76 protein-coding genes (2 of these 76 only partly in view) are annotated in these 115,343 nt (G+C 37.3%); 35 read left to right on the plus strand and 41 right to left on the minus strand.

What is annotated here, in order from left to right:
• On the plus strand, positions 1-687 hold the 3' portion of the coding sequence (locus tag IPZ59_RS18990; RefSeq protein ID WP_236137616.1) for a pyruvate dehydrogenase complex E1 component subunit beta. The gene continues 291 nt to the left of window position 1, outside the view; only the last 687 of its 978 coding nucleotides appear in the window; its start codon lies off the left edge, out of view; its stop codon occupies positions 685-687.
• Between the two features lie 219 nt (positions 688-906).
• On the opposite strand, the gene IPZ59_RS18995 is transcribed toward IPZ59_RS18990, so the two are convergent.
• On the minus strand, positions 907-1,806 hold the full coding sequence (locus tag IPZ59_RS18995) for a sugar phosphate isomerase/epimerase family protein (RefSeq protein WP_236137617.1): 900 nt from the start codon (positions 1,804-1,806) through the stop codon (positions 907-909).
• A gap of 126 nt (positions 1,807-1,932) precedes the next feature.
• Here IPZ59_RS18995 and IPZ59_RS19000 point away from each other — a divergent pair, with 126 nt between their 5' ends.
• The gene (locus tag IPZ59_RS19000; protein ID WP_236137618.1) at positions 1,933-2,688 is read left to right on the plus strand and encodes an LOG family protein; all 756 of its coding nucleotides are present in this window, start codon (positions 1,933-1,935) and stop codon (positions 2,686-2,688) included.
• Between the two features lie 3 nt (positions 2,689-2,691).
• Here the strand turns inward: IPZ59_RS19000 and IPZ59_RS19005 are convergent, their stop codons facing one another.
• The 8 genes from IPZ59_RS19005 to IPZ59_RS19040 all read right to left on the minus strand — a co-directional run bounded on the left by IPZ59_RS19005 (position 2,692) and on the right by IPZ59_RS19040 (position 11,534).
• Positions 2,692-3,519: a ZIP family metal transporter gene (locus IPZ59_RS19005; RefSeq protein ID WP_236137619.1), complete on the minus strand. Its 828-nt coding sequence runs from the start codon at positions 3,517-3,519 to the stop codon at positions 2,692-2,694.
• A 52-nt stretch (positions 3,520-3,571) separates the two neighbouring features.
• Positions 3,572-3,994, minus strand: coding sequence for a DsrE family protein (locus IPZ59_RS19010; protein ID WP_236137620.1), 423 nt, complete (start codon positions 3,992-3,994; stop codon positions 3,572-3,574).
• A 325-nt stretch (positions 3,995-4,319) separates the two neighbouring features.
• Positions 4,320-6,740, minus strand: coding sequence for a TonB-dependent receptor plug domain-containing protein (locus tag IPZ59_RS19015; protein WP_236137621.1), 2,421 nt, complete (start codon positions 6,738-6,740; stop codon positions 4,320-4,322).
• Positions 6,741-6,901: 161 nt separating this feature from the next.
• Positions 6,902-8,164 (minus strand): NAD(P)/FAD-dependent oxidoreductase, encoded by a 1,263-nt coding sequence (locus IPZ59_RS19020; RefSeq protein WP_236137622.1) that lies wholly within the window; start codon positions 8,162-8,164, stop codon positions 6,902-6,904.
• 121 nt (positions 8,165-8,285) lie between these two features.
• The gene (locus IPZ59_RS19025; protein WP_236137623.1) at positions 8,286-8,816 is read right to left on the minus strand and encodes a hypothetical protein; all 531 of its coding nucleotides are present in this window, start codon (positions 8,814-8,816) and stop codon (positions 8,286-8,288) included.
• Positions 8,817-8,828: 12 nt separating this feature from the next.
• Entirely contained in the window at positions 8,829-9,305 is a 477-nt protein-coding gene (locus IPZ59_RS19030) for a nucleoside deaminase (RefSeq protein ID WP_236137624.1), read from the minus strand.
• 316 nt (positions 9,306-9,621) lie between these two features.
• A complete protein-coding gene (locus IPZ59_RS19035) occupies positions 9,622-10,359 on the minus strand; it encodes a LytR/AlgR family response regulator transcription factor (protein ID WP_236137625.1) in 738 nt (245 codons plus the stop codon).
• Positions 10,360-10,460: 101 nt separating this feature from the next.
• On the minus strand, positions 10,461-11,534 hold the full coding sequence (locus IPZ59_RS19040) for a sensor histidine kinase (RefSeq protein WP_236137626.1): 1,074 nt from the start codon (positions 11,532-11,534) through the stop codon (positions 10,461-10,463).
• 244 nt (positions 11,535-11,778) lie between these two features.
• Here IPZ59_RS19040 and IPZ59_RS19045 point away from each other — a divergent pair, with 244 nt between their 5' ends.
• Positions 11,779-14,286: an outer membrane beta-barrel family protein gene (locus IPZ59_RS19045; RefSeq protein WP_236137627.1), complete on the plus strand. Its 2,508-nt coding sequence runs from the start codon at positions 11,779-11,781 to the stop codon at positions 14,284-14,286.
• Positions 14,287-14,341: 55 nt separating this feature from the next.
• Here the strand turns inward: IPZ59_RS19045 and IPZ59_RS19050 are convergent, their stop codons facing one another.
• The 3 genes from IPZ59_RS19050 to IPZ59_RS19060 are packed head-to-tail and all read right to left on the minus strand — an operon-like array spanning position 14,342 to position 19,073.
• Positions 14,342-16,030, minus strand: coding sequence for a potassium channel family protein (locus tag IPZ59_RS19050; RefSeq protein WP_236137628.1), 1,689 nt, complete (start codon positions 16,028-16,030; stop codon positions 14,342-14,344).
• Positions 16,031-16,089: 59 nt separating this feature from the next.
• Positions 16,090-18,342 carry a lipid-A-disaccharide synthase N-terminal domain-containing protein gene (locus IPZ59_RS19055; protein ID WP_236137629.1) on the minus strand — a complete coding sequence of 751 codons (2,253 nt, stop codon included), beginning with the start codon at positions 18,340-18,342 and terminating at the stop codon, positions 16,090-16,092.
• Entirely contained in the window at positions 18,339-19,073 is a 735-nt protein-coding gene (locus IPZ59_RS19060) for a glycosyltransferase (protein WP_236137630.1), read from the minus strand. The genes IPZ59_RS19055 and IPZ59_RS19060 overlap by 4 nt, the downstream gene beginning before the upstream one ends.
• Positions 19,074-19,896: 823 nt before the next feature.
• On the opposite strand from IPZ59_RS19060, the gene IPZ59_RS19065 reads away from it, so the two are divergent.
• Positions 19,897-21,270: an exopolysaccharide biosynthesis polyprenyl glycosylphosphotransferase gene (locus IPZ59_RS19065; RefSeq protein ID WP_236137631.1), complete on the plus strand. Its 1,374-nt coding sequence runs from the start codon at positions 19,897-19,899 to the stop codon at positions 21,268-21,270.
• Between the two features lie 61 nt (positions 21,271-21,331).
• Here the strand turns inward: IPZ59_RS19065 and IPZ59_RS19070 are convergent, their stop codons facing one another.
• The 12 genes from IPZ59_RS19070 to IPZ59_RS19125 all read right to left on the minus strand — a co-directional run bounded on the left by IPZ59_RS19070 (position 21,332) and on the right by IPZ59_RS19125 (position 36,118).
• On the minus strand, positions 21,332-22,912 hold the full coding sequence (locus tag IPZ59_RS19070) for a GNAT family N-acetyltransferase (protein ID WP_236139839.1): 1,581 nt from the start codon (positions 22,910-22,912) through the stop codon (positions 21,332-21,334).
• A 5-nt stretch (positions 22,913-22,917) separates the two neighbouring features.
• The gene (locus tag IPZ59_RS19075; RefSeq protein WP_236137632.1) at positions 22,918-23,817 is read right to left on the minus strand and encodes a polysaccharide deacetylase family protein; all 900 of its coding nucleotides are present in this window, start codon (positions 23,815-23,817) and stop codon (positions 22,918-22,920) included.
• A 104-nt stretch (positions 23,818-23,921) separates the two neighbouring features.
• Entirely contained in the window at positions 23,922-25,409 is a 1,488-nt protein-coding gene (locus tag IPZ59_RS19080; RefSeq protein WP_236137633.1) for a GNAT family N-acetyltransferase, read from the minus strand.
• A 435-nt stretch (positions 25,410-25,844) separates the two neighbouring features.
• Positions 25,845-26,945: a glycosyltransferase family 4 protein gene (locus IPZ59_RS19085; protein WP_236137634.1), complete on the minus strand. Its 1,101-nt coding sequence runs from the start codon at positions 26,943-26,945 to the stop codon at positions 25,845-25,847.
• A gap of 734 nt (positions 26,946-27,679) precedes the next feature.
• Positions 27,680-28,660, minus strand: coding sequence for a glycosyltransferase family 4 protein (locus tag IPZ59_RS19090; RefSeq protein WP_236137635.1), 981 nt, complete (start codon positions 28,658-28,660; stop codon positions 27,680-27,682).
• Between the two features lie 27 nt (positions 28,661-28,687).
• The gene (locus tag IPZ59_RS19095; protein ID WP_236137636.1) at positions 28,688-29,725 is read right to left on the minus strand and encodes a DUF354 domain-containing protein; all 1,038 of its coding nucleotides are present in this window, start codon (positions 29,723-29,725) and stop codon (positions 28,688-28,690) included.
• Positions 29,726-29,940: 215 nt separating this feature from the next.
• A complete protein-coding gene (locus IPZ59_RS19100) occupies positions 29,941-30,186 on the minus strand; it encodes a hypothetical protein (protein ID WP_236137637.1) in 246 nt (81 codons plus the stop codon).
• Between the two features lie 13 nt (positions 30,187-30,199).
• Positions 30,200-30,397: a hypothetical protein gene (locus IPZ59_RS19105; RefSeq protein WP_236137638.1), complete on the minus strand. Its 198-nt coding sequence runs from the start codon at positions 30,395-30,397 to the stop codon at positions 30,200-30,202.
• Positions 30,381-30,797, minus strand: a complete 417-nt coding sequence (locus IPZ59_RS19110; RefSeq protein WP_236137639.1) for a DUF5675 family protein — start codon at positions 30,795-30,797, stop codon at positions 30,381-30,383. Before IPZ59_RS19110 ends, IPZ59_RS19105 begins: the two co-directional genes overlap by 17 nt.
• A 3-nt stretch (positions 30,798-30,800) precedes the next feature.
• On the minus strand, positions 30,801-31,547 hold the full coding sequence (locus IPZ59_RS19115; protein ID WP_236137640.1) for a hypothetical protein: 747 nt from the start codon (positions 31,545-31,547) through the stop codon (positions 30,801-30,803).
• Between the two features lie 2,204 nt (positions 31,548-33,751).
• A complete protein-coding gene (locus IPZ59_RS19120) occupies positions 33,752-35,299 on the minus strand; it encodes a terpene synthase family protein (protein ID WP_236137641.1) in 1,548 nt (515 codons plus the stop codon).
• 222 nt (positions 35,300-35,521) lie between these two features.
• On the minus strand, positions 35,522-36,118 hold the full coding sequence (locus IPZ59_RS19125; protein ID WP_236137642.1) for a cyclic nucleotide-binding domain-containing protein: 597 nt from the start codon (positions 36,116-36,118) through the stop codon (positions 35,522-35,524).
• A gap of 2,807 nt (positions 36,119-38,925) precedes the next feature.
• On the opposite strand from IPZ59_RS19125, the gene IPZ59_RS19130 reads away from it, so the two are divergent.
• Both IPZ59_RS19130 and IPZ59_RS19135 read left to right on the plus strand, forming a co-directional pair.
• A complete protein-coding gene (locus tag IPZ59_RS19130; protein WP_236137643.1) occupies positions 38,926-39,339 on the plus strand; it encodes a MauE/DoxX family redox-associated membrane protein in 414 nt (137 codons plus the stop codon).
• Between the two features lie 161 nt (positions 39,340-39,500).
• Complete coding sequence (locus IPZ59_RS19135; protein ID WP_236137644.1) at positions 39,501-39,776, plus strand: DUF6520 family protein; 276 nt, start codon at positions 39,501-39,503, stop codon at positions 39,774-39,776.
• A 38-nt stretch (positions 39,777-39,814) separates the two neighbouring features.
• Here IPZ59_RS19135 and IPZ59_RS19140 read toward each other — a convergent pair whose 3' ends face one another.
• From IPZ59_RS19140 to IPZ59_RS19150, 3 genes are all read right to left on the minus strand, one after another.
• Positions 39,815-41,173: a RagB/SusD family nutrient uptake outer membrane protein gene (locus tag IPZ59_RS19140; protein ID WP_236137645.1), complete on the minus strand. Its 1,359-nt coding sequence runs from the start codon at positions 41,171-41,173 to the stop codon at positions 39,815-39,817.
• Between the two features lie 105 nt (positions 41,174-41,278).
• Positions 41,279-44,491: a SusC/RagA family TonB-linked outer membrane protein gene (locus IPZ59_RS19145; RefSeq protein ID WP_236137646.1), complete on the minus strand. Its 3,213-nt coding sequence runs from the start codon at positions 44,489-44,491 to the stop codon at positions 41,279-41,281.
• The gene (locus tag IPZ59_RS19150; protein ID WP_236137647.1) at positions 44,488-45,819 is read right to left on the minus strand and encodes a TlpA family protein disulfide reductase; all 1,332 of its coding nucleotides are present in this window, start codon (positions 45,817-45,819) and stop codon (positions 44,488-44,490) included. Before IPZ59_RS19150 ends, IPZ59_RS19145 begins: the two co-directional genes overlap by 4 nt.
• Positions 45,820-46,951: 1,132 nt before the next feature.
• Here IPZ59_RS19150 and IPZ59_RS19155 point away from each other — a divergent pair.
• Positions 46,952-47,230, plus strand: a complete 279-nt coding sequence (locus tag IPZ59_RS19155) for a helix-turn-helix domain-containing protein (protein WP_236137648.1) — start codon at positions 46,952-46,954, stop codon at positions 47,228-47,230.
• A gap of 2 nt (positions 47,231-47,232) precedes the next feature.
• On the opposite strand, the gene IPZ59_RS19160 is transcribed toward IPZ59_RS19155, so the two are convergent.
• Positions 47,233-47,511, minus strand: a complete 279-nt coding sequence (locus IPZ59_RS19160; RefSeq protein ID WP_236137649.1) for a hypothetical protein — start codon at positions 47,509-47,511, stop codon at positions 47,233-47,235.
• 653 nt (positions 47,512-48,164) lie between these two features.
• Between IPZ59_RS19160 and IPZ59_RS19165 the strand changes: the two genes are divergently transcribed.
• From IPZ59_RS19165 to IPZ59_RS19200, 8 genes are all read left to right on the plus strand, one after another.
• Positions 48,165-50,843 carry a type I restriction endonuclease subunit R gene (locus IPZ59_RS19165; RefSeq protein ID WP_236137650.1) on the plus strand — a complete coding sequence of 893 codons (2,679 nt, stop codon included), beginning with the start codon at positions 48,165-48,167 and terminating at the stop codon, positions 50,841-50,843.
• The gene (locus IPZ59_RS19170) at positions 50,843-52,837 is read left to right on the plus strand and encodes an argonaute/piwi family protein (protein WP_236137651.1); all 1,995 of its coding nucleotides are present in this window, start codon (positions 50,843-50,845) and stop codon (positions 52,835-52,837) included. Before IPZ59_RS19165 ends, IPZ59_RS19170 begins: the two co-directional genes overlap by 1 nt.
• A 23-nt stretch (positions 52,838-52,860) precedes the next feature.
• Positions 52,861-53,865: a PD-(D/E)XK nuclease domain-containing protein gene (locus IPZ59_RS19175; RefSeq protein WP_236137652.1), complete on the plus strand. Its 1,005-nt coding sequence runs from the start codon at positions 52,861-52,863 to the stop codon at positions 53,863-53,865.
• Positions 53,865-55,157 (plus strand): restriction endonuclease subunit S, encoded by a 1,293-nt coding sequence (locus IPZ59_RS19180; protein WP_236137653.1) that lies wholly within the window; start codon positions 53,865-53,867, stop codon positions 55,155-55,157. Before IPZ59_RS19175 ends, IPZ59_RS19180 begins: the two co-directional genes overlap by 1 nt.
• Positions 55,154-58,576, plus strand: a complete 3,423-nt coding sequence (locus IPZ59_RS19185; RefSeq protein WP_236137654.1) for a COR domain-containing protein — start codon at positions 55,154-55,156, stop codon at positions 58,574-58,576. Before IPZ59_RS19180 ends, IPZ59_RS19185 begins: the two co-directional genes overlap by 4 nt.
• Before the next feature lie 2 nt (positions 58,577-58,578).
• Positions 58,579-60,066 (plus strand): class I SAM-dependent DNA methyltransferase, encoded by a 1,488-nt coding sequence (locus IPZ59_RS19190; protein WP_236137655.1) that lies wholly within the window; start codon positions 58,579-58,581, stop codon positions 60,064-60,066.
• A gap of 718 nt (positions 60,067-60,784) precedes the next feature.
• The gene (locus IPZ59_RS19195; protein WP_236137656.1) at positions 60,785-61,369 is read left to right on the plus strand and encodes a Crp/Fnr family transcriptional regulator; all 585 of its coding nucleotides are present in this window, start codon (positions 60,785-60,787) and stop codon (positions 61,367-61,369) included.
• A gap of 63 nt (positions 61,370-61,432) precedes the next feature.
• A complete protein-coding gene (locus IPZ59_RS19200; RefSeq protein ID WP_236137657.1) occupies positions 61,433-62,200 on the plus strand; it encodes a hypothetical protein in 768 nt (255 codons plus the stop codon).
• A gap of 450 nt (positions 62,201-62,650) precedes the next feature.
• Here the strand turns inward: IPZ59_RS19200 and IPZ59_RS19205 are convergent, their stop codons facing one another.
• On the minus strand, positions 62,651-63,148 hold the full coding sequence (locus IPZ59_RS19205) for a hypothetical protein (RefSeq protein WP_236137658.1): 498 nt from the start codon (positions 63,146-63,148) through the stop codon (positions 62,651-62,653).
• Positions 63,149-63,738: 590 nt separating this feature from the next.
• Here IPZ59_RS19205 and IPZ59_RS19210 point away from each other — a divergent pair.
• From IPZ59_RS19210 to IPZ59_RS19250, 9 genes are all read left to right on the plus strand, one after another.
• Positions 63,739-64,476, plus strand: a complete 738-nt coding sequence (locus tag IPZ59_RS19210; RefSeq protein ID WP_236137659.1) for a TlpA family protein disulfide reductase — start codon at positions 63,739-63,741, stop codon at positions 64,474-64,476.
• A gap of 496 nt (positions 64,477-64,972) precedes the next feature.
• A complete protein-coding gene (locus IPZ59_RS19215; RefSeq protein ID WP_236137660.1) occupies positions 64,973-66,439 on the plus strand; it encodes a hypothetical protein in 1,467 nt (488 codons plus the stop codon).
• Between the two features lie 39 nt (positions 66,440-66,478).
• Positions 66,479-67,531, plus strand: a complete 1,053-nt coding sequence (locus IPZ59_RS19220) for a hypothetical protein (RefSeq protein ID WP_236137661.1) — start codon at positions 66,479-66,481, stop codon at positions 67,529-67,531.
• Positions 67,532-67,938: 407 nt separating this feature from the next.
• Positions 67,939-68,499, plus strand: a complete 561-nt coding sequence (locus tag IPZ59_RS19225) for a hypothetical protein (RefSeq protein WP_236137662.1) — start codon at positions 67,939-67,941, stop codon at positions 68,497-68,499.
• Positions 68,500-68,627: 128 nt separating this feature from the next.
• Positions 68,628-69,203 (plus strand): glycosyl-4,4'-diaponeurosporenoate acyltransferase CrtO family protein, encoded by a 576-nt coding sequence (locus tag IPZ59_RS19230; RefSeq protein WP_236137663.1) that lies wholly within the window; start codon positions 68,628-68,630, stop codon positions 69,201-69,203.
• Between the two features lie 294 nt (positions 69,204-69,497).
• Positions 69,498-69,749, plus strand: coding sequence for a hypothetical protein (locus IPZ59_RS19235; protein WP_236137664.1), 252 nt, complete (start codon positions 69,498-69,500; stop codon positions 69,747-69,749).
• Between the two features lie 322 nt (positions 69,750-70,071).
• Positions 70,072-71,208: a glycosyltransferase family 4 protein gene (locus IPZ59_RS19240; protein ID WP_236137665.1), complete on the plus strand. Its 1,137-nt coding sequence runs from the start codon at positions 70,072-70,074 to the stop codon at positions 71,206-71,208.
• 71 nt (positions 71,209-71,279) lie between these two features.
• Positions 71,280-72,647: a pectate lyase family protein gene (locus tag IPZ59_RS19245; RefSeq protein ID WP_236137666.1), complete on the plus strand. Its 1,368-nt coding sequence runs from the start codon at positions 71,280-71,282 to the stop codon at positions 72,645-72,647.
• 447 nt (positions 72,648-73,094) lie between these two features.
• Positions 73,095-80,390, plus strand: coding sequence for a fibronectin type III domain-containing protein (locus IPZ59_RS19250; protein ID WP_236137667.1), 7,296 nt, complete (start codon positions 73,095-73,097; stop codon positions 80,388-80,390).
• Between the two features lie 2,130 nt (positions 80,391-82,520).
• On the opposite strand, the gene IPZ59_RS19255 is transcribed toward IPZ59_RS19250, so the two are convergent.
• Positions 82,521-83,435 carry a DUF1574 domain-containing protein gene (locus IPZ59_RS19255; RefSeq protein ID WP_236137668.1) on the minus strand — a complete coding sequence of 305 codons (915 nt, stop codon included), beginning with the start codon at positions 83,433-83,435 and terminating at the stop codon, positions 82,521-82,523.
• Positions 83,435-84,871, minus strand: coding sequence for an MBOAT family O-acyltransferase (locus IPZ59_RS19260; RefSeq protein WP_236137669.1), 1,437 nt, complete (start codon positions 84,869-84,871; stop codon positions 83,435-83,437). Before IPZ59_RS19260 ends, IPZ59_RS19255 begins: the two co-directional genes overlap by 1 nt.
• A 115-nt stretch (positions 84,872-84,986) precedes the next feature.
• Here IPZ59_RS19260 and IPZ59_RS19265 point away from each other — a divergent pair, with 115 nt between their 5' ends.
• Positions 84,987-86,810 (plus strand): hypothetical protein, encoded by a 1,824-nt coding sequence (locus IPZ59_RS19265; RefSeq protein ID WP_236137670.1) that lies wholly within the window; start codon positions 84,987-84,989, stop codon positions 86,808-86,810.
• 108 nt (positions 86,811-86,918) lie between these two features.
• On the opposite strand, the gene IPZ59_RS19270 is transcribed toward IPZ59_RS19265, so the two are convergent.
• Together IPZ59_RS19270 and IPZ59_RS19275 are read right to left on the minus strand one after the other, a co-directional pair.
• Positions 86,919-92,420 (minus strand): LamG-like jellyroll fold domain-containing protein, encoded by a 5,502-nt coding sequence (locus IPZ59_RS19270; RefSeq protein WP_236137671.1) that lies wholly within the window; start codon positions 92,418-92,420, stop codon positions 86,919-86,921.
• 164 nt (positions 92,421-92,584) lie between these two features.
• Positions 92,585-93,004, minus strand: a complete 420-nt coding sequence (locus IPZ59_RS19275; protein ID WP_236137672.1) for a T9SS type A sorting domain-containing protein — start codon at positions 93,002-93,004, stop codon at positions 92,585-92,587.
• Positions 93,005-93,647: 643 nt separating this feature from the next.
• On the opposite strand from IPZ59_RS19275, the gene IPZ59_RS19280 reads away from it, so the two are divergent.
• Positions 93,648-94,811, plus strand: a complete 1,164-nt coding sequence (locus tag IPZ59_RS19280; protein WP_236137673.1) for an outer membrane protein assembly factor BamB family protein — start codon at positions 93,648-93,650, stop codon at positions 94,809-94,811.
• Positions 94,812-94,816: 5 nt separating this feature from the next.
• On the opposite strand, the gene IPZ59_RS19285 is transcribed toward IPZ59_RS19280, so the two are convergent.
• The 6 genes from IPZ59_RS19285 to IPZ59_RS19310 form a co-directional block, all read right to left on the minus strand.
• The gene (locus IPZ59_RS19285) at positions 94,817-96,343 is read right to left on the minus strand and encodes an oligosaccharide flippase family protein (protein WP_236137674.1); all 1,527 of its coding nucleotides are present in this window, start codon (positions 96,341-96,343) and stop codon (positions 94,817-94,819) included.
• Positions 96,344-96,351: 8 nt separating this feature from the next.
• Entirely contained in the window at positions 96,352-97,476 is a 1,125-nt protein-coding gene (locus IPZ59_RS19290; RefSeq protein WP_236137675.1) for a polysaccharide pyruvyl transferase family protein, read from the minus strand.
• Positions 97,473-98,732, minus strand: coding sequence for an O-antigen ligase family protein (locus tag IPZ59_RS19295; RefSeq protein WP_236137676.1), 1,260 nt, complete (start codon positions 98,730-98,732; stop codon positions 97,473-97,475). Before IPZ59_RS19295 ends, IPZ59_RS19290 begins: the two co-directional genes overlap by 4 nt.
• A gap of 36 nt (positions 98,733-98,768) precedes the next feature.
• A complete protein-coding gene (locus IPZ59_RS19300; RefSeq protein WP_236137677.1) occupies positions 98,769-101,168 on the minus strand; it encodes a GumC family protein in 2,400 nt (799 codons plus the stop codon).
• A gap of 21 nt (positions 101,169-101,189) precedes the next feature.
• Positions 101,190-102,002 (minus strand): polysaccharide biosynthesis/export family protein, encoded by an 813-nt coding sequence (locus IPZ59_RS19305; protein ID WP_236137678.1) that lies wholly within the window; start codon positions 102,000-102,002, stop codon positions 101,190-101,192.
• 513 nt (positions 102,003-102,515) lie between these two features.
• Positions 102,516-103,436 (minus strand): AraC family transcriptional regulator, encoded by a 921-nt coding sequence (locus IPZ59_RS19310; RefSeq protein ID WP_236137679.1) that lies wholly within the window; start codon positions 103,434-103,436, stop codon positions 102,516-102,518.
• A gap of 369 nt (positions 103,437-103,805) precedes the next feature.
• Here IPZ59_RS19310 and IPZ59_RS19315 point away from each other — a divergent pair, with 369 nt between their 5' ends.
• Positions 103,806-105,332: an aldehyde dehydrogenase family protein gene (locus tag IPZ59_RS19315; RefSeq protein ID WP_236137680.1), complete on the plus strand. Its 1,527-nt coding sequence runs from the start codon at positions 103,806-103,808 to the stop codon at positions 105,330-105,332.
• 490 nt (positions 105,333-105,822) lie between these two features.
• Positions 105,823-106,230, plus strand: a complete 408-nt coding sequence (locus tag IPZ59_RS19320) for a DUF779 domain-containing protein (protein WP_236137681.1) — start codon at positions 105,823-105,825, stop codon at positions 106,228-106,230.
• Between the two features lie 511 nt (positions 106,231-106,741).
• Here the strand turns inward: IPZ59_RS19320 and IPZ59_RS19325 are convergent.
• Positions 106,742-107,221 (minus strand): hypothetical protein, encoded by a 480-nt coding sequence (locus IPZ59_RS19325; RefSeq protein ID WP_236137682.1) that lies wholly within the window; start codon positions 107,219-107,221, stop codon positions 106,742-106,744.
• Between the two features lie 307 nt (positions 107,222-107,528).
• Between IPZ59_RS19325 and IPZ59_RS19330 the strand changes: the two genes are divergently transcribed.
• A complete protein-coding gene (locus IPZ59_RS19330; RefSeq protein ID WP_236137683.1) occupies positions 107,529-108,245 on the plus strand; it encodes a VIT1/CCC1 transporter family protein in 717 nt (238 codons plus the stop codon).
• A 2-nt stretch (positions 108,246-108,247) separates the two neighbouring features.
• Positions 108,248-108,997, plus strand: a complete 750-nt coding sequence (locus tag IPZ59_RS19335) for a DUF5995 family protein (RefSeq protein ID WP_236137684.1) — start codon at positions 108,248-108,250, stop codon at positions 108,995-108,997.
• A gap of 44 nt (positions 108,998-109,041) precedes the next feature.
• Here IPZ59_RS19335 and IPZ59_RS19340 read toward each other — a convergent pair whose 3' ends face one another.
• A complete protein-coding gene (locus tag IPZ59_RS19340; RefSeq protein ID WP_236137685.1) occupies positions 109,042-110,061 on the minus strand; it encodes a DUF4407 domain-containing protein in 1,020 nt (339 codons plus the stop codon).
• A 253-nt stretch (positions 110,062-110,314) separates the two neighbouring features.
• On the opposite strand from IPZ59_RS19340, the gene IPZ59_RS19345 reads away from it, so the two are divergent.
• From IPZ59_RS19345 to IPZ59_RS19365, 5 genes are all read left to right on the plus strand, one after another.
• The gene (locus IPZ59_RS19345) at positions 110,315-110,989 is read left to right on the plus strand and encodes a GDSL-type esterase/lipase family protein (RefSeq protein WP_236137686.1); all 675 of its coding nucleotides are present in this window, start codon (positions 110,315-110,317) and stop codon (positions 110,987-110,989) included.
• A 125-nt stretch (positions 110,990-111,114) separates the two neighbouring features.
• Positions 111,115-112,272: a hypothetical protein gene (locus IPZ59_RS19350; RefSeq protein WP_236137687.1), complete on the plus strand. Its 1,158-nt coding sequence runs from the start codon at positions 111,115-111,117 to the stop codon at positions 112,270-112,272.
• Positions 112,273-112,274: 2 nt separating this feature from the next.
• Complete coding sequence (locus IPZ59_RS19355; protein WP_236137688.1) at positions 112,275-114,770, plus strand: OmpA family protein; 2,496 nt, start codon at positions 112,275-112,277, stop codon at positions 114,768-114,770.
• A 5-nt stretch (positions 114,771-114,775) separates the two neighbouring features.
• The gene (locus IPZ59_RS19360) at positions 114,776-115,072 is read left to right on the plus strand and encodes a thiamine-binding protein (protein WP_236137689.1); all 297 of its coding nucleotides are present in this window, start codon (positions 114,776-114,778) and stop codon (positions 115,070-115,072) included.
• Between the two features lie 88 nt (positions 115,073-115,160).
• Positions 115,161-115,343, plus strand: partial view of a response regulator gene (locus IPZ59_RS19365; RefSeq protein WP_236137690.1) — the beginning only. 3,048 nt of this gene lie beyond the right edge of the window; 183 of the gene's 3,231 nt are visible here — the first part of the coding sequence; the start codon lies at positions 115,161-115,163; the stop codon falls past the right edge of the window.

The following is a 115,343-nucleotide window of genomic DNA, read 5'->3' on the forward strand; positions in this document are numbered from 1 at the left end:
GCTGCGAAAATGTTAGCCATGTCTGGTGGTGCATACAGTGTTCCCATTGTATTCAGAGGTCCTACTGGTAACGCTGGGCAATTAGGCGCTACACACTCTTCCAACTTTGAAAACTGGTTTGCAAATACTCCAGGGTTGAAGGTGGTAGTCCCTTCCAATCCTTACGATGCTAAAGGCTTGCTAAAAGCATCCATCCGTGACAACGACCCTGTAATTTTCATGGAGTCTGAATTGATGTATTCTGATAAGGGTGAAGTACCTGAGGGCGAGTACCTACTACCCATTGGAGTAGCTGATATCAAAAGAAAAGGCACAGATGTGACCATCGTTTCCTTCGGTAAAATGATGAAAGTTGCACTAGAAGCAGCTGAAGAATTAGCAAAAGATGGCGTAGAAGCAGAGGTAATCGACTTACGAACTGTGAGACCTATTGATTATGCAGCGGTAGTAAATTCTGTAAAGAAAACCAACAGATGTGTGGTAGTAGAAGAAGCAAATCCTCTAGCGGCTATTTCCTCAGAAATCGCTTACCACTTGCAAAGAAATGCTTTTGATTATTTAGATGCTCCTGTAGTACGAGTAAATTCAATGGATGTTCCCTTGAGTTATGCACCTACTTACATCGATGCTACCATTCCAAACGTAAAACGTACCTTAGAAGCTGTGAAGCAGGTCATGTATAAGTAATCTAATTCTATTAAACCTATAAAAAAAGCTGTCATCCATTGACAGCTTTTTTTATTTGAGTAGTAATCTTACTTTCTAAAAGAGTAAATTCCTTGTGGGTCTTCGGTAACCTAACTATAGCTTTTCCAAAGATTCTTTCTCCCAAAGCCGTAGATGCTTGAAATTAGTAAATTAAGCTTTGTAATGTTTTTCTGACTTCATCCACCAAACAGCATTGCTTTAATTAAAGCCTAGTTCACTGATATTTTGATAGGATAGTTGAATGGATTCAAATGGGTCCATCCCGTCGAACATTTGATCCTGTTCTACAAAATAATGAACCATGCCTGCTTTTGCCCGCTGCTGAAGAATAGATGCAAAATCAATTGTTCCACTTCCTACAGGAGCAAATCTACCTTCCTCATCCATGTCCTTCAAATGCCAGACAAGGAACCTACCCGGATACTTGTCAAAATATGCCAATGGGTCAGCTCCAGCCTTAACAGTCCAATATAAGTCAATCTCAAAATTCACATGCGCAGGATCTGTATTGTCTAAGATGTAATCTGTTAAAATCACTCCATCTTCTCTAGGTACAAATTCAAAATCATGGTTGTGGTATAAAAGCTTTAAGCCTGCAGCAGAACATTTTTCACCAATTGTATTTAATATCTGTACCAGTTCTTCCGCACTTCCTTTCATCCCCAATCCTTCTGGGCCATAAGTAAACATACCCATAGGTGGGACAGGAATGACAAAATAAGTGAAACCCGCATTTCTTGCATCTTCAATTTGTTCATCAGCATTTTCAAGTGTCACGCCACCCATATGTGTGCTTTTGGGCATCAATCCAATAGAGGTTACGAAAGCTTTAAACTCTTCTGGTTCCATGCCATAAAATTTACCATCAGCATAACCTGCTGCTTCAATATAAGCATAGCCTTGATCTGCGACTCGCTGAAGCGTAGCTTTGGGGTCTTGTCCCATTGCCTCACGGAGGGTGTACAATGCTACGCCTCCTTGGCTGGAAGAGCTATCTTCTATAACTTCCTCATTTGTAGATTTTTCAGCTCCACAAGCCATCAAAACCTGTGTACTTACCATAGCAAGCACTAAAATAATAGAATTAAATTTGTCCATAGTCTGAATCATTTGATGAAGTAAGTTATCTAAAAAGTTTTCAAAAAAAATCAATTTTTCTAATTCTCTCCATTTTCAATGTATAAAAGGTTTCTTACCTTGGAAAACTTAAATCAGAGAATCACTATGATTAAAGATAACCCCAAAAGTTTTTCACCCCTTGTAAACCCTGAAGAAGAAGCATTTTTTGCAGGACCTCAAACTAGGTGGAAAGAGTTTAAAATGATCCTAAAAATCATGATTGAATTCATTCGTGGCTTTCGAATGCTGCACTTCGTGGGACCTTGTGTAACTGTCTTTGGCTCGGCAAGATTTGAAGAAAATGACCCTTTTTACAAATTGGCTGTTCGGGTTGGCGAAGAAGTGAGCAACATGGGTTTTACAGTCATGACAGGAGGGGGACCAGGAATTATGGAAGCAGCTAATCGCGGCGCAAAAAATGTTGGAGGAAAATCGGTTGGCTGCAACATCATTCTACCTTTTGAGCAACATCCCAATCCCTACTTGGATAAATTCATGAATTTCAAATACTTTTTTGTTAGGAAGGTATTATTATCAAAATATAGCTACGCTTTTGTAGTGATGCCTGGTGGATTTGGAACCCTAGATGAGTTTTTTGAAGCATTGACCTTGATGCAAACCAAAGTGATGCGCAGATTTCCGGTAGTATTGATGTGTTCTGAGTTTCACCATCACCTTTATGATTACATTCAGCACCTGGCTGATTATGGTACGATCAATAAAGCTGATTTAGAATTGTTTTTGATGACTGACTCCATCGAAGAGATGGAAACTCATATCCGCAAGTATGCAATTGATAACTTTGGGTTGAAGCGAAAAAACTCGGTAGAAGCTAACCCATTGTTAGGCGAAAATAGCTAATCATTAGGCCCAGGCTACATCCAAAATCATCATCACCACAAAGCCAATCATAAAACCTAGTACCGCAAGGTCGGTATATTTGTCACGTTGGGTTTCTGGAATCACCTCCTCAATCACTACAAAAATCATAGCACCTGCAGCAAAAGACAATGCAAAAGGCAGGATGTTTTTCATGTAAATCACAGCAACAGCACCAATAACCCCAGCCATTGGCTCCACTATTGCAGAAAGTTGTCCATACCAAAAACTCTTTCTTCTACTCATCCCCGCACGTCTGAGCGGCATAGACACAGCCATACCCTCGGGGATATTTTGAATCCCAATACCCACTGCCAATGCTACGGCAGCAGTAATGCTTGCTCCTTCCAAACCTAAAGAAGCCGATCCAAATAAAATCCCAATGGCAAGCCCTTCCGGAATATTGTGCAAGGTAATAGCCAATAACAATAAGGTGGATTTTTGCCAGGAAGTTGGGATTCCTTCTTTTTCGGAACTACCAAAATTAATGTGTAAGTGCGGCAAGAGTTTATCCAAGGCAAAAATAAAAAGCCCTCCCAATAAGAACCCAGAAGCAACAGGAAGCCAATGCATAGTTGGGAAGATTTCTTTCGCATACTCCAAACTTGGATTCAGCAAAGACCAAAAACTGGCTGCAATCATAACCCCTCCCGTAAACCCTAGCATGGTATCAAAAAAAGCACGGTTGATCGTGCGAAACAAGAATACAATAGAAGCACCCAAGGCAGTCATCAACCAAGTAAAGCTGGTAGCCGCTAAAGCTGCTTTTACCGGACCTAATTGTAAGGCAATCTCTTCTAGATATTCAAACATATACATTCTACAAAAATCGTCGAAAGCTAATCATTTTTGCAGAAAAAGTGCCTTAAATGCCTGCTTTTATGTAAATCCAACCTTGCTCCTGCTTCATCACTATTTCCAGAATCCCAGCCGGAATAAATTCGGATAGGCCTAAAAACTGTGTTTTCTGCAATTTTCGTTGGCTCATTGTATTCTCACATACCATAAATACCACCCCTTTTTCAACCAATGCGTTGATTCGTTCTGTGTAGGGATTTTCTTCATTCCGCATCAAATCAATCCCCATACCATGAGTCACCACTTCAATCTGAGCATTGGGGGCTGCATTAAGTACATTTTCTAACTGTCTCAAGAATTTGTCATGGACATCAACATTCCCGTCTGCAAGTTGGTAAATGATTTTATGTGCAGCTTCTGATATTACCTGTCCGTGAGTGAAAGAAATGAAACCTACAAGAAAAAAAACTATTAATAATAAACTTTTCATACATATGTATTTTTAGATTTTTGAAAGTCCTTTAAGATTGACATAGAACGAATGCCTCAAAGACTGCTTTTTAAAGAGATTTTTAAGGCAAAAGTTTTTATTTCGTAATTATGATTATGTGCAATACTACCATTCAATGAATATTTGAAATAGTATCATGCGGATAATCATCCGTGTTCAGCAGTTATCAGACCAAAGCCATTTAAAATAAATCTCAATTAGTATTGTAAGTGGTTCCTATTGTGAAAGCGGATATACATTTAATTACTTTAAACAAGGCTAAATTACCCAAAATCTAACCAAATCTCCGTGTTGTAGGTCACATTTAAAAATTAAAATTTAAACTGATTACCAAATTCCTTCCAGGAGCTGCAATACCAGAGCTATAAGTCCTGTACCGTACATCCGTTATGTTTTCAAGACTGGAGTTGAGTGTACACAATCGATTAAACCTGTATTGAAAATTGAAATTTAGTGTGGTCCATGCAGGGCTGAATGGTCTTCCTAGTTCATCTTTGGCATACAACTCCGGTTTGCCGCGTTCTTCCAATGGTAGCTTCTCAAAAGAAAAAGAGCCTGCATATTCTGCAAAGAACTGTAAGCGGAGTTTTTTGTACTGAAAATCCAAACGGGTCAAGCCAAAAGTGGGTGGGGCATGGCGACTGGGACTTTTTTCTCCGGATTCCATTTCTTCGATTCCTTGCTGTATATTCAACTTCGATTGCAATGTCCAGGATGATAAAAATTTATATTCCAGTCCCAGCTGTAAACCTGCAATCCGTACAAATGAAGCGTTTTGCAAGCTTAACACTTGGCTCAATGTTCCATCGTAAAAAATACTATCCAACCCATTGAGTTGGCTTGTTCTTCGTACTAAGCCTTGATTTAGGTAAGTATAATAGCCAGTCACATCCAAAAGGATTTGTTCCTTTACCACTTTCCCTACATTCAGTTCTACATTGTAGGCTTCTTCTGCTTGTAAGGAAGGGTTAGGCACCATCACAGAACCTGGCTCCGAATCAAAAAATTTTCCAATATCGTCCACATTAGGTGCCCGAAAACCCTTGGAGGCATTCACATGCATTATCCAACCATCTTCGGAAGAAAAAACCCATCCAAGGCTACCAATCAATGCTCCATCAGCAAGGGAAGCTTGCTCAAAAGGAAGTGGATAAAAAGAAAGATTATTTGTGAAATCCGCATTCAATCCAAAAAAATTATAGCGAAGCCCTCCTTGAATCAGGGAATTTTTACTTAACGTAACTTGAGACGTGAGGTAGGCTGCTGCAGAATTCCATGTAGCTTCTGGATAGCGAGAAGGGCCTACTGTTTGAACTCCCGTGTTAATTGATATGTCTGTACCCTCAGAGCGAATATCATTGATCACTCCCTCCAGTCCATAAAAGAGTTTCACATTTTTAGATAAAGTTTTCACCAAATCAATATTGAGCGAATAGGCATCCACACGCTCTTCTCGCTCTCTTCGTGTGGAACTATTGAAGTTTCGGTCAATTCTACTTTCTTCAAAACGTTGATACGCTAGATTAATAGCGATTTGCTCATACCATCGGGAGACTGCATTGGAATGCTGTACATTGAGGTGGTGCATAGACCAAATCTGAGGACCATAAAGCCATTCTGCACTGCTAGGAAGACCATTGGGGCGCGTCCGGATCAAGCGATCAAAACGAGGAAAGTTACTGGTTTCCGACAAATGAAACGCATACTGGAAAGTCCAATTCCGCCGACTTTTATACCCAATTTTCTGCATAAGGTTAAGCTGTTCGTATCCTGAAGGAACTTGTAAGAGAGGGTTTGGATTTACTACCAAAACATCCTGTCCATCGATGCGCTGTACAAAACTAGGGCGTAAATATTCCGTGGGGCCTCTTCTGCCCATTCGGGAGTCACCAAACTCGTAGCGACTAATGCTTGTGACACCTGCCCACCGATGATTCCCATAAATCACATGCGCATGTCCTGTACGCTCTTGATTAGCTGTATTTCCACGGACACTTATGTTTCCTGTCACTTCAAAAACCTCTTGCTCTTGAAAAATGGGCTTCAAAGTCTCAAAACTCATCACAGCCCCAATAGCATCTGAGCCATACATAATTGAACCAGGGCCGAAGAAAATCTCCGTATTCTGAATTGCAAATGGGTCCAATGAAATTACATTATGTAAATTCCCACTCCTAAAAATCGCCGTATTCATCCGAACACCATCCACTGCATACAGCAATCGATTGGTAGAAAAACCCCTGATCATTGGACTCCCCCCTCCTTGTTGGCTTTTTTGTATAAATACATCTCCTGAAATATTGAGAAGGTCCGCTGCTGTCTGTGGATTGAGGAAATACTGATCTTCTTGGCTGATTTGACTAATTTTATTGGGAACTTGCTGCCTAGATTGGGACCAACGCGTCGCAGAAACTACCGCTCGCTGCAACGTGAGTTCACTGGCCTGCAGGTCTACTTGAAAATCCAGCTTTTGCAATTCTTCTAGACTCACTACTAAAGATTTATACCCAAATAAACGGAATTGGATCTGAGTTCCCTCCTTGACCAATTGAGTAATATCCGCTTTGCCAGCCGCATTTGTCTGAACAAAAAATTGCTGACTGACCGAAGATATTACTACAAACTCCAAGGCTTGATTACTTTGCACATCTCTTACGGATACTACTTGAGCAAAGGCTGAAGCAACTGAGAGTGTGAAAGCAATTAAAATAAGCAAAATCCTCATGGCACTAATTTACTTTCGTAAAAGTAGCAGTTTGATACTTATCCTAAAAAAGCTTTTGATGGACGGGTTAAGAATAGAAAATCCCGGCAAATCAAGTTTACAGTCAATATACACTTGAGCCACCGAGATTAATAAGATTAGAGGATGTCTTATAAACTTGCTTACGCTTTTCCTCTCAACATCCCCTTCCAATATAAGACTGGAAGCACGTGTTTTTTAAGAAGCCACATGCTGTATTGCTCTTTAGTGGTATCTATAAATTTGGATATCAGGGGATCAGAATCTCTGACATTATTGTATTTAAATTCAGCTAGAACCATTTTACTGTAGCCAGTAACAAGTGGGCAAGAAGAATATCCTTCATATCTTAATTCGGAAAGCGAATTATTTCGGATCAAGTGAATCAAATTTCCAACTACCACAGGGGCTTGCTTCCGCACAGCAGCACCAGTTTTGGCTGTTGGTAGAGCTGCTACATCACCTAAGGAAAAAACATTTGGGAATCTCTTGTGCTGCAAGGTATTGATATCTACATCTACCCATCCTTTGCTCAGCCCTTCCTGCATTGACACGGTTGAGTTTCGTACAAAATCAGGCGCTTGCTGAGGAGGTGCAATGTGAAGCATATCAAACTTCATAACAATCTCTGAATCTCCAACTAGTGACTCTCCTAAGGTATCCACTAACGTATCTGCACATTGAGCAATATTTTCATGGGTATACCTAAACGTGATCTCTTGCTTTTCTGCATCAATTTTGATGGGTGCGTAGTGAGGCTTGAAAAGAATATCACGCTCAATCACAATTTTATTTAAAGTCTTTGCAAATTCCTTGACTCCAAAAATCACTGTTCCAGGAGTAGCGAATACGACATTGGTTTTTTCACGTATGCCGGTTTTTCTTAAATATTCTTCAGCCAAATACATAATTTTTTGAGGGGCACCTCCACATTTGATCGGGGTTGTTGGTTGAGTAAATACAGCATTGCCTCCTTTGAAATTCTTCAAAACTTCCCAAGTATGTTCAGGGTCTGTATAATTACTACAAACTACACCTTTCCCTAAGGCTTCTTTAAGACCCGGAATCAATTCAGGAGCCATAATCAAACCGGGTGCTAAAACCAAGTAGTCATAAGTAATGGCTCCATTTTTAGCTGTGTTGACTGTGCTTTTTTCTGGTAGCAGTTCAACTGCTTTATCTTGGATCCATGTTACGCCTTTAGGTATGTATTTCGCCTCGGGGCGCTCTGTATCTTTAAACTTGTAGTTGCCTGCACCTACCAAAGTCCATGCTGGTTGATAATAATGCTTATCGGATGGTTCTAAAATAGCTACTTGGAGGTCTTTTGCTTTTCTGCGCAATTGGGCAGCAACGGTAATTCCCGCAGTCCCGCCTCCAATAATTAAAATTTGATAGTGGCTCATGGATATATTGTTTAATTTATGATATAAAAATACCTCTGATAATCATCAAAAATGGTGATAAACATCACAAAAAAAGCCTCCCTTTCGGAAGGCTTACATGGGCGTATTTTTACTAAGCAACTTACATTATCGGAGCTTCCGGGTTAATGTCAAAATCAATCAATTCCGGCTCTATTTCTAACATGACAGGAGCTTCATCTTCAGCGATAACACCTCTATCAATCAATTCTGCAATCATATCCATCTGAATTCCTAATTCCAACCCATCGGAGTGCCCTTCTTTAAACTTAGCCAAAAGCTCATCATTGCTCAATTCAGCATAGCGAGCATTTCTGGCTTCTTTGATCTTCATCTTTTTTTCTTCGATCAATCGAAGTTTACGCTCTTCCAGATTTTTATCCAGTTCGTCTAAATATTCCGCAGAAAAAGCACCTGTGTAAAAGGGTGCTTCATCTAAAGGTATTTTTTCAACTGTACCATCTGAATGCACCACAGTAAATTCCTCCACATCCTCTAAAATATATTCATCGCCTGTTTCTACATCGACTATTTTATCGTCTTCATAAACAAAACGCTGCTCTAACGTTTTTTCGCCGGTACAAGCCGCCAAAAAAGAAACGATGAGCATTCCAACAATCCATATCTTTTTCATAATTCTTTCAATTTAATAAAGTGTTTTATCTGATTTGTTTTTCCATTCCTCAAATACCTCCCAAGCCTCCTCTTTCATCAGTTGTTGAAAAGGAATTTTTCGCTGCTCAAACGGCAGTTTCAATTCCTCATAAATGAATTGATCATCAAAATCAATGCGAGCTGCATCGATTTTGGTATTGGCATAATAAACTTTAGCTGGTCGAGCCCAATAAATAGCACCTAAACACATCGGGCAAGGCTCACAGGAAGTATATAAAATACAACCATCCAATTGAAAATGTCCGAGCGACTTGCAGGCATCTCTGATAGCAACTACCTCCGCGTGTGCAGTAGGATCATTGCTGCTTGATACCGCATTAGAGCCTTTTCCGACTACTTCTCCATCCTTTACGATGACACAGCCAAACGGCCCTCCAACACCTGCCCTTATCCCTTCTCTGGATAAGTCAATGGCCATTTTCATGAATTTTTGATGTTCTGAATGCATAGTTGTGATTATCAACATAAATATACGAAAAATAAGGCGAATTGTTCCAAACTAATCACCGTAAACTTGATAAATTGAGCTATCAAACAAAATAAAATATCAAATTGAGCTCAAAAAAAACTTATTTATTTCTTTATACAGCTGAAATCATCAAAAAATCAGGTTATGAGTAAACTCATTTGCTAACCTCTCAAAGTTGTAAAAAATAACCAACTTCGGAAGACAATCCTTCATTGCTAGGCAGAAAAAGAATTTTTTATGTGATATAATTTGAATCGCGGATAGTCCTTTTGCTTCAGCAGGAGAAATTGATAAACTACTTCATCCATCTATCCATAAATTTCATAAACCCTTCTTTATAATGCTCGCTTACTGCTAACTGGGAATCTCCTACTTGTAACATATTTTTGCTGATGGAATCAATGTGATGGATATTGACGATGGTTGAGCGATGAACCCTCAAAAAATCTGATGCAGGAAGTAATTCCTCCATATTTTTCATACTTGTAAGCGAAAGCAATGGGTTTGCTTTGGATTTTAGATGAACTTTTACATAGTCCTTGTATGCTTCTACATACATGATATCCGCTAGCATTACTTTTATAAGTTGATACTCTACTTTTAAAAAAATAAAATCACTTGTTCCTGCATGGGGAGACGTGTTGGATGAAAATTGTAGTTTTTCATAAAATTCGTAAGCTTTTGAAGTTGCTTTCAAAAACTCTTCATAACTGAATGGCTTCAACAAATAATCGAGTGCGTCCACCTTGTACCCTTCAATAGCAAATTGATTGTACGCGGTGGTAAATACTATTTTTGGCTTCTTGCCAGCTTGCTTGCCATCAATGATCCTGGCCAATTCCATCCCTGACAAGTCTGGCATTTGAATGTCCAAAAAAATGAGTTCGATTTCCTGATTATTGATGAATTGTAAGGCATCTATGGCATTGTCAAACCTTCCTTTCAACTCCAAAAATGAAGTTTGATTGATAAATTTACATACCAATTCCAATGCTAAAGGCTCATCATCAACGGCAATACACTTTATCTTCATGTCATTTCCATTTAACTAAGACTAAATATTGTACGCTACGCTAGCAAAATTAGACTTTCTATTCTATTCACTATCGTATTAAAAATAACCCGTGCACTTCTTTAGGAAAGTGTCAATGTCAGGTGAACATCATACTCCCCCTCCTCCAAGTCTTCTCGGATTTCTAATTGATAGCTCGAAGGATAGAGCAAATCGAGTCTTCTTTTGGTATTTGTCAATCCGATGCCACTCGCTTTGGCTTCCGGTGAATCTTCCGCTAATTTAAAAATCCTATTGCTCGTCATCAATACGAGTTGTTGGTCAACTTTTCGTATAACGATATGGATAGGACTTTCTTGCTGGGAACTGATTCCATGCTTGAAGCAATTTTCAATGAATGGCAACAAAATCATCGGAGCAATTTCTGCATCTTCAATTTTCTCAGGAAGGTCTACTTGCAGCTGAACTTTGGAAGATAGCCTCAATCGCATCAATTCGAGGAAATCTTTGATAAAATCAAGCTCCTTGGTCAGCAAGGTGTGATTTTTCTCTGTCTCATACAAAACATAGCGCATCATCCGACTTAATTTTAGCAAAGCGGTTTTTGCCTTTTCCACATCAATATTCGCCAGAGAATAGATATTATTGAGTGTATTGAAAAAGAAATGAGGATTAATTTGAGCCTTCAGGTACAATAATTCAGAATTGGTTTTTTCCTGCTCCAGCTCCAGTCGGAATTTTTCATCTGTTTGCCACTTTTGGATGGTTGCAATGCTCGTGCTGATGCCTGCTGACATATAGAACACCAATAGATTGGAGACATCGTAAGAATAGTTTCTAGGCCTGGGGGTATAAGGAACATTCGGTCTAAATACGCCATGCATTACCTCCTGCATGCTCCATAGCTCATCGTATACTATTAAAATGACAATGTATACTGCACCTGCCAAAAAATTATATGTCAGGAACTTTGCGATTTGATTTTTGAATAAAAATTGCTGGCTGAGGTAAAAGTAATTGATATAAAAAATGGCAATCAGGATACTGAACATGATGATTTGCTTCAACCAATAAGGAAAGGGAAACGAGAGTCCAGAAGAAATCGGGAACAGCAAGAATAAAATAAAACCCACCAAGGCCCAGATCAGGATATGAGCGAGAAGAGAGATATTTTTCTTAAAGGTTAGTTGTTGCATACTTTTACGGTCAATCGAATGTAAAGAAAAATATTATTTTACACAATATACATTCTAATCTACCAAACAGGGCATCTCAACGACCAATCAGTGATTTTAGGGGATAAAATTTTGTCTGTTTACACAATCAATGTTTGGTCTGGTAAAAGTAGGAACTCGTCGAGATAATCACCTGTACTGTCTAGTTCATTTTTTTTTGATTTGCCACTTATCTTCCTTTGTTACCGTAAACTATCCGCTAGAAATGAAAACGCTAAACCAACTCTTCATCACCTTACTTGTATTTACTGGGGCAATTAGCCAGCATACTTACGCTCAAACAAGTGAAGATTCAAAACCCGTCTACCAAATTATTGGGAAAGTCTTTGAAAAAGAAAAAAACGAAGCCATACCATATGCTGCGGTAGCACTTGTAGATGCTGCCACTGGCAGTCCTGTATCAGGTGCAGTGGCAGGTTTTGATGGCGAGTTTATCATTGCCAACTTTGGAGATGGCGCCTACAAGGTGCAAGTATCTTTTTTGGGCTTCCAATCCTATACCTCCTCTATTATAACCATCGATCCCAACAATTTCAAAGTGGATTTGGGACAAATTGCCTTAGAAACTGAGGCTGTTGCCTTGCAGGAAGTCACGGTGATGGGCCAACGGGATTTGATCGAGGAAAAAGTAGATCGGACCATCTATAACGCAGAAAATGATAAAACCTTGATTGGGGGAGATGCAACTGATGTGATGAGAAGAGTCCCTATGCTTTCTGTGGATTTGGATGGTAATGTCTCCATGAGAGGAAGCAGCAATATTTTGGTATTGATCAATGGAAAACAGTCTGCTATCGTAGCTAGTAATGTAGCAGATGCCTTAAAGCAAATACCCGCTGAAGAAATCAAAGCGATAGAAGTTATCACTTCTCCCTCTGCCAAGTACGATGCAGAAGGTACTGGGGGGGTAATCAACATTGTTACCAAAAAGAATAATCTTCAAGGTGCAACCTTAAACATCAACTCCAGTGCAGGACTTCGTGGCAGTAACTTGGGGTTAAACGCAAGTTTGAAAAGGGGGAAAATGGGTTGGACACTGGGAGGATTCGGACGAGCAGGTTACAATATCCGTGGCTTCTTCGATAATCAACAAACAGTAACCAATGCCGATGGTTCATCTTTGCAAATCAATCAATATGCCGATACTCGGAGCAACATGATTTTTGGGCGCTACAATCTAGGCTGGGATTATGAAATCGATAAGTTTAATTTCCTTACTGCATCTGTAAGTTTTGGTTTAAGAAATATGCAGAACAATCAGGATGGATTAAAAACTGAGACGCTTTTTGAAGAAACGGTGATAAGTTCACTTTTAAGAGACGTAAACGTCAGTAATCTTTCGAATAACGTAGATGTAAACTTCAACTACACCAAAACCTACGAGAAACCACAAAAAGAATTTTCCATTTCAGGCTTATACAGTCAAAATAATCTCACCAATGATTTCATCAACAGCTTATACAATGGCACCTTTGATGATATCCTGAGCAGGGTTAAAAATAACAACCTAGGAGTCAATCAGGAATATACCATTCAATTGGATTACGTAAATCCGATTGGAAATAGTAAGACTAAAATTTTGGAATACGGTGCAAAAAATATCCTGAGAAGAGCTTCAAGTGATTTCGCCTATTTCACTGCCATCGGTTCAGATGGAGAGTTTGTGGAAATTGATGATGTGAATTTCTCAAATGAATTCACCTACGATCAAAATGTCACCGCTGCCTATGCCTCATTTACTAGCAATTTCTTAAAAAAGTATTCATTCAAAGGGGGGTTGCGTTATGAATATACCACCATCAATGCAGACTTCAGGAATTCGGAAATAGAAGCAGATATCCCTTCGTATGGAGTTTTGGTTCCAAGTGTAAACCTAAGCAGAAGATTAGAAAACGGCAAAATGATCAAGGCCGCCTATAACAAGCGGGTACAAAGACCTTCTTTAAATTTCTTGAACCCAAACATCAATGCTGCTAATCCTCAACAAATTTCTCAAGGAAATCCACTTTTAGATCCAGAATTGACGGATAACTATGAGCTTTCCTATAGCACATTTAGCAAAGGAACGACCATCAATTTCACTACCTTCTTTAGAAATACCACCGGATCCATCCAACCCGTAAGGACCGTACAGGAAGATGACATCATCTTTACCACGTTTGAAAACATTGGACGTGAAAAAGCCTACGGGTTAAGTATATTCTCAAACATTACCCTCTCGGACAAATTCTCATTGAATGGTAGTGTGGACGGCTATTATGCCCGTTTAAATAATGGATTAGAGGATCCACTTTATGCAGCATCCAATGATGGTTTTGTTTTCTCTGGAAGAATTTTCGCCAACTATTCTCTACCCAACAACTGGCAATTACAATCCTTCGCATTTATGAGAGGTAGACAAGTACAATTGCAGGGTACAGCGGGTGCCTTTGGCATCTACAGCTTGAATATCAACAAGCAGTTTAATGAAAAAAAGGGCAGTATAGGATTTGGAGCTGAAAACTTCTTTACACCGGTATTCAGAATCAACAATGAACTCTTTACTCCATCCATCATGCAACAAAGTACGGTTGGACTACGCAATATGAATTTCAAAGTAAACTTCAACTATAGGATAGGCAAATTAAGTATGGAGCCTAGCCGAAGAAAAAGAAGAGGTGTTACTAACGATGACTTGAAAGGCGGAGGAGAAGGAAACGAAAACATGAATTAATGTAACATAGATTGATAATTTCAAAAACCTACTGGGATGTTCTCGGTAGGTTTTTTTATACCTCAAACTCTTTAAAAAATTTATTTTCAGCCTCTACTGTTCCGATCAAAACTATTTCAATTCCTTTCTCCAATATACTGGAAGGGTCAGGATTGACCTCCATTCCTCCAGCCCGCTTCAATGCGATCACGGTACATCCGGTTTCTTTGCGTATGTCACTTTCAGCAATTGACTTGCCTTCTAATGATTCAGGAACTTTTATTTTGATCAAATCTAACCCCTCTGCCACCATGAGTGTATCGCTTCTATTGAGTAAGTTGAGAATATTATTGGAACCCATAGAAGCATAGGATAGCACAAAATCCGCACCTGCCCTATGAATGGTACTCAAATTACGGTCATAAGTAGCTCTGGTGATAACCTGAATATCCGGACGTAGCTTTCTGCAATAAATCGTCAAATAGGTATTGACATCGTCTTCATGGGTGGAAATGAGTACACATGGAGCATTTTGGATTCCTGCTTTGGATAAAGTTTCATAATCCGCCGCATCTCCGAAAACATACTTCCCTGTATCCTTGATTCTGTCCTGCACTTTTTCAACAATCCTATAATCCAAGCCTCTTGCAGCGAGCGCACGCCCAGTTGCCCTACCTACTCTCCCGCCACCGATGATCACCAATGGTGCTGAACTTGGATTTTTGACACAGTATTGCCGATTGTAATTTTGGATTTGTTCCTCTGTTCCTGCCAGTACTAAAACGGTGTTTTCTTCAATCATTGTCTCTGGAGAAGCCGCTTCATAGTACCCACGCTCCCAAATACCCAACACACTGACCCCTACATGTGCGCGAAGATTTGTTTCTTTTAACTTTAAGCCTACCAATTGAGATCCTTTGACAGTTGCCTCCGCAATGTTCAGGTCTTCAAACTTTCCAATAATCTGAGCAGATGCATCTCCTCCACTCGCACGTCTAGCCAGGTAAGTTCCCATGATTTCTCCTAATCTCAGGACATGATTGCAACCAGCTAATTCAAGAATATCTTCAGAGGCAGGATAATTGCATGTGGCAATTATAGGCACCTTTGGACATACTTCCCGAACAGTAAAAGCCACGGAGGTGTTCATCACATCCGTCGTTGTAGTAGCTACCAAAGCTGCCTCATTTACCCTTGCATTCGTATATGTCTTCGGGTCATCGAGTTCCCCCAACATGACGAATACATCCATTTCCCTCAGCTTAAGCCCTTCTTCAAATTTGGTCACCAAAACAACATAAGGAACATGGATGCGAACCAACTTTTTAATCAATGCTTGGGTAACAGGGTCATAATTGGTCAAAATCACATGTCCTTTCATCCCCTCATCCAATGCTTTGGGAACCCGGGATTGCTCCTGAGCTTTCATCCATGGAGAATAGAAAAAATTTATAAAAATAAAGGGGAATAAAATCAATAAAAACAACATTCCTGTCAACAGTACGAGGACACTAAATGTTCTTCCCAAGTCAGTTTCAAAGGTGATGTCCCCAAAACCAAGGGTTGACATTACAGTCAAGGTCCAATAAAGTCCTGTTAACCAAGAAAACTCCCTCCCTTCAAAGGACATCAGGTAATGAAATGTGACCGTAAACACGGCAATAATAAAAAACAGCACCAAAGTAAACTTGAGAAGCAACTTCATATTCCTTCGATCAGGCTTATTTTTGATGAAATAGCTGATTTGTGTAAAAAGAATTTTCATAAAATCTACGAATGACTAGTCCTGTAAATGTAAGGAAATCATACGAAACCCTATACTCTTTAATAGAGCAATACCCACTTCCCGAAATCTTTTCGATGGGCAAAGGAAGTTAGAGGGAATTTTTCAGGAAACTTCAATAATTGCTTTTCACGAACCATCAGCACTGTTTGAGACAGGTCTTGCTGTTGCATCCAACCAGGTAATTCTTGCAAATTGATCAGATTATCCTTCCATGAATCAGTCTTTTCAAACTGTGTTTCCCGATTTAAACTTTCGTCACCATCGTATAAAGAAATTATATTTTTATCGGTTAAAAATGACATGGATGGCATTCGCTTATCGTAAATCCATAGATGTTTTTTGTCCGACAATTCCTCATTGATAAAAGCAGCAATCGGTTTTTGGTCATTAACCAAACCAGCATTTGATCCGAAAAAATAGGTAGAAGCAGCTGTGATACCCATGACAAACAAATATGCTCCAAAAACCGAGCGATCAATGACCTTAAACGGTATAACCCGAATTGAAATCAATAAAGATGCTGTAATCACCAGGAGAAAATAAAATTTATAGCTTAAGACCAATTGAGGTTCAATCAATGGACTCAAGGCCAATGCAGATAAAACCAACAGTTGAAAAGCAAATAATACCCAATCCCATTTTTTTTGAATTTGCTTTGAGAGACCCATCCAAACAGCGATGGATAGCATGGCTATACCTGGATAGACGGGTAAAATGTAAAGAATTAGTTTAGATTTACTAATAGAAAAGAAAATCAATGGAATCAATGTCCAGGCGAGCAACCACTTTACTTTTCGATCATTTCTCTTCCAACAGTCTTTGCTATTAAAAAGAACAATCAAAATCCATGGGAAAGCTGTACCCAAGACAATCGCTCCGTAAAACCAAAACGGCTGACTTCTACTAAAGGTATCTGTAGCAAAGCGTTGAACAGTATGTTTAAATACAAAATAATCCAAAAACTGCGCATCCTCTATATATAGGAGTACAAACCACGATAACCCAATGCTAAGAAAAAGGAAAGTTCCGAGCGTATGCCAACCAATCCCCAAATTCCCCTTGACACCCTGAAACCTTTGAACCACTATTAAAACAACCGGCACTATCAATACGACCGGTCCTTTGGTCAAAAAACCAAGCCCTAGCATGGAGTAAAAAAGCATGAGGTCCAATACCCTCTTTTTTTCAACGTATTTCAACCAAAACAACAGTGCAGCAAAAATAAAAACTGCTAAATAGGCATCTGTTGTCAGCGCTCTTCCGCCGATGATAAATGTGGGAAATGATGCGAATAACAAGGCAGAAAAGAATGCTTGTTTATCATTTTTGAATACCATCCCTGCAATCTTATACACCAGCCATAGCTGTAAGAGTAAAGCCCACTGCAAAAAGAAACGTGCCGACCAAGATGAGACCCCAAATATCTTATAGGATAAAGCCGTAATCCAATAAGTCATTGGAGGCTTGTGATAATGATGAATACCCATCAGTGTAGGGTGCATGTAATCACCGGATTCAACCATTTCCTGAGGTATCAAGGCATAGCGCGCTTCCGAACTTTCTGTCACTTCCCAGTTTCCCAAATTAAAAAACAAAACAAACCCAGTAAATAACCATAAAGCAGGAAATCTATATGCTTTAAATTTTTGTAAAATATCCATAGACTTTTCAAGTTTCGTAGCATGATGCAGAATTAAGTTTCTACTATAGACAACCAAACCAAAAGCTTGACCGATGAATAAGACTGCATCTTTTCTAAAAATAGCATAAACAGCGATAATGATTGCTCCTACCAAGCTGATGTACCAAAATGAAACAGGAAAGAGAGATTCTTGCTTTTTCTCTGAATACAGCCACTGCACCACAAACCGAGAGGTGAATATAAGCTGACCCAAGGTACCCCATGTTAAAAGTAGGCCTTCTATTTCGGGATTATCTAAAAACTTATCCCAGTTGTAATCGATGCCAAAAATCAGAACCCCCGCTATACCTAAAGGCAGGAGAAACGCAGCAAGCCTTGCAACTATAGGTAGTTCGTTCCAGTCACCTTTCAATTGTAAATTTCGGATATAGATGAGATACCCTACCAACTGCCCTCCTACAATGACGAGGTCATTTCTGAAAAACCCATAAATCATCAATAATAAAGAGGCGAATAAACTTAACTGCCAAAAAAGACTTGGCGAGACTACCTTATTTTCTTTTTCAGATTGTAGGAGTTGCACGATAAAACGGGCAGAAAAAAGCCCTTGGGCTAATAGGCCAAGTCCAATGATCAAATATCCACTCATGCAGATGGAAGTTGGGGTTTTTTGAACGTAGCAACCTTGTATTGGATAGCCCGTTTCTTCAGGCGATGTACTACTAGTGTATCTAAAAAGGGCTGTACTATCCTATTGAACGCATTAAATTTTGATTCACCAGCCTGCCTTGGAAAGTGCTGTACCGGTAAAACTTTCACTTGCCCTCCATAAATTTGTGTCAATGCAGGGAAAAAGCGATGAACACCGTTAAAATAGGGTAATTGCAATGCAAATTTTCGTTGGAATATTTTTAAAGGACAGCCGGTATCATTCATTCCATCATGCAGAAAACTGTTGCGAAACCAGTTAGCGAAGTTAGAAGATAAACGCTTCCCAAAACCATCTTGCCGATGTTGTCGCTCTCCTGTCACCAATTGATAGGTGCTGATATACTTTTCAAATGTACAAAAATCCAGTGGACTCGTTTGTAAATCAGCATCTATGTACCCTACAAACTCGCTTTCACAATGGTCAAATCCAGCTTTAATTGCAGCACTTAAACCTTTGTTTTGAGAAAAAGACAAAAATCCAAAGCGTGCGTCTTCCATACATACCTGTTCAATTAATGATAAACTTCCATCTTTAGAACCATCGTTGACAAAAAGAACCAAAACAGTCAACGAAGACTCCGCCATGTATTGTTGCAAAGAGTCTTTAATTCTGAAAATATTTCCTTCTTCGTTGAAAACAGGGATGACGACGGTTAGAGCTTCATTCATAGATTGGGAACTAAACTACAAATTTAACCTTCTTCTCATTCTGTCCCTAACAAATCCAGTTTTTTTCAAAAATATGAAATAAACTTCTGCAACTCATTTGATTTGGATCTCAAAACAAAATCGCAAACTATTAAAGACCAGAAACCAAAATGATACAGAAAAACAAAAAATTGATCTGTAGAGGACTGATTTACACCCTATGTGATAAAAAAATTAACTAATTAAGAAAAGTAAGAGTAAAAAGGAACCCATAAAAAAAGGAGTCTTATAAAAAGACTCCTGCTTTGGGTTACATTGAAACTGACTATAGCCATATAAACTTTGGTTTTTTGAAAGGATGACTTCTTTTTTAAAGACCAAAATTTTCTAAACCTAATAAAAACATAACAAATGGCAATAAATCTTTTAATAAATTTTCCAGCAAGTTTGATTTTATTTGGTTTGTTGAACAAAAACATGTAAACAATCAACAAAATTACTCACATGTATCAATGAGTCATTTTATCCACTATTGAAAACCACTTGACGCAAGGGTCTTTAAATTATTTATGGTAAAAAAGAGAAATGAAAAGCTAGTCAACATTTAGTTTAAAATATTTTTTTTCAAAAAACAGAAGTAATTGAAGATTAATTTTCGAACAATAAAATTTTCGAAATCGATTGTAAATGCATTTAAAAGCCAAAAATCCACACTTTTGACGTCTATTAAGTTTTAGGATTTATTTTTTCCTCCTTCTTAATATTAATTTAAAATGCATTTTTTTTGATTTAAAAATCATTTTGCAGTATATTTACATCGTATTAGGGACTAAAATTATTTGCAATGAAAACGAAAAAACTAAGCTTCGTCGGCTTTGGTGACGTAATTAGCTTAACTTTTGTGTATTTGATGATTGTCAGTTGGGTTGGGTTAAACAATGATACTCCCACTTGGATGCTTTCAACCATTTACATTGGATTGCTTTTTACGTGGCTGTCTATTGCCTTTTCCAGAGATCTTTATTTAATCTGGGGCACAGACACTCAAATCAGTGTCAAGTTTAAGAAATACTTCGAATCGTATTTCATATTGGCAGGAATTTTAGGAATTGTATACTTATTTATTTCCTTTCCTGCAGAATTTAGAAAGTTTTTGGTGACTTTCCTCGTTAGTTTTCCATTAACTGTAATTTTTGTACATTCTTTAATTTACAGATTTACTTCCAAAGTTGAAGAGATTCGTCTCAAAAACAGCAAAATTTTATTGGCGGGGAGTCCTAATCATGCTTACAAATTAGAGTCGCTATTTGGCAAAATGGAAAATGCCAAGTTACGCATCAAAGGTATCATTGATTGCGGGTTTGAAGCATCGGATGAGAAATACGAAACCTCATTAGCGAACCTATCTACTTATGTTAGTCAAAACGATGTCAATGAAATAATTGTGACGCTTCCTTTGACAGAACAAGATAAAATCAATCAGATCAGAAAAATCTGTGACTATGAGGGAATCCGTTTCAAGTACGCCTTGAATATGGAGGGATTGTTTGGAGAGAAATGTAAGGCACAGCAGTTTGGAGATTATCAGGTGATCAATGTTCGTCATGTACCTTTGGACAACACTGCCCAGATGATGATGAAGGATGTATTTGATATTATCTTCTCTTCGTTTGCCTTGATATTAACGTCCCCTATTTTACTAGTAGTTGCAATTTTAATTAAACTAGAATCGGCTGGACCGGTATTTTATTGTCCTATCAGAATAGGAAAAAATGGGGAAGCTTTTAAGCTTTATAAATTCCGATCCATGTATGTAAACGATCCTGCATCATCTGGGACAAATTCCACGCAAAAAGATGATCCGCGGATCACAAGAGTTGGAAGGTTTATTAGAAAATGCAGTTTGGATGAACTTCCTCAGTTTATCAATGTATTAAAAGGAGAAATGAGCGTAGTTGGTCCTAGACCTCACCGAGTGTTTTTGAACAATAAAATGCGTGATTTATCAGATCAATATATGATCAGACATTATTCTAAGCCGGGAATCACTGGTTGGGCTCAGGTCAATGGTTGGAGAGGACCGACAGAAACTGAAGAACAAATTACCGAGCGAACCAAGCATGATTTGTGGTATTTGAAAAATTGGACTTTTTTCTTAGATGTCAAAATTGTTTGGATGACTATCTTCGGAAGCAAAACACATAAGTCAGCATTTTAATGGTCCAAACATTTAAAAAAATAGCCCTAAGTTCTTTGAACTTAGGGCTATTTTTTTTCCATTAATTGCCTCCAAACAAGGAATTCTTTGCAGCTATCTGCACCTGCATACTTTCTCCATTTACGGTATCTGAAAAGTCTTGGTTAATTTTCTTTACAAGTTCATCTAATTGATGAACTGTAGGATCCTGTAAATATGAATAAGCTATTGCGTCTTGAAGTAATCCTCCCTTTCTTTTTGGGTCAACAGGGATGTACCAAGCAATCCCTTTCAAACAATTTTTTTCTACTATTGTGTACAACTCCTGTCCATTTTCTATACGTAGCATACAATCGCTGAGTACCGAGTAGATGGATCTATTGGAGCTTATCTCTTTGTACAGAAATAAGTCTCGATACTCATTAGAATGAATCGTACAACTAGTTTTAGATTTAAGCACATTCCATTTAAAATCTTCCAAAGGGATCACTTGAGTTTCCTCATTTAAAAAGCAGGTGTATTCCTTAGCCCTGCTGATGGGCAGCTTACTTTTTAGAGTCTTTAACTTCAGCTTCATTTTGAATCGAAAGTTGGAAAGGTTATCATATTCCTCGCCAAAAATCTTCTTTCCTTGTAGCCTCGGTTTTAAAAATTCCTTGATCTTATCCTTGAATTTCAACTTAGCAATCAACTGCTCAGAACCCATGTAACAATCATAGGCTGTACCTATACTGGTGGATAGGGATTTTTTGTACCCATCAGCCCCCCCGGGAGTAAGGTCAAAGCAATGATAACCTGTTTTGTTCAAATGAACACCTAACATCAAAAACAATAAAATACCAGGAGAATACTTGGAAAACTTGGGGTGGTGGCCATTCAATCCTTGCAAGTACACTGTATGTGCATCTTTCATACCTACATTGAAGGAGATCATTTGATCATTGCTCATCAGCACTGTCACATGTAGGCAATTGTTTTCAAATAATCGGAGCAAGAACTCCTTTCGTTCCGGTTCGTCCATAAAGTAGGTTTTCCCATAAAAGGCTCCTTTGCGGAAATCATTCAGAAGGATCATTTCATCAAGCAAGGACTCGAACTGGGCCTGATCGTGAATCTCCAAAAAGTCCAAGGTTCCCAATCGTTTTAATCGGTTCAGTTTTTCTTTTTTGTTTTTTTTCTTCAGTTCTGTTTCCAAAAAGTCCACTTGATTGACATCCATCAAGGGTTGTTCATATGCTTCGAAAAATAAGTTTTTGCTCCATTTCACGTGCTGTGCAATCGATAAAAAAGATTTACTGGCAGGGAGGTATTTGAGATGTAGGAGCTTATCTGGAAAAATCTGAAGCCAGTTTGTCAGCAATTTCTCGAGGAATGCCTGCTCTTTTTCAGGCGCAAGCATCCAAGTTTGATATTCTGCTAAATCCAAGCCTGCACTTAGCAGTTCCCCGTTTTGTTCAGTGAGCGTCAGTAATCCACTCATGGATTTCCCATCCCAATCGGTTACAAGAATAACAGGAAAGTCAGGAAAGTTGGAATACCAGTTTAATACAAAATTTCTGGATTGAAACACGCTTGCTCCTGTATCTCTCCATACGGTTTCCCAAGCAGTTAAAAAATCGCTATTTTCCAGCAATTCTTTTGCAGCTGCTTGTTGATAGATCATCTGCTTCACTTTCTAAAATCTTTTTCTTGATTGGGTTTTAGGACATTTTTTAGAATTTCCCAATAATCTCCCAAAAGCAACTTTGCATGTACAAAATGTTTACTTCCTTTTGTAACGCCTCTTCTTGGAATACTCAAAGGGTCAAATGAATGATCAAAATTTTTACTTTCAGTAGAAAATGCCAGTTTAATTCCTACTTCTTTTAGCAGATTGATTTCCCGTGTCCCGAAATCTAATTGCGGAATACCGTTGGGATAAGCAAAACAGCAAATTTCCTGATTCAGTAGATCACTTAACTGGGTAACGGAATCTTTGATTTCCCATGCTACCCGCTCATTTGTTTCATTCTTTAAAATGGGATGATGCATAGTGTGTGCACCTATGGTCACTAGCCCAGATTTATTTAATTCCTGAACTTGCTTCAAATCCATGCCCAAACGCTTTTTATCCGGTATATTGAACTTCTTTTTATAGGAGGCTATGATGGCATTGATTTCATCTACTGGAAGAGTTTTCAAGATACCTGAAACCTGTTTTTCATTGATAAAGGTTTGTTTTTGGGATTTCAATCCCATGTAATAGGTTAAAAACTGCTTGTAATCATAACCTTTGATTTCCTGAAACCAAAAGTTTTGGCCAGTTTGAATGGCATGGGGAGAAACATAGATTGAAACGGGGACTTGGTATTTTTTAATTAATGGAAATAAGTGGGTGTATACGCTTTGATCGCCGTCATCGATGGTGATATGGCAGGAGTTTTCGAAAGATTGGAATTCGTAATAATAAGAAAGTAACTTCGATGTACCTATCATCTGGAAGTTAGACTTTAGCATAATTAAAATGCTCTCCATCCAACCTTCATTTTTTATTACATGGAAGTTGACAATAGTATTCTTTATTTTCATTAAATCTTCAATTTTAAAAAAACTACCATAACTTCTTCAAATCTATAATTTTATATTGAATAAATGATTTTCACTAGTAGTTTTTAGGAACTCTCGTCCAATATTTATTTCAAATTACGAGAGGTATAAATTTTGCTAATTTTTTTGTCTTGTTTCAATTGTTCGAGGTCATGTAAAGTTTCTATCGTTCCATGATACCATATACACAAAAGCACTTTATCATCTTTAACCATTGTCAGGCATTGTTCTTGATTTTCCAAGCGCTCCAAGGCATCTTCTAAAAATCTCCATCTACTGATTTCCAAACAAGTGTCTGTTACAAATAGAAGATTCTTTAATTTTTCAGGGCTTTGTTTGAAGAAACAATTGGAAGCATTTGCTTGTATAAATTGAACGAGGAACTCCCAAGAATGTGTTTTTATAGGCTTAAAAATATTCCAAGATTGCGTCTTAAAATCTGCTTTTTTCTTGCTTATATCCACTTGAAAAGCCATCGGGCGAATACCCTTGGTTTTTAAATAGTTACGGAAGCGAATTCTTGCCTTCCTTTTTGCGAGTTCTAATGGATTTTTACTCAGTAATACTTCTTGCATTACTTCTCTTCTATTAGAAAAGCGTTCTTTGTAGGCATCATCACCTGGAGATAATTTCAAATCCTGATATCCATGCTCTTGTAAGTAATAGGCTAACATGTACACATGCACTAATCCTGGTGAGAGTTTGGCATGCACAGGGGAGTAGGTGATTAAGCCAGCGAGATGGGAGGTTTTCCCAAAATCATCGATCACCATGACAGAGGCGATTAACTCCCCATCCAATTGTAGAATGGTGGCTTGCAGCACTCCTGATCTGAACCACTTTGCAAATATCTCCTCTTGTTCTGGATCTTTGGCTAAGGGGAATTTATTGAAGGCTGCCCCTTGCCGGAGGTTTAAGAACACTTGGATATCCGAAATGGATTGGTCAAATTCATTTTGTTGTTCCAATCGAATAAATTGGGTATTTCCTGCTCGTTGAAAGCGGTTGAACTTGGCCTTGAAATGTCTTTTTCCCAATACCTCTTTGATTCCTTCAGATTGCAAATCCAGAACAGGATTGTTGTGTGACTCTAGTACAGTATATTTTTGAAAGCTTGCAAGGTTGGCTAGTTCTTGGTAAGACTGTTCTCCCGGTAATGACTTGAGGTTGACGCTATATCCCTTCTCTAAGAGAAGTTTGACAATGCCTTCCTCCCAGAAAACCCTCAAAAATCCTTCTTTAACAACCCATGTTTGATACAAGGCAAATACAGATCCTGCCCCTACCAAATGATTTCTTTCTTTGCTAGCTAATGGATTTGCCAATGAAAGCACACCCATCAATTTATCCTCTGAAAACCCAAACAAGATAACAGGAGAAAATTTAGCAGCATAGACTTCGTACCAATCCAATATAAAGGAAGGATGCTGGAAGATGGATGCGCCTGAATCCAGATGAATTAATTCTTTCCATGCTTCTACAAGAGCTGTTTTACTTTTTAATGTTAAAAATTCTTTTTCTGTAAAAAGCTTAAAGTATATTGATTTTGACGACTGTGGATATTCATTTTTCATGAAGTGACAATTAAACAATTAAGAATAAGCAAATTTAATCGATTAGGAAATTGTGTTTGTGACAACAGGCTCAATAAACCTATATTTTTCTTCAAATGTAAGATAATTTATGTAAGGCATTAAATTTAGAAAACGCAATTTTCTTTTCAAACGGATTCTTTGGACCTTTGTTCTTTTCTCTGAGTAAGATTTTCATCTGATAATAAATAATTTAACAAGAGCTTTAGCTCCTAATCTCAGTTTAAAAAATTTACTAAAAAACAATTAATAAGGCTAGCTCACGACTGTATCCGTACACCCATAAATCGACTAAAAAACACTGAGTTATTAAAGACAGGTAACGGATTACCACCCACTGCTCCTTTTGAGCATTTTTTGCATATTCAATTGCAAAGCTATTGCTAAAAGAGAGTTTATGATGTACTTACTATCTGATCAAGGGTTTTCGATGAGTTTATGGTAGACTTCTTCAAATTCTTTTCCCATGCGATCCAAACTAAAATCCTCTAAAATTCGCTGCTTAGATCGTTTTCCCATTAATCGTCTCTGCTCGGGGTCTTCCAATAACTCATGGATCATCTTTGCAATTTGATTAGGCGATTCATCGGTTATTAGGTATCCGTTGTGATTATGTCGGACAATTTCTTTGGTCCCACCCGCATCATTTGCAATCACCGGCTTTCCTAAGGCCATGTATTCCAATATTGAATTAGAAAGTCCTTCACCATTGGGCGAAAACAAAACCCCTAAATCGGCGACATTTACCAAGCTTTCAACAAGTGAAGTTCCTTCCATGGGTCTCAAAGAAGGGTAATCTTTGGTAATAGATATACAATTTTCAAATATCGCTTCATTCCCTCCTTGATAATATCCCACACCTAAAAATAAGGTGTCTTTTCTGTACTTCAATAAAGCCTTTCCTACTTCAAAGAAGCGAACATAATCCTTATTTTGAGAGTAAGAGGCTACCATAATAACTGTGAAAGGAAAACATAAATTGAATTTTTGTTTTATTTCAGCGATTTGTTCCAAATTTTCAAACCTTTTCATATTTAAACCATTGTAAATCACCTTAGACTTTCGAATAGGAGGTCTAAAAGCTTCAATTCCCGCATAGGAGTTTGATAAAACCAAATCAGAAAATAAAAAATTAATATTGCATATAAATTTTTCACCCCAATCTATACTCGGCGGTGCAGATGTAATTTCACTATCCAAGATTTTGATTTTTGAATAAAACACGCGAATCAAAATGCTCATGAAAGCATACTTGTTGCCCCATGCGTGGATTACATCCGGCTTTTCAGCACTTACAATTTTCTTAAACTCAAAAAAGCTGCTCAAATTTAACTTTGAACTAGATAGTTGATAGTTTTTGACGTTTAACTTATAAAAATTTTCGAATAAGATTTCCGCTTGTTTGGTGACAAGAACTAGTTCATATCCTTTTTGAGCTTTCAAAAAAGTGATCAGTTCCAATAATCTTCTTTCTTTTCCTCCCGAACTTAGTGTACCAATAAAGAATAGAATTTTCATGGATTTAAATTTATCATTAAACAATCTAATTCTTCCTTAAGTGTCTTTTTAATACAATACAGCCTTCGGTAAATCGAAAAGATTGTGAAGGAAATCTCTGTATGCCTAGCCTTTGCCATTTGTTTGTTTTGTTTTTGAGGTGAAGAAAAACAATGTATCAAAAGGAATTTACAATAATGATGCCTAAAGTGCCCAAAGAGTTTTAATTCTGAAATAAGGCTGAACTTCCCTATACCTGTAGCAAAGGAATTATCGAAGCCTACTAGTTTTCCCCAAGTATCTGTTGAAGACCCTAGGTCATAGTGGAACATTCTCAAACATGTTCCCACTGAGCGCTTATCGGTTTCTATATAACTAGATGATAAGGACGTTTGAATGAAGTAATTCATTTTTTTTGAAAGCAACTAAAATTGGGTTATCAAAAGCTAACTCAGTAACTCAACTAACTTATAGACTTCCGCATCGGAAGGAGAAATTCTACCGCCGATATTGCTGGGTATATTTTCAGGTGAAGAAAAGCAACACGGTTATGCGCAAGAATCTAATTTATTTGATACAAAGTGGTAATGATATAGTAGTCGGATGAAGACTGGTCGAAATTTAGCATGTAATTTTCAATTCTTGGTAATAAAGCTGTTGAATATTTCAAGGAATGCATTTTTTTTATTTAGTTATTAGAGATTATCAACGGAAAGAGCCTATTATCAAACATTCTGTACTCGAGGTTAGGAATCCTAATTCATCATTTTTTTGTAAATTTCAATGATTTTTTTTGCTACTATTTTCTCATCAAAGTCCAAGTCTTGGATTTTCTGTTGTCCTTGAATCCTTCCAAACTTGTCAACGAAATCAATGCATTTTTGGATAGATTTCGCAAAGCCCTGAATATCATAAGGTGCCAAAAAGCAACCCTCCACGCCACTGGTAGTCTCTTCGACATCTCCTACATTCGTAAAAACAATGGGGCAATTACAGGCGAAACATTCTTTGACAACATTTGGAGAACCTTCATGGAAGGAAGGCAGCAATAAAGCTGTAGCAGCAGCATAATAATACTTTAAATTTTCTGGTTTCTCCTGAAAGACTGCATGCAATTCAACATCTACTCCCTTTTCCTGTAATAAGTTTATTGCAGCTTTTGCCAATGCGTAGTTTTTTTCTGGTCTTGATGGGTTTGCCAAAAAGATAAAATGAAGTTTGTTTGGATCCCAACTTAAAAAATCTAGTCCACTTTTTCTATCCAAAGGATAAAAGATTTCTGTATTTACACCATTGGATAATATATGGGTAGGCTTATTCCTTTTCAAGGTGTTTTTCATCTTATGGCTCATGACAATTGCTTCATCATATATATGATTCGCGAAGAAGCGATTAATTGACAGACTAAGCTTTTTACTAAAGGTTATGTTACCGCTACTGTCTTTATGTCCCATAACATCAGTTCCCATTAAAGTGACTAACAAGGGTATATTTCCTTTAGCCAATTGGGCAACAATGCAAGAGAAGCCGAAATGTGCATGAATCACATCCACAGGGTGTTTTTGCAAATATTTTTTTATTTTAAAAATATTTTTCATGTATCCTACATAACCTTTACCAAAAATAATGAAATGTTCTATTTCCACTCCTTGACGTGACAGACTCTCTGCCTGTAGCTGAATGATTGGATTCAACCCAGCTCTTACATTTCCACTTGAAACAAATAAAACTTTCATGCTTGTTGAATTTGGAGTTAGTGATGTTTATTTAATGAAATTCTCTACAGTAGTTACCATAAAAGCAGTTGTGTCAAGTTTTTCCCGGAGAATACGTTCTCGTTTTAAGGTATTTTCTTTTTTCAAATCGGTATTTTGTAACAATTCAACTGCTTTTTTTATAGCCTTCTTTTGATCATTTTCACTTTCCGTGAAATTGAACACCATTTGATATTTACTTTCTAATTCATCTGTATAACCCCGTCCATCATTATCTAAAAAAATAGCACTTGTTCCTAATACAGCGGCTTCCGACGCCATGGTAGCGCTTTCACCAAACAATAAGGTACTGAAATAAAGTGCGTCATGCATTTTATTTTTTGGTATCGAAATTTGGTATTTTTGTAAGCTATCAGGGAGTTGTTTTTCTGAGGATATGAAAACCCTGGCATATTTAGCCATTGATTCTATTGCATGAACTTTGTTATCTAAAGACATTCCTGTATGACCAAAATCGTGTGCAGCCGCCCAAGACACGAAGCGGACAATCACATAAGGCTCATTTTTCTTAACACCCAAAATATCTAAAATATCTTCTTGTGGATGAAAATAATTGGGGTGTAGATAAGATAGTTCCATAAAACTATTAAAACGTATTTGTTTTTCTCCCAAATCATTTCTGTAACAGCTAGGAGTAAAAATGTGCGTAGCATATGGGACTGTTAGCTGATGGTGTAGTTTCGCATGTTCTGTATCACTGAAAACCAAGGATGGTTTGCCCAATAGTTTAGCTACCTGAGAAGGATAGGGATGTAAAAAATTCAGGAACACATCAGGCTTAAAACGCAATGAAATTCTTAATAATTTAAAATTTGCATAGAGTAAATAGGTAAACTTCCCAAACTTACCCTCTTTACCCTTCCCACGATTGATATAGGGTATTTGATAATGATCGAGTAACTGATGTTCAATTTCTTTATTTCTTGACACAAAGAGGATACTGTGCCCTTTACCTGTCATAATTTTATAAAAATTCCTGAAATAATGAACATGAGCGGGATGATTGATGTCAATTAAAATTCGCATGTGAAATGGGTTGGTGAAGAAGAAACAATTTTAATTCTCTTTATGAGGTTATTCTTTTTTTAATTTGTCGCAATTTAAAAATAAGTCATAAAGTTTCACAAAATAACGAGTTGTCTTTCTTGTATTGTTCTATGTTTCGATCGCACAAGAAATTTTTTGACTTATTGCCCAAGAAAATTCAAGGGGATTCACATGAATCCCCTTGAATGGTTCAATTAATCTGTCTTTTTATCTATTGGGGAGTCGATGGTCACCTGACTGATACTGCTGATGATGACTCCTGCTGTCAGTAGATGTACAGCAACTGTTGTTAGGACAGTAGGAACTGAAACAGGAGCCGTGAGGATTGCTCCTCCTACTCCTGCTAAGATCATCCCCAATTGACCTAGCTTTTGAAAGAACGGCGGGGTAGGCTTTTGCCACCTTGTCCTGAGTTCTGATAACATTTTATTTACTTCCATATCATTTTTTGGTTTAGGATTTTGAAATTTTAAGTTCTAACTCCGTTTGTTTGGCTTTTAAACCAATACAGAGTGCTCTCAGGTCGCCGTAATCTTTTTTCAGATCTCGGATATCCTGAACCAATAGCTTTAGAAAGTAGGCGATGATGGAGAGGAGGAGTGACATCACTCCTCCCAATCCGAAGACCAATAAACTAATCTGCCAGTCCATCACTTGCAAAGCATTGTTGCATTCCCCTACTAATCTCAAGCCATACCTGATCGCCCGAAGCAAAACTAGCTTCCAATTTTTCCATAAATTTTAAGGTGGCTAGTTTGGAGAATTTAGCCTCATGATTCCAATAAAGCACTGGAGCTATGCTCTTTTTGGGCATAATTTTTCCATTCTTTAAAGGTCTGAACCTAAACTTCTCTGGCCCTGGGCAATAGATTTCTATATACCAACCTATTTTCTCGCAGTAGCGAAGGAGCAACTGGTATTTTCCCTCCTTCAACCAAGGAGCTTTGAAGGCTTGGGGATTTTCCAAAGTTTTGGAAATAGTCTTCCCATTCATTTTAATTAGCCCAAGCGTTCTATTCTCCTCATATTGCCTGAAGAGCTGCAAAATCATGGCTTAACTATTTTCTGCCAGAATAATGGATGCCGCATTATGCGCCCCATTGCTCAAGGCATAATGCTGTCCATTGACCAACTGTAAGAACTCTATTCCTAGGAGAAAAACCTTGTGCGGATTTACCAAGGTGGCTTTGTCAACGCTCAAGCTAATTTCGGTGGTCAGACCAGCAACAGGTATCTCTTCGGAACTATCCATCAGGAAGTTTCTCTCTAAGGATAAGAAGTCCACTGATGCACCAACAGCAAATACTCTGAAATGTGTGGCTCCTTCAGGAATCCATACGAAGTCCGATGGTTGAAATGGCGGAATAGAAATTTGCCACTCAGTTTCGGAATTGTTGTAGGTGATTTCAGGCTTAAGAACAGATGCCAAATTAGCTCTGACATTCATGTCCAATCCTTGCATTAATTGCCAATCACCTTCTGAGACCTGGCGCTCACCTCTAATATTAACCGGGTCGGTTCTCAGGATTTCGAGCATTCTTCTTACCATACGCTGATGCAATCGTGGATCGGAGATTTTAATCAATGCCGGTCTGATTGTGTCTTTTAGTAATTTGACAGCAGCAGCATTGATTGTAAATTCAGCGATGTTCTCACGCGTTCTCGCATACCGTGGGTCAGACATGATTCTTGACCTGCTTACGCCTCCTTTTTCTCTGGCTTGATAACCATCGCGGTTCTTGAAGAAATTCAATCTTCCAACATTACCGCTTAGTGTAATGATACTCGTTTGTTTTGCCATTTTTGCTTTGGTTTAAAGTAAAACATAGTCAAATATGGCTGATGATGAGAAGGTTAAGAAATGAATGTGCGGATCGTGCGGATTTTGCGGAAGTTGCGGAAAAAATAGTGAACAGTGAGTAGTGAGCAGTGAATAGTGGGGAATGAGGAATGAGGATTGAGGAATTTGGAATGAGGGGGTTCTTTTGGACCAGCGAGGGTTGTGTGGAGTGTTAAGTGTTCAATGTGGGATGCGTCCGCTGTCTCCTGATAAGCCTGAAGGGCTTAAATCACTATTAACCCCGGGTAAGGTGTTACAGTAATTGTTTTGTGTTCTGACATCTTTTCACACCGCAACCCGGGGAGAGGAATCGTCTTCAGAAGCCAGAGGCTCGCAGGGTAATTGTGGTCGAGCCATCCCCGTCATACGAGCCGATATGAGGATAATTTTCTTTGGATCGTCTGGCTGTATGGGATTTGAAATCCTCTAGATGAATTAGTTTTTTTGGGGATTTATTAGCTCAATTTGAACCAAAATGATTAATGCAATTTGCTTTCATTGTCGTTACTTTTGTCATTGCCACAAAAGTAACCAAAAAGGCTAGTCAGAAAAATCCTTCTCCCCGCAGGGCCCACGCCGGCCTGTCTGCCTATAAAATAACACTTTTCGATCTGCATCGACAGGCAGGCCCGGTTTTCTGACCTCCTCCCCGCAGCAGTATAACCAGCGGAGGTGAATAGTGAGTAGTGAGCAGTGAACAGTGGGGAATGTGGAATGAAGAATGATGAATTTAGAATGAATGATGTGAGATCCTAAAGACCAGCCAGGGTTGTTTGGATTGTTAAGTGTTCAGGGTAAATGGTTAAGTGTGGGGGGCGCTACATATTAACATTTAACTTTTAACATTGAACGTTCCTGTATGGCTGTTAAGTGTTTAATGTGGGATGCGTCCGCTGTCTCCTGATAAGCCTGAAGGGCTTAAACCATTATTAACCCCGGGTAAGGTGTTACAGTAATTGTTTTATGTACTGACATCTTTTCACACCGCAACCCGGGGAGAGGAATCGTCTTCAGAAGCCAGAGGCTCGCAGGGTATTTGTGGTCGAGCCATCCCCGTCATACGAGCCGATATGAGGATAATTTTTCTTTAGATCACTGGAATGGAGAATTGCGGTTTTTTAGGAAAATTGGGTTTGATGGGAATTTATAAGCCGAATTTTGAACCTAAATCATTGATGCTCTTTGCCTTCATTGTCGTTACTTTTGTCATGCCACAAAAGTAACCAAAAAGGCTAGTCAGAAAAATCCTTCCCCCCGCAGGGCCCATGCCGGCCAGGTTTTCTGACCTCCCCCCCGCCAGTACTGCCAGCGGAGGGGAATAGTGAGCAGTGAATAGTTAAAAGTGATAATTTTAAAAATTGTACTTTTTCAATATACTATGAATAATTATATGGTTTCTTGGTTTTTCGCCAAAAGTCGGCGAATGGTCGGGAGGCATACGGGACATGGTCGGAACACGGTCGGAACATATACGGCTAAAAACAAAGAATTTGGAGCGATAATTATGATTATTTCTGTAGTTTTATAAATTTTTAAAGACATCTTAAATATTAAAAATTAGCATTATTTGATGATAATTAACCCACATTTAATCATTGCTCTAGTGAAATCAAGACCCCTCAATATAGGGGTCAATGTCTTCTAACGGAATACCAGAGAATTGGGAAAACTCTCTGATGGTTACAAATTGATGGGGTTCTTTTTTGAAATACATGCGTACCTTTTGCAAGAGATTCTGGGAATACCTCTCCGACTTCGAAGTCATCCGCTGGATGTCTTGGGGATATATTACGCACCTTTTCTTTTGCATGACTTAGGCAATAGTAATTTTAACTTGTTTGCTTGATGCAATTGGAAATGAGTATTAGAGGATGTGGTAGGATTTAGATTTTAGATTTTAGATCTTTTGTTTTTGTTTTTTTAGTTATGTTGGATTTTGAATAAGCGCAATTTAAGGATTCAAAGAAAGTTTCCTTGACCAATACGTATGACGTAAGATTTTCTTTTAATAAAGCCTTGAGATAATCAATTGCCTTAAAGATTTCTTGATACTAAAGGCTGGTCAATTATGTTGGCTTCTCTAGAACATAAGAGCTAACCAAGTGTTGATTCAAAAAAGGGCGTGTGTTCAAAAAAGGGGGTACAGCAAGGTAATTATTGGGCAATTAAAAATCTATATATCGTTTAGTATCAAATATAGACCATTCAACAGCTCCAGCGATTTGGTACTTGATATTTTTCATGAGGAGCATTTTATCCTGAGTTTTAAGGGTGTATGCTTCGCTCAATTGTCTATCTATTTCCAAAAACTTTTTCAAATCTTCGCTATGCTCTATGATAACAGCATTGATTGCCTCTTCTTCTGTTAAGTTTTGATGAATCTGTAAGAGCGATAGTAAGTTATGATAATCGTTTAGCTGTTTTTCTTTTTGGTATGAAAGTAAGTCATTGGATTTGAAAATTAGATTAGAGGCTGCCCTCTTATAATTTGCCAAACTATTCCAATGCTTATACACTCCAGGTGCAACGTCTTCCAATACAAATCGGGAAAAATCCAGTGCCAAGTTTCCACCAGAAAAAAATGGTCTTTTCTTAGCATACTCTGCTATGCTAGGAATGGATCCCTTATCCAGATTTTTTGCTTCCCATCTATTCGCAAGGGCATATTGGTATAAAGACTCTTTGAAAATCTCTGTGAATTTTTCAGATGCAAGTGATGTGAATTCATCCCAGAGATTCCCAAAAGCATTCCAAAAGAGTGCTATTTTCCCTGAACCTCTTGGGGTTTTATTTTTACAAACAATCGAATTGACACCAAGCACTATTTTTTCCCAAAATTTCTCTTTTTGTCCTTTTGGAAGTTTATCTGTAAAGTCATCCATAAAGAAAAGCCAGACAAAAAACTTCCCTATCCAAATTGCTTTTTCTAGGGATGCATCCGGGTATAGTCTACATGAAAGGTATGGCATTTTCATCCTGTCAAATATCAGTCGTGTTTTGGTATTAAAGAATAGTTTGTGCTGAATCGCCCATTCCAATGCAAAAGAATGTACATGGTCTACTTGAGGATGACACTCTGAGGAAAACGGGTAATTGAAGATATTTTCTTCTAACGCTTTGACTGAGAAGGATTTTCTGCTTCGAAAGAGTTGACTACTGAATCTACTAAGGGTTCGTCGATTGACCTGAAGCAGTGAGGCAGTCTCGAAAGAATTGAATACTTTAAAAAAGTGGTGGTGATCTTTTTTAATGAGCGGAAGAGCTTTGGAGTAATGCATTTGTGAAATCCTCATCCATTTTTGATTAGACCCTTTTGCTGATTGGATGAGTGCCTGGGAGAAAGCTTTCAACTGAGTTAAGTTATTTAAAATTGAAGATTCTGCCCTTCTGGACACCTTGATTAATTTTGCATTTTCTTTGACAATCAAATAGTTGTCGCTAGGGGATTTTGAAAAATAGGCATCCATATCGAAGGCTACTTCTTTTCGAAAGAATGGTCTGATTAAACGTTTTTGTGGACAGTACAGGGCGAGCGTTCCTTCCATTACCAAATAAGCCTGATCTTCGTTTTCTCCAGGCTTCCTTAAAACAGTACCTTTTTTTAGTTTTTCGGCCTCTAGATATTCAACGAGGGCAATCACATCTTTCAATTGGATAGACATGATTTCGTCTAAAAAAGATTTGAGTGAAATTGGGTCAATGATCATTTTCATAGCTTCCTTTAGTTATCTCCAACAAACATTAATCACACAATAAAAATCGTCAACTAGGTCCATTTTTAGGCAGTTGAACCAATTATTCAACCTGAAGGAGACCTCTTCTCTAATTAACGATTAAGTTAAATTTAAAGAACCAACTAATTAATAAGCAAGTAAAAGATTAAAAAAAAATTCAAAATGATGAAAAATGAGACATAAAACTTAGATTTTATCATATCACCTACTCGGGAAATAATTTTTATTCATCAATTCCCTATACAAGTGTTGTCTAGAAACTCCTATGTATTTTGCTAAATCCTTGAACTTGGATTCAATGATTAAATCAGGGTTTCTAGTCTCCAATAACCTGAGCTTGTCTGGAAGGCCCCGTTTATTTATTTCCGCAAAGGTTTCTAGTCGCTCAAATTCAAGTTTGTAGAGATGGCTAGTAATTTTTTTGAAATACGCTGGATGGGGTATTAGTGCATTTTTAAACGTTTCACATGATATAGAAATCAGTTCAATATCACTCAGTGCAAACCAATTTAATGTTGGCATCATAGCTCCTACTATTTCCTGGTAATCTCCAAAGACCTCTTCTGAGTGGATGAGGTATGTCCAATCTCCTTTGACACTTTTATCTTTTGTGCCTATTACTAAGCCTTGATTCAAAAAGAATAGAGATTCCTTTCCTTGTGGTGTTTTAATGAGGCTGTTCTTTCGAAAGTGGTGATGATTGGACTGTTTGACCATGTCGAAGTAAATCTCTTGGAAAAAGAGGTCATTTGCCAGGGCATATTTCTTAATTTGAAGCAATCGTTTGTAGTTGTTCATTTTGTAAGTAGTTGATTTGAAGCCCAATGAAAAGTAAACTTGTTTCAATTACCAAATTTTTGTTGGGTCAAGTTTTGAAATGCTTAAAAATTGGGACTTTTTCGTTGGGAAATTGGGAATGGGTAGTGAATAGTAGAAAGAGAGTAGTGGGCAGTGAACAGTTGGCAATGTGGAATGGAGAATGAGGAATTTGGAATGAAAGGGGATTCTTGGGAACTAACGATTGGGGTAAAAGTATATAAGGAACCACGAATTATGCGAATTGAACGAATTTCTTTTTTTCAATTTTTACTCGCATAGCTCGTAATTGCACGAAGTCCTTCAAAAAACATTTTTCTGCTGATTTTCAGGCTGTCCGAGATTTGCAATCTTGGTCAGTAGATAATGAGGATTTGCAATCCTCTAGGGAAATTAGTTTTTTCTGGGGTGAGAATTTCTTGATTTTTGGAATCTATATGCTGCAAAATAAACTAAAATCATTGATGCTATTTGCCCTCATTGTCGTTACTTTTTGCATTGCCCTTTTTGAATTAGAAATTAAGAATGGAGAATTAGGAATGAAAGAGAGTATAATGGACCTTCGGGGGTGGTTATTTTTGTTAATTGTTAAAATGCAGGGGCATTTACATATTATCTCTATCCAGTAATTATTAATCTGCGGATTTTTCTGCGCTTTCTGTGTTTTCTGCGAGAGACTTTCGGTTTTTCTGACGTCCCACCCGCACGTACTACCAGCGGTAAGTGAACAGTTGGGAATGAGGAATTTGGAATGAAGAATGAACGAGGGTTATAAAAAAAGAGAGGGTCGTTTTTAAATCGTTTACTGTTAAATATATTGAATTTTAAGAGTGAATGGCATAGCCATGATTGACATATCAGCCTCGGGTTTCAATCCGAGGAAGGAGGTTACACCCCTAATCCAGAGGCTCGCACGATGATTGCCTTCGAGCAGAAAGGCGCTTTCCGAGCCAATACGGACGTGATTGTCTTTTAAATGTAATTACTGGAATTTGATTTTTTTATATTTATAAGTTTTGGGTGGAGGTAAATGCTTTTGAGATTTTTACCTACATGTTCGTTACTTTTTGCATTGCCCAAAAAGTAACCAAAAACGCTAGTCAGAAAAATCCTTCTCCCCGCAGGGCCCACGCAGGCCTGTCTGCCTATAAAATAACACTTTTCGATCTGCATTGACAGGCAGGCCTGTCTGCCGTGAATACCTAGAGTATAAATATATCATCGACAGGCAGGCCTGTCTGCCTACAAAATAACACTTTTCGATTTGCATCGACAGGCAGGCCCGGTTTTCTGACCTCCTGCCCGCAAGTGACACCACCGGTTGGTTGTTAAAAATCTATCTCAAAAATCTCCATAAGCCTGAAGGGCTTAAATCTCTAATAACCCTGGGTAAGGTATTAAAGTAATTATTTTATGCACTGACATCTCCTCACACCGTAACCCAGGGACAGGAATTGCCTCTAAGATCCAGAGGCTCGCAGGATGATTGCATTCGTGCTAAAATGCGCTTTCCGAGCCGATATGGACGTGATTGTCTTTTAAATGTAATTACTGGAATTTGATTTTTTTATATTTATAAGTTTTGGGTGGAGGTAAATGCTTTTGAGATTTTTACCTACATGTTCGTTACTTTTTGCATTGCCCAAAAAGTAACCAAAAACACTAGTCAGAAAAATCCTTCTCCCCGCAGGGCCCACGCAGGCCCGGTTTTCTGACCTCCTGCCCGCAAGTGACACCACCGGTTGGTTGTTAAAAATCTATCTCAAAAATCTCCATAAGCCTGAAGGGCTTAAATCTCTAATAACCCTGGGTAAGGTGTTATAGTAATTATTTTATGCACTGACATCTCCTCACACCGCAACCCAGGGACAGGAATCGCCTCTAAGATCCAGAGGCTCGCACGATGATTGCATTCGTGCTAAAAAGCGCTTTCCGAGCCGATAGGACGATAATTGTCTTTAGATCTGACCTGAAAACCTAGATTTTTCTTTTGTAAGGAAATTGATATTTATAAAGACTAATTGGTAACTAGAATATTGCTGCTATTTACTCTTATGGTCGTTACTTTTTGCATTGCCCAAAAAGTAACCAAAAAGGTTAGTCAGAAAAATCCTTCCTCGCTCTAGGCCACCGCTGGCCTGTCTGCCTATAAAATAACACTTTTCGATCTGCATTGACAGGCAGGCCTGTCTGCCGTGAATACCTAGAGTATAAATATATCATCGACAGGCAGGCCTGGTTTTCTGACCACCTCCCCGCCAGTACTGCAAGCGGCTAATGGTAAATGAAACGTGAACGTGATTTTTAATCCTAATAAATCTAAAATCTACCCTCTAAAATCTAAAATAATCAATCTGCGCCAAATCCGTTCAATCTCCTGGATCTGTGAGAGGTTTACGGTTTTCTGACGTCCCGCCCGCAAGTACTGCCAGCGGTAAGTGAACAGTGGGTTGGGAATGTGGAATGAAGAATGATGAATTTAGAATGAATGATGTGAGATCCTAAAGACCAGCCAGGGTTGTGTGGATTGTTAAGTGTTCAGGGTAAATGGTTAAGTGTGGGGGGCTCTACATATTAACTTTAAACATTGAACATTTCATCAGTGGATAGTTAAGTGTTCATGTTTAAATGAGGACTTCACTACATTTCGGTTACTTTAAGGGGAAGAATAAGTTGATTTTTTGACAAAGTTTTAACGTTTTTTGGAAAAATGACACCTTAGGTGACAGAGTGATTTGGGAGATAAATTATTGATTTTTAGTTTTATACACGTAAAAACACACAGTTTTATGCAAGTAAAAAAATATATTGAACCGATCATCCTTTGGCTTTTGATCCTGATGTGGACTTATACTGGGGTCAGTAAGTTGATTGATTTTGGTGGCTTTCGAGGTGCTATTTTGAATCAGCCATTTCCTAATGCCATTGGGGAGTACATGAGTATTCTGATACCTGTGGTTGAGATCGGGTTAGCGCTTTTGCTGATTGGTGAAAGAACAAGAACCTTAGGCATGATTGGATCAATTGCTTTGATGAGTGCATTTACAACTTATGTGGGATTGGTTTGGGTAGGAGCATTTGAACGAGTGCCTTGTGGATGTGCCGGGATCATTGAGCAACTTGGCTGGAAGCTTCACTTTATTCTGAACATTGGTCTGCTGCTACTATCCATTACAGGAATCCTTATTAGAACAAACACTTAATTATAAAAAAAAACTACCCGATTCTATGGGAATGATGTACTAGGTAGAATCAGCATTGTACCCAGGTAGCAAGAAGGGGAATCCGAAAACCTTTAAAAAGAGTAGGATAACAACCAAACGGTTTTACTGCCTTTTTTGAATGTTAAAAAAAGGAGTTTGTTATGAGTTCATTCATAAAACGAGTACCATTATTTGCATTTGTATTGGCTGCTGTATTTGCTTTTGCGTTTACGCAGCCGAAAAGTGCCATAGAAGGACAGTTGTTTGCAAATGTCGGAGGAGAGTGGCAACCAATTCCTGATGTTCCTCCTGGAACCACCTACTTATGCGATGGAGAGGAGGAAATTTGTACGGCTAAGTTTCTTAACGATGATCCAAGCGATATGAATAACCGAATTCAAGGATCAGAAACTATTGGTTTTTACATTGAACTTTAAATTGGAAAAGGCTGCCATTTGTGTGGCAGCCTTTTTTCCTATCTTGGATTTTGTGGGATAGTATTTCTTGAAACTTCTCCGAATGGAATTAAATAAGTCCATTTGGGTTCTCTTGGAATCAAGGTAAATACATTTTCACCTACAGTCTTAGAAAGTGTTTCTGTCAATCTACCTTCGACCATCATCCTTCTCAAATCAGTCCATCGAGTTCCTCTAAATACCAATTGTTTATGTTTCTCTTCAAAAAGCATTTTTAATGCATCACTTTCATTTTGAAAATCAACCGGAATAATTTCTCCATCTTTAAATCTAAACTTCAATAAATGATTGACCAAAGCAGATGCTTCTTGATGATTTCCATTCCTAAGTTTGGCTTCTGCTAAAACAAAAATAGTCTCATCAACAGCTAATCCACCGAAGGAAAGTAGATTTCCCGTATAGGACCCTTTAAAATTGATGAGTCTGGTAGATGGATTCAATTGAAAGAAAATTGACTTTCTAAGGTCATCTTCATCATAAGAATTTATAAAGGATTCATCAAAATGAATTTGATTAGAAAATTGGCTGATAGATAATTGAAGGCAATAATAAACCTGTTCAACATTAAATGCAGGAATTGGTCTTGCTGCCGAGGGATTTAATTCATTGTAGTCCAGCAGATCATTTTTTAGTGCGTACGATTTGCTAGCAAATTCCTCTGCTAATTGAAACTCTGAAATTATCAAATAGGATTTAGCGAGCATCAAATAAGCTGCTGCTTTACTTGGTCGTGTTAGGATTGGCGTATCCGTTGGAAGCAAATCAGAAGCTTGCAATAAATCATCAATTAACTTTCGATAGGTAATTTCAAGTGTCTCCCTATCATATCTTAAATTAATATTTGAAGCCGTAGGGTACGGCAAGCCAAATGAGTTTCCCGCTGTACTGGGTGAATACGGATCAGCAAACAACTGAACCAAATTGAATACTGCAAAACCTCGGCAGAATAGTGCTTGTCCCTTGATTCTATTCCACTCATCATTCCTTTGATTGGCAGGAATTCTTTCCAGTCCTTCAAGAACCAAATTTGCAACAAAAACCTGTTGATAAGGACGATTCCAATCACCTAAATTTTCTTGTGCAATAAATGCTTCTGGATCCCAAGAGTAAAATTCCCTTGCCACTAAATTTATTGCGTTGAAACCTTGCTCTGTTATTTTGAATTCATCTGCTGCAAATACAAAGCCTCCGGGGGTTTGATTAAATACCTGATCACTATTGTCAAGCAAGGCTTGTAATTCAGAAAGGCTCTCTGGAATAACGAAGGTTTGTTGTGGTTTTTGGTCCAAAAATGAATCACAGCTTATCATAATAGATCCAAAAATCACACATATCATTTTTATTTTTATTCGATTCATAGGATGTGCACGTTTATAATGGTTGATAATTAATCATAATTATTTTTTAGAATTTCATTACCAAAATTGGCTAACGGATTCATTTATAATGAAAAGGAAGAGGTTCTAGAAGTCAACTTTTAAGCCTACTGAAATACTAGTCAAGGGTCTTGCTAACTGAAAATCAGGATCTAGAACATCGTTACTTGCTTTCCATAAAATCCCTAGATTATTAGCATAGAAATAAATTTCTGCTCTTTCAAAGGGAATTTTTGGTATTTCATTTTTTGATAGTTGATAACCCAATCTAATATCCTGTAGTCTGATATGATCCCCTCTTTCAACAAGTGCTTCGGAAAATAAAAATAAATTGTCTCTATTTATATTAGCAATGGCTGGAATAGAAGGAACCGAAGTAGTTAACTCATCTCCTGGGCTTCTCCATCGGTTGTTAAAATCTGCATGATCACCGCTTCCTAATAGAACATTGGTATAATTTACTGAATTTCTTCTGTAGTAATATCCAAGTCTATAGCTTATGTTTAAAGAAAGATTAAACCCTTTCCATTGGATTGTATTTCTAACTGCTCCAAAAGAAGTAGGTCTTGCCGAACCATGGAAGATTAAATCTTCGGGGCTTGTTGTTGAAATAATAGAGTTAAAATTCGTACTTGGCTCCCCGTTCAATAAACCAATTGGATCACCTGTATTAGGATCAAGTCCTACAAATGGAAAACTATAAACAGAAAACAAAGGTCTACCTTCAAAAGGTACAGGATTAAATGCCCCCATTCCTGCACCAGCTTGTACATAAGCCAATGATGTTTCCATTCTATTATAAGTGACAACCTTTTCTACTATTTTTGAGAAGAATACATCAGTCGTCCAGCGGACTGCTTTATTTATATTGATGGTTCTAATATTTATATCCATCCCCCAACCTTCGGTCTCTGCAAAATTTCCTCTAAATTCAGTAATGCCTGATGAAGGTGGGAACCCCGTAACCCCAATCAAGTCAACCGCATTTTTTCTATAGAATTCCATAGAACCCGATAACCAATCATTACGTGTTGCGAAATCATATGCTATATTCAACATGCCAACCCGTTCCCAACGAAGTTCGGGATTGGGATTTGAAATTATCACTCCCGTAGGTAAACCCAAGATATTATTTGTAGCAAATCTTGCAATTGCCAATGAGGAGATGCTGTTATCTACGTTTCCATTGTAGCCATAGGTAAGTCTCAATTTACTGTATGGCAACCAGTTTACATTGTAAAAGCTTTCTTTACTGAGATTCCAAGCTGCCCCTCCTGAAAATAATGGCACCCCTCTAAGGTTCGTATCTACACCGAAAATATTCGATAAATCCCTTCTTAAACTTGCGGAAAGCACATATTTTCTATTTAAAGTATAAGAAGCATTTCCAAAAAATGAGATAAATCTATCGTAAAAACTATTAACGGAATTGCCATAAGGTACTCTAAGTTGTTGAGCAGGAACGGCATTGTTTCTAAATAAGGACACGAAATCAACAGGGAGATTAACCGCATTCTCCCGCACATACCCATACAAACGCTTAGATGATAAGTTAGATTCTAATAGCTTAAATTCTGAACCTCCCAAAATCACTAATTCATGATTTTCCCAAATTTTTGAATAATCCGTTTGAAGTCTTAGCGAGTGAGAAAATGATGAAACATAATTAAAATCCCCGATACCACCCAATGGAATTGCCCTTTGTAAACTGCCATCTGCCAAAACTTGGGTGAACTGGTTTATTAAATTTCTACTGAAGTATGAATCCAAGGGTCGGTACAATAATCTCTCAGTATTTGCCTTCCAATATTGGTATGATAGCGTAGCTGAAAAACCTTCTTTTATTGTATACTTTAAGGCAGAATTTATCCGGATGTCCGTTGTTTTAGAGGAATTTTGATTGATATTTAACTCATCTAAAGGTCTGAATTGCCAATCCAATAAACCCCTATCTATTGCATTATCTGTTATGCTTCTATTAAAATCTCTCGGAGTTACTATTGGCAACCCATTTTCATCGCGCAGGCTGTAATAGATTGGCAAAGGCCTTGTTGCAGTTAAACCTATGGAAGAGACTCCTTGGTTTGGTGAATTTTGGGTCGATTGGACAAAATAAACACCTGCATCAACTTCCAGCTTTTTACCTACACTAAATATTTGCCTAGTATTGAGAGTGACTCGCTGATTGGAATTAAACTGTAAGTTTTCATCATTTCTATCCAATCCTAGTCCAAAGAAAAATCTATTGGTCTCCCCTCCTCCCATTGCTTGCAAGGAATATTGACGGTTAAAAGATCTCCTAAAAACATCATTGGTCAAGTCATTTCTAAGATCATTGGATGCCAATCTATCCAAAATTAGTCTCCCCTCCTCTTCGCTAATTAAACCATCTCTGATACCCAATAAAGTTTCTGCCCCCAGAGGTATGGGAGGCCTTGAGATACTGTTTCGCTGGTTATCCCAAAAACCTCTATCAAAAAGTATTTTTTCGGCTTCTAATACATCAGAAGCATTCATCACAGGTAAATAAAATTGATCGGGAACCTCAATAGATGTAAAATTGGAATTGAATGAAAATTTAGTTGGCTGATTGAATTTTCCCTTTTTTGTAGTTATCACAATTACTCCATTGGCAGCTCTAACTCCCCATATAGATGCGGCAGCTGCGTCCCGCAAGACAGTAATACTTTCAACATCGTTTGGATTTACTGTACTTAAATCGCCATCATAGGGAAAATTATCTATAATAATTAATGGACGACTGTTTCCAAATATGGTGCTTCTACCCCTAATATCAATGTCCAAATCTCTGTTGACATTTCTCCTATTGAAGATCAGACCTGGTGTAATATCTTCCAATCTGTCAATAAGATTGGTACTTACACGCCTGTTAACAAGTTCTTCATCTAGTTGAACAAATGAACCGGTTGCTCTTTCTTTGGGCAATTGTTGATACCCAGTAGACACCACTTCTACATTCATTAAATCAAGCCCCAAATCCTTTAATTGTATGTTCAGGAAGTCCTCAGAAACGTTGCTAGGACTTAGCTCTCTCGTCTCAAAACCAAGATATGATATGACCAGCACATCATTAATTGAATTTAGGATAATTTCGAATCTACCATCTCTATCAGCAATCACACCTTTCTTAGTATCCTTGATCATAATGGTCGCACCGACCAAAGGTTCTCCAGTTGATTCTGATGAGACACGGCCTTTTTGCAGTCTGCGTATATCTTGGGCTTTTCCATAAAAGGAAAAAAGGCACAACAAAATCAATAGTATATGCTTTGTTTTCATGGCTTTATAAATTTTGGGTTGTCTCGAATTACCAGTTTAGAAACTGGGTTCAATTCTTCTTCTAAGACTAAATTGTAAGCAGCAAGTGCTTTTTGTAAATCTTCTACACTTCTAAGATTTGCTTCAATGGAAAGATCAACTGGGAAATCTATACCTGTTTTATTTAGTATTAATCGATGGTCTCGTTGGAGGTACATGCTATTAAGATGAACTACCAACATTTCTAAGGTTGTATTTTGAAGCTCACCTGAAATACCAGAAAATGCATATTTTGAAGGTCCTCCCTTGGATTTCAAATGTGAAGGATCACCAAGCGATTTAAGCGCTAATGTTGGGGAATTTCGTTCTTCTACTGAAATTAAATATTGGGGAAAAAGCTTGATTAATTCGGATTTCAATAAGGCCCACTTTTGTTCTTCAGGAATATCTGGAACAATCAACTCAAAGCAGAAGCTGTTTCCCTGCTGTTTCCAAATTTTATATTCTTCCCCAGTTTTTTTTGTTGTGACTTTCTCAGGATCTTGGACATCAATTTCGATTAGTTTATTATGAAAAATATTTTTACCATCACTAAAACCTATTCTCATTAGGTGTTTTATAGAAGTATTTGTAAAAAGAAATTTTTTTATCCTTTTCTGATCGTCCCTAATAAGATCATATTTTCCTGGAAATCCATCAATTGGACCTGTAAGAGCCGATTGATAATATATTGGTGTATTCCCAAAGTTTGGATTACCTGCCAACAAGGGTTTGTAGGGGTCTACGTCAATTATCTTATCTCTTTTTGATCCCAATACTGTTGCCTGCCCATTAATAACCTGCTCGATTTTCTCTTCCGTGATATCATTTCCGTAAGTGGAAGCGATAATTTTTCCATCGGGACCTATCCAAACGTAATGGGGAAGGGTTTGGTGAGGAAATAAAACTCTTAGAATGTTGTCATTGTAAACCATGGGGATTTTTAAATCCCTTAGTTTTTGGGTTCGGCTAAAGAGCTTTTCAACCTCATCTTTTGATTGGTAAGTTACAGGAAGGATTTTTAGCTTTCCTTCATAAATTTTATTCAGTTCAGCAGTTTTAGGGAAACTAGCTATACAGGGTGCGCACCAAGTAGCCCAAAAGTCCAGGATCAAATAGGACCCTTTAAAATCAGCTGTTTGAACTGTAGCAACATCATTGAAAAGCAAATTTTCGAGTAGTATATCCGGTAGGAAATCGCCTACTTCCAGTGGCTTTATTTCTTGGAAATCTGTTGATGTTTGAGCAAATCCTTTTTGTGACATCAAGAATAAAATCATCAACATGAAGGAGTAAATTTTAACTTTCATAGGTATGACTTAAATTGTTAATACTATTAAAAATAAGGAGACCGAAAGCCTTCCAAAGACTTAGCCTTCGGCCTGGAAGCAAGCTTCCCTCCCTGTGCAGTATCGTCACCTTGTGTGAATCCGCTAGCTACATTTGGGTTTGGTTGATCGTTAACCTTATGAGGAGAGTTTCAGGGAGCCTGTGGGGGATAGCAACTTTTGCTAGGTTCAGGGGTTATTATTGTTTATCTGCATAGGATTTATGTGAGTTGTTTTTTGATGGAACATGTTGGTTTACTTTGAGGTGGAGAAGAATTAGATTTCTTGCCAGCCTCAGGATACAAGGGTACTTTGCTCCTAGGAAAATGACTGCTCTTAACGAATGTTCATTACAGGAATCGGACTTGTATTGATCTTGGACTCCCCGTTTGATACTTCGATAAAGGCATGGCAAGGCCAGGAAGCATGAGTTGATAATTTTTTTCATGCATTTAAGTATGAGGCAAAGTGGAACTTCCTACCAAAAGGGCAGTCCTCTTCCATGCTACCAGAGCGGCAACTATTACCCGATAGAAATAAATGGAATACATTTCCCATGATCTTCTGCAGCAGATCGGGAGTACAAGGAACAGGGAATCCGGACGGGTGGCAGAAAACGCCACTCCTCCCCTTCCTTACCGAGGGCTATTTATCAAACCGGAGATTTGATAATATTCTTTAAAAGTTCAAATAGGGTCAATGTGCGTGAAAAATGCAGGTCAGCAATCGCATCGCTAATCCTTAATCCATCTATGGGGAAAGATCGAGAAAAGGCCGTACAAGATGATACTGGTTCCATTGCATTTTTTAATTTATATGGAACGTCTCGTTAAGCAGTTAATCTAGCCTTTAAAAATAAGAGGCGTGAACTCTACTTGTTCAAAACTAGGTACCTAGGATAGACCTTGAACACGAACAAGTGAGCCCACGCCAATGGCGTGAGCATTTCACTTATTGCCTCGTGTTCATTGAAATTTCCTAGGTTTCAGTTTCGAGACGTTAAGTGCGATGCTATCAAATAGAAGAATCGCAAATCTAAACAACTTCAAATAGAAAAGTTACTTCTATTTTATTTTTGCTTAGATATAACTAAGCGTAAAACTAAGTAAGTTTTTTGAATTTGCAAATAATAATGGGGAAAAAAAGCAAATTTGATATTGCAGTTGTAGATCATATACGAGAACTTAGAATTAGTAAAGGCTATTCTCAAGATGATTTTGCTGCATTTTTAGAAACTTCAAGGGGTTTTATTGGGCAAATTGAAAGCCCTTTATCTCCGAGTAAATACAATTTAAATCATTTAAATAGATTAGCATTTGAAATGAAATGTTCTCCCAAAGACCTTATACCTGACCAATCTTTTTGGGAAGAATTGCCCAAAAAACAGAAATAACACTAATCTTGATAGTTAAATTTTTCCAGAATTGAATTCATTTCCTCATTTGTTGGATTGATAATTTTTTTTGTGACAGGGTTAGCTAAATAGTTCAAGAAGCTGACCAAAAAATCTTCTTTTTTAAAATCCCTTCCCAACCTTTTTTGAAAGCAGCTCAGACAAAGAAACCCCTTCCCTACTCCATGTTTTTCCCATAACTCATCTGTGACGGTAAAGAAATTAGTTTTTCCTTTTTTGGTATCGATCCCACAATCGTAGCATGAATAGTTTTTTTTCATAGGTCTATCAGGTTGGACAAAGGCAAAATAGTACAATCTGAGTATTAGTGTTGTATTTTTCGGGATAAAATACCCTGATCAGGGTATTTTTTAGGTGATGGGGAATGGGTAGATTTGGGGGTAATTGAGGAATAACCTCAATTTATTGCGCTATTTGTTCCATTTGGTCTACATAGCTCAATAGGTTGCGTGAAGAGAATCGTTATAGCCAATGGTAGGACGCCCGTTCCAAAGACGACCGACCTAAAATTTAAACATTAACACAAAGACAAACCATTTTGACAGGTGAACACAGACATAGAAACTATACAACAAACGGACAGCGAGTAAGCCGACACTCATTGCCGACCCTTCTGTGTATTATTTTTTTTCCCACCGCACAAAATATTTTAAAATTCTGCCACCGCACAATTGGCACATTTGCAAGCCGCACAAGCCAACGCACAAACCCAAGCTTGCAAAAGAGCCAATTCTCCCACCCGCTACAGGACGAGAATGGCCGTTCTAAAACTGAAAATTCGTACTTTAACCGACTAAATTATATTTCATATTAAATAATGGCAAACCAAAACCCAGAGCAAATAGCAAGAGATAACATTGACAAGCAGTTGACTGCTTGTGGCTGGGTTATTCAAAGCATCAAACAAATTAATTTGAATGCTAGTTCTGGGGTTGCTGTAAAAGAATATTTGACAGATGTTGGTCCTGCGGACTATGTTTTATTTGTTGATGGAAAACCTTGTGGAGTAATTGAAGCTAAACGAGAAGAAGAAGGTCATAGAATGACTGTACATGAAGGACAAGGTGAAGACTATGCAAATGCTAAACTCAAACATCTAAAGAATGAACCATTGCCTTTTGTGTATATCAGCACAGGAGAAGTAACAAGGTTTACGGACTTTACCGACCCAAAACCAAGAGCAAGAGAAGTCTTCAGTTTTCACAGACCTGAAACATTAAGAGATTGGGTAAAACGAGACAAATCACTTCGTAGAAGATTATTGGATTTACCTGCTTTGCAAACTGATGGTTTGAGAGATTGTCAAATCAACGCCATCACAAAACTTGAAACGTCATTCAAAGAGAACCGACCTAGAGCCTTGATTCAAATGGCAACAGGTTCAGGAAAAACTTTTACTGCTATAACTGCCATTTATCGCTTGTTGAAATATGCAAAGGCAAAACGAGTTTTGTTTTTGGTTGACACAAAAAACCTTGGCGAACAAGCAGAGCAGGAATTTATGTCATTCGTTCCAAATGATGACAACAGAAAGTTTACTGAACTTTACAGCGTTCAGAGACTAAAATCAAGCTACATAGCAACCGACAGTCAAGTTTGCATAAGCACAATTCAGCGTTTGTATTCCATTTTAAAGGGAACCGAGTTAGAAGAAGCAGCCGAAGAAGAAAATCCAAACGAGAGAAAATACCAACCAAAGGAAATACCGCCAATTGAGTATGATGGCAAAATGCCGATTGAGTTTTTTGATTTCATTGTAATTGATGAATGTCACAGGAGCATTTACAATTTATGGAAACAAGTTCTTGAATATTATGATGCTTTTGAAGTTGGCTTAACAGCCACTCCCGACAAAAGAACCATTGGTTATTTTGACCAAAATCTGGTTAGTGAATATTCTCACGAAATGGCGGTTGCTGATGGAGTTAATGTTGGATATGAAGTATTTATCATAGACACAAAGGTAACGCAACAAGGTGCTACACTTTGGAAAGGCGAATACATTGAACACCGTGAACGCCTGAGCAGAAGAAAAAGAATGGAATTGCAGGATGAAGATGAAGAATATTCAAAACAGCAATTGGATAAGGATGTAGTAAATCCAAATCAGATAAGAACCATCATTCGCACTTTTAAAGAGCATTTACCGACCATTTTCAAAGACCGTTACGATAAGAACGGAAATTTTGAAGTTCCTAAAACATTGATTTTTGCAAAAACAGATAGCCACGCAAACGACATAATTGATATTGTACGTGAGGAGTTTGCCGAAGAAAATAAATTCTGCAAGAAAATCACATACAACAGCGAAGACCCAAAAAGCACCTTGGCTCAATTCCGTAACGACTATCATCCAAGGATTGCGGTAACGGTAGATATGATTGCCACTGGTACAGATGTAAAACCATTGGAATGTTTGCTTTTTATGCGAGATGTAAAGAGCAAAAACTACTTTGAACAGATGAAAGGCAGAGGCACACGAACTATTGATTTGGATAGTTTACGAAAAGTAACGCCTACTGCAAGATTCACAAAAGACCATTTTGTAATTGTTGATGCCATTGGTGTAACCAAGAGTTTAAAAACAGATAGCCGACCTTTAGAAAAGAAACCTGGCGTTCCGCTAAAAGATTTGCTTCAAGCTATTGCAGTAGGTGCAAGAGAAGAAGAATTGTTTACCTCTTTAGCTAACCGACTTACCCGATTAGACAAACAAATCACAGAAAAAGAGAAAAAACAATTTGCCGAAAAAGCCAATGGCAAAAGCGTTTCGCAAGTGGTAAAAGAATTGTTGAATGCTTTTAATCCTGATGTTTTAGAAGAAATTGAGAGCAAAGTAAGAACTGAAATGGCAGGTGCTGCTCCTGTAGAGATTGAAGCGAAAATCAAAGCACAAACAGAAACACTGCAAAACGAAGCAGCAAAAGTATTTACAGGTGAACTAAACGAATACATTGAAAATGTTCGCAAAGCACACGAACAAAAAATTGACTTAGCAAATCCTGATGAAGTTATTCACGTTGGTTGGGACAAAGACAACACCAACAAAGCAAATGAAATCATTACTAGTTTTTCAGAATGGATGCAAGAGAACAAAGACGAATTAATGGCATTGCAGATTTTTTACAACCAACCCTTTAGAAGAAGAGAATTAACCTATTCAATGATAAAAGAGGTTTTGGAAAAACTCCAAAACGATAAACCTTCCCTTGCTCCTTTGAATGTATGGAGAGCTTATGAGGCATTGGAACAATGCAACGGCTCACCAAGGAACGAACTAACAGCAATTGTTTCTTTGATTCGTAAAATCAGTGGATTAGATAGCACATTGACGAGTTATGATAAAATAGTGGACAAAAATTTTCAGGATTGGGTTTTCAAGAAACAAGCCGGAGCAACCAAATTTAACGAAGAACAAATGCAATGGCTGAGAATGATTAAAGATTATGTAGTGAATAGTTTCCATATTGACAAAGACGACTTTGATTTAAATCCATTCAACGCACAAGGTGGGTTGGGCAAAATGTGGCAATTGTTTGGAGAACAAACAGAAGAAATTATTAACGAATTAAATGAGGCACTGGCAGCATAATGAGTGGACTATTTTTAAACTTCTATCAGGTAGATATTCCTACAAAAGCTGCTTCAATTGATTCAGTTGAGTATAGCCCCTACGCTTCAAAAGAAGCCTTCATTGGCTTAAAAAAAAGTTTTCCAAATCTTTCATTTTATCGTGATGATGATAAAATATTACTTTGGAAGAATTCAAACGAGTCTGAATTCCCTGAAAATACCGTATCAATTAATATTGACTTTACCGAGAAAGCAAAAGTGCTTTCCAAAATACTAGAAAGGTCTATTATTGATTTCGTAGAACCCAAAGGATATCGAATATTCAAGAATAAACATTCAAACTCTTGGGGGATTATATCTTCAAAAGATGTTTTAAACGGAAGTATTGAAGGCTTATCTGTAAACAGAATTGTGCATTTTTCGCCTTGCTTTTTTTTCAAGGAAAGCAAATTGCTTTTGGGCTTTTCTTTATCTACTTCACTCAAAAACTCTTTTACTTGGAGTAAATCAGAGTTTGAGAAATATGGCATTGACATTAAAGGATTAAAAGGTGATGATAATAGAATCTTTGCAAACAGGCAATCAATAAAGCGTTTTATAGAAACCAAAGGAGCAACAACTAAATACGACCAAATAATTAATGAGGAAAATAAAAACTCAAAATGCTTTGCAGTAATTGATGGCTTTTACAAATGGCTTGATAAAAACAGAACGGAAATTAAATTGCCTTTTGGACTAGCAATAAATGCTATTTCTAAAAAATACTTGCCTTTTGAAGATGAATTAATCAAGCCCGAAATAATTGGAAAGCCACAGAGATATTTTTATAGTAACCGCAAGAACACACAAGGTTTAAAATATTACGACCAAATGGTTAAGGCTTATCAACCTTATTCATTGGAGCTTTACCAAAACAAACAAATCAATATTGGTGTGATTTGTCCTTCTGAATATCAAGGCGAAACAGAAGGTTTTGTAAAGAAAATTGAAGCAAAACTAAAAGAGGTTTTCCATTTCAACTCTTTGAACTTTCATTTTAAAACAATCGCAGGAAAAGAATTAGAAAATTACAAGGAAGTGCTTTATGATGAGGCTTTACAGAAGTGCGACTTGATTTATGTAATCGTAAATGAAGCCCAAGAAAAGCTAAGTCCAAACAATTCACCGTATTACGTATGCAAGGCAAAGTTTATCGGTAATGGCATTCCAACGCAGGATGTTCAAATAGAAACCATAAGACAAAATCTCAATGCCTTTACTATGACCAACATTGCATTAAACTCTTATGCAAAACTTGGTGGTACGGCTTGGACAATTGAAAAAGAAGACAAACTAAAAGATGAATTGGTAATTGGCATTGGCTCCACATTATCAGAAAATGGGCAGTTTGTTTTGGGTATTGCACAAGTTTTTCATAATGATGGCAGGTATATGACAGGAGATTGCTCTCCCCTTTCATCATTTGCCAATTATGCTGAAAATTTAGAAAATCACCTTTATAAAACTTTACAGCCCTTAGTTGAGGAAATGAGCAAATCAGGCACATTCCGCTTGATTTTTCATTTGTTCAAATCAGCCAGTGAGGAATACGAATTAAAAGCCATTAATGGCTTAAAAGAGAGATTGGCAAATTACAATTTTGAATTTGCGTTGGTTCATTTGGCTTATGGGCATAATTTCAGATTGTATTACAATGATGGAAGAAATGACATCAACCAAGGAACATACATTCAATTAAGCAAACATTCTGCTTTGCTTCATTTTGTGAGCAAGAGTGATTTACCCTTGAAAATTTATTTGGATAAGCGTTCCACCTTCACAAGTTTGTTCTACATAGCAAAACAGGTTTATTGGTTTTCACACTTGTCGCACAGAAGCTATATGCCGTCAAAGAGAACCGTTACCATAATGTACCCTTCACTAATGGCAAGAATGACAGAAGAACTCAAAAAAGTAGAAGGTTGGGATTATGAAAGATTAAAAGCAGTAAGCGAAAAACTATGGTTTATTTAAGAGAGATATTAAAGCATAACAGAATGAAGTTAATTCAATACAGAAATATTGAGTTAGCTGCTTATTTGTGCGTTCAATCTTTCGAAGAATTACCAAACCATACATTTGAACTAAGCCCTGACGAAGAAATCGCTTTGATTGGTTATAAGAAAGAATCCGTTGAAGTGTCTAAAGTTGTTTCTATCATTTCAAAAGCCCCGATAAAAGGGCTAAGTGCAATTTCCAATGTATACAAATTAGCTGGCTTGTACTTATCAGCTAAAAGTGAATTAAGCCAACAAATCAGAGAAAAATATCAGCAAAGTGACTTAAAGCAAAAATACTTTCTAACTAAAATTGAACCATCGCTTAAATCACAATTAGAGAAAGAGGTGATAGCGTTGCAAAATCAACCTTTTGCTATTCTCATTAAAAGCATTTATGACATAAGTGATGTTAATGAGACCGAACTGAATACTGCTATGCAATCTGTGACAACAGTATCTGACATAGATGTTCAGTTGCAAATTCTCTTAGAAGATATTGAAAGTACATTACTAAACATCAGGTATATCAATAAGTCTGCTGATGAAGTGGTTAGAGACATTTTAAATAATTTCAGCAATGCCATTCAGAAGATAATTACGAACAGAAGAAAAGACCATCCCAATTTTGAAATTGAAGACGAATATGATGTGCAGGATATTTTGTACGTGATACTTAAATCGGTATTTCCAAACCTAAGAGATGAAGATGCAATTGCAAAGGTTGGAGCAAAAACAACTAAAATAGACCTGATAATAAGGGAAGAAAAAATTTTAGTTGAGGTGAAGATGATAAAAGCTAAAGAATCAAATGAAACACATTTCATTGAAGAATTGAAAGTAGATTTTGAATCATACCACGAATGTAAATGGTTGAGAAAACTATTTTGCTTTGTTTACGACCCTTACAAAAAGACCCGTGACATTTCAAATTTCAACGACCTGAAAGGAGACAGAATAAAAGGCGAACATAATTTTAATGTAGAAGTGATAGTTGCAAACTAATGAAAGAGATTAACAACATACCAAAACATTGGCAGGAAAAATCTTTAGGGGAAATCTTTACCATTGAAAGAGGTGGCTCTCCTCGACCAATAGAAGAATATATAACCAATGATGAAAATGGAATTAATTGGATAAAGATAGGGGATACTAAAAATGTTGTTAAATACATTTCACGCACAAAGGAAAAGATTAAACCAGAAGGAGTAAAAAGGTCAAGAATGGTTTATGAAGATGATTTCCTTCTTTCCAATTCAATGAGTTTTGGCAGACCCTACATAATGAAAACAACAGGTTGTATTCACGATGGTTGGCTAGTGATAAGGAAAAATGAAATTATTGATAATAACTATTTATACTACATTCTAAGTTCTTCTTTTCTATTTCAGCAGTTTTCTAACTTAGCGAAAGGCTCAACAGTTAAAAATCTGAATATAGAGGCTGTTAAACAGGCAGTAATTCGATTTCCCCCCCTCCCCGAACAACAAGCCATTGTAGCCAAAATAGAAGAACTACTCAGCGAACTGGAAAACGGCAAACAACAACTGCTCACCGCCCAACAGCAATTAAAAGTTTACAGACAAAGTTTGTTGAAATGGGCTTTTGAAGGGAAGTTGACTAATAAGTATGTAAAAGAAGGTGAATTGCCGGAGGGGTGGAAAAGTGTTAATGTAAATGACATTGTTGAAAAAAGTAAGCATTCCTTAAAGGCTGGTCCATTTGGTTCCTCGTTGAAAAAAGAATTTTACGTTCAAAAGGGTTATAAAATTTATGGGCAAGAACAAGTGATAATTGACGATGCTTTTTTTGGTGACTATTATATAAATGAAGAAAAATATTTAGAACTAAAATCATGCAGAGTTAAGCCGTTTGATATTCTGATTAGCTTGGTCGGAACAGTTGGTAAAGTTCTAATCTTACCTGAAAATTCTCAAGAAGGTGTGATTAATCCTCGTTTAATTAAAATAACACTGAACAAAGAAATCTATTTGCATAAATTTTTCAAGTATTACTTTGAGAGTTCATACGTGAAAAACTTTTACAGTGCAAAGGCGCAAGGAACAACAATGGACGTTTTGAACCTTGGAATAATTAAGACGATTCCCTTTCCAATGCCATCTCTAAAAGAACAACAACAAATCGTTGAAGAATTAGAAAGCAAGCTCACGGTTTGCGATAAAATAGAAGAAACCATCAGCCAAAGTTTGCAACAGGCAGAAACCTTGAGGCAGAGTATTTTGAAAAAGGCGTTTGAGGGGAAATTAATAACCACAGAAAACTTAGCTACAATATGAAAGAGACAGTAAAATGCAACCTTTATGTTGTTGGCTTAAATGGCACAGGCAAAACCGTACTTATAAGTAAGATTGTTGGTGGTGAGAGTAATTATAAGACAAGACCGATAGGGTTTGAAAATTCAGATTGGCAAATCAAATACGAAAATCAAATTATTGATGTAGAGATAAAAGAAAGAGCGTCTTTTGACCAAAGAGTTAGCAAAGAATATGAAAAAGGTTACTTAGACAATTCGGTTGTAATTGTAATGGTGAGTTCAATATTCAATGACAGTGAGAACAATTTTGATAGAATATGGAATGAATACCTAGCCAGAATTCCAAGCAATTGTATTGTTATTTTGTTTTTCAACAAAAACAAGGAAAAAGAGGTTGATAAAATTGATATAAAATCTCTTAAAGACAAATATCCATTTGTCAGAGAAGTGCTCAATTATGATTTGCAAAATGACAAATTAGATGGTTTCAATTATTTATTGAGAAACATTATTATCAACAGGTATACTGACAGACTCAATTACGCAAGAAAAATTATTAAGGAAAATTTACTCACCAAAAATCCCGAATTAGATTTAGGAAACTGTTCTCTTACTAGCCTCTACGAGATTGAAGAACTTTTCGAAAATACTCATATTGAAAAGCTTATATTAAGTAATGAATGGGCAGCTTTTAGAAATATCAAATGGCATAAAATAACTAGCAAAAATCAACAAGAGAAAAATTCCTTGGGTGACTTACATCCTAATCTAAGTAAACTTAAAAACCTAAAACATTTAATTGCTGGTGGTGATTGGAATGATGGCAAATCCTGGTGGAACAGATGGCGAATTTATGATTTAAGTCCAGTTTTAAGTTTGTCAAACTTAGAGTACTTAAATGTTAGTAACAACAAGATTAGAAATGTACCAACATTATCTAAACTCAAAAAATTAAGAATATTACACCTTAATAATAATGAAATTACAAATGTTAATATCCGAAGTAACTCCATTTCATTGGAAGAGATTTATCTAAGCAATAATCAATTGACATCAGTATCATTTGTAAAGTTCTTGCTTGTTGCCAAAACAATTGACTTGCACGGAAATAAAATAAAGAGTCTTGCACCTATCCAAAGTCAATTTGTAAGAATGAATGTTACCAATTCAAAATGGGAGCAGAATACAATAAACATTGCAAAAAATCCATTAGTGCAACCTCCAATGGAGATTGTAAATATCAGTAAAGAGGCTGTAATAAGTTACTTTAATGATTTATCTAAGGGCGGTTCATTTATAAATAAAGATGTTAAACTGATTTTAGTAGGGAATAGTGAAGTAGGCAAAACTACTTTGGCAAAATATCTAAATAATGAAATAGAGCTTGATAAAGAACATCCCGCTACTCATTGGCTAGAGGAGAAACAACTAAAGAGCAAGTACAAAATCGAAAAGATTAAAGATAAATGCAATATCAATTTATTTGATTTCGGTGGTCACGATTATTTTCACGACACCCATCATCTGTTTTTTAGTAAGAATACCGTTTATTTACTTTTATGGGACAAGGAGACAAACAACTTAAATTACAGAATAGTAAGCCAAAAAAACAGCAAAAAAGAAATTGTAGAAGTTAAAACTCAAGATTACCCTATTAAATACTGGCTTGAATCTATTAAGCACTTCACAAAAGAAAAGAAAACCGAAAATTTTGATTTCGAAATAGAAAAAGAAGACAAATTCAATAGCCTTGCTCTACTAATTCAAAATAAGGTAAATAGTACAGATGAGATTATGCATCTCAACAACCGTGAAATTTTTCTGAATTACCCATTTATTTTTGAGTTCGCAAATATTTCCTTAAAGCCTAAGAGAAACCTAAATCATCTTGATTCTTTGATAACCGAGTTACTTAATAAGGCGGAAATCATTGGTTCAAAATTGCCCGACTATTATCGTATCGTAAAAAACAATATTAAAATTTACGATAGGAAACCCATTCTTTCAATCAATGAGTTTAATCAATATTGTAATAGCTTCTTATCTGAGAATATTGATATTGAGCAAACAATCTTTTTAGCAGAGTACTTAAAGCAGATAGGCATAATACTATACTATCCAAACTCTAAAAATGGTGATAAAATATATATAAACAAGAAGTGGGTGATAGAGCAGATTTATAAAATTCTAGAAGGTCTTGCAAAAAAGAATGGTGAATTTGACACAAATCATATCAAAAGTACATTACCTAGAAATTGTAGCAATGAAGAAGTAAATAGCATAATTCAGTTAATGCTTGAATTCAAAATTATTTTTGAACACCCCGAGTCAAGCGGTTTTATTGCTCCTCTTTATCTTCCAACACAACCTATCAAAGCAGTTGAACTTTTTATTGATGAAAACAAAATACCTTATAGAAGATTTTTATACAGTGGGTTCATACACAAAAATGTAATACTCTCCTTTTTTCAAGAGTATGGTAAACTAGTAATTAAGGAAACTTCAAGTTTGGATAAGGGTTTATATTATTATTGGAAGGATGGTTTAGTAATTAAAGATTCTGCATCTAGTGAAATTGTTATGGTTCAATTTAACATTGGCGATTCAGAAGGTAATGCTTTTATTGATGTTGTTCAAATTAACAATGCTTCTGAAACCAAATTTGTCAAAGAAATAATCGAATTTATTAAAGCTATCAATACGGATTATGAAATTGAGGAGATGGTTACGCTTGACGGAAAGGACTACGTTTCTTTAGAAGTACTACATAATAATGCAAAAGTCGGCAAAATGATTTTTACAGAAAGCCGTATTTCAATGGATAAAGATTTAATTGTACCAGTTATAAAAGAGTTCAAACTAAAAGATTATAAGATGTTTTTATCTAATGGAATAAAAAGGAAAAAGGTAGTTATATCCTATTCTAAAAAAGACCTTGTTCGAGTCCACACACTTATTAGATACTTAAATCCATTAATTGATTTGGAACTAATTGAGCAACCTTGGTATTGCACAGTTTTAAATCCTGCTGATGAATGGGACTTGAAGATTAAATCAAAGTTTGATGAAGCGGATATAATTTTCTTTATGGTAAGTGAATACTTTTATTCAACCCCTTATATTATCGAAAAAGAAGTAAAATCAGCTATCGATAGGTATGATAAAGATAAATCTGTAAAAATAGTACCAATCATTTTAGAACATTATCAATGGGGAAGAAAAGATCCCTATAATCTACAGAGGTTTTCAGCTTTGCCATTTCAGGCTAAGCCTATTAGTGATTTTAACAATGAAAAGCTTGCTTGGAATACTATAACTGTATGCGTTCGTACAATGATTGAAAAAGATTTAGACCCTGGTAAGATTGATATAATATCAAGAGAACTACAAGAAATATATGAACGACAAGTAGAGGGTAAATTAGACTTTAATACGAAATAACAATGAGCAAAAACACATCAAGTATAGTAAGTAAAGTTTGGAGTTTCTGTAATCCCCTGCGTGATGTAGGTGTGGGATATGGTGATTATTTAGAGCAACTCACATATTTGCTTTTCTTAAAAATGGCTGATGAATACAGCAAGCCACCACACAACAGGAAATTACCTATTCCAAAAGAATACAATTGGGAAAGTTTAACCAACAAAAAAGGAGCAGAACTGGAATTGCACTATGCAACTTTACTTCGTGAATTAAGCACCGCTAAAGGAATCTTAGGTCAAATATTTACCAAGAGCCAAAACAAAATTCAAGACCCTGCAATGCTTGCCAAAATCATTGATATGATTGATAGTGAGTTATGGTTGGTAATGGGTGCAGATGTGAAAGGTGATATTTACGAAAAACTCTTAGAGCAAAATGCACAAGACGTAAAAAGCGGAGCAGGACAATACTTTACACCACGTCCATTGATTCGGGCAATGGTAGAATGTATTCAGCCACAACCTATGAAAACCATTGCTGACCCGAGTTGCGGAACAGGCGGATTCTTTTTAGCTGCTTACGATTACATTGTAGAGAATAACAAACTGGATAAAGAGCAAAACAAGTTTCTGAAAATGCAGACTTTTTTCGGTAACGAAATAGTGGCAGGGACAAGACGTTTGGCTTTGATGAATTTGTTCTTACATAACATTGGCGACATTGAAAGCGATAATTTCATTTCCCCTGCTGATGCTTTGATTGCAGCTTCTCCAACAACCTACGATTACGTTTTAGCCAATCCACCGTTTGGCAAGAAGAGTTCACAGACTTTTACCAATGACGAAGGTGAGCAAGAGAAAGACGATTTAACCTACAACCGTCAAGACTTTTGGGCAACGACAAGTAACAAACAATTGAACTTTGTGCAACACATACGTTCAATGCTTAAAACCACAGGACAAGCAGCCGTTGTATTGCCTGACAATGTATTGTTTGAAGGCGGTGCAGGTGAAACAGTTCGTAAAAAGCTTTTAGAAACAACCGACCTACATACAATTCTTCGTTTACCGACAGGAATATTTTATGCTCAAGGAGTAAAAGCAAATGTGATTTTCTTTGACAACAAACCTGCAAGTAAAAATCCTTGGACAAAAGAGATTTGGGTTTATGACTACAGAACTAATATTCACCACACCCTAAAGAAAAACCCTTTAAACATTGACGTACTAAAAGACTTCATTGACTTTTACAAACCCGACAACAGAAACAAACGAAAAGAAACATATCACCCAGAAACAAATCCCGAAGGACGTTGGAGAAAATTCAGCTATGAGGAAATCATTTCAAGAGATAAAACAAGCCTTGACATATCTTGGCTCAAAGACAAATCACTGGCTGACTTAGACAACTTACCCGACCCCGAAGAACTGGCAGAAGATATAATTGAAAACCTTGAATCAGGACTAGCAAGTTTTAGAGAAATTATGATGACACTAAATACCAAATAGCCAACGCACAAGGTGTAAGCACATTTGCAATTCGCACAAGCCAACGCACAGACCAAAAATTGCAAAAGAGCTTCCACCTTCACCACCCAAGAGAAAATTTCAAAATATTTTTTCCAACGCTTCAAAAAAATAAAACACGCAAACGCACAGACCAACACGACAAAGAAAAATGACACTGAAACTCAACAACGACAATGGTTTACAGACACGGACGACAATAACGGCAGCTTGTAACATATAAGGGCTAAACCGAAGTGTAGCGCAGCGGAATTTCGGAATTAGCCCCTGTTGACAGAAGTGTAGCGGGGTTGAGAGATGGTTTAGCTATAATTTTAGATTTTAGAAGTTAGAATTTAGATTTGGTCTGTGGATAGTTGATTGAGTGATTAGTGATTAGTTGATTGAGGGATTAGTTGTTCTTGGAGGTGTGTTTGTAATCCTTTATTTTTCAGTGTTTTTGGTGCCTTCTGCGAGCGGTTTTTGGGTTGTCTTTGGGAATGGCATCTTCCAAACAGGAGAAGGTCAATTGAAACCGGTCTATTCCTAGGATATGGTTCATGGAAATTTGTTAGTGGTCATAAAATCCTCCTACGGCGGACATGCAATTACAACTAAATTTACTAATTTAGAGGAAACAAAAAATCGTAAAACTAAGAATATTAGGTGACTTTTTTCACGGTATGCCGTTAGCTGTGATTTTAATAACCGACACAATACAATGTTTGACAGGCTAAAAAAATATTGCGAATCATTTATTTCCTTGACAGAAAGTGAAGCCGAACTAATTGACACGTATTTTGAAGTTAAAGAATTAAAGAAAAAAGAATATTTACTTCAAGAAGGTACAATTTGCAACTTCATTGGGTTTATAGCGAATGGAACTATTAGACATTTTCACATCAAAGATGGCGTTGAAAGAACGTGCGATATTTCATTTCAAAATGCTTGGGTTACAGACTTTCAAAGTTTTTTAAACAACCTTCCATGCGTTATAAATTTACAAGCAATGGAAGACACTACCATTTACTTAGTAAAAAAAGAAAACCTCTTTAAATTATATAACGATTGTCCTAAATATGAAACTTTTGGACGACTTATGGCAGAACAAGTAGCTCAACGAGCAACTGAAATTGCCATGTCATTATCTTCTGAAAAACCGGAAGAGCGTTTTCAAAATTTGCTAAAAAAGCAACCCGACCTTTTTCAGAAGGTTCCTCAAAAATACATTGCAAACTTTTTAGGCATTAGCCCAGAGAGTTTAAGTAGAATTCAAAAGAGAATACACACTAAACGAAAATCTTAACTTAAGTCATCTTCTTCAGCCTGACTCCGTATGTAAATTTGTATCTCATTAAAAACGAAAAAAATGAAATACATATTAACCACTTTGGTAAGTCTCGGAATGATGGCTACAACCAGCCTTATGGCTCAACAATTAAACTTTGAAAAAGTAAAGGCTTTTGAGCATCAATTAGATGATGTAATGGAATTGATTGACACAACTGAGTTGAAAAGCATGCTCAGAAATGTTGAAGAAGATCACAACCATAATTCATCAGAAATTAACAAAACAAGACTCGGGATTATTTATCACGAAACAGCATTAAACCTTTCCTTTTTCAATAAAAGTGAGTTTCAAGGTTATGCAAAAAAGAGTTATGACATTTTAACCGAGTTATTTAACTCCAGTGAAACTTCAGAAGAACTGTTACCTTTTATATTCTCTTACAGAGCTTCTGCTTTGTCTCTTGTAAGTGCTGAAACCAACAATTTACAACAACTTAATGAAGCGTTCAATTTATTCAATGATGCCGTAGAAAAATATTCCGCTATTTCTTACCTACCTGAGTTTTTACGTGGTAGTGTGGCAGAAAATCTTCCTTGGTTCTTCTACAAAAAAAGAAAATTTGCAAAAATTGACTTTCAATCTATTATTGATAAATACAGTCAAAATGGAGATTATGCTAATTGGAGGATTATGGGCTTTACCTATTGGGCTTGGGCGAATCAAAGACAAGGAAAAAAGTATAGAAAACAATCTTTATTATATTTGGACAAAGCAATTGCATTAGATCCAAATTATAAAGCAGGACGAAAAAAAGCAGAAGAATTAAAAATGAAATTGACTACATGAAAAACCACAGCTAGTTGAGTAGACGGCCTCGCCAACCGTTAAGTTGAGGAGGTGCACCCCCGCCTGAACGGACGGGCAGGTCTCACAAATTACTCCGACCCTCGGGGCAACCGTATCCCGATATTTAGGACAAAAAATACGGGTCCCCCCCCACCCTGTATCCTGGCTCCTCACTAAAATCTTCCACTGGAAGGTTTCTTTACGCTCGGCCCCAGTTCATTGGATTGTGGGTTGCTCCCGCCTGAATGACGTTGTCGGGCAGGATTTGAGGGAGTAGGAAAGCCCTTTAATAGCAGTATTTATTTAAATGTAAAAGAAAAATACCCAAAACAGGGTATTTTATTCACTAAATAGAATTATTCGTTTTACTTATTAATAAAAATGAATTAGTTGATAGTTTTACAAATATGATAGCTTAAAAAAACAGAAGAAACTGACTTGATAAATTCTTTAATTTGAACAGAGCTGAAAAAATCCCCCATTGTAATAATGCCATACTGCTTCTAAATAACTGGGCATATAATATTCGATGTAATTCTTTTTTACAATAGTTTTATAATAACCAATCTCTTTTTCAAATAGCTTTTGGATCATACCACTCCCATATCTAAAAATCATTAAATAGTTGGAATCATTTAAAATGACCTCAACAATTAACTGGAAATCTCCATCATCAGCAAAATCATATTCAGAAACTCTTATAGTATCAAATGAATCAATAAGTTGAGCTAATACAATTCTGCCTTTATATTCAATATTCAAATTGCACCCCCCTCCAAAGCAAACTACCTTAATTACTTCACCAGAAGACAATTTGCCCTCACTTTCCGAAAAACCATCTAAATATAGAGAAGTTGGGTTTTTACCTTCAATGATTAAGTTGGACTGTTGCGCTTTTGCAGACAAACAGACGATTGAAAAGACAAGACTCGCAAGTAAAAGTTTCATGTTTTATTGAATTAAAGATGAAATAAATTTTTTTTGCTGTTTGGACTCTTAACCTTTAAAACAATTAAACAGTTTTAAAATATTTTCGTCTTAAATCCCTCGAAGTTATTTAAAAATATTTGATTATTTCGAATGCTTCTCAAATCAATTTTAAAGCCTCGGCAAGTTCGCCTACTGGGACTTTAAAAAAAAATATAGGGTAGAAAATAAATTCAGCAAAGCCATTTCTTCCCTCCCCCCCTCCCGATTTCCAAATCTGAATTAAGTTCCTCGAGCTAGCTGAGAAGGTTTTTAACTTAATTAAATTCTAATATGTGTAAGATTATTATGGATATTCAGATAAAACAAATACAGTATTTTAATAGCTAGAATTTTATTTAATAATTAGTGCTAATCAAATTTGGTAAAGGGGAATCCAAGCCAAATGTATCATACAACTTGTATGACTGGTGGGAAGAAAATTAGGGTTGGTTCAGGGAATTGAGATAGGGATTTGTAAATTAGGGATTATTGATGAGGATTTAGATTTCTAATTAAGCTGAAACTAAGTAATCCTCTTTGCGTAATTCAAAATTAAAACAAGTCATAAAATGAAGATAACGATTCAAATTTCTTTAATCCTTCTTGGGGTTTTTTACTCAAATCTTATGTTTGGGCAAGCCACTAACTATTATCGAAATGTTGACGGAGAAATTTTTAACGAGAAAGACTACCATGACCTCAAGGAAAAACGGTTAATGGGAATGAAGGAAGTATTAAAATCAATGGAGATCTATGAAGAATTAGATTTAGAATATAGCAGAAATGACTCAATTGTTTATTCTTACAAATGGCATTTCACAGATAATGTGAAAAAGACAAAAATAGAAATTGAAAGAAAAAAAGCTTTAATTGGTAAAGAGTATCCTATAACAAATGCAGTGACATTAGATGGTCGTGATCTAAATATAGATGACTTAAAGGGTAAGCCTACTTTAATCAACTTATGGTTTACTTCTTGTAAACCTTGTATTGAAGAAATGCCAGTTTTAAACAAAATGAAGGAGGAATATAATGACAAGTTTAATTTTTTATCAATAACGTTTGAGTCAGAAAATAAGGTGAAGAAGTTTCTACAACGATTTCAGTTTGATTTTGATCATATAGTTGGATCAAAAGAGCTAACAAAAAATTTAGGATTTGAAGCATATCCCGCTAATCTATTTTTAGACAAAAATGGAATTCTTCGAGTAATTAAAGGAAATGTACCTATTGAAAAAATCGATAATGGAGAGTTTAAAATGTCTGATGGTTCGGAGTTTATAGCGATATTAAATGAATTACTGTAACGAATATTTAGCCCTGCACCAAATACCATTCGGCTCTGTCTTTTACACTGAGATTATTAATAAGCGAGAAAATTATAGCGCATTTCAATCACAATACTATAATTCTTACCAATCAGCGGTTTTAACAATCTTCACAACAGGATCCGGTGTGATAAACGTACAGTCTTACCATTTGGGGAAAAATAAAAGTTCAGAACTGGTTCAGTAAATTGAGCAAGCAATTTTTAATTATAAAAGATCTGTAGAGTCCTCGACTTCAGCTTCAGAAACTTACACTAAGGATGATTTTTATTAATAGGTAATTTTGCAACTATTCATTTTTTCTGTTTAGAATTTTGTGAATGCGTATGCTTTCAAAAGATAATCCTTATTTTAGCGTCGTTTTGGTAAAGTAAGTAAAGCGTTCATCCGAAATTTCACTATTTACTAGCTGATCTCCCATAATTAGAGCGCGCGAAAAACTAAGTCCAGAGCAATCATCCACATCTATTAACTTATGAAAGCTATTACTTTGCTGGCAGTGGTTATATTCATCTTGCCGCTCTTTCCTTGTTCTTTTGTACAAGGTCAAGGGACAATTGTTAGAAAAGAAGGTCATTTTGTAGGCAATCTCGATTTTATAGAAAGTTCAGCCACTTACAGGCAACGACCAAACAGAATAACGAGACCAAGTTATATGGGAGGCTTTCCAAATGAATATGAAGAAAATAGGATTACTGTTAAAGGAATGGTTAGTGCCGCCGTATTAACAATGGATTGGTGGTCTTTATTTGGAGAACCTGTGGAGAATTATAATTTCCAATGGACTTCCACTGGGCAGTACTATGTGAGTGTTTATGGAGGGATGGCTGCCACTATCAGTAGAAACCAATTGCAGAACTATCCAGATTTGCTCTTACGATTTGATGCGCTTAAGCCTTTAGACATCAAATTTGTTATTTATTGGCGGCACAGTGATGAAGCATATAAAAATAATCTTCATTATTCTTTTTCTTCGAGTAATCGCAATCAAAGCGTAACAACTACGATTACCACTGGGATGCTGTTTGAGCCAAGTGGCAAAAGTCCGTTAAGTGTCCCGGGCATTCGGCAAGGAAAAGGACTACAATTTATTAACCAACTATATGATGGCTACCAACATTATACTTTAAGCGATGAAGCAAAGAAAACCTGGTTGGCAGAGTTTAATAAGGCCACTAGTATTAAAATTGATGCCTTTTATGTCACTGAAATTCGTTGGCCTGTAGCCGAAATGAAAGCCATTGCGGAACTTTACTCAGCGTATGAAAATGGCACGAAAGAACCAACTCCCATGGAACAAGTTTCAAAAGCTGAGGATGAAATTAATAAGCTTTCAACTTACATCGAAAATGACTTTTGGGGTGAGACTGTTGAACCTGAGGATAGTGATTTATCAACTACGCGAGTTAACGGAAAATACGGCTTAGTGAATAAAAAAGGAGTAACTATAGTTCCTCCTATTTATGATCGAATTCACTTCAGTAGCCAAACAAAAACTTCAATCGCTCATTCAAATCCAAAGAGATTTAAAAGAGATAATTTTTACGGTGTAGACTTTTTCGATGTCGTCGTATACTCTGATAAGGGAAAAGAACTTTTTAGAGTCTCTAATGCTCAGGGCTTTATACTTGAAGATGTAAATTGTCTTTACATTCGTACGCCGACCTCTGCTTATATGTATCGCTTAAAGTCATTTGAAAAAATATGGGAAGTAGCTTACACAGATTCATATTATAGTAGAGGCAGCATAGATGGTTTTCGAGGCGACAGGGCTGTTTGGGGAAGTGAAGGAATAAATGTTCCATCTGATATTATTCAAGGTGTTATTGTCCATGAATTCATGGGGCTTGATAACAGAGGTAATATGATTGTGAAACATCACGTGTACGGAGTAACCGAATCGCAAGATGTGAGATTTATCGGCACTTTAAAGCATAATTAATCCAAGTCTCCTAAAAAAAGTATTAAAATACTTAAAATCATGACAAAACTATCATCTGCAGTGCTTCCTGTTTTCATAATGCTATTCTTTTTTAATCTGGCTTATTCCCAAAGTTCTATTGAGATCTATAATACTGCCAAATCCCAGTATGAAAGTGGTAATTACGAGAAAGCCGTTCAAAACCTAAAAATAATTGAACAAACCATCGGAGCCAATCCCAAAGTACAGTCTTTGTTGGTCTATTGCTATATCGATACCGATGATTTTATTCAAGCAAAAATAGAACTTGAAAAATACAAAATGTTGGTGCCGTATAGTGTCAGCGAAGCACACAAAGAAATTTTAGCGCAAGAAAAGTTGATCAACGAGGAGTTAGCCAAACTTGAGCAGGATCACTATCAACGGATCCAACAAGAAAGACTCGCACAAGCTCAACATGCCATCACTACGACTTATGACACACCTCTTCGGAGGCAAGTGCTAGAGACTCAAAAAATAAATGCACAAGTTATTGAGGCTAAAGAAACTGAGTTAGCAGCTTATCATCGAATGATTGCATCCAACGATGAAAAATCAGCAAGTGATTTTTATTTTACCTATCCTTCCAGTATTTATCGTTCGGAGGCCTATCAACTTTGGCAAGAACGTTTTTTGGCAAATGCTTCAACGATGCGTGATGAACAGGCATTAAGCAAATTGAATTCATTTAAAAGCACTTTTGCTTCACCACCTGCCTCTTCCACCACCATGGACCAAGCAAGGCAATTGTATAATCAAAAGTGGACGAGTACGTACAATTACTACAATACTCAATATTTAACTAATAAGGCAACCATACAGAGAAAGGAAACCAAAGAATGGTTGAATCTTATGTTGTTTACTGCTGTGATGTATGGGGTCGGTTATGGTGTTGAAAATTATTTAATTGAAAGTACTGATTCACCTCAGTATTACGGTGAGATTTTTGCGGCAGGTTATTTAACATTAAGCTTAATTATAGAAGCTCCATGGACTAAAACTAAAACAAGTAGGGAGCAAAACAGGAAAATTTTACAAAAGGTGAATCAATATAGTAGACAACCTAGTTTTTAAAAAATAGCAGCTACTAAATTAGATTACCCTGTCACTGAAAAGTTGACTATGGGAAAATTTCTACTATTGCATTAATCTGGAAATAACTTAAAATTTTTCAAAGGGTTTTATATAACCATTTTTGACCCATTTTACTGATAATCATCCATTGAAAGAATTGCTTCTGTCTTGATATCATTAGAATATTAAAATCACTTTAAGTTAATTTTGAAAAAAATTATTTTTTTCAAAATAGATAAACTTAAATCACTACATTTAAAAATAATCTTTGATTACTTACTGGCTAACAATATGATAGCTATGATAATTGAGTTATAGAGTAAAGAAAAATTAATTAGAAGAAGTATTTGAAAATTTCAAGTTGGGGAAAGGACCAATTTCATTATTAAACCTAACCATACCGTCATATGGACTCAGAAAAGATATTGTTGGTTTTTTTAGGCATTTTTATTTCTACGGTGTTTCAGCTTATCAGTAGTTATTTTACAAAAAAAACTGATAAGTCTCTTAAACACACGGAGCAACTCAAACTTTTGACGAGTGAATTAGAAGACTTAATTAGGCATTGCATAGCAAATCAAGAGGTGTTACATGCCATTAATTTTGAGAAAGGAGTTCCGTCCATGTTACATTTTGAAAAAATGAAGGTTATGGAGTCTTCTTTGATATTTTCTCAAGAAACATTTAATGTTATTGACAGTAAATTCACCAGACATATCAATAGGTTGAAGTTGGAAATCAGAAACATCAATTTAGAAATAGACTATGTGATTAAATACAGGCAAGGTGATGATTTTCAATTGCCGGTATTTAAGGAATATTTTGAGTATTTACTTCTAAAAACAAATACCATTGTAAAGAATTTACCTAGTAGATTGGGAGAATTGATTAAAGTAGATGATCAAATTCTTAAAAGAATTGAACAATACAGGCATGAAAGTCGGGTCAAGACAATTATTTATGACTGATAGACCACTAATTAAGTTAGGGTATAGAAGAATTGATCAACTGATTAAAGGAAAAATTTTTAACATTTAATCTACAGTCATTACTGGAGACCTAGATTTGATGCACAAAAACAACCCTTTAACTACTTATGATCAAAAAACTAATTTTATCATTAGCTGCCATTTTTTTGGTCTATCGTTCAGTTGAGCTATTACGGTTTTTGAATAACATGAACCCAGATCAGTTCCATTGGGTTGGAGCGATCGCTTTTTCATTTATTCTGAATTTATTTATTACGGGTATTTATGCCTTTCTTGGTTTTACTTTTGTGACCAGTCGTATTTTACCAGATTCTTACTATCGCATCAAAAACTCTAAAAACATAAAGATGATTTATAAATTATTGGGTGTGGAGTATTTTAAACTGTTATTACTTAAATTTTTTTGGGGAACTAAGAAGAATAGAAAGAAATATTTTGATGGCACAAAAACAGGACTAATGCATTTTGATATACAAACAAGACAATCAGAATTTGGACATTTGATAGCCTTCATTACCATTCAAATTGTTTCTATTTATATACTTTCAGAAGGACATGTAGCCATTTTTTTTAGTACAACTTTCATTAATATACTTGGAAATTTTTACCCAATTATTTTGCAGAGAAATCATAGAATTCAGATTGAACGTTTAAAACTACTGATTGACAAGCAAGCTCGATAAATTACCAGACTAATAAATAATAGAGCCAACGCAAATGAAAAGTCTATGGCTGGATCGATTAGACATCTTCGGGCTGATCAATCGGTTACTTACTGGTTTGAATGAAAAACCGTGATGCCGCCTATTTTGTGCGGGAGCAATTTAGTTCAAAATTAAGTCATTGAAAATTAATGGATTATTTCGATTGATTTTGTGTTTTTGGGTATCTCGGATTATTTTTAGTTTATATTTGTGAGACATAAAAGGTATTCTAGCGGTAGCTTTAGTGTACAGATTATTCAAAAACTAGGCAGAATGAATAAAGTTGTCAAGTCTTTAGGCAGCTCTTTTGATGAATCAGAGCTTGTTATCATTGAAAGGCAGGCCTTACTTGAAAATATTATTTTACGTAAAACAACACTACCATTTTGTTGGCAATTTGGATTTTACAGAAAGTTTAAAAAAATTGGGAAACGAAATCAAGTCGGGAGCAGCATAAGCGAGTTTCACAAAAGGTCAATCAACATAGTGGCCAGTCTCGCTTTTGAGGAGAGGAATGTGCTGTAGGGATTGATATATAGCTATTTTAACCACCTCTTGAAGTTGAAGGATACCTTGTGTACAAGCATATCATCCCGCAACTACCGTCAGTCATCCAGTGAAGGATATTTTGTGAACGCTTTTTGATGAGTGTTGGATTTTGCCTTACTTCAATATAATGTTCCAATACTCCAATAATAGTTAAGTTAACATTGAGTCAGTATTTAATGTCCTCTTTTGTTGTGAAAACAGAAAGATTTACTGAAGAATAAAAAAAGTTGGTTAAACTTAGATTCGCACTTACTTTTGGGAAATTGATTTATCACCAAAATAATTTACTTTAAAACTGATGGGAACTACGATTGGGCAAAAAAAAATCCTTTTTTTTGAATCTGCCGTAATGGAACTGATTGTCGAGCATGGCAAAGCATCTGGAGGGGCGGCAGTACAAACCTTGGTTTGGATGGAGGGCTTACATGCCTTTGGTCATCAGGTTTTTTTAGCCTGCACAGCAGAAGATACACGAGCAATCAAACCGGAATACAGTTGGATTCAACAAGTTCCTTTGTTTCATTCCAATCGGGGAATCAAAAAAATCAGATGGGCAAGCTATAGAATTCCCAAAATCTTTAAGGCCATTCAGCAGGTTCGGCCCGATTATCTGTATGAGTCTGTACCTTTTTGGGGCTCCTATATTCTTTCTGCTATATGCAAGATTCTTCAAGTCAAACATATCGTTCGCATATCCAATGATAATCTTTTGGATGAACGTCTGAAGAATACCGCCAGTAAATCTCATCAGTTTTTTTTGTTTTTGGGTTTGCGATGGTCGGATATTATTTTTACTCAAAATAATTTTCAGCACGCTAAATTATCCGAGAGATTTCCTAACAAACCGATTGTTCAAATTTATAACCCCATTAAAATAGCCCATGACTACATGAAACCAAAACAGGAGATGAAGGGGTACATCGCCTGGGTTGCTAACTTTCGATATCAAAAAAACTTACAGTTATTATTTAAGATAGCTTCTATATTACCTCATGAGCAATTTAAAATTGCGGGTGTACCCACTTCTCATTACGACCAAGAATCAGAAGAGTTTGTGACTCGATTGAAAGCGTTGCCAAATGTAGAGTTTTTAGGACAGGTTGCACGTTCAGAGATTTTCATGTTATATGCCTCTGCCAAATTTTTGTTAAACACTTCCCGCTACGAAGGGTTCAGCAACACCTTTTTAGAAGCTATGAGTACCGGTACCCCAATTCTCACCAGTTCCTTAGTAAATCCAGATCAGCTTATTGATAGGAATGAATTGGGGCATGTTTATACTGATGAATCGGATCTTAAATACTTTTTAGATACATTGAGTGAATCAGAGTATCTGGAGCTATCAGAAAATTGCATATCTTATGTAGGTGAAAAACATGCCTATAAAAAACTTACAGGGGTGTTATTGGAAAAATTATCTCAGCTGAACAAATGAATCGATTACAGTTTTTCAAAATCTTATTTTTTGCTAGTGTTCTTCTTTCGTTAGGCTCTTTTAATTTCTGCATGGGCCAACATCAAGAATCTCAACTTGCATTTCCCGGTGCAGAGGGTTTTGGGAAGTATGCCACTGGAGGCAGAGGAGGCATGGTTTATATTGTCACCAATTTACATGATAGTGGCCTTGGAAGCTTGCGTTGGGCCTTAGAGGCGAAGGGGCCACGGACCGTTATTTTTGAAGTTTCCGGTACCATAGAACTCCAAAGTCAACTAAATGTACGAAATGGAAATTTTACCTTAGCAGGTCAAACAGCTCCAGGGGATGGAATTACTATAAAAAACTATCCCATTGACATTCGCTATGCAGACAATTTTATCATTCGATACATCCGGGTACGGATGGGAGATGAAAAGCTAAAAGAAGGTGACGCCATAAACATACGAGGAGGAAAAAACATGATCATAGATCACTGTTCTTTCTCTTGGGGCACTGATGAAACATTATCTATGTATGATGCTGAAAATGCAACTATACAATACTCCATAATCGCAGAAGGATTAAACGATTCCGTACATGAAAAAGGTCCTCATGGATATGGTTCTTTGATTGGAGGGTTAAATGTATCTATTTATAAAAATATCTTTGCAAACTTTATTCAACGAATGCCCCAATTTACGGCCATGGGCAAACGAGGACTCGTTGATATGAGAAACAACCTTATTTTCAATTGGGGATTTAGAGGTACTGAAGGTGGAAGAGAATCTATCGTCAATATTGTATCCAATTATTTTAAACCTGGGGAAGCAACCTATAAGCGAGGGGGGGCACGGTTAACAAACTTTTTATTTCCTTTAGGGGATGGAGAATTGGGGAATTATGGGTTGTTTTTTTTAAAAGATAATATATTAGAAGGTCAAAATCATGTAGAAAATAATCAATGGTTAGGAGTTCTTTTACCAAACTCCAAACAACAGGAGCTATATCTTGAAAATCTAAAACATAAAAATGACCAAGGGGAATATATCCCTTTTGAGATCCCGGAGAAACTCTATCCTACTGAATTAAAATCTAATAGAGTTCTTCGTGAATTAACTCTTGCCGCGGGAAACAATTTGAAAAGAGATGCAGTGGATCTGCGATTAATTGAGCAATTGAATACAGGTAAGGCAACCTATCAAGGTTCAAAAACTGGAATATCAGGAATAATCGATTCCCAAAACGATGTTGGTGGCTGGCCTGTTCTCCAATCTCTCCCTGCCCCCTTAGATACCGATAGGGATGGTATGCCCGATGCATGGGAAATCGCGCATGGATTGGATCCTTTCAAAAGAGATCATAACAAGTATGATTTAGACTCCGACTACACGAATTTGGAAGTTTACCTTCACAGTCTTGTGATTTTAGGTCCAAAGGATCCCCCAACATCTCCTTAGAGTAGTTATTTACTTTAGTAGTATAAATTGTATTATTTTTACACACCTTACCATACCCTCCTTCTCAAAGTAATATCCTGAGTTTTCCGTGAATTTTAAAGCCATTTTTTACTTTGTAAAAATCAGATTCTACTATACAAATTTTTTCAATTGATAAGAAATATTTTACTGCTCTCCTCCTATGAACTTTTAAAAAATACGCCCCATTAAATCAATATCAAGCATTTTTTAAACTAAAACCTGAAAACGACAAATTTATTTTTACAAATCCCTACCCTTAAATGTCTTTGTTCACACCAATTTTGCTTTGTAAATCAAGCCTTAGGAGATCCTATTTTTAGTGTGGATCTTTGAATTATCAAAAGGTAAAACTGACTTCACTTCAACTGAAATAATTCAGTTTTTCTAAAAAAAATTCAATAGAATTTTCACTTAACTACAGGCATTATGAAACGGGTCATCTTTATTATCGGTCTGTTTAGCATCCTTATCTGCCAAACATTTGCACAAAACATCCCAGCCTTCCCAGGAGCGGAAGGTTTTGGAAAATATACTACTGGAGGAAGAGGGGGACAAGTATTGGTTGTAACTAATCTTAATGATAGTGGTCCTGGAAGTTTAAGAGCTGCGATTGACGCAAGTGGCCCTAGAATTATTGTTTTTGAAGTATCTGGGAATATTGAACTACAAAGCACTCTAAGGATCAGAAATGGCAATTTAACTATTGCTGGTCAGACTGCACCTGGTGACGGAATTACGCTACAAAATTATCCACTGATTGTTTCATTCGCTGACAATGTAATCATCAGGTTCTTAAGGTCAAGAATGGGAGACTTAATGAAAATAGAAGGAGATGCTTTTGATGTAAGAGGGTCCAAAAACATCATTATTGATCATTGTTCATTTTCATGGGGAACAGATGAAACACTTTCAATTTACGATGTGGAAAATGCCACAGTACAAAACTCCATAATTTCAGAAGGACTGAATGATTCCTATCACCCAGATGGGCCTCACTCATTTGGTTCATTAGCTGGTGGAAATGGTTTGTCATTGTACAAAAACATTATTCTTCACTTTAGAAACAGAATGCCTCAAATTACACCCTTAGGTAAAAGAGGACTAGTAGATATTCGTAACAATGTAATTTATAATTGGGGTTTTAGAGCAGCAGAAGGAGGAGGGGAATCAACTGTCAATTTAATTGGAAACTACTTTAAGCCCGGTCCTGCGACTTTTGAAATAGGAGGGCTAAGGTTGAGCAATTTTCTTTTCCCCCTTGGAAGTGGTGAATTGGGAACTTATGGTAAGTTTTTTTTGGAAGGAAATATTTTAGAGGGATTCCCAAATATATTTGAAAATCAATGGGAAGGAGTACAGCTACCTAATAACGCAGAGCAACAACTGTATTTGAATAGCTTAAAAAACACAAATTCTAATGGAGATCTCGTTCCATTTGATATACCTGCAGATATTTACAGCAAATCTTTAACGGCAGTGGAGGTTTTTGGACAAGTTTTGGCTACTGCAGGAGCCAGTTTTAAAAGAGACGTGGTCGACTCTCGACTTACTCAGGAGATTAAATCAGGAAATATTACTTATAGAGGTTCGAAAACAGGCCTTTTAGGCATCATCGACTCCCAAAACGACGTTGGAGGCTGGCCTGTTCTCCAATCTCTTCCTGCCCCATTAGACACAGACCGAGACGGGATGCCCGATGAATGGGAGATCGCATATGGTTTGGATCCAAACAAGCCTGATCATAATGGGTACGATTTAGATCCGAACTACACCAATATAGAGGTATATATCAATAGCATTCTCAGTGAAGATGCCATGGACTTGACACTTCCTGGACGCCCTGTTGTATTGGCTCCTGCCACTGATGAGGTTTTAATTGCTCATGAGGTATCTTTTGAGTGGAACCTTTTAAATGAAAATAAAAGCTATCAACTACAGATTGCTACCGATAGCACGTTCAACCAATTAGTAAAAGACTTTAAAGATATTCAAGGATCAGGCATTATTTTGACTGACCTTAGCCCTGAACAATCCTATTTCTGGAGGATACGTGCAGGTTCAGACCAACAGTACACTGCTTGGTCTGAAGTGCGCTCTTTTACACTATTAGCTCCATTTACCAATCCAAATATTGAAGGATTGGTAGGTTATTGGAAAATGGATGATGGTCAGGGAACTTTAGTATCAGATATTTCAGGTAACCAAAATCATGCAAACTTGCTTTCCTTAACTGGTACAAGTTGGGAAAATGGGGTCATGGACTTAGGCTTACGATTTAGCGGTAACTCCAATGTATTTGCAACCGCTAATCACGGCCCCTCCACACGATTCACGAATGAGGTCAGCATAGCAGCTTGGGTAAACCCAGCTAAATTAGGCAGAAATACCATTATCAGTAAAAGTCATGCTAATAAAGGTTTTGAACTTTGGTTGGATCATAATGGACAAGTGGAGTTTAGAGTGAATAGGGGTTCTGCTTCCAGCCTAATGCATCGCTTGCTATCTAACTATAACTACAGCAATGCAGTTGACCAATGGATTCATGTAGCTGCTACCTTTAATGGAACTTCCAGCAGAATCTATATCAATGGACAGCTAGATAATCAGGCTAATTTCTCCGAGAGAGATATCACCTCTTTGGGAGGAGATTTGGTTATTGGGGCATTGGGGACTATTCAACGTTTTACTGGCACGATGGACGAACTTCGTTTGTATGACCGCACTTTGACAGCAGAAGAGGTAATGGCCCTTTATTTATTGCCTGAAAGCCTTCAAAAACCAATTACTCCTACTCTTCTCACGCCTGAAAACAACCTTCAAGGACTTAACAATACCGTAAGTTTTTCTTGGGAAAGTATTTCCAATGCAACTACCTATATTCTGCAGATTAGCAGCGACTCCACCTTTGAAAACGATATCCAAGAGTTTACTCAGGTAACGAACAATTCATTTACCTTTGATCAGCTTGAATTTGGACAGGTTTATTTTTGGAGAGTTCAGGCAGTCAATAGCAATGGAAGCAGTGAGTTTTCAGAAATCTTCAGTTTTGAAACCTTGCATGCACCGAGCTCCCCTACCCTGCTTTTGCCAGAAACAACTAGTAACAATCTGGTAAATCCAGTAACTTTTTCTTGGGAAGCAACAGACCATTCAGATAGCTATCATATACAGATTGCAAAAGATATAGCATTCCATAACCTTATTAGTGAACAAGAAAGCATCACGACTGAAGAGTTTACATTCAATGGTTTAGCAGATGGAAGCACTTATTTTTGGAGAGTTCGCGCACAAAATGATGCTGGCTTCGGTGCATATTCTAAAATAAGAAGTTTCAGCACTGAAACTCCGATAGTTGCTCCAGAGCGAGTGCTGTTATTGAATCCGGCGAATAACAGTTCTGATCAAGAAATTCCTGTCACTGTTTTTTGGGCTGCAAGCCCACTAACTGAGACATACGAAATACAACTTGCTACCGAAAGTAACTTTAATCAGGTATTGAGTGATGTGAAAAGCTTAACAGTGGAAGAGTTCACCTTCACCAATCTTGCAGAAGGTATTACCTACTATTGGAGAGTTAGAGGCGGAAATGAAGCAGGCTTTGGCCCGTATTCTGAAATCAGAAGTTTCAGTACAAAAGTTACCGCAGAAGAACCTACTAAAGAAGATGACGGTGGTGAAGAGGAAGACACCACTACTGAGGAAGAAACTACTGAAGAGGAAAATACCAACGAGGAAGAAAATACTACTGAAGAAGAGAATACTACTGAGGAAGGTACCACCGAGGAGGAGAACACTACTGAAGAAGGTACTACTGAAGAGGAAAACACTACCGAAGAAGAGAATACTACTGAGGAAGGAACCACCGAAGAGGAGAACACTACTGAAGAAGGAACTACTGAGGAGGAGAACACTACCGAGGAAGGTTCTACTGAAGAGGAAAATACCAACGAGGAAGAAAATACTACTGAGGAAGGTAGCACCGAAGAGGAGAACACTTCCGGGGAAGGTACCACAGAAGAGGAAAACACTACTGAGGAAGGTACCACTGAAGAAGGTAGCACCGAAGAGGAGAACACTTCCGGGGAAGGTTCTACTGAGGAGGAGAACACTACTGAGGAAGGTTCTACCGAAGAGGAAAACACAACTGAAGAAGGTACTACTGAAGAGGAAAATACCAACGAGGAAGAAAACAATACCGAAGAAGGTACATCTGAAGAGGAAAACACTACCGAAGAAGAGAATACTACTGAGGAAGGTACCACCGAAGAGGAGAACACTACTGAAGAAGGAACTACTGAGGAGGAGAACACTACTGAGGAAGGTTCTACTGAAGAGGAAAACACTACTGAAGAAGGTACCACTGAGGAGGAGAACACCAACGAAGAAGAAAATACTACTGAGGAAGGTACCACCGAGGAGGAGAACACTACTGAGGGAGGAACCACCGAGGAGGAGAACACTACTGAAGAAGGTACCACCGAAGAGGAGAACACTACGGAGGAAGGAACCACTGAAGAGGAAAACACTACTGAAGAAGGTACTACCGAGGAGGAGAACACTACTGAGGAAGGAACCACTGAAGAGGAGAACACTACTGAAGAAGGTACCACCGAGGAGGAAGAAAATACTACTGAAGAAGGTACTACTGAAGAAGAGAATACTACTGAGGAAGGAACTACTGAGGAGGAGAACACTACTGAAGAAAGTACCACCGAAGAGGAGAACACTACTGAGGAAGGTACTACTGAAGAAGGAACTACTGAAGAAGGAACTACTGAGGAGGAGAACACTACCGAGGAAGGTTCTAACGAAGAGGAAAACACTACTGAAGAAGGTACCACTGAGGAGGAGAACACCAACGAAGAAGAAAATACTACTGAGGAAGGTACCACAGAAGAAGGTAGCACCGAAGAGGAGAACACTTCCGGGGAAGGTTCTACTGAAGAGGAGAACACTACCGAGGAAGGTTCTAACGAAGAGGAAAATACCAACGAGGAAGAAAACAATACCGAAGAAGGTACCAACGAGGAAGAAAATAATACCGAAGAAGGTACATCTGAAGAGGAAAACACCAACGAAGAAGAAAATACTACTGAGGAAGGTACCACAGAAGAGGAAAACACTACTGAGGAAGGTACCACTGAAGAGGAAAACACAACTGAAGAAGGTAGCACCGAAGAGGAGAACACTACTGAAGAAGGTACCACTGAGGAGGAGAACACTACCGAAGAAGGTACATCTGAAGAGGAAAACACCAACGAAGAAGAAAATACTACTGAGGAAGGTACCACTGAAGAGGAGAACACTACTGAGGAAGGTACCACCGAAGAGGAAAACACTACTGAAGAAGGTACCACCGAGGAGGAAAAAACCACTGAGGAAGGTACTACCGAGGAGGAGAACACTACTGAGGAAGGTATCACTGAAGAGGAGAACACTACCGCAGAAGGTACTACTGAAGAGGAAAACACTACTGAGGAAGGTAGCACCGAAGAGGAGAACACTACTGAAGAAGGTAGCACCGAAGAGGAGAACACTACTGAGGAAGGTACCACCGAAGAGGAAAACACTACTGAGGAAGGTACTACTGAGGAGGAGAACACTACTGAGGAAGGTACCACAGAAGAGGAGAACACTACTGAGGAAGGTAGCACCGAAGAGGAAAACACTACTGAAGAAAGTACCACCGAGGAGGAAGGTACCACTGAAGAGGAAAACACTTCTGAGGAAGGTACCACAGAAGAGGAGAACACTACTGAGGAAGGTAGCACCGAAGAGGAAAACACTACTGAAGAAAGTACCACCGAGGAGGAAGGTACCACTGAAGAGGAAAACACTACTGAGGAAGGTACCACTGAAGAGGAAAACACTACTGAAGAAGGTACCACCGAAGAGGAGAACACTACTGAAGAAGGTACCACCGAAGAGGAAAACACTACTGAAGAAGGTACCACCGAGGAGGAAGAAACCACTGAGGAAGGTACTACCGAGGAGGAGAACACTACTGAGGAAGGTACCACCGAAGAGGAGAACACTACTGAGGAAGGTACCACCGAAGAGGAGAACACTACTGAGGAAGGTACTACTGAAGAGGGAAATACCAACGAGGAAGAAAACAATACCGAAGAAGGTACATCTGAAGAAGAGAATACTACTGAAGAAGAGAATACTACTGAGGAGGAGAACACTACCGAAGAAGGTACATCTGAAGAAGAGAACACTACTGAGGAGGAAAATACCAACGAGGGAGGCACCACTGAAGATGATAGCACCGTGAAGGATCCTATCACTGCACCTGGCAGAGCAGATTTGATTAGCCCAGCCAATAATGCTATTAACTTAGCAATCCCGGTACAGATTTCTTGGGAGCAAACTAAAGATGCTACCCGCTATCATGTGCAAATTGCAACCGATGAGAACTTTAATGAACTGGTCTTCGAACAACTCAATATCACAAGCAATCAATTATCCATCAGTTCCTTGAGTTTTGGGACCACATATTTCTGGAGAGTGCGTGCTGCGAATGCTATCGGTGTTGGACCTTATTCAGCAAGAAGAAATTTCCGAACCGAAAGCAACATCCCTGTCCCAGTAAAAACAACCTTGGGTAGTCCTGCCAACAATGCCAGAGAGTTGGAAGTCCCTGTAAATGTCACCTGGCAAAAAATTGCCTCCGCTACTCACTATCATTTACAGGTAGCTGTAGACAACAACTTCCAACAACTCGTCTTGGATGAGACAGCTTTACAAGTGGAAGGCATGAGTCTTCAATCTCTGAGCAAAGGGATGACCTACTTCTGGAGAGTACGGGCCGGAAATGATGCCGGTTTGGGTGAGTTCTCAGAAATCAGAAATTTCAGCACACAGGTTGCAATACCAGCAACATCTGTACTGTTAAGTCCTGCTATGGGAGCGGTAGTTCACTATCAAACTATCCATTTCACATGGTCCCCTGTACCAACTGCTGTAAGCTATCAGTTGCAAGTTTCAAAAAACACAAGTTTTACACAATCAATTATCTTAACTCCTACTAATCTACAGCAAGCATCCTTCACTATCGAAAGCTTGGAATCCAATGAAGTGTACTATTGGAGAGTAAGAGCCTTTAACCAAGCTGGTGCCGGGGAATTTACAGAGGGAAGCAGCTTTATTACCGCTGATCTCAACAGTTTGGAAACACCTCAGCTTTTATTGCCAAGAAACAATAGTCAGCTAGATACTAAAACTGTACTTCTACAATGGGAAGCGGTTTCAGGTGCAGCATCCTATTGTGTACAAGTTTCCACAGACCCAGCTTTTGAAAAATCAGTAAACGAGTATTGTGCCATCACAGAAAACAACCATCGTTTAGAAAATATGCAAGCTAATAAAACCTACTATTGGAGGGTCCTTGCACAGGGTGAGACTATGAGTAACTTCTCTGAAAGCTGGAAATTTGAAGTGATTAACCGAGTGTCAGAAAATAGAGAGGCAGCGGTAAAAGTCACCAGTTATCCAAACCCATTTGTAGATCAAATCAATTTGAAATTTACACCGGGCTTTGATGAATCACTTTACGTAACCGTATTCACTACTAAAGGGGTTATTATCCATGAACAAACCTATGCAAGCAGCTTAGATGTCATTTCTATCGCAGTCTCCAGAGATTTACCCAAAGGCATGTACCGGGTACGTATTCAAAGCAAGAGTTTCTCAGAAAACATTGGATTGATTAAAAAATAAATTAACAACGACTTTTAATCACCCTTAGACCTGTTGGCTTCGTGCTAACAGGTCTTTTTTATGTCTCTCTCAAAAAGCAAAAAAAATATATTGCTACTCGCAGATGCTTCTCGCAGAAGGCGCTGAATCCGCAGAAAAATGATTACAGAAGCTCAGTGAAATCGCGAACCTGTGAGCCTCAAAATCATCATCTGTGCAATCTGTGCAATCTGTGGACTTTTCCTATTGCTTCTCGCAGAAGACGCCGAATCCGCAGAAAAATGATTTTAGAAAATTAGTGAAATCGAGAGCTAGCGAGCTGAAATTGATAGATTTAGGATAATGATAGCCAACAACAAGCTATTTAAAAGAATGCTTTAAAAAATCCCTTCGTGTCATTCGTGCCATTCGTGGACCTTCCCTTTTGCTTCTCGCAGAAGGCGCTGAATTCGCAGAAAAATGATTTTAGAAAATTAGTGAAATCGCGAACCTGTGAGCCCCAAAATCACCATCTGTGAAATCTGTGCAATCTGTGGACTTTTCCTATTGCTTCTCGCAGAAGACGCCGAATCCGCAGAAAAATGATTTTAGAAAATTAGTGAAATCGAGAGCTAGCGAGCTGAAATTGATAGATTTAGGATAATGATAGCCAACAACAAGCTATTTAAAAGAATGCTTTAAAAAATCCCTTCGTGTCATTCGTGTCATTCGTGGACCCTTCCTATTGCTTCTCGCAGAAGACGCTGAATCCGCAGAAAAATAATTTTAGAAAGTTAGTGAAATCGAGAGCTAGCGAGCTGAAATTGATAGATTTAGGATAATGATAGCCAACAACAAGCTACTTAAAAGAATGCTTTAAAAATCCCTTCGTGTCATTCGTGCCATTCGTGGACCTTCCCTTTTGCTTCTCGCAGAAGGCGCTGAATTCGCAGAAAAATGATTTTAGAAAATTAGTGAAATCGCGAACCTGTGAGCCCCAAAATCACCATCTGTGAAATCTGTGCAATCTGTGGACTTTTCCTATTGCTTCTCGCAGAAGACGCCGAATCCGCAGAAAAATGATTTTAGAAAATTAGTGAAATCGAGAGCTAGCGAGCTGAAATTGATAGATTTAGGATAATGATAGCCAACAACAAGCTATTTAAAAGAATGCTTTAAAAAATCCCTTCGTGTCATTCGTGTCATTCGTGGACCCTTCCTATTGCTTCTCGCAGAAGACGCCGAAACAACTGAAAAATGACTTCAGAAAATTAGTGAAATCGCGAACCTGTGAGCCCCAAAATTAACATCTGTGTAATCTGTGCAATCTGTGGACTTTTCCTATTGCTTCTCGCAGAACGCACCGAAACCACTGAAAAATGACTTCAGAAAATTAGTGAAATCGCGAGCTAGCGAGCTAAAATTGATATATTTAGGATAATGATAGCCAACAACAAGCTATTTAAAAGAATGCTTTAAAAAATCCCTTCGTGTCATTCGTGTCATTCGTGGACCTTCCTTTTATCGCTCTCGCAGAAGGCGCTGAATACGCGGAAAAATGATTACAGAAGCTCAGTGAAATCGCGAACCTGTGAGCCCCAAAATCACCATCTGTGAAATCTGTGTAATCTGAGGACTTTTCTTATTGCTTCTCGCAGAAGACGCTGAATCCGCAGAAAAATGATTTTAGAAAATTAGTGAAATCGCGAACCTGTGAGCCCCAAAATCAACATCTGTGAAATCTGTGCAATCTGTGGACTTTTCCTATTGCTTCTCGCAGAAGACGCTGAATCCGCAGAAAAATGATTTTAGAAAATTAGTGAAATCGCGAACCTGTGAGCCCCAAAATCACCATCTGTGAAATCTGTGCAATCTGTGGACTTTTCCTATTGCTTCTCGCAGAAGACGCTGAATCCGCAGAAAAATAATTTTAGAAAATTAGTGAAATCGCGAGCTAGCGAGCCGAAATTGATAGATTTAGGATAGAGATAGCCAACAGCAAGCTATTTAAAAGAATGCTTTAAAAAATCCCTTCGTGTCATTCGTATCATTCGTGGACCTTCCCTTTTGCTTCTCGCAGAAGGCACCGAAACCACTGAAAAATGACTTCAGAAAATTAGTGAAATCGCGAACCTGTGAGCCCCAAAATTAACATCTGTGAAATCTGTGGACCTATTCTATCCCTGTGAAACCAAATTCAAGCTCCCCATTAGAATCTCTAAGTTTTTGGTTGAACCATTTTGAGAAAATAGCTGCCCCATTAGCATTCAAATGAAATTCATCTGAAAAATGAATGGATTCGGCAGGAAAAGCAGAAAAATCCAAATAAGGAATTGTGTGCATGGGTTCCGGTAATTCTTCCAACATTTGTTGAGAATCATACAAACCCCGTACACTTTCATGCAAGGGAGTTTGGATAAAGTAGATAGCAATCCCCTCCTTTTGAAGTAGGTCAATGATTTTTTCCAAGTAGGCTACGTGGATATTGCTCGATTCATACGTTAACTCCTCTACTTCCGGCAGGGAGGCTCCTAATTCCAAATCCGTTTCCGGCCAAGCCACATAGCCTCCATAGTCTTTTTTAACCTTTCGAGAATCAGCTAATACTACTCTTTTATACAGGCGGGTTAAGCTTTGAAACAAATGTACATTCAATAGGTTTTCCCAACTTTCCGAAAACAACAGTCTGTACTCTTCCCCATTGAAATGCAAGAAGAACTTCCAATACATGCTTTGGAGATTAGATTTTCCCCAAACCCATTTATCCCGTTCTGAAGTAAATTCCCAAGGACTGACTTGGATCAATACATTTTCTATGGTATTTGCCTGTTCAAGCAATCTCCGCAACTTGATATAAGTATAAAAATAGGGTTCGGCCTCTTTGGAAAAATTATAGGAGTTTTCGATCAGCTTATCATTAAATGCTGCTTCCGGTTGGGAGTTCCCGATGATCAGCATCCTTGCGCCATTGGGAATCTCAAATGGTTTTTTGGATTTCAAAAAATACGCACCACTCACTAGTAGGGTATTGATAACCAACACAAAGGAAGCCATAAACCAAGCGATATTTGATATAAACTTGCCCATCAGAACTGGAAATAAATAAATTCACTTTCTTGTCCTGCGAAAAAGAAACAGGCCCAAACTAATACCCCATAAAAGGACCAACGTACTACTTTGGGTTGGTTGCTAAAGAACCCTTCAATCGCAAATTGGTTGCTTCTCCCCAACCATTCCATTGCAAAGAAGAATGTAATTAAGACTAGTTCTTGTCTAGGTAAAATACTTGGAAGTATCCAAAGGCTTTCTGAAAATATCCCTGCGTATATTCCCCAGGCATGGGTCATGTTTTCAGCTCTAAAAAGAATCCAGGCCAGTAAAGTCAGAAAGAAGGTGATCATCATCATGCCCGTTTCTTGAACTGAAGGGAACAGTTTGCCTTTCGCCACTATATCCATATTGGCCCGGTTTTTTCCAAAAAGCATTAAAGGAACAAAGTAGAGTGCATTTAACAAGCCCCAAAAAATAAATGTCCAATTGGCCCCATGCCAAAAACCACTGACCACAAAAATGATGACTGTATTTCGGATTTTCATAGAATTCCCTCCTTGACTACCACCGAGGGGGATATATACATAATCCCGAAACCAGGTAGACAAGGAAATATGCCAACGTCTCCAAAATTCCGCGATATCCCGAGAGAAATAGGGGAAGGCAAAATTCTGCATGAGGTTGATTCCAAAAAAGCGGGAGATGCCTATGGCGATATCCGAATAGCCAGAGAAATCCCCGTAAATCTGACAGGCAAACAAAAATGCCCCTAGTAGTAGGGTACTCCCTTCGAGCGTTTCGGAACCTGAAAAAATCTGATCTACTAAGGGAGCACAATTATCCGCAATGACCACTTTTTTAAAGAATCCCCACAATGCCTGCCTCGCACCTAAAACAGCTGATCCATAGTCAAATGCACGAAATTTATAAAATTGAGGCAATAAATTCACCGCCCGTTCAATTGGCCCAGCTACTAGTTGCGGGAAAAAGCCTACAAAAGCGGCAAAGGCAATAAAATCCTTGCTCGGTTCGAGTTTACCTCTGTACACATCAATCGTATAACTTAAGGTTTGAAAAGTATAGAAGCTGATGCCCACCGGAAGAATAATCTGTAATGTGCTGACATGTGCTTGAAAGCCCATCCATTGGAGCAGCTCCATAAAATTATCGAGAAAGAAATTGAAGTATTTGAAAAAGCCTAAGAAACCCAAATTCACTCCAATGCTGATTCCCAGCAAGGTTTTCCGGTTGGTTTTACTTTCAGTTTGGGCTATGCTTCTTGCAATCAAAAAATCTACGGCGGTGCTGAAGATGATCAAAAACAAAAATCGCCAATCCCATACCGCATAAAAGGTATAGCTGGCAATGACAATCAATAGATTTTGAAAGGTGAGTTTTTTTTGAAAAACAAACCAATAGAGTCCAAAGACTGTGCCTAGGAAGATAAAAAATAAAAGTGAAGTAAATTGCATGGTGAAGTGAAATTTAACTTAATTTGAAACAGGAGTTCAGGGCATCATGTTTGAAAATAAGTAAATTAAGAGTTCTAAATTAGATAAAAATAGTTAAAAAAATATACTGTTAGATATGGAAAAAATTAAATTAGTGATTTGGGACCTGGATGAAACTTTTTGGAAAGGAACCTTATCTGAAGAAGGGATTCGCCCTATTGAAGAACATCTAACCCTAGTAAAAGAGCTCACCAATCGTGGGATTATCAATTCCATCGTTTCCAAAAATGATTTTGAAAAAGCCAAAAGTAAACTTGTAGAGTTGGGTATTTGGGACTATTTCGTTTTTCCTGCCATAGAATGGAAGCCCAAGGGATTATTGGTCCAGCAAATCATAGAAAATTGTCAATTAAGGGATGTGAATGTACTTTTTCTGGATGATTTACCTCACAATTTGAATGAGGCAAAATTTTACAATCCCAAGCTTGAGGTCCAAACTCCAGATTTTATTTCTGAAATCATGGATCATCCTTCCTTTGTGGGAAAGGATGATTCTTCCCATTCTAGGCTTAAGCAATACAAGTTGTTGGAGGAAAAAGCATCTGCCAAAAATAACTTTAGTGATAATCAGGCTTTTTTGGAAGATTCCCACATCCAGCTGCAACGGATAAAAGAGCTCGAGCCCCATGCAGAGCGCATCACCGAATTAATCAACCGATCCAATCAGTTAAATTTTACAAAAATCCGGTTAACTGAGGCCGAAATGGAGGCCTTATTGCAAACGAGAGATCTAGAAAATGTAGCGATTCAAGTTCAAGACAAGTATGGAGATTATGGAATAGTGGGTTTCTACTCCTTTGACCGAACCAATCACAGACTTGAGCATTTTGTATTTTCTTGTAGAATTTTAAATCTAGGCATACCTCAATATATCTATGCTTCCTTAAACTTTCCCGCTCTCGACATCATACCTGAAATTGCGGAAGAACTCGATAACAGTTCTCCGCATTGGATCGAGGAGGTAGTTTTTGAAGAGAAAGCGATCTCTCCAGAGCCATTGGGTATTCAAAAACCAAGGATATTGTTTATAGGTGGCTGTGAGTACTCTCAATTATTTTTTTACTTAGAAAACAGTGGCTTTGAATTACGTGCTCATGTAAATTTCACCAATGACAAAAATTTTATCGTTCGGCCATCTCATTCGGACTATCTTTTAGGAGAGAAGAATTACAGTAAAACCCTCGTGCAACAAATTTTGGATTATCCCAAGGTTCCTTATGTAACCAAGGAATGCTTTAACTCGGGGCTTTTTGAAGGAGATTTTGATTGCTTTGTCTATAATCCACGCATGGACTATGAACTATCAGTATATGAACATCGAGCAGATCAATTCTTGGTTCCTTATGGAGGCTTTGGGAGGGATTGGACTTCCCCTGAGGATAGATATGATTTGGTGAAGCAGTATAATCAACGGAAAAATAAAATTGTTACGGAGTCCTTTTTGAATGAATTTTCACAGGAATTCCATAACCTCGGTCGAATTACGCCCCAACGATTCATTGAAAATCTCAGCCTGATACGGAAGTCTATACCTCGTCATATTCCCATGATTGTGATGAATTGCCCCGAGGTTGACTTAAGCTTTAACCCTATTGGCAAAGAAGTGGCGGAACGATTCCAGCAAATGAATCAGGCGATTGATCAATTTGTTAGTGAACATGAGCATGTCTTTTTGCTTGATATTCGAGTAATGATCGATGAAGAAGTCAAAATCACCACTGATTTGGGGCATTTTCACAGAAGACATTATAAAGACATTACCACTGCATTGATCGGGCTGATCAACCAAACGCTTACTTTAAAAAATCCCAAAAACTTAAGTCTGAAATCCATTATTGGGGGTTTCGTTTTGAATAGTATCGATTTGGCGAAGGAGATGAAACGAAAATTACTGAAATAATCATTCGATATCCGAGCGGATAAAAACTATTCAATTCATTTTTTCTTTGTGCCTTAGTGCTTTTGTGTAGAAAATTCCTCACAAAAACACTAAGGCCTCAAAGCTAATTTACTTTTTAACAAATCTGAATATTTCACGATTCATTTTATCCTGCACTACCAACATATAGTAGCCAGGTCTGAGATGTAAAGCTTGAAGATCCATGGTAATTAAATAATCACTCACGTTTAGTGATTGTTCACTTAAAACTGCCCCTTTCACATCATAAATCACTACTTGCACTGCACCTTCTCTTTTCCACAAGGAAGATACAGAGACTTCCGTATTCACTGGGTTAGGGAATAACATTGGTTTCCCAGTCACTTCAGATGGTCTCTCCTCCTCCACGAACATAGAAAGCCCTAAGGTTAGACCTTCGTAATAATCTGCTAGTTTAACCCCCGAACGTTTAAATGCACTGCCAAGATTTGTCAAGTCCTGAATTTCTGATATGTCTAGTGCACGATCGTATAAACGAAGATCATCCATTTTACCTGTAAATCGCTGAATTGTACCCAGGGCACCGATGACTAAATCTCCCGATTTAGTACCTATTGTAAAGGAATCATAGGTTCTTGTAACGTCCTCTATCCCATTGATGAAGATTTTACTTGTATTCCCATCAAAGGTTGCCGTAACATGAAACCAACGATTAGTAGACTGGGCATAGTTGAAATTAGAAAGTAATCTGTATGCACCTCCGCTGGTTCCTCTATTCAATCTAAATTCGATGAAACCATTATGGTCTAGCCAAAGCTCGAATCCATTTCCATCGGATTTGCTGATAATTGTGCTTCTTCCAACCACGGATGGATTTACCCAAGCCGTAATGGTGATGGCATTGGGTAGAGAAAGCTTGGATTGATGAGAAACAATTCCAAATCTACCTCCAAAGCCTGGGAGATTAATCGCCTGCCCCAGCACACCTGTGGACCAAGCAATACCGCCAGTATCTTCAATTAGAGCATGAAACCCATTCCCCGAATCATCCAATAATTGATTCCCAAACCCTTCATCCATTTTCCAGTGCCCTACTGCAACACTAGCACTCGATTTATCATCTATGGATAAATTGGCTAAAGTCTGAATCTCGGCAGGAGTTAAAGCTGTGTTGTATAAACGAACTTCATCCAATTTTCCACTAAACCGTTGAATAGTCCCCAATGCTCCAATGACCAAGTCGCCAGCATTGGTGCCGATGCCGAAAGGTTCAAAGGTTTGGGAAATATCTTCTTTTCCATTGATGTAAATAGTGCTGGTTTTTCCATCAAAAGTAGCTGCTATGTGGAACCATTTATTGACGGACTGATTGTAATTAAATTGAGAACGTAAACGATAAGTAGCTCCATTATTTCCACGATTCAATCGAAATTCAATCAATCCGTCACTATCCAACCACAGCTCAAAACCATTTCCTGCTGCTTTGCTGATGATCGTATTTTTACCAAGTACAGCAGGGTTTACCCAAGCCGCAATGGTAAGTGCGTTAGGCAGGGACAGTTTAGATTGATGTGCGACTGTTCCATATCTTCCCGAAAATCCTGGAAGATTCACTGCTTGACCCTGAATACCTTCTTGCCATTGAATTCCCGAAGAATTTAAAATTGATGCGTGAAAATTGTTTCCTGAATGATCTAAGAACTGATTGCCTGAACCTTCATCCATTTTCCAATACCCTACTAATTTTTCTTCGACTGACGGAGGAGTTTCATCAATTAGCTCACCCATTAAAAGCAGTATTTCGTTTCGATTTAACGATCTGTTGTAAATTCTTAATTCGTCTAACTCTCCCCTCCATCGTTGTATTTCTCCTAGACTTCCTAATATCAAATTCCCTGAGGTTGTACCGATTTGAAATGGTGCATAAGTAACAGAAATGTCTTCAATCCCGTTTATAAAAATTGTACTAGTACTACCGTCAAATGTGGCAGCTACATGAATCCATTTGTTTATTGATTGACGATAGTTATAATTACTTTTCACTCGGTACCTAGTACCAGCACTGCTTCTATTTAATCTGAATTCAATATTACCATCACTATCAAACCATAATTCAAAACCATTTGATGCTGATTTAGAAAAAATAGTACCATTTCCAACTTCTGATGGTTTAACCCAAGCAGCTAGAGTAATCGCATTAGGAATATTCAACGATGACTGATGGGATACGGTACCAAAACGACCAGATGTCCCAGGTAAAGAAATTGATTTCCCCTCCTTACCTTCTTCCCACGAAACATTTCTGGTATCTTGAATTGTCGCATGCAGATTATTCCCAGATTGATCCAACATACGATTCCCAGCACCTTCCTCCATAGGCCAATAGCCCACTAAACCAACATTCAGTAAGTTATCCTGAGAGCCAATGCTAAAGTTCCAAGTATCAGACCATGCCGAGAAAATAGACCCATTTCTCGCACGCACTCTCCAGAAATAGGCTTTGTCTGAACTTAAGGATGAAAGCGTGAATGAAGTAGCACTAATTGTTTGATTTTGGAAAGCAATGGTTGAGAAATCTGAACGCTCTGACACCTGTAAATGATAGGCGGTGGCCTCAGAAACTGCATCCCAATTGAAATTAATAGATGAGTTTTGGAAGGAAGCTGCTTTTTGAGGGGAAATTAAGGTTGCTGGGTATAAATTAATTTCTCCACTGACAGTTCTAAAGGACCAAATATCGCTTCGCTCTCCTGTACCCGCAGGATTGGAGGTCCGTATTCTCCAAAAATAAGTTCGATTTGTTTGTAAGCCATCCACCGCAATGGATGTTCCTCGAATGGATGTTCTTACCAATACAGTAGTACTGAAATTGAAGCTTTCTGATACCTCCAAGCGGTAAAACTCTGTATTTGGTTGATTTTCCCAAGAAAACAAAACGGTGGATGCTCCCACAACTGCCTCATTGAGTGGGCTGATTAAATTTGTGGCCGGTGGAGTACCAGAAAAGGTGGCTGCTCTTACTTTTCGGACTTCAGAAAACTCTCCTGCACCGGCTTCATTGACGGCTTGAACCCTCCAAAAGTAATCTCGGTTTGTAGTTAAGTTACTTACTGTCCTAGAAGTATTTGTCAGTCCCCCCACATTCGTTACAAAACTGGTAAAATTAGGATTGGTCGATAATTGGAAACGATAAGATTGCGCAATTGGGTCTTCTTCCCATGAGAACAGAATACTGGAAGAAAAGATATTTGAATCGTGTACTGGGTTTGTAAGATTTATTTGAGCTGGTGTTATCGAAAATGCCTTCGTTTTAAACTGATGAGTTATAGAAAAACTACCGGTACCAGATCGATTGATGCCTCTTATTCTCCAATAATAGACAGTATTTGAGCTAAGATTAGAAATATTTAGCTCTCCTCCCTCAACACTGTTATTATTTAGTGTCCATGTTTGAAAAGTAGGGTCTGTTGATACTTGAATCTGATAGCGTTCAGCAGTTGGATTATCAATCCATTGCAAACGAACATTTATCGGATCAATATTTAAACCACCAAAAGGAGCAATCGCAACAACCGGAGATGGATTAGTGTTGAAGCTTAATGTTCGAAATGACCCTACTAATGAATTGGAACCATTCCCTAAAGCATTGCTTGCACGAACTCTCCAGAAATAAACTCTGTTTTCTTGCAATCGAACTGTAGCTTGAAATTGGTTAGTTGTTAAGTTGCTTTGATTAATGATGATATTGGAAAAGTCTGAAGTAGTCGATACTTGAATCCTGTAATTGGTAGCATTCGGTACTTTGGCCCATGAAAACATAGGGGTTAATCCTACTCCTTGAGAATCCAAACTTGGAGATAACAAGACTGTACGAGCAGGTACTACATTGGTTGTTATGGTTCGAAAGGTTCCCGTTAACGAATACGGACCATTCCCTGAAGCATTTCTAGCGCGGACCCTCCAAAAATACGTACTATTGGGATCTAATGAAGGATAAACGATACTATGATTTGTGATATTATTAACAGTAATCACCCCAGAACTAAAATCACTGGCTTTTGAAAATTGAAGTGTATAGGATTGTGCATTGCTGAGTGGTCTCCATGCCAAGCTAATTTCTACTGGCACCACAGACTGATTGTTGCTTGGTAAGGTCAATTGTACTCGCTGAGGTACTCCTGGGCTTTGGGCAGTCACTAAGTTTTGAACTAAGGAGTTTATATAAACCTCAATATCTGTATAATAAGGGCTTAAATTATATTCTTTGTCATTTGGTACTTGTGGATTTAGGCCATTCGCAAGTTCCCAAGCATCTGGGATTCCATCTCCGTCTGTATCTAAAGGAGCAGGTAAACTCCGTAAATTGGGCCACCCACCTACATCTTTTTGACTGTCGATAATGCCATTTCTGGATCCATTAGAACCTCTGAATGTAAAAGTCCCATTTTGGGTTTCTTGAACTATTCGGGTATCCACTGGATCCCGAAATAAATTTGCACCTGCATTTGCTAATACACGCTGATAAGAAACAGAAGCTGAGTTGTTATTTTCATAAACATCTGCTGGTAATGGAGAAGAAAGTTTTAATGTATGTAAAAAATCATTTGTTAGTTGTGAATTTTGTAAGGTTACCCCATTCCAGTTATCTATGGAGACTGCATTATTTCCGAATAAAATATTCCCCGAAATAAAAAACTTTCCGTAAGCACCACCACTAGGATTTGTTGGTCGTAAAAACCAATTCAAATTATTTGTAGCTGGTCCAGGTTTATAATAATTGTTTACAAGATTAACTGTAGCTAGTTCACCACCTGATGAAGGCATGAATTGCCAGTTGTATATAATGTTATTTCGCATATCTACAACCCCTCTCCACCGTTCTAGCTGTTGAGGGGAACTAAATAGACCTACATGATCAAATGCTGGATTCCTTTGTGTAAAATGAGCCAATAAATTGTGATGAAAAGATGCATTAAAGCCTCCCCATAACCCTCCAAAACCATGAGCACCCCCACTTTCATGGATACTTCTATTCAAGCCTTCTGACAGAATTGACCATTGCAAAGTAAAATTTCTGTTTCCATAAAAAGATCCAGTTTCATCGGTTCCCCATGAAAGCGAACAATGATCAATTATAACATGTTCTGAATTTCTAACCTCTAAGGCATCATTATCCCCTACAAAAAAATTATCTCCAAGTCTAAACCTTAAGAATCGAACAATTACATTCTCTGTATTTATTCTGACTTTATAATTTGTGATTGTTATTCCATCACCAGGTGCTGTTTGACCTGCGATTGTAATATTTGGCTCATTAATAATAAGTGTACTTTGTAGCTGGATATTTCCAGAAACCTCGAAAACCACAATGCGTGGCCCTCTTGTCCTAACTGCTTCCCGAAAACTTCCAGGACCATCATCATTCAAATTTGTCACTTTAAGTATTTGTCCCCCTCTACCTCCAGAGGCAAATCTACCAAAACCCTCTGCACCAGGGAAGGCACTTATCTCATTCAAATCGTATTGGGATGTGGGTAGGTTTTGAGCTAATACATTAAAAGATAAAAACAATAGCAATAAGGGTACAAGCCATTGCTTTTTTTTGCATGGTTTTACTAGGGCGGAGGTCATAATTCAGGTGGTTTTTTTAGAGTTAAATAGCTAATCTATTTAACAGTCACCGTCGTATCAAAAGTCTTGCCAAAAAAGAAACTTCTCTATTAAATATGCGAGTATCAAGATGAAATTAAACAAAAGAATCCCTCAAAAATTGAGGGATTCTCTTTTGAAGACTTTTATTGTTTAATAAATCTATGAACAGATTTACTTCCATTATGATCGACATACAACAGATAAACCCCCGAAGAAAGATTCAATGATGAAAGGTCGAGTCTAATTAAATTTTGATTACTAGAATAATATTCAGAAAGTTTAATTCCTTTCATATCATATAACTCAAGAATAACTTGTTTGTCCCCCCAATTACTGAAGAATACATTTAAGTCACTCTCTGTTGGATTAGGGAACAATCTTATTTCCATATCCCTTAAACCTATTATTGGTTGCTGTTGATCAGTAAAAAGAGATGATTCTACAGGCAGAGGACTAGGTATTGAGAGTATGTTCGATAAAGTCAAAACATCCTGTGAGGTCAACGCTTTTCCATACAAGCGAAGATCATCTAACTGACCTCTAAAACGTTGAATAGATCCCAAAGCACCAATTATTAAATTACCAGACTGGGTGAGTGTTGTTAAGCTACCGTATTCAACCGAAACATCCTCATTTACAAATCTCTAAATCTAAATAATACTAAATAGAATTACTTCCAGTAGGATGTGACAAAACTTTCTTTGTTTATAAAAAAAGCAAACCACCAATTTATGTCAGAAAAAATGAACTTCTCAATAGTTTTTCAAAAAAGAGTTCCCAGTAACGTTGAGTTGACATTTCTTACAAACGAAGAAACAAGGTTAACTATACCATAATCTCACTTTTTTTAAACCAAAAATTCTGATGGAAAAGCTAAAATATTATTTGATTCTAACTTCTAATAACTATTACAACGTTTTTCAACTACTTTAGAAGTATATTATGTTTACTACTAACAAATATTAAATAGAACAAATAACATTTAATGATAAAAATTTAAATTTTGAAACACTTAAGTAGGAACATTGTCTGAGCCCCAAAACGTAGTTTTTACTGTAGAATCGTTAATAGTTAGATATTTTTTAATTAACAATTAACAAAATATTTAATATCAAGAGGGATACAATAATTTCATTGAATAAAATAAACTACTTTTGAAAAAAATAGAACTTCAAAAAAATTCTTTAAATCTTAAACTTTGGAAAAATGTTCTTATTTGATAAAACTAGACACTCAAGACAAAATCATAAAGCATTTACGCATAATCCTACAGTTAAATGGAAGACAGACTTAAGGACTAATCCCATATATGGAGCTGAATCTACAGCAGTAATTGACAATGCCGATAATATATACTTTGGTTCTCACAGTGGAAACTTTTATTCTCTAGACAAGTCAGGTAAAATAAGATGGACATTTTCCACATCTACAAAAATTTATTCATCTCCTATACTCATAGATAGCAGTGTCATTTTTGCTGGAGGGGATGGCTACTTATACAGAATATCTTGTGAAGGAGAGTTATTATGGAAATTTGATTTATCAAAATCAGGTGGGAAAATGTTTAAAAAGAAAACACTAAACAAATGGAGCCATTTACCATATACTTATGACTTTCATAAAAAGAAAATAATAGACTATAAATGTTGGAGCTCTCCAAATATTTTTAACAATTTAATTTATATAACAGGATATGGAGTTGGTCTCTATTGCATAGACCTAAATGGGAAAGAAGTTTGGAGTTATGATCTTGGATTTCCAAGATATCAATTATCAGGAGTTGCTATAGATGATGAAGGAAGGATATACTGTTCTAGTAGGTCAGGTACAGCGTATGCCTTTTCAAAAGAGGGGAAGCTATTGTGGAAGACTATTGTTCGCAAAAATTGGGAAAATTGGGGAAATCCAGTTTTTTGTAGAGAAAAAAATCAAGTCTTTTATTTCTTCTCAAAAAATGAAAGTCGTGGTTTAATTTACTCGTGCGATAACAATGGCAAGTTTTTATGGCAACAAGAAATCGGGGCAATAAGAGCTTCTTGCGCAATAAGTCAAGACCTAACTTCAATATACTGTTGTGATCTTGATGGTTTTTTATATAAACTTGGTATATCAGATGGTCTAACAAAAAGAAAAATAAAATTAACCAATGCTCAAAGGGGCTTATGGATAACGCCAACTATAGATGCGTCCAATAATATTTTAATTTCCACCAAAGACTCTAAAGACACCGGAAGAATTATCTTATTAAATGAGAAGTTTGATTTAATTTGGCAATTTGAAAATGGTAAAATTTTGTCTATACCAGTGGTAAACAAACAAGGTGAAATATTATTCGGAAGTTGGGATGGACACTATTATTGTATTAATTAATTTCATCAATCTTTAACTTTGAAGAATTTAATTGATTTAAATCTAAGAATTAATTGATTTCTTTGATTAGAATTGAAACAAATCAACCAAAATAGCATTGAGGAAAAGACAAATGAGGAACCTGTAAAAGCAATTAATAAAACCCATGATTCTACAATAATAAAATCCTGAAGATAGGCTGCTGCAGTTAAACCAATAATGGATATTACTACAATCCTAAAATCTTGGAAGTTGAAGCTAATTGATTTTAAACCAAGTTTTTTATTTAGAATGATTGGGAAACCTACTGACATTACACTTCTCCCGAATAAAACACTTATTCCTAAGCCAAGAATTTGATAATTAGGAACTAACAAAAATGCCAGAGAAATTGAAATCAAAGCAGACATTCCTGTTAAATATACTTTTGTTTTCAAATCCAGCGTGACATTAATGAAATTCCCTGTGGTAAAAAACAGTACATATTGTATTGCAATTAAAAGAATTAAAAGATTTTCAAATGATCCTGCATAATTTCCAGGACCAACCCAAAGGCTTAAAAAAGAGTTGTTAAATAGCAATACAGTTATTCCTATCGAGAAAGAAATAAACCAAATTAAGTTAAAAATTAAATCTTTGGAAAGAATAATTTTATCAAACTGCCCTTTTCCAAAAAAAGTACCAATTCCAGGAATAATTCCAGAAATGACGCTATCTAAAAAACTTTTCATTGTAGTGGAGGTAAACATTGTCAAAACATAAATTGAAACAATTTCAGGTCCAATTAAATATCCTAAAAGAATTTTTTCGCTGTGAAAAAGTGCCATACCCGCAAACTTTGTGGCTATAAACCATCCACTCAATTTAGTATAGGATAAAATCTTTTCTTTTGAAGTTTTACCAAGTCCAAACCAAGGGAGATTTTTTTTAACAAGGTAATAAAAAACAAAAGTCGTTAAAAATCCCAAGAAAACTTGAGCCGAAACTAGCCCAATCAGTCCAAAATCCATCTTTACAACAAACACTTTTAGACCTCCTCCGAAAATAATCAGAATAGACCTATATCCCATACCCTTAAAACCAAGATTTAGCCCTCTCAAAATAGATTCGAAAAAATTAGATAGTTTATCAACAATTATAGAAAATATCACAATAGCTGAGGCCAAACGAACCAAATCATGATACTTTTCATCAATGGATATAATAGAAGGTGAAAACCAACTAATTACCCCCCCCACAAGTAGGATAAATGGAGCAATTAAAAAAACCATTAAAAGACCAGTAGTTATTTCAGATTTTAAATCTTCTACTGAAACCGTGTCTCTATTTTTTGCTAGCGTCCACTTCAATACCTGGGTAGATTGTGCATCAGCCAAACCCGCATAACCAGAAAGGTCCAAAACAATCTGGTAAACTCCATAAAGAGCACTTCCTAAACCATTAAATATCAAAGGGCTTGTAAAAAAACCTATTAACTGTCTTACGACCTGATCGAGAATACTTGTAACCGAATTTAAATAAGCACGTTGCTTATGATTTTCTTTCTTTTCCAAAATTTAATTTACTGAATTGAGAAGGTTAGGTTATTCCAAAAATTTTGGTTGACACTAATAAATTCACTGACCTTTTGATCTCTTACTTGCAAAGTTTGATCATCCCAATGTTCGATTAAACTTTCAATTTCATGTAAAAGACCGGATTCATCTCCCTTATCGTACCTAATACAAAATTCCGGTAAACCTATTTTTTCAAACAAATCTCTTCCCTTACTTTTCGAGGTGGGGTTTTTCAAATAATGCTCAACATTTATAACTAATGAAGACGATAATTTTAATGCAAAAATTGATCTGTGAAACCGATCGGTAATTAAAATATCAATTCCTGCATATTCATTTAAATAATCGACAATGTGGTCACCTTGAAAAATGGAGCTTTTTTCTGAAAATTGATCAATGATATACCCCCTATCTTCAAGCAAGTTTTCAATTGTTTTCTTCATGGTTTTATCTCCAAAAGAAACATGTACCTTATTTTTACTTACCCTTTGATTCTTATTTGTTTTTAGTTTCAAATTTTTTTCAAAAGGATAAAGAATTGTTGGGTCTGAAATTTGAGATATGTTTCGTACCCCAATCCCTCTTAATACTCCCTCGGTTATAAAATCCCGAACTAATATATGCTCATAATCCTTTAGTGTTGCCTTAATTTCTATTGCTTTAGATTTATAATTGTCCAAACTCTTTAAGGGATCCAAAGAAGCTGCTATTGAACATTTTTTAGCTTTAATTTGATTGGGAAGAAAATAAATATGAGGTAGAACATTATGCAATTTTTCAGAATCCATCCAAACTGTATCACTCCCAGTAAAAATAATGTCATAGTTTAAAGAATTAATAAAATTGATTTGATCATTTATATTTTCAGCACCAGAGAAAGGTGAAAATTTACATCTTTTGGATAAAAATTTTCGTACCGAAGTATACTTTTCAAAAGAGCTAAAATTAAAAAATGGAGGCCTTTTCCTCTTATACTTTTTTTCATTTTCTCCTCTACTTTTTGGTACCAAATCAATTATTTCTATGGTCGCAGAAGGGAATTTTTCTTTTAATAATTGATATACACAATAGGCCTGTAATACAGATCCTTGATTGATCATATAATGAAATGTTAAAATGCCAACTTTCATAAATTTGTAACTAAATTTTGATTTTGAATTATTTTTTTTGAGGTATTCTGGATCGTTAAAGGAAGATATAAAATCAGATAGATTATTAACGAACTCGCTGTATTTGTGAACCTTCCAGTGAAAAAGAAGACGAGAAATACAAGAAGTATATAAAAAAATGAAATTAAATCTTTTTGATTTCTAATGACAAATAGAACAGAAAGGAATGCATAAGCAACCATTAACAAATAAAGAAGTAAACCAATTACACCACTACTATGAACTAGTACCATTGGGTCTGTATGCAAAGGCCTAGTTCCAAATTTACCTTTCCCATAATTTTCACCACTCAACTGAAACAAGCCAAACCCCGTCCACGGTGAATAATCAAATGAATTAAATAAATCATTATAAACTAGACCCAACTCAAGAACACGTTGCTCACCTTCCAAATCTCTATCATCCAAATTTCTTAATTGATATCTTTCCCAGAAAACATCAATAAACCCAGTTTTTTCAACAATCACTAAACCTCCAAAAATTGAAACTAACAAAATAAAACTTATTTTTTTTAAATCACTTAAACTAACCTCCTGAAAAAAAGCTATAAAAGAACCAATTATTGTTAACAACATTACAGTCCGCCGAAAGGTTAGCAAAATAAAAAATAGACTAATAAAAAATACAGTTAAATAAAAAATATTTCTTCTCCTAATGGTGATTTTAAGAACAAAAAACATCACCAAAGGCAAAATATGAAAATCAGCATGAATTAGATTACCATATAAAATTCCCGATGTAATTCCATACATTACGTGGGGATTATAATTAAATATAGTAGAGACAAGACTATTTGAAATAAAAACTATTAAAACTAGGATGCACACAGCAAAAAGTATTTTCTCAATACTCCCTCTATCATACTTGGCGTAAATTTCAGGTAACACACCAATTAATAGAAATAAAACAATTACACCAAAAAAGTACGGTCTCACTCTTACAAAATCATCAACATTATATAAGAGCAATACATAATATAATGAAATTATAATTGTAAACGTGTTTTTAAGGATGAAAGGTAAGTTTTTAAACACATAAAAAGAAATCAATGAAGTCAAGAATAAATAATTTATTGATGCAGGCAAAACAGAGTTGATCACTGAACCTATAAAGAGATAAGCTAGTAAAAAGATTGCAGACAGTTCACCCTTCGTAATTAAAGCATACAATACTAGACAAAAACCAACTATTTCGAGAAAAAGGAAATAAAAGTTCATAATATTAATTATTATTCTAAATCTTAATAAAGAAAATCAAGATATGGTCCTTTCTTTTATTTTCTTCAAGCCATAAGACTTACCGGTTTTTGATGGCTCATAATAACTTCCCATATATCCCTTATATACCAACATTTTTTCAGGAACCCCATTTAATACTGCACAGATGCTGTTTATGCCTTTTTGAACCTTGATTTTATTTACATCGGCAATGAAAGATTTTTCACTAATTTTATGCCTTAAGACATACACAAACAAATCAACATGTTTTATAACCTCAAAGGATTGAGAGATTAGGCCAACAGGAGGTGTATCTAAAATAATCACTTCATAAATGTTTTTAAGCTCATCAATCAGTTGTAAAAACCTAGGCGAAGCCATTAAGTCAGAAGGGTTTGGAGGAATTGGTCCTGAAGATATTACGTCAAATAATGGGACATTTGTTGGTTGAATTAATTCAAATAATGAATCTGATTGTTTACTTAAATAGTTTGACAATCCAATCTGGTTATCCAATTGAAAATCCTTCATGGCATTTGGCTTGAACATATCGCAACCAATCAATAAGGTTTTCTTTTCATTCAATGCATAAATTGACGCTAAATTCATTGCTGTAAAAGTTTTCCCCTCACCAGATAAGGTTGAAGAAACTGCAATCGTTAGCTGTTGGTCTCTAGGAACTATAAATGATATGTTGGTTTTTAGCGCTCTAAAAGACTCAGATGTAATTGATCTCGGATTATTAATCACTTCAAGATCAGAGCCTAATTTTGTAGCAGGGATTTTGGCCATTAAGGGAATGGTCAATTTTTCTTCAAGTTCTTGTGGATCTTTAATTTTAGTGTTCGATAATTCAAAAATTGTTATGCCAACTACCGGGATAATAAATCCTAAAGCAAAAAATATTACATAGACAGCCGTTTGCCGCGTTTTTATAGGATCCGAACCAGCTCTTGCTAACTCTACAATTTTATTAGTTGAGAAATTAGAAGCCATTGATATGGCTGCTTCAGCTCTTCTTTGTTGTAAAAAATTATAGATTGCCTCATTTAATACCTTTCCCCTTTCAATACGAATAAGATTTTGTTCAGTACCTGGAAGCCTACTAAATTGTCTTTCTGAGCTCCTTATCCTAGCATCTAAATCTTCCATCTTTAATTGTGCATTTCTGGAAAGATTCTTTACTATTTCCTGAATAGATCCTGTCAACTCTCCAATACGCTTACTCAAATCACGAACCCGAGGAGAGGCTTCTGTCTGAGTTGTCAAGAGAAAAGCACGCTGAGATTGCAAATCAATCAAATTTTCAACTAATGAATTTAATGTTTTATCCTCAATACCAATCCCAGCAGGGGCTATTATCTTGTCCAAACTTCCTTGGCCTAAATAACGATTAACTTCATCAAAATAATTTTTGTAAAAACGCTCTTTGGAGAGTTCTGACTCCAAAGACGTAATCTGTTGAAAAACAGTACCACTTTCACTTGCAACATTGTAAGTTCTATTTTGGGATCTGAAACTCTGTAAATTATCCTCAAAATAACTTAACGTATCAGAAACTCCTGCAATTTGAAAATCAATGAACTCAACAGTTCGACTAGCCATCCTATTTTTATCCTCCAATTCAATTTCCAAAAAAGTTTCCATTAAACTGTTGAGAAAATCTGTGCCTTTTTTTGGATGGGTTGTGTTTATGCTTAGGCCAAGCATTGTAGACATATTCTCAATAGGATAAACTATCAAATTATCACCAGAATATTGATTAACTAGTGAACCAATAGTCCTTAACTCAATTAAGATTTCTCCTTGAGGCGCATTGTTAACAAGATTAGCTGTGAATTTGTATAATTGAGAATCAGTAAGTTCTCCAAATTTATGCTTAAATTCTTTACTATTATCTAATTCTATTTCTTCATACAAAACACCTGGAACATACTTAAAGTAATTTGAACCAGGGAAGGAAACCGTAAAATTCTCTGAATCATTCCAAGAAATCTTTATTTTATCTGCTAAGATTTGCCCCCCCTCCCAATCAACTTCTACTTGTATAGGAGAACTGGTATATAAATCAATATCTTTTAATAGACCTGGCTGAAAATAATCCACGTCAAATTTTAACTTCATCAGCGATCTTTCAACCACAGGCCTAGATTTAAGAAAGACAACTTGATTATTTACAAAATAATCCACCCTACCACCTAGTGCCCTTGGTAATCCTGTGAGATTTAAAATACCTGCAGAGTTATCTTCTTCTTTTATAAAAAATTTAGCACTTGCTTGATAAATTGCTGGTGTAGTCTGATTAATGTAAAAAGCTATCCCCAAAGCAATTACTATTGATACAGCCACATAAGGCCAATATTTAAAGTATTTTATTATAAACTTAAATGGATCAAATGCAGGCGCATTTTCATCCGTAGTTTGGTACTTATTCATGACGTTGGAAATTTCTTGGTTTTAACGGGTAGAAGTGGTGTAAATCAATACTCCTACGGTAATCACACTAATTAATAACTGCATGGTCTGCAATAGATTGACCCCTGTCCCTAGCTCTCGTACTTTCATAGGCTCCACATAAATCATATCATTGGGTCTTAAATAGTAAAACTCCGTATCCATGATCTTATCTGAATTCAGGTTAATCCGGAATGACTTGGAGCCCTCGGGGTATTGACGAATCAATAAAACATTGCCCCGATTCGCTAACACGTTCATATCCCCTGCATTGGCAATCGCTTCAAAAATAGTTAATCGGTTTTGAAGTATGGTATATTTACCCGGTCTATTGAATTCACCTAAGGCACTGTATCGGATTCCCCCTAATCTGATCCTTACAAAAAGATCCTCATCACCTACTACAATACCCTTCATCTTTTTTTCTATTTCCACTTTCGCTTGTTCCACCGTAAATCCAGCCAAATTTATTTCACCCAAGACAGGTAACTCTATTTTGCCCTCATTATCCAAAGTATATCCAGTCATATAAAAGATATCTCCACCGGCCATTACCCCCCCCATCATTCCAAAGCCACGGTTACTCCCACCAATATCAAACATTTCATTTAAGAGCGGGTCAGTAGTCTTGATATTAATCTCTACTACATCGTTGAACTGAAGCTTATAGTCCTCAATTACTGCGGGAAATACACGACTGTAACTGAGGACAGGTTTACCTGAATCTGGCTGCATGTAAATCACTCTCTTGTTGGAAATACAGCCATTTAAAAGCACAAAGAGTAATCCGAATTGGATGATTTTATAGAATCTCATAAACAATAATTAACATAAAGGGATATCGTTGGCACAAATATAAATCTTTTGAATAGAATAAAATGCTTTTCACATATATTTTTTTGAAACTTAACACAAATTAAGCTGCAAGGAGCTTTCAAGCAACCTTCCCTGCCCCAAAATTACGGTAAATGCCTGTAGCTATTACATATAAACGCATATATAATTACAGATTGCACTCAAAAATAGATAAATCATGGAAATCTGTGAATTTTTATTTTAAAAATTATCTATACCTCAAAAAATCATGGAAATCAGTCAATCCGTTACTTTAAAGCATTTATTGAACGTAAGTGCTATTTTTTTTATGATTATCCGCAGTGAGATTCGTATGTAACAACTTCCCTTCTCATATCATGCAGAGTCTGTAAGCATCCGGCCACTGCTGATAAAAATAACCTTCTGATAGTCTGCTAAGTGGTTGCTGATGTGAAGGAGGATATACAGTTTATATTTTTTTACATTTGAATTGATTTCCCTTAGAAAAATATTTCAGCCATAATTCCCTTGGAAAACCTTGGGTGTCAGCCCAAACTCCTGTTTAAATGCCCTGATGAAATAGGTGCTGTTGTTAAAACCCGCCATGTAGCAAACCTCTTGGATTTGATGGGAACCTAACTGTAAGTATTGTTTGGCTACCTTTAAGCGTTCTTTTAGGATAAATTCCATTGGACTCAGACCTAGTTCTTGCTTAAAAGTTCTGCAAAAATGTGCTTTGCTCATACATGCTTTCGCTGCCAAGGTATCGAGTGTAAGGTTTTCTCTGAGATTATTTTTCACGAAATCCACTAAAAAACCAAGACGATTGGATTGCGCAAGTGTCTTGTAGGATTTCTCAATCATTTCCCTTGCTTGGGTCTGCGTTAGGCGAATCAGCAATTCCTTCAAGGCAAAGGAGGCTATCAAATCCTTTTCCCTGGAACGCTCTTTTACCCCAATACGGATAAAACGATTGATGATTTCAGATAAATCATTGGTATTGATCAAGTGAAAATAAGACAAATCCAATCCCCACTCAGCTGTGAGCTCCTTTTTAGGCAATTGTTCATTCAATAGGTTAAATGTATCTTCAATCATCTCCTTCGAGATGGAAAGAGCTATGCATTGGGTGGGATTATCGTATTGTGCTTCTGGAAAATCTATTTTCATTACCTCATTTGGAGGAACTATCACGGATTCGCCCGGGAGATAATCAAAGCCTGGTCGATCAAATAAATGCATCACTTTTTTCCCTTTCAGCATGGTCGTAAGCACCAAATCACCAAAACACAAGTTGACATCGGCAGCCTGCTGATGAGTTTCAAAAATATTTAATTCACAATTGCTTAGGGTATAGGTAGTCCTGTTTTCTACTAATGTTCGAAGATCTTTTTCATTCCTCCAAGGCACTCCTGCTATTATTTGTGAACTCATTACGCTTTTGGGTTTATTGACTATATTAACTTGGTGTTCGTTTCTTTGGATGGTTAACCTTCGCTAACTTTTCCAAAGTTGATTTAATGTTAAAGAAATCGATCTGGTTAAAATCTAAGCTCAAGAGAAGTTTTCCTTATCAATTTACCAAGACTCTTTCAACCAAATGGTGATAAATATAATAATTATCAGATGCTTAAGAAATCAATTCTAGTAATTTTATTTATGGTGTACGGATTTTTTAGAGGCCTTGTTTAGAGTACATAATTGCTACTTTGTCAATAGAGGTTGATAAATGCGCAACAGAGGTGGATTTTAATAAAATTTTATGAATGAAATTTGAGAAAATCCAAAATTAACCTCAAAATTATGTCAACATTAACCTTATCACAGGCAAAACCTGTTGAAAGACCTCAGATCAAAGAAAAGTATGACCATTATATAGGTGGTCAGTGGGTAGCACCTTCCTCGGGAGAATATTTTGATAACACCTCCCCCATCGATGGGAAAGTTTTTTCTAAAGCAGCTAGAGGGAATAAACAAGACGTTGAATTAGCCTTGGATGCAGCCCATGCGGCTTTTCCTGCTTGGTCTAAAACCTCTGCGGCAGAACGGAGCCGAATCCTTAATAAGATCGCCGATGTCATCGAAGAAAATCTAGAACTACTTGCACGCATCGAAACGATCGATAATGGCAAAGCCCTTCGAGAAACCCGTGCGGCGGACTTACCACTTTGTGTCGATCACTTCCGTTATTTTGCAGGGGTTATCCGTGCAGACGAAAGTAGCATTTCAGAACACGATGAACATACTGTAAGTATTGCACTTCATGAGCCTTTGGGAGTAGTAGCCCAAATCATTCCATGGAATTTCCCATTATTAATGGCCACCTGGAAAATTGCTCCTGCGCTTGCTGCCGGCTGTTGCGCAATCGTAAAACCAGCCGAACAAACCCCTACCAGCATCATGGTATTGATGGAGCTGATTGGTGATTTGCTTCCTCCTGGGGTACTCAATGTAGTCTCAGGTTTTGGCCCAGAAGCAGGAAAACCATTGGCAACCTCTCCAAGAGTAGCAAAAGTAGCATTCACAGGTGAAACTACCACTGGCCGTTTGATCATGCAATATGCATCAGAAAACCTGATTCCTGTAACCATGGAGCTGGGCGGAAAGTCGCCGAATATTTTCATGAAATCCGTTGCTGATGCAGATGATGAATTCTTCGACAAAGCCGTGGAAGGAGCTGTATTGTTTGCACTGAATCAAGGAGAAGTTTGTACTTGTCCTTCCAGAATTCTCGTCCATGAAGATATTTATGATAAGTTTATGGAGCGTGTGGTAGCCCGAACCAAAGCTATCAAGATGGGTCACCCCTTAGCGGAAGATACCATGATGGGAGCTCAGGCATCCAACGATCAGTTTGAAAAGATCCTTTCCTATTTAGATATTGGCAAGCAAGAAGGGGCTGAAGTATTGTGTGGTGGAGACAAAGCATCTCTTAATTCTGGTCTTGAGGGTGGTTTTTATATTCAACCTACCATTTTCAAAGGTCATAACAAGATGCGTATCTTCCAAGAAGAGATCTTTGGTCCAGTAACTTCTGTAACCACCTTCAAAACGACTGAAGAGGCAATTGCCATTGCCAATGATACCATGTATGGTTTGGGAGCTGGTTTATGGTCCAGAGATGCCCACGAACTGTATCAGATCCCAAGAGCTATCCAAGCAGGTAGGGTTTGGGTCAATTGTTACCATGCTTATCCGGCACATGCGCCATTTGGAGGGTATAAGAAATCTGGTTTTGGTAGAGAAAACCATTTGATGATGCTCAACCATTATCGTCAGACCAAGAATATGTTGATTTCGTATAATAAAAATAAATTAGGCTTTTTTTAAGAGAAGCGAGATACGAGAAGCGAGAGGTTAGAGAGGGAGCAGTTGGCAGTGAACAGTGAACAGTTGACAGTGAGCAGTTGACAGTGAACAGTGAACAGTTGACAGTGAACAGTGAACAGTTGGCAGTGAGCAGTTGACAGTGTTTAGTGAGCAGTGAGCAGTGAGCAGTGAGCAGTGAGCAGTGAGCAGTGAGCAGTGAGCAGTGAGCAGTCTCCTCTTTAGGAACTTTTCCAAAGTTTGAAACTTTGGAAAAGTTCCTTTGCCTTTAAAATCTTTCAATTCGTGTCTCCTTTCTCGCTTCTTTGTCTCGTCCTGAAAATACTTGACACTTTTTTTAAGAATTATTCTCTTGTTTATTTGCCACCATTATATAGCCGATCATGTCTACCAAAGTTAGGAGGCATATATCAACTTATTTCGCGTAAGCATATTTCATTGATTCTCTCGCTTCTAAATTCTCGATTCTCAAATCTAAAATCTAAAATACTTCATGAAAAACCAAGTACCCCGAGTCATCTTATCAGAAGCTGCTATTGAAACGATTGATACCTTACGGAAGCGTTTTGGTACGGATTTGATGTTCCATCAAAGCGGGGGCTGTTGCGATGGTTCTTCTCCTATGTGTTTTGAAAAGGGGGATTTCAAGGTAGGGTCCAATGATATTTGGATGGGAAATATTTATGGCTGCGATTTTTTTATGAATCAGGATCAATTTGAATATTGGAAACATACGCAATTGACCTTGGATGTGACTCCCGGACGAGGCAGTAGTTTTTCCATAGAGATCCCCATGGGGATTCGGTTTATAATCCGTTCTAGATTGTTTACCATGGAGGAGTTGGGAAACCTGATTCCTACCAAAACAGGGGAAGAAATGATGGAAGAGGGGTTATTGTAACTTTTAATTCGTGAAAAATTCAACTCCTCCGGAGTTGGGAGGATTAAAATTCTAATACACGCTTTTCCCCGAGTTGGCACTCGGGGCTACTAACCTGTGGTAGATAACTCCTATCGGAGTTGTAGCAGAAATATTACTCCAATTTCCTGCTTTCTGATCTGGATTACAACAACCCTGAGTAAATGATGGGGACTGAAATCATACGTTTGCAGTTGTAGCAGAAAAATTACTCCAATTTCTTGTTTTCTGATTTGAAATACAGCTTCCGAAGGTGGTTTTCTTTCGTATTCGTCTAAACCCAATGAAAAATTCTACCACAAGTGCTGAGAGAATTACACACACCGCTTTGAAAGTGGATTGGTAGTCGTATCCGACCATGATCGTGGAGAAAATCCCAAACACCGACAGAAGTTTAATCCAGAAGGGCAGTATCCCCGAGTCGCTACTCAGGGATAAATAAACTCCCATGCATCATTTCAAGTCTGGCAGGAGTTGAATTCATCTTGCAGAACTATTGATCCAGCTGTATCACCCTAGAAAAGAACATCCGAGTAATGAATATTCCTGAACTGTCCGTTTCTCCTGCATGGCTTTCTACCGCTGAGGTGACATAGGCCAAGGTAAAACCCTCAGATTCCAACTCCATGATACGCGCACCGATCATGGCATCATTCGAAGCAATGTTTTGAAAATTAATCCCAACTCCAGAAAAGAAGTTTAACAGCTTCGTCTCATCAAATTTATCCACTTTCAACTCCTTTCTACTCACAGAGCGCTGACTAGACCGCTTACCGTCAGTTCGGGAAGTCCTGAAGACCTCCGTATCTACCTCTGTCATATTTTCAATGATTCGAGATCTACCTAATCCCATAGGAACGATGGACTCAACAACAGTTACAACTTTCCACTCTTTTACCTGATTGGATGGCTCTTGTGCAAAAGCAATCCCTGTCAGCAGCATAAAAACTGCGAGAAAACTTATTTTTTTCATAAATTGAAATGTTTTGTAAAATTTTGACTAATTGAGACAAAATAAAATAAAATTTCATAATTATAAGCAATCTTTCTATTAGTTAAACCGTGACCAAAGAGTCTAAGGCGGAAGACAGTATTTTGAAAGGAAAGACAGGGCGGTGCATGATGATACAAAAGACTTGTTTGAAAGGTGGAAATGCTGCTCTTCAACCAAACCCCAGCTGAATCCTCCAGTAAGCATGTTTACTGATCTGTTTTTAAACATTAAATTTAGTTATTACCAGATACGCATCAAACAACAAAAAATTTTATCCATACTCCTCATGCAAAATGAATCCACAATCCATCAAAAAATCTCTTTTGTGGGGAATAGCCAAAAATACCTGCGGGAGTTTGTCTACGGAGGAGTAGATGGAGCAGTGACCACCTTTGCGGTAGTGGCAGGCGCTGTAGGGGCAGGTTTCGAGACCGATATCATCATTATTTTGGGTTTTGCCAATCTTCTAGCAGATGGATTTTCCATGTCTGTAGGGGCCTATCTTTCCTCCAAAACTGAAAAGGAACACTACCAAAAAATCAAAGCAACCGAATACTGGGAAATAGACAATATCCCTGAAAAAGAGCGAGAAGAAGTAGCAGAAATCTATCGAGCCAAAGGTTTCGAAGGGGAACTTTTACAACAAGTAGTGGACACCATCATTTCGAATAGAGACCGATGGGTAGATGAAATGATGAAAAATGAATTAAACCTGATTCCTGAGAAAAAAAGCTCTTTTAAAATAGGGCTTGCTACCTTCCTTTCTTTTGTCTGTGTAGGCTTTATCCCTTTACTTGCTTACGTGTCTCAATTGAATAACCCATTTGTACTGGCCTCTATCTTGACAGGTTTGGCATTTATCGGAATTGGTTGGTTAAAAAGTTTAGTAAACGCTACACATCTTCTTAAAAGCATACTCGAAACCTTGATTTTAGGGGTATTAGCAGCCCTGATTGCTTACGGGGTCGGTAATTTGTTGGAATCACTCATCAAAAATTGGTAATTATGACTACAATCGAAGAAATCATCAAGCGCTTGGATGAAATCATCCTTTTTTGCAAACAACAACAATCCCGAATCGGGTACTTTGCAGTACTTTACAGACAAGTGACGGTTCGAATTAAAAACGGCATCGATCGCCAAGAATTTGAGGACAATCCGCGCATGGAAAAGTTGGATGTAATTTTCGCCAAACGATTCATCGATGCTTTTGATGAATTCAGCCGGGGAAAACAGCCTACTGAAAGTTGGAGGTTAACTTTTGAAGCTGCCAATCAAGGGAATTTGACCGTGATGCAGCATTTACTCCTTGGTATGAATGCGCATATCAATTTGGATTTGGGCATTGCAGCAGCCCAAACCATGAATTACCAAAACTTACAGCTTATTGAAGCAGACTTTAATTACATCAATGTGGTATTGGGTGAACTGGTGGATGATACCAAAACACAAATCAGCAGGTTTTCTCCACTTTTCAAGTTACTTGTACCTCTGGCAAAAGGGAAAGATGAAATTTTGGTTAACTTCAGCATTAAGGTAGCTAGACAGGGCGCTTGGAAATTTTCCAATTCTTATGCAGGGAGTATTCACAAAACCGAAAGCATCGCTCAAAGAGATACCGCAATAGCCAAACTTGCACAAGGCATGATTCATCCAGGGAAAAGAATCAGTTTTATCATGCGGCTTGTTTCTCTGACCGAATGGAAATCTGTACCCTCTATCATCCAAGATCTGGAACAAATCGGTGCTTCTTGATGGATACAGATTGGCTTTTCCCGAATACAAGGCTACTCAATTGCTTAAATTTCCTGCTGATACTTCATGATTCGTCTTTCAGACCCTAGTTCGAGCTTGACTGTTTTTTCCTGCACAAATACGGACACTCCTTGTTCCGTCAGTGCTAACAACTCATCATACGGTCCTTTAGGTGCAAGCAACTTTACCAGAATAGGCGCACATTCTAAGGCTATGAGCAATACACTGATCATGAGTCCTGCAAAAGCAATGGTCGGTTTTTCCTGTCCTACCGCGTGTAGGGCATCCAAGCGTGCTCCCAACCCATCAAACCCATCTATAGACGGTTGGATTTTTTGCAGTTCTTGAGATTTCAACTCTTCTAAAGCGGCTATTTCCCTATCCAAACTATCCTTTTTCGATAAGGCATAGACCTGATAGGTTGCAAGCTCTTTTTCAGCAGCATCCAACTGTTGCTCTTTCTTTTTGGCATTGGTCCCCAAACCTACAATCCCACTACTGCTAGCCGACTTTACCCCAAAACGCTCCAAATCATACTCGGCTTGCAATTTATCCCGAAAGGCAAGTTTACTCGAAAGCTCTTGATCATATTGTCTTTTTTCTTCTCGGATCTGCTCGACCTCCTGAAAGCCTTCTTCCAAAGCTATCTTGCTGGATTTGAATAGTTCTACCCGCTGCTCATCCAGCTTTCTATCGATTTCTCGCTCAAATACTTTTAATTCCAAAGGCTTGGCTATCACAAATGCCAGCAATACTGCAAATACGATTCGGGGGAAAGCTACTTTCAACTCTGACCAAAACTTATCTTTTTTTCGAATACTTGCGACAATAAATCGGTCGAGGTTAAAAATCATTAATCCCCAAACCACAGCAAAAGCTATGGCCAATGCAGGGGATTGAAATATGATCCAAAAAGCATAACCTGCCGAAAATGTAGCGAGCAGGGCCGTAAGGAAAACTGTCGCCCCTATGCCTAGTACCTTTTGCAATTCACTTGGACATCGTTTCAGCAAAGGCACATAATACCCAGACGCAAAAAGAAAGAATTGTTGAAATTTGTTCATAATTTTATGGATCATAACCGAACAACCCATCAAAAAGCGGACTCAATTGGGCTTCTTTGAATACTAAAAAAATATTTTGTGACAGACCCTCTCCATTTGGTGACCAAAGTTCGATTTTTGTGTCTAAATAAATTGAATCAAAAAATCTCTACCATCTCTTATCAATTGTTGGCTACATAATTGTAGTTGTTATCGTACACTAACTGTCCGAAATAAAGACAATCTCTTTGGCTTACGTAAAATAAAAACCACTATGCAAACCATTTTAAAATATTTCTTCTTTCTATCCTTATGGGGCGTATCCTTCTCGATAGCTGCTCAGGACATTCGTTTTCAAAAAGAGGTACATGCCCTTCAAGAAAAATATCCTCCTGAAAAATTTCAAGCAGCTTCTTACTTGTTTACTGGTAGCTCTTCGATTCGCTTTTGGAAGGAACTGACAAACCTTCCTTCCGATCAGCCCATCCTGAATATGGGTTTCGGCGGATCAAGAGCAGATGACTTAACTAGGCATCTTGAAGCTTTGGTAATCCCTTATCAACCATCCAAAATATTTATTTATGAGGGAGACAATGACCTAGCTGATGGTATGCCCAGCCTTCAGATAATGAATGAGTTCTTTGGGATTACCCAGCGTATTCATACGGCTTTTCCCAAGAGTACGATTTATATTCTTAGTCCAAAGCCAAGCATCAGCCGCTGGCATTTAAAAGCTGAATACGAAGAATTGAATAACCTCCTCAAGCTATTTACAGAAGGGCAGCCCTATTTAGAGTTTATCGATCTTTGGTCACCTCTCTTAAATCCAGAAGGTGAACCTAATCCTGATTACTTTATTGAAGACAAATTGCATCTCAACGAAAAAGGATATGAACAGTGGAATAAAGTGATCAAACTTTATCTACAAGCGAATGAAGATGGGTCGTAAAAAAGGCTAGAAATAATGATTCAAACTGTTTTTTATTGCATAAAAATTAGTTAAATTGCTACTAAACCCACCAAAAATACAATAGTCACCAACTATCTTTTACATATAATCAAATGAAACTACGTATGAAATCTTTTATGCTATTGACACTCTTCTCATATTGTATCATTCATTCTATTGATGCTCAAGTTACTGGAGTTCGGTTCAACATTATTTCCAATGAGATCAACAATAATCGAGCATTGCCTTCTGAAGAGCGCTTTTACATCACAGGACAATTACCTACAGGTGTAGAAATGGTCAGTCTAGATATCAATAGGACGGGCAAGCGGAGTATTCAATCCTACAATTGGAGGAAAGCTTTTGATTTTGAAACCAATGACTTCGAACTCTTGGTATCAGAACCTTTGAGAAACAATGAGAACTACGACTTGGTATTCCAATATTTTATCCGTGCAGACGAACAGCAAATCGACTTTGTCAACAATGCCATCACCAAAAATTTAGAGGCTTATGTAAGGGGTAACTTCGAAGTAAGAAAGAACGGTATCAAGAGCAACAATGGTCTTGGAGTCGTACAAAATCAACTCGAACAAATCGTTATCCAAGGTTTGATGGATTATAGAAACTTCTTAGGCAGGGATTTTAATGGCTTCAGCGATGTGGTGGTTCAAAAACTAAATCAGAGTAAGCAATTGAAACTTAGAAGAGCGAAGTTTTCGATTTTAAAAAAATCATCTGAAGACAATTCCAAAGCTGTTTATGCCGACAACTATTTAGAAGAACTGGTAGCTACATTAAGCAATGAGGTCAGGCAATACTTGGGCAATAACTTATTGGTTTTGGCCGATGAGCGTAAAGTTCTGAACTACATTACAGAGAAAAAACAAAATTCTTTACCTCTGAATTTCGGATATGCTACCATTCCTATCAAACGACAATTATCCTCAACTGAATATCTGCATGGTCCTTATGTAGGCTTTTCTGTTCCTTTAGGCAACCGAAACTTTACCAAATTCCTCGGTAATGCCTCTTTTTCCACTGGTGTTTTCTTAACCAATTTTGAAGCTTCATCGGGAGAGTCCATCAAAGGAGATCTCATCGGTCTTCCTATTTATGCTGGTTTGGGGTATAAAGTATTTCAAGTATTCCGATTTAATGTGGGAGCAGTGATGCTCAACATGGATGACCTTGGGAGTGGTCCACGCCAAACCTACATTCAACCCTTTGCCGGGCTAAGTTTGGAGTTTAATTTATGGTTAGGTCTTAAAAACAGGAGGTAAGTATGCAGTACTTCAAAAAAATACTGCTAGCCACCTGTTTCATGGCCCTCTCTCCTTTGGTTTGGGCACAACAAAAAGACTTCAATTGGAGATTGGGAGCGAGTTATGGATACAGCAACTATTATGGTGACCTCACGCCTGTACGTTTTCAAAAAATTATAGACTGGGATGCTATTCGACATGTCTTGGACTACAATCCCAACACAAATTTAGGGGCTTCTTATCAGGTGATGCTAGAAAGACGAGTGACCAACACCATTGGATTCTACATGCGCTATGCATTCTATGATTACTCTATGAATGACCGCTTCACTGCTAAAGATGGAAATCTTTGGATGGACGCCCCAAATTTTGATCGAGGACTCAATTTCAGAAACCAAAGCCGGGATTATGGAATTGGCTTTTCTTTTAAAACGGATAATGATCGTTTCCTTTCCTCTAAATCGTTTATTGCTCCTTACCTAAATCTAGGCGTTGGTTTGCTGGATTTTAAGGTTTTTGGCGATTTACGAGATAACAACGGTAATTTTTACGACTTTTCGCAGGCGAATCTCATCCAAAACAGACAATTTGAAACTGCTCTCCATGAGTTGGAAGCAGAACAAGGCTACGAGCAACGCACCTTTTACACCAACCTTGGATTAGGTGTTCGGTTTCGCTTATCGAGTCGAATAGAGCTTTTCCTACAAACTGATATCTTAAGAGCATTTTCCAATCATTTGGATGATGTGGCTGGAAAATACAGAGAAAACTTTGATAACGAATTGCAGGCTCAAGCATCCAACCCTACGGGTATTCCTGTCAACCTTTTAACAGATTACCGTGGCAACCGAGATAATCAAGTAGACTGGATCATCAACCACGGTGCTGGAGTTCGGTTGAATTTCGGTTTCAACAAAAAAAGTTTCGTAGCAGCTCAGGTGATTCCGCTGCGGGGATTTACACCCTTACCTAATCCCAAAGAAGAAGTAGAGTCTTTAACGACAGAACGCACATTACCTTCGACTGATACTTATCTACCGCTCAATGTTTATCAAGAGGATAAAGAAGCTCAGATTATTCGCAACTCTCAAGTTTTGTTGCTCGACCGACAAATTTTAACCGAACAACAAAAAATTAGAAGTATGGACTCTTCACAGGTAGCTACCAAATACCTGCTGAGAGAATTTGAAGAACAAAACAGGCAGGTTCGCTCCCGCATGCTTTCCAATGATTTACCTATTGAAGAGTTTGATAAGGAATCTGCGCTCAGAAGTCAACAACTACTACGTACACTTGATTCTGTACAACGAGATAAAAATAGAAGCTATTTCAAAATTGATAGTTTGATTGCCAACAAAAGCAAAACCCAACAAGAGTCCTTTACTCCTAGGACCGGCTTCCTTGATGTGGGCAATGTTGTAAATACGGATTCAATCAGCCCATCGGCTTCACCTCTAAAGGACACCAATAAAGGAGCTATACAAAAAAACGAGCCATTGCCAGAAAGAAACAATACTACTCGAGACACTCCCATAACTCAGCGGCAAACGCAAACAAGTGCAGAAGCGAGCGAGCGCACAACTGAATTTCCCAAAAGAGAAGCTACTACTACAAGTGAAGTGGAAAGAAGAAGTGAAGGTAACGACAGAAATGCAGCATTGGACAATTTTTACCTTTCAGAAATTCAGCGACTTCGACAAGAAAACAGTACTTTGAGACAGCAAACATCTTCTCCCCCCCCTACTCGGACAGCTGCACAAAATCAACGAATTATAGTAGATGATAGAGGAAGTGCTAGACGAAATGCGCGAGCGATTCAAAAAGAAGAGCGAAGATCAGAAAGGCGGGGAAACCGTAGGTCTTTCTTAGGTGGGCTTTTTGCTGGTGCAGCAGTGAGTTCTGCCATCAATTCTTCTGAGCAAGAAGACAAAAAAAATGAACCAATCTTAGAAGAAGTACTGGTCAGTACCAGTGATTCTGCGTCCTCAACCCTGATTGATCTTCCCCAACTAGAAGCAGTTCCGGCTAGGCTCGCATGGACTACCAATGAAATTATTCCTATTGATTGGACAACAATCGGAGCGGGAATTCAACAAGAAAAATCTGCGCAAGAAGAGGTAAATGAAGCAGAGGAAATTGTAGTGATTCCTGTAGAAATACCAGAAACCATCCAATTACTACCGACCAAACAGTTGATTTTTTTTGATATCAACCAGCGAGTTCCTACTGACGAGGAATTGAAGAAATTACTCCCTCTAGCAGAGTTTATCCAGGTAAATCCTGCGTACTATTTCCGTATAACTGGATATGCAGATAATACAGGAAGCTTGGCTTATAATTTACGGATTGCGGAAGACCGAATGAAAGCGGTAGGAAATGCCCTAATGGAGTATTATGGCGTAGAGGAATCCCAAATTCAATACAGAGAAGGAGGTAAAATCATTCGTGGAAATACTCCACGATCAGAAGCACAAGATCGGCGTGTAGAAGTCATTATAGAAAAAAATAACCCCTAATTTAAATGCAACCAACCATCAATCTAGGCATTCAAATCGTTCCTAAAAGTCAAACTTTGGACACCTATACCCTTGTGGATCGGGCCATTGAAGTTATTCAGTCCTCTGGTGTACCATATACGGTAACACCTTTCGAGACCGTCATGGAAGGACCCCAGGATCTATTGATGGACATTGCAAGAAAGGCACAAGAAGCCGTATTAGAAGCAGGAGCAGATGAAGTTTTAGTCTATTACAGAATGCAAGTCAAAAAAGATGCCCACGTGACTATGGGGGAAAAAACATTCAAGTACAGCAAATGAAAATTTGGTAGCCAAGTATTTAATTTTGGAAAAACAACCATATATTAGAGTTAGGCTTTACGAGGCCTCCTTTTAAACCCTTGATTCTATGACCCCTATCCTTCCAAGTCAAGAAAATTTAGCACTGCTGAAGCAATTGTTAGACAATACATCAGACGCGACTCAGGTATCCCTTGAAAATGGAAACCTTTTTTATATCAATGCTGAGGCATCCAAGAGATTGGGAATTGCTCCTCAGGATGCACGAAACTATTATGTTTGGGATTTTGAG

Origin of the sequence: Mongoliitalea daihaiensis, from assembly GCF_021596945.1 — a bacterium.
GTDB classification, from domain to species: Bacteria; Bacteroidota; Bacteroidia; order Cytophagales; family Cyclobacteriaceae; genus Mongoliitalea; species Mongoliitalea daihaiensis.

Excerpts from the sequence above, each read along its gene's own strand:
- IPZ59_RS19150 (WP_236137647.1), bottom strand. The coding sequence starts at position 45,819 with ATGAAAGTTAAAATTTACTCCTTCATGTTGATGATTTTATTCTTGATG.
- IPZ59_RS19115 (WP_236137640.1), bottom strand. The coding sequence starts at position 31,547 with ATGGCAAAACAAACGAGTATCATTACACTAAGCGGTAATGTTGGAAGA.
- IPZ59_RS19360 (WP_236137689.1), top strand. The coding sequence starts at position 114,776 with ATGCAACCAACCATCAATCTAGGCATTCAAATCGTTCCTAAAAGTCAA.
- IPZ59_RS19005 (WP_236137619.1), bottom strand. The coding sequence starts at position 3,519 with ATGTTTGAATATCTAGAAGAGATTGCCTTACAATTAGGTCCGGTAAAA.
- IPZ59_RS19210 (WP_236137659.1), top strand. The coding sequence starts at position 63,739 with ATGAAGATAACGATTCAAATTTCTTTAATCCTTCTTGGGGTTTTTTAC.
- IPZ59_RS19345 (WP_236137686.1), top strand. The coding sequence starts at position 110,315 with ATGCAAACCATTTTAAAATATTTCTTCTTTCTATCCTTATGGGGCGTA.
- IPZ59_RS19245 (WP_236137666.1), top strand. The coding sequence starts at position 71,280 with ATGGGCCAACATCAAGAATCTCAACTTGCATTTCCCGGTGCAGAGGGT.
- IPZ59_RS19015 (WP_236137621.1), bottom strand. The coding sequence starts at position 6,740 with ATGAGGATTTTGCTTATTTTAATTGCTTTCACACTCTCAGTTGCTTCA.
- IPZ59_RS19330 (WP_236137683.1), top strand. The coding sequence starts at position 107,529 with ATGCAAAATGAATCCACAATCCATCAAAAAATCTCTTTTGTGGGGAAT.
- IPZ59_RS19225 (WP_236137662.1), top strand. The coding sequence starts at position 67,939 with ATGGACTCAGAAAAGATATTGTTGGTTTTTTTAGGCATTTTTATTTCT.
- IPZ59_RS19100 (WP_236137637.1), bottom strand. The coding sequence starts at position 30,186 with ATGGAAGTAAATAAAATGTTATCAGAACTCAGGACAAGGTGGCAAAAG.
- IPZ59_RS19180 (WP_236137653.1), top strand. The coding sequence starts at position 53,865 with ATGAAAGAGATTAACAACATACCAAAACATTGGCAGGAAAAATCTTTA.
- IPZ59_RS19250 (WP_236137667.1), top strand. The coding sequence starts at position 73,095 with ATGAAACGGGTCATCTTTATTATCGGTCTGTTTAGCATCCTTATCTGC.
- IPZ59_RS19240 (WP_236137665.1), top strand. The coding sequence starts at position 70,072 with ATGGGAACTACGATTGGGCAAAAAAAAATCCTTTTTTTTGAATCTGCC.
- IPZ59_RS19230 (WP_236137663.1), top strand. The coding sequence starts at position 68,628 with ATGATCAAAAAACTAATTTTATCATTAGCTGCCATTTTTTTGGTCTAT.
- IPZ59_RS19040 (WP_236137626.1), bottom strand. The coding sequence starts at position 11,534 with ATGCAACAACTAACCTTTAAGAAAAATATCTCTCTTCTCGCTCATATC.
- IPZ59_RS19305 (WP_236137678.1), bottom strand. The coding sequence starts at position 102,002 with ATGAGATTCTATAAAATCATCCAATTCGGATTACTCTTTGTGCTTTTA.
- IPZ59_RS19070 (WP_236139839.1), bottom strand. The coding sequence starts at position 22,912 with ATGATCTATCAACAAGCAGCTGCAAAAGAATTGCTGGAAAATAGCGAT.
- IPZ59_RS19110 (WP_236137639.1), bottom strand. The coding sequence starts at position 30,797 with ATGATTTTGCAGCTCTTCAGGCAATATGAGGAGAATAGAACGCTTGGG.
- IPZ59_RS19030 (WP_236137624.1), bottom strand. The coding sequence starts at position 9,305 with ATGCATTCAGAACATCAAAAATTCATGAAAATGGCCATTGACTTATCC.
- IPZ59_RS19335 (WP_236137684.1), top strand. The coding sequence starts at position 108,248 with ATGACTACAATCGAAGAAATCATCAAGCGCTTGGATGAAATCATCCTT.
- IPZ59_RS19090 (WP_236137635.1), bottom strand. The coding sequence starts at position 28,660 with ATGAAAGTTTTATTTGTTTCAAGTGGAAATGTAAGAGCTGGGTTGAAT.
- IPZ59_RS19295 (WP_236137676.1), bottom strand. The coding sequence starts at position 98,732 with ATGAACTTTTATTTCCTTTTTCTCGAAATAGTTGGTTTTTGTCTAGTA.
- IPZ59_RS19075 (WP_236137632.1), bottom strand. The coding sequence starts at position 23,817 with ATGAAAATAAAGAATACTATTGTCAACTTCCATGTAATAAAAAATGAA.
- IPZ59_RS19085 (WP_236137634.1), bottom strand. The coding sequence starts at position 26,945 with ATGAAAATTCTATTCTTTATTGGTACACTAAGTTCGGGAGGAAAAGAA.
- IPZ59_RS19215 (WP_236137660.1), top strand. The coding sequence starts at position 64,973 with ATGAAAGCTATTACTTTGCTGGCAGTGGTTATATTCATCTTGCCGCTC.
- IPZ59_RS19320 (WP_236137681.1), top strand. The coding sequence starts at position 105,823 with ATGAAAAACCAAGTACCCCGAGTCATCTTATCAGAAGCTGCTATTGAA.
- IPZ59_RS19220 (WP_236137661.1), top strand. The coding sequence starts at position 66,479 with ATGACAAAACTATCATCTGCAGTGCTTCCTGTTTTCATAATGCTATTC.
- IPZ59_RS19350 (WP_236137687.1), top strand. The coding sequence starts at position 111,115 with ATGAAATCTTTTATGCTATTGACACTCTTCTCATATTGTATCATTCAT.
- IPZ59_RS19065 (WP_236137631.1), top strand. The coding sequence starts at position 19,897 with ATGAAAACGAAAAAACTAAGCTTCGTCGGCTTTGGTGACGTAATTAGC.
- IPZ59_RS19055 (WP_236137629.1), bottom strand. The coding sequence starts at position 18,342 with ATGAGTGGATATTTGATCATTGGACTTGGCCTATTAGCCCAAGGGCTT.
- IPZ59_RS19145 (WP_236137646.1), bottom strand. The coding sequence starts at position 44,491 with ATGAAAACAAAGCATATACTATTGATTTTGTTGTGCCTTTTTTCCTTT.
- IPZ59_RS19095 (WP_236137636.1), bottom strand. The coding sequence starts at position 29,725 with ATGCGAATTTTAATTGACATCAATCATCCCGCTCATGTTCATTATTTC.
- IPZ59_RS19355 (WP_236137688.1), top strand. The coding sequence starts at position 112,275 with ATGCAGTACTTCAAAAAAATACTGCTAGCCACCTGTTTCATGGCCCTC.
- IPZ59_RS19045 (WP_236137627.1), top strand. The coding sequence starts at position 11,779 with ATGAAAACGCTAAACCAACTCTTCATCACCTTACTTGTATTTACTGGG.
- IPZ59_RS19020 (WP_236137622.1), bottom strand. The coding sequence starts at position 8,164 with ATGAGCCACTATCAAATTTTAATTATTGGAGGCGGGACTGCGGGAATT.
- IPZ59_RS19060 (WP_236137630.1), bottom strand. The coding sequence starts at position 19,073 with ATGAATGAAGCTCTAACCGTCGTCATCCCTGTTTTCAACGAAGAAGGA.
- IPZ59_RS19050 (WP_236137628.1), bottom strand. The coding sequence starts at position 16,030 with ATGAAAATTCTTTTTACACAAATCAGCTATTTCATCAAAAATAAGCCT.
- IPZ59_RS19185 (WP_236137654.1), top strand. The coding sequence starts at position 55,154 with ATGAAAGAGACAGTAAAATGCAACCTTTATGTTGTTGGCTTAAATGGC.
- IPZ59_RS19255 (WP_236137668.1), bottom strand. The coding sequence starts at position 83,435 with ATGGGCAAGTTTATATCAAATATCGCTTGGTTTATGGCTTCCTTTGTG.
- IPZ59_RS19105 (WP_236137638.1), bottom strand. The coding sequence starts at position 30,397 with ATGGACTGGCAGATTAGTTTATTGGTCTTCGGATTGGGAGGAGTGATG.
- IPZ59_RS19170 (WP_236137651.1), top strand. The coding sequence starts at position 50,843 with ATGAGTGGACTATTTTTAAACTTCTATCAGGTAGATATTCCTACAAAA.
- IPZ59_RS19125 (WP_236137642.1), bottom strand. The coding sequence starts at position 36,118 with ATGAACAACTACAAACGATTGCTTCAAATTAAGAAATATGCCCTGGCA.
- IPZ59_RS19025 (WP_236137623.1), bottom strand. The coding sequence starts at position 8,816 with ATGAAAAAGATATGGATTGTTGGAATGCTCATCGTTTCTTTTTTGGCG.
- IPZ59_RS19265 (WP_236137670.1), top strand. The coding sequence starts at position 84,987 with ATGGAAAAAATTAAATTAGTGATTTGGGACCTGGATGAAACTTTTTGG.
- IPZ59_RS19140 (WP_236137645.1), bottom strand. The coding sequence starts at position 41,173 with ATGAATCGAATAAAAATAAAAATGATATGTGTGATTTTTGGATCTATT.
- IPZ59_RS19200 (WP_236137657.1), top strand. The coding sequence starts at position 61,433 with ATGAAATACATATTAACCACTTTGGTAAGTCTCGGAATGATGGCTACA.
- IPZ59_RS19290 (WP_236137675.1), bottom strand. The coding sequence starts at position 97,476 with ATGAAAGTTGGCATTTTAACATTTCATTATATGATCAATCAAGGATCT.
- IPZ59_RS19035 (WP_236137625.1), bottom strand. The coding sequence starts at position 10,359 with ATGAAGATAAAGTGTATTGCCGTTGATGATGAGCCTTTAGCATTGGAA.
- IPZ59_RS19280 (WP_236137673.1), top strand. The coding sequence starts at position 93,648 with ATGTTCTTATTTGATAAAACTAGACACTCAAGACAAAATCATAAAGCA.
- IPZ59_RS19175 (WP_236137652.1), top strand. The coding sequence starts at position 52,861 with ATGAAGTTAATTCAATACAGAAATATTGAGTTAGCTGCTTATTTGTGC.
- IPZ59_RS19010 (WP_236137620.1), bottom strand. The coding sequence starts at position 3,994 with ATGAAAAGTTTATTATTAATAGTTTTTTTTCTTGTAGGTTTCATTTCT.
- IPZ59_RS19195 (WP_236137656.1), top strand. The coding sequence starts at position 60,785 with ATGTTTGACAGGCTAAAAAAATATTGCGAATCATTTATTTCCTTGACA.
- IPZ59_RS19315 (WP_236137680.1), top strand. The coding sequence starts at position 103,806 with ATGTCAACATTAACCTTATCACAGGCAAAACCTGTTGAAAGACCTCAG.
- IPZ59_RS19300 (WP_236137677.1), bottom strand. The coding sequence starts at position 101,168 with ATGAATAAGTACCAAACTACGGATGAAAATGCGCCTGCATTTGATCCA.
- IPZ59_RS19135 (WP_236137644.1), top strand. The coding sequence starts at position 39,501 with ATGAGTTCATTCATAAAACGAGTACCATTATTTGCATTTGTATTGGCT.
- IPZ59_RS19130 (WP_236137643.1), top strand. The coding sequence starts at position 38,926 with ATGCAAGTAAAAAAATATATTGAACCGATCATCCTTTGGCTTTTGATC.
- IPZ59_RS19080 (WP_236137633.1), bottom strand. The coding sequence starts at position 25,409 with ATGAAAAATGAATATCCACAGTCGTCAAAATCAATATACTTTAAGCTT.
- IPZ59_RS19205 (WP_236137658.1), bottom strand. The coding sequence starts at position 63,148 with ATGAAACTTTTACTTGCGAGTCTTGTCTTTTCAATCGTCTGTTTGTCT.
- IPZ59_RS19270 (WP_236137671.1), bottom strand. The coding sequence starts at position 92,420 with ATGACCTCCGCCCTAGTAAAACCATGCAAAAAAAAGCAATGGCTTGTA.
- IPZ59_RS19000 (WP_236137618.1), top strand. The coding sequence starts at position 1,933 with ATGATTAAAGATAACCCCAAAAGTTTTTCACCCCTTGTAAACCCTGAA.
- IPZ59_RS19310 (WP_236137679.1), bottom strand. The coding sequence starts at position 103,436 with ATGAGTTCACAAATAATAGCAGGAGTGCCTTGGAGGAATGAAAAAGAT.
- IPZ59_RS19120 (WP_236137641.1), bottom strand. The coding sequence starts at position 35,299 with ATGAAAATGATCATTGACCCAATTTCACTCAAATCTTTTTTAGACGAA.
- IPZ59_RS19325 (WP_236137682.1), bottom strand. The coding sequence starts at position 107,221 with ATGAAAAAAATAAGTTTTCTCGCAGTTTTTATGCTGCTGACAGGGATT.
- IPZ59_RS19235 (WP_236137664.1), top strand. The coding sequence starts at position 69,498 with ATGAATAAAGTTGTCAAGTCTTTAGGCAGCTCTTTTGATGAATCAGAG.
- IPZ59_RS19260 (WP_236137669.1), bottom strand. The coding sequence starts at position 84,871 with ATGCAATTTACTTCACTTTTATTTTTTATCTTCCTAGGCACAGTCTTT.
- IPZ59_RS19190 (WP_236137655.1), top strand. The coding sequence starts at position 58,579 with ATGAGCAAAAACACATCAAGTATAGTAAGTAAAGTTTGGAGTTTCTGT.
- IPZ59_RS19340 (WP_236137685.1), bottom strand. The coding sequence starts at position 110,061 with ATGAACAAATTTCAACAATTCTTTCTTTTTGCGTCTGGGTATTATGTG.
- IPZ59_RS19160 (WP_236137649.1), bottom strand. The coding sequence starts at position 47,511 with ATGAAAAAAAACTATTCATGCTACGATTGTGGGATCGATACCAAAAAA.
- IPZ59_RS18995 (WP_236137617.1), bottom strand. The coding sequence starts at position 1,806 with ATGGACAAATTTAATTCTATTATTTTAGTGCTTGCTATGGTAAGTACA.